The organism is Chryseobacterium turcicum, from assembly GCF_021010565.1.
In the GTDB taxonomy this organism is placed as follows: domain Bacteria; phylum Bacteroidota; class Bacteroidia; order Flavobacteriales; family Weeksellaceae; genus Chryseobacterium; species Chryseobacterium turcicum.
Window position 1 is genome coordinate 865,071 of sequence record NZ_JAJNAY010000002.1, and the last position, 115,343, is coordinate 980,413.

At 33.7% G+C, this 115,343-nt stretch carries 117 protein-coding genes, 3 tRNA genes and 1 riboswitch (2 of these 121 cut by a window edge); of the genes, 45 read left to right on the forward strand and 75 right to left on the reverse strand.

Annotation, left to right across the window (positions count from 1 at the left end):
* The 6 genes from LO744_RS18665 to eno form a co-directional block, all read right to left on the reverse strand.
* Positions 1 to 130, reverse strand: the 5' end (the start) of a protein-coding gene (locus LO744_RS18665) for a hypothetical protein (protein ID WP_230672123.1). It extends 1,172 nt beyond the left edge of the window; the window shows 130 of its 1,302 coding nt (coding positions 1-130); its start codon is at positions 128 to 130; its stop codon lies off the left edge, out of view.
* 78 nt (positions 131 to 208) lie between these two features.
* Positions 209 to 1,123, reverse strand: coding sequence for a dimethylarginine dimethylaminohydrolase family protein (locus tag LO744_RS18670; protein WP_230672125.1), 915 nt, complete (start codon positions 1,121 to 1,123; stop codon positions 209 to 211).
* Positions 1,124 to 1,468: 345 nt separating this feature from the next.
* A complete protein-coding gene (locus LO744_RS18675; RefSeq protein WP_230672127.1) occupies positions 1,469 to 3,640 on the reverse strand; it encodes a TonB-dependent receptor domain-containing protein in 2,172 nt (723 codons plus the stop codon).
* Between the two features lie 80 nt (positions 3,641 to 3,720).
* Positions 3,721 to 4,782 (reverse strand): helix-turn-helix domain-containing protein, encoded by a 1,062-nt coding sequence (locus LO744_RS18680; RefSeq protein WP_230672129.1) that lies wholly within the window; start codon positions 4,780 to 4,782, stop codon positions 3,721 to 3,723.
* 172 nt (positions 4,783 to 4,954) lie between these two features.
* Positions 4,955 to 6,241, reverse strand: a complete 1,287-nt coding sequence (locus tag LO744_RS18685) for a citrate synthase (protein ID WP_230672131.1) — start codon at positions 6,239 to 6,241, stop codon at positions 4,955 to 4,957.
* A gap of 82 nt (positions 6,242 to 6,323) precedes the next feature.
* Positions 6,324 to 7,616 (reverse strand): phosphopyruvate hydratase, encoded by a 1,293-nt coding sequence (gene eno, locus LO744_RS18690; RefSeq protein ID WP_230672133.1) that lies wholly within the window; start codon positions 7,614 to 7,616, stop codon positions 6,324 to 6,326.
* A gap of 149 nt (positions 7,617 to 7,765) precedes the next feature.
* Here eno and LO744_RS18695 point away from each other — a divergent pair, with 149 nt between their 5' ends.
* Positions 7,766 to 8,185 carry a hypothetical protein gene (locus LO744_RS18695; protein WP_230672135.1) on the forward strand — a complete coding sequence of 140 codons (420 nt, stop codon included), beginning with the start codon at positions 7,766 to 7,768 and terminating at the stop codon, positions 8,183 to 8,185.
* Positions 8,186 to 8,280: 95 nt separating this feature from the next.
* Here LO744_RS18695 and LO744_RS18700 read toward each other — a convergent pair whose 3' ends face one another.
* The 29 genes from LO744_RS18700 to rplC all read right to left on the reverse strand — a co-directional run bounded on the left by LO744_RS18700 (position 8,281) and on the right by rplC (position 23,063).
* Complete coding sequence (locus LO744_RS18700; protein WP_230672137.1) at positions 8,281 to 9,099, reverse strand: GLPGLI family protein; 819 nt, start codon at positions 9,097 to 9,099, stop codon at positions 8,281 to 8,283.
* Positions 9,100 to 9,243: 144 nt separating this feature from the next.
* A complete protein-coding gene (gene rplQ / locus LO744_RS18705) occupies positions 9,244 to 9,762 on the reverse strand; it encodes a 50S ribosomal protein L17 (protein ID WP_066679829.1) in 519 nt (172 codons plus the stop codon).
* A 6-nt stretch (positions 9,763 to 9,768) separates the two neighbouring features.
* Positions 9,769 to 10,764: a DNA-directed RNA polymerase subunit alpha gene (locus LO744_RS18710; RefSeq protein WP_230672139.1), complete on the reverse strand. Its 996-nt coding sequence runs from the start codon at positions 10,762 to 10,764 to the stop codon at positions 9,769 to 9,771.
* Positions 10,765 to 10,797: 33 nt separating this feature from the next.
* Positions 10,798 to 11,406 (reverse strand): 30S ribosomal protein S4, encoded by a 609-nt coding sequence (rpsD, locus tag LO744_RS18715; RefSeq protein ID WP_066679831.1) that lies wholly within the window; start codon positions 11,404 to 11,406, stop codon positions 10,798 to 10,800.
* 19 nt (positions 11,407 to 11,425) lie between these two features.
* Positions 11,426 to 11,815: a 30S ribosomal protein S11 gene (rpsK, locus tag LO744_RS18720; protein ID WP_066679832.1), complete on the reverse strand. Its 390-nt coding sequence runs from the start codon at positions 11,813 to 11,815 to the stop codon at positions 11,426 to 11,428.
* A 12-nt stretch (positions 11,816 to 11,827) separates the two neighbouring features.
* Positions 11,828 to 12,205, reverse strand: coding sequence for a 30S ribosomal protein S13 (rpsM, locus tag LO744_RS18725; RefSeq protein WP_034678036.1), 378 nt, complete (start codon positions 12,203 to 12,205; stop codon positions 11,828 to 11,830).
* Positions 12,206 to 12,208: 3 nt separating this feature from the next.
* Entirely contained in the window at positions 12,209 to 12,325 is a 117-nt protein-coding gene (gene rpmJ / locus LO744_RS18730) for a 50S ribosomal protein L36 (protein WP_007839480.1), read from the reverse strand.
* Between the two features lie 111 nt (positions 12,326 to 12,436).
* Positions 12,437 to 12,652 (reverse strand): translation initiation factor IF-1, encoded by a 216-nt coding sequence (gene infA / locus LO744_RS18735; RefSeq protein ID WP_055861802.1) that lies wholly within the window; start codon positions 12,650 to 12,652, stop codon positions 12,437 to 12,439.
* 3 nt (positions 12,653 to 12,655) lie between these two features.
* Positions 12,656 to 14,035 (reverse strand): preprotein translocase subunit SecY, encoded by a 1,380-nt coding sequence (secY, locus tag LO744_RS18740; RefSeq protein WP_066679833.1) that lies wholly within the window; start codon positions 14,033 to 14,035, stop codon positions 12,656 to 12,658.
* A 9-nt stretch (positions 14,036 to 14,044) separates the two neighbouring features.
* Positions 14,045 to 14,494, reverse strand: coding sequence for a 50S ribosomal protein L15 (gene rplO / locus LO744_RS18745; protein WP_230672141.1), 450 nt, complete (start codon positions 14,492 to 14,494; stop codon positions 14,045 to 14,047).
* Between the two features lie 19 nt (positions 14,495 to 14,513).
* Positions 14,514 to 14,690, reverse strand: a complete 177-nt coding sequence (gene rpmD / locus LO744_RS18750) for a 50S ribosomal protein L30 (RefSeq protein ID WP_047442249.1) — start codon at positions 14,688 to 14,690, stop codon at positions 14,514 to 14,516.
* A gap of 10 nt (positions 14,691 to 14,700) precedes the next feature.
* On the reverse strand, positions 14,701 to 15,222 hold the full coding sequence (gene rpsE, locus LO744_RS18755; RefSeq protein WP_230672143.1) for a 30S ribosomal protein S5: 522 nt from the start codon (positions 15,220 to 15,222) through the stop codon (positions 14,701 to 14,703).
* An 18-nt stretch (positions 15,223 to 15,240) separates the two neighbouring features.
* The gene (rplR, locus tag LO744_RS18760; RefSeq protein WP_230672145.1) at positions 15,241 to 15,594 is read right to left on the reverse strand and encodes a 50S ribosomal protein L18; all 354 of its coding nucleotides are present in this window, start codon (positions 15,592 to 15,594) and stop codon (positions 15,241 to 15,243) included.
* Positions 15,595 to 15,608: 14 nt separating this feature from the next.
* Positions 15,609 to 16,154 carry a 50S ribosomal protein L6 gene (rplF, locus tag LO744_RS18765; protein WP_230672147.1) on the reverse strand — a complete coding sequence of 182 codons (546 nt, stop codon included), beginning with the start codon at positions 16,152 to 16,154 and terminating at the stop codon, positions 15,609 to 15,611.
* A gap of 17 nt (positions 16,155 to 16,171) precedes the next feature.
* Positions 16,172 to 16,570 carry a 30S ribosomal protein S8 gene (gene rpsH / locus LO744_RS18770; protein WP_230672149.1) on the reverse strand — a complete coding sequence of 133 codons (399 nt, stop codon included), beginning with the start codon at positions 16,568 to 16,570 and terminating at the stop codon, positions 16,172 to 16,174.
* 148 nt (positions 16,571 to 16,718) lie between these two features.
* A complete protein-coding gene (gene rpsN, locus LO744_RS18775; RefSeq protein WP_047442254.1) occupies positions 16,719 to 16,988 on the reverse strand; it encodes a 30S ribosomal protein S14 in 270 nt (89 codons plus the stop codon).
* A gap of 3 nt (positions 16,989 to 16,991) precedes the next feature.
* The gene (rplE, locus tag LO744_RS18780) at positions 16,992 to 17,543 is read right to left on the reverse strand and encodes a 50S ribosomal protein L5 (protein WP_230672151.1); all 552 of its coding nucleotides are present in this window, start codon (positions 17,541 to 17,543) and stop codon (positions 16,992 to 16,994) included.
* An 11-nt stretch (positions 17,544 to 17,554) separates the two neighbouring features.
* Positions 17,555 to 17,881: a 50S ribosomal protein L24 gene (gene rplX / locus LO744_RS18785; protein WP_230672153.1), complete on the reverse strand. Its 327-nt coding sequence runs from the start codon at positions 17,879 to 17,881 to the stop codon at positions 17,555 to 17,557.
* A gap of 22 nt (positions 17,882 to 17,903) precedes the next feature.
* Positions 17,904 to 18,272 carry a 50S ribosomal protein L14 gene (gene rplN / locus LO744_RS18790; RefSeq protein ID WP_230672155.1) on the reverse strand — a complete coding sequence of 123 codons (369 nt, stop codon included), beginning with the start codon at positions 18,270 to 18,272 and terminating at the stop codon, positions 17,904 to 17,906.
* A gap of 2 nt (positions 18,273 to 18,274) precedes the next feature.
* Positions 18,275 to 18,529, reverse strand: a complete 255-nt coding sequence (gene rpsQ / locus LO744_RS18795; RefSeq protein ID WP_027383312.1) for a 30S ribosomal protein S17 — start codon at positions 18,527 to 18,529, stop codon at positions 18,275 to 18,277.
* An 11-nt stretch (positions 18,530 to 18,540) separates the two neighbouring features.
* A complete protein-coding gene (rpmC, locus tag LO744_RS18800; protein ID WP_230672157.1) occupies positions 18,541 to 18,726 on the reverse strand; it encodes a 50S ribosomal protein L29 in 186 nt (61 codons plus the stop codon).
* Between the two features lie 11 nt (positions 18,727 to 18,737).
* Positions 18,738 to 19,163, reverse strand: a complete 426-nt coding sequence (gene rplP, locus LO744_RS18805) for a 50S ribosomal protein L16 (protein ID WP_066679841.1) — start codon at positions 19,161 to 19,163, stop codon at positions 18,738 to 18,740.
* A 78-nt stretch (positions 19,164 to 19,241) separates the two neighbouring features.
* Positions 19,242 to 19,988, reverse strand: a complete 747-nt coding sequence (gene rpsC / locus LO744_RS18810; RefSeq protein WP_230672159.1) for a 30S ribosomal protein S3 — start codon at positions 19,986 to 19,988, stop codon at positions 19,242 to 19,244.
* Positions 19,989 to 19,996: 8 nt separating this feature from the next.
* Positions 19,997 to 20,395, reverse strand: coding sequence for a 50S ribosomal protein L22 (gene rplV, locus LO744_RS18815; RefSeq protein ID WP_230672161.1), 399 nt, complete (start codon positions 20,393 to 20,395; stop codon positions 19,997 to 19,999).
* A 2-nt stretch (positions 20,396 to 20,397) separates the two neighbouring features.
* Positions 20,398 to 20,676 (reverse strand): 30S ribosomal protein S19, encoded by a 279-nt coding sequence (gene rpsS, locus LO744_RS18820; RefSeq protein ID WP_066679844.1) that lies wholly within the window; start codon positions 20,674 to 20,676, stop codon positions 20,398 to 20,400.
* Positions 20,677 to 20,678: 2 nt separating this feature from the next.
* Entirely contained in the window at positions 20,679 to 21,500 is an 822-nt protein-coding gene (gene rplB / locus LO744_RS18825; RefSeq protein ID WP_230672163.1) for a 50S ribosomal protein L2, read from the reverse strand.
* A gap of 22 nt (positions 21,501 to 21,522) precedes the next feature.
* Positions 21,523 to 21,813 carry a 50S ribosomal protein L23 gene (rplW, locus tag LO744_RS18830; protein WP_230672165.1) on the reverse strand — a complete coding sequence of 97 codons (291 nt, stop codon included), beginning with the start codon at positions 21,811 to 21,813 and terminating at the stop codon, positions 21,523 to 21,525.
* 3 nt (positions 21,814 to 21,816) lie between these two features.
* Entirely contained in the window at positions 21,817 to 22,446 is a 630-nt protein-coding gene (gene rplD, locus LO744_RS18835; RefSeq protein WP_230672167.1) for a 50S ribosomal protein L4, read from the reverse strand.
* Positions 22,437 to 23,063, reverse strand: coding sequence for a 50S ribosomal protein L3 (gene rplC / locus LO744_RS18840; RefSeq protein ID WP_066679847.1), 627 nt, complete (start codon positions 23,061 to 23,063; stop codon positions 22,437 to 22,439). The genes rplD and rplC overlap by 10 nt, the downstream gene beginning before the upstream one ends.
* A gap of 240 nt (positions 23,064 to 23,303) precedes the next feature.
* Here rplC and LO744_RS18845 point away from each other — a divergent pair, with 240 nt between their 5' ends.
* Positions 23,304 to 24,419 carry a hypothetical protein gene (locus LO744_RS18845; protein ID WP_230672169.1) on the forward strand — a complete coding sequence of 372 codons (1,116 nt, stop codon included), beginning with the start codon at positions 23,304 to 23,306 and terminating at the stop codon, positions 24,417 to 24,419.
* 139 nt (positions 24,420 to 24,558) lie between these two features.
* Positions 24,559 to 27,264, forward strand: a complete 2,706-nt coding sequence (locus LO744_RS18850; RefSeq protein WP_230672171.1) for a hypothetical protein — start codon at positions 24,559 to 24,561, stop codon at positions 27,262 to 27,264.
* A 43-nt stretch (positions 27,265 to 27,307) separates the two neighbouring features.
* Here the strand turns inward: LO744_RS18850 and LO744_RS18855 are convergent, their stop codons facing one another.
* From LO744_RS18855 to LO744_RS18895, 9 genes are all read right to left on the reverse strand, one after another.
* On the reverse strand, positions 27,308 to 28,147 hold the full coding sequence (locus LO744_RS18855) for a GLPGLI family protein (protein ID WP_230672173.1): 840 nt from the start codon (positions 28,145 to 28,147) through the stop codon (positions 27,308 to 27,310).
* An 87-nt stretch (positions 28,148 to 28,234) separates the two neighbouring features.
* Positions 28,235 to 28,720: a low affinity iron permease family protein gene (locus tag LO744_RS18860; RefSeq protein ID WP_230672175.1), complete on the reverse strand. Its 486-nt coding sequence runs from the start codon at positions 28,718 to 28,720 to the stop codon at positions 28,235 to 28,237.
* Between the two features lie 134 nt (positions 28,721 to 28,854).
* Entirely contained in the window at positions 28,855 to 31,038 is a 2,184-nt protein-coding gene (locus LO744_RS18865) for a TonB-dependent siderophore receptor (RefSeq protein WP_230672177.1), read from the reverse strand.
* Between the two features lie 118 nt (positions 31,039 to 31,156).
* The gene (locus LO744_RS18870) at positions 31,157 to 31,984 is read right to left on the reverse strand and encodes a GLPGLI family protein (protein ID WP_230672179.1); all 828 of its coding nucleotides are present in this window, start codon (positions 31,982 to 31,984) and stop codon (positions 31,157 to 31,159) included.
* A gap of 182 nt (positions 31,985 to 32,166) precedes the next feature.
* Positions 32,167 to 32,472, reverse strand: coding sequence for a 30S ribosomal protein S10 (gene rpsJ, locus LO744_RS18875; protein ID WP_002661363.1), 306 nt, complete (start codon positions 32,470 to 32,472; stop codon positions 32,167 to 32,169).
* Positions 32,473 to 32,489: 17 nt separating this feature from the next.
* The gene (fusA, locus tag LO744_RS18880) at positions 32,490 to 34,607 is read right to left on the reverse strand and encodes an elongation factor G (RefSeq protein WP_230672181.1); all 2,118 of its coding nucleotides are present in this window, start codon (positions 34,605 to 34,607) and stop codon (positions 32,490 to 32,492) included.
* A 6-nt stretch (positions 34,608 to 34,613) separates the two neighbouring features.
* The gene (rpsG, locus tag LO744_RS18885; RefSeq protein WP_230672183.1) at positions 34,614 to 35,090 is read right to left on the reverse strand and encodes a 30S ribosomal protein S7; all 477 of its coding nucleotides are present in this window, start codon (positions 35,088 to 35,090) and stop codon (positions 34,614 to 34,616) included.
* A gap of 23 nt (positions 35,091 to 35,113) precedes the next feature.
* The gene (rpsL, locus tag LO744_RS18890; protein WP_027383325.1) at positions 35,114 to 35,527 is read right to left on the reverse strand and encodes a 30S ribosomal protein S12; all 414 of its coding nucleotides are present in this window, start codon (positions 35,525 to 35,527) and stop codon (positions 35,114 to 35,116) included.
* A 123-nt stretch (positions 35,528 to 35,650) separates the two neighbouring features.
* Positions 35,651 to 37,027, reverse strand: a complete 1,377-nt coding sequence (locus LO744_RS18895; RefSeq protein WP_230672186.1) for a hypothetical protein — start codon at positions 37,025 to 37,027, stop codon at positions 35,651 to 35,653.
* 143 nt (positions 37,028 to 37,170) lie between these two features.
* On the opposite strand from LO744_RS18895, the gene LO744_RS18900 reads away from it, so the two are divergent.
* The 7 genes from LO744_RS18900 to LO744_RS18930 all read left to right on the forward strand — a co-directional run bounded on the left by LO744_RS18900 (position 37,171) and on the right by LO744_RS18930 (position 43,987).
* A complete protein-coding gene (locus tag LO744_RS18900) occupies positions 37,171 to 37,647 on the forward strand; it encodes a Dps family protein (protein ID WP_230672188.1) in 477 nt (158 codons plus the stop codon).
* A gap of 96 nt (positions 37,648 to 37,743) precedes the next feature.
* Positions 37,744 to 38,922 (forward strand): nicotinate phosphoribosyltransferase, encoded by a 1,179-nt coding sequence (gene pncB / locus LO744_RS18905; RefSeq protein WP_230672190.1) that lies wholly within the window; start codon positions 37,744 to 37,746, stop codon positions 38,920 to 38,922.
* A gap of 162 nt (positions 38,923 to 39,084) precedes the next feature.
* A complete protein-coding gene (locus LO744_RS18910) occupies positions 39,085 to 39,600 on the forward strand; it encodes a YciI family protein (protein ID WP_230672192.1) in 516 nt (171 codons plus the stop codon).
* 60 nt (positions 39,601 to 39,660) lie between these two features.
* Entirely contained in the window at positions 39,661 to 40,416 is a 756-nt protein-coding gene (locus LO744_RS18915; RefSeq protein ID WP_230672194.1) for a DUF5995 family protein, read from the forward strand.
* A gap of 304 nt (positions 40,417 to 40,720) precedes the next feature.
* Positions 40,721 to 42,232: a DNA recombination protein RmuC gene (gene rmuC / locus LO744_RS18920; RefSeq protein WP_230672196.1), complete on the forward strand. Its 1,512-nt coding sequence runs from the start codon at positions 40,721 to 40,723 to the stop codon at positions 42,230 to 42,232.
* A 118-nt stretch (positions 42,233 to 42,350) separates the two neighbouring features.
* Positions 42,351 to 43,142, forward strand: coding sequence for a hypothetical protein (locus tag LO744_RS18925; RefSeq protein ID WP_230672199.1), 792 nt, complete (start codon positions 42,351 to 42,353; stop codon positions 43,140 to 43,142).
* A gap of 77 nt (positions 43,143 to 43,219) precedes the next feature.
* A complete protein-coding gene (locus LO744_RS18930; protein ID WP_230672201.1) occupies positions 43,220 to 43,987 on the forward strand; it encodes a TrmH family RNA methyltransferase in 768 nt (255 codons plus the stop codon).
* 75 nt (positions 43,988 to 44,062) lie between these two features.
* Here LO744_RS18930 and LO744_RS18935 read toward each other — a convergent pair whose 3' ends face one another.
* A complete protein-coding gene (locus LO744_RS18935; protein ID WP_230672203.1) occupies positions 44,063 to 44,290 on the reverse strand; it encodes a hypothetical protein in 228 nt (75 codons plus the stop codon).
* A 184-nt stretch (positions 44,291 to 44,474) separates the two neighbouring features.
* Here LO744_RS18935 and LO744_RS18940 point away from each other — a divergent pair, with 184 nt between their 5' ends.
* Together LO744_RS18940 and LO744_RS18945 are read left to right on the forward strand one after the other, a co-directional pair.
* Positions 44,475 to 45,641, forward strand: coding sequence for a hypothetical protein (locus LO744_RS18940; RefSeq protein WP_230672204.1), 1,167 nt, complete (start codon positions 44,475 to 44,477; stop codon positions 45,639 to 45,641).
* Positions 45,625 to 46,206 carry a hypothetical protein gene (locus LO744_RS18945; protein ID WP_230672207.1) on the forward strand — a complete coding sequence of 194 codons (582 nt, stop codon included), beginning with the start codon at positions 45,625 to 45,627 and terminating at the stop codon, positions 46,204 to 46,206. Before LO744_RS18940 ends, LO744_RS18945 begins: the two co-directional genes overlap by 17 nt.
* On the opposite strand, the gene LO744_RS18950 is transcribed toward LO744_RS18945, so the two are convergent.
* Positions 46,155 to 46,730: a 5-formyltetrahydrofolate cyclo-ligase gene (locus LO744_RS18950; protein ID WP_230672209.1), complete on the reverse strand. Its 576-nt coding sequence runs from the start codon at positions 46,728 to 46,730 to the stop codon at positions 46,155 to 46,157. The genes LO744_RS18945 and LO744_RS18950 overlap by 52 nt on opposite strands.
* Before the next feature lie 318 nt (positions 46,731 to 47,048).
* Complete coding sequence (gene trhO / locus LO744_RS18955) at positions 47,049 to 48,404, reverse strand: oxygen-dependent tRNA uridine(34) hydroxylase TrhO (protein ID WP_230672211.1); 1,356 nt, start codon at positions 48,402 to 48,404, stop codon at positions 47,049 to 47,051.
* A gap of 292 nt (positions 48,405 to 48,696) precedes the next feature.
* On the opposite strand from trhO, the gene LO744_RS18960 reads away from it, so the two are divergent.
* Entirely contained in the window at positions 48,697 to 50,229 is a 1,533-nt protein-coding gene (locus LO744_RS18960; RefSeq protein WP_230672213.1) for a trypsin-like peptidase domain-containing protein, read from the forward strand.
* 73 nt (positions 50,230 to 50,302) lie between these two features.
* On the opposite strand, the gene LO744_RS18965 is transcribed toward LO744_RS18960, so the two are convergent.
* The 3 genes from LO744_RS18965 to LO744_RS18975 all read right to left on the reverse strand — a co-directional run bounded on the left by LO744_RS18965 (position 50,303) and on the right by LO744_RS18975 (position 53,829).
* Positions 50,303 to 50,755, reverse strand: coding sequence for a hypothetical protein (locus LO744_RS18965; RefSeq protein ID WP_230672215.1), 453 nt, complete (start codon positions 50,753 to 50,755; stop codon positions 50,303 to 50,305).
* On the reverse strand, positions 50,755 to 51,135 hold the full coding sequence (locus LO744_RS18970) for a RidA family protein (RefSeq protein ID WP_066679870.1): 381 nt from the start codon (positions 51,133 to 51,135) through the stop codon (positions 50,755 to 50,757). The genes LO744_RS18965 and LO744_RS18970 overlap by 1 nt, the downstream gene beginning before the upstream one ends.
* A gap of 105 nt (positions 51,136 to 51,240) precedes the next feature.
* Positions 51,241 to 53,829, reverse strand: a complete 2,589-nt coding sequence (locus tag LO744_RS18975) for a putative LPS assembly protein LptD (RefSeq protein ID WP_230672217.1) — start codon at positions 53,827 to 53,829, stop codon at positions 51,241 to 51,243.
* A gap of 52 nt (positions 53,830 to 53,881) precedes the next feature.
* On the opposite strand from LO744_RS18975, the gene LO744_RS18980 reads away from it, so the two are divergent.
* The 8 genes from LO744_RS18980 (at position 53,882) to LO744_RS19015 (ending at position 59,286) form a co-directional block, all read left to right on the forward strand.
* Positions 53,882 to 55,174, forward strand: a complete 1,293-nt coding sequence (locus LO744_RS18980) for an N-acetylmuramoyl-L-alanine amidase family protein (protein WP_230672545.1) — start codon at positions 53,882 to 53,884, stop codon at positions 55,172 to 55,174.
* A gap of 55 nt (positions 55,175 to 55,229) precedes the next feature.
* Positions 55,230 to 55,304, forward strand: a tRNA-Glu gene (locus LO744_RS18985).
* Between the two features lie 177 nt (positions 55,305 to 55,481).
* Positions 55,482 to 56,045: a hypothetical protein gene (locus tag LO744_RS18990; protein WP_230672219.1), complete on the forward strand. Its 564-nt coding sequence runs from the start codon at positions 55,482 to 55,484 to the stop codon at positions 56,043 to 56,045.
* A 6-nt stretch (positions 56,046 to 56,051) separates the two neighbouring features.
* Positions 56,052 to 58,175 carry a cation:proton antiporter gene (locus LO744_RS18995; protein ID WP_230672222.1) on the forward strand — a complete coding sequence of 708 codons (2,124 nt, stop codon included), beginning with the start codon at positions 56,052 to 56,054 and terminating at the stop codon, positions 58,173 to 58,175.
* Positions 58,176 to 58,381: 206 nt separating this feature from the next.
* Entirely contained in the window at positions 58,382 to 58,702 is a 321-nt protein-coding gene (locus LO744_RS19000) for a hypothetical protein (RefSeq protein WP_230672224.1), read from the forward strand.
* A gap of 77 nt (positions 58,703 to 58,779) precedes the next feature.
* Positions 58,780 to 59,034, forward strand: coding sequence for a 30S ribosomal protein S20 (rpsT, locus tag LO744_RS19005; protein WP_048501176.1), 255 nt, complete (start codon positions 58,780 to 58,782; stop codon positions 59,032 to 59,034).
* Between the two features lie 10 nt (positions 59,035 to 59,044).
* Positions 59,045 to 59,116, forward strand: a tRNA-Glu gene (locus LO744_RS19010).
* 98 nt (positions 59,117 to 59,214) lie between these two features.
* A tRNA-Glu gene (locus LO744_RS19015) sits at positions 59,215 to 59,286 on the forward strand.
* Positions 59,287 to 59,447: 161 nt separating this feature from the next.
* On the opposite strand, the gene LO744_RS19020 is transcribed toward LO744_RS19015, so the two are convergent.
* Both LO744_RS19020 and LO744_RS19025 read right to left on the reverse strand, forming a co-directional pair.
* Positions 59,448 to 60,416, reverse strand: a complete 969-nt coding sequence (locus LO744_RS19020; RefSeq protein ID WP_230669283.1) for an ISAon1 family transposase — start codon at positions 60,414 to 60,416, stop codon at positions 59,448 to 59,450.
* Between the two features lie 4 nt (positions 60,417 to 60,420).
* The gene (locus tag LO744_RS19025; RefSeq protein ID WP_230669284.1) at positions 60,421 to 60,774 is read right to left on the reverse strand and encodes an ISAon1 family transposase N-terminal region protein; all 354 of its coding nucleotides are present in this window, start codon (positions 60,772 to 60,774) and stop codon (positions 60,421 to 60,423) included.
* A gap of 216 nt (positions 60,775 to 60,990) precedes the next feature.
* Here LO744_RS19025 and LO744_RS19030 point away from each other — a divergent pair, with 216 nt between their 5' ends.
* The 4 genes from LO744_RS19030 (at position 60,991) to LO744_RS19045 (ending at position 64,865) form a co-directional block, all read left to right on the forward strand.
* On the forward strand, positions 60,991 to 61,581 hold the full coding sequence (locus LO744_RS19030; RefSeq protein ID WP_230672226.1) for a helix-turn-helix domain-containing protein: 591 nt from the start codon (positions 60,991 to 60,993) through the stop codon (positions 61,579 to 61,581).
* A 97-nt stretch (positions 61,582 to 61,678) separates the two neighbouring features.
* The gene (locus LO744_RS19035; protein WP_230672228.1) at positions 61,679 to 62,875 is read left to right on the forward strand and encodes a multidrug effflux MFS transporter; all 1,197 of its coding nucleotides are present in this window, start codon (positions 61,679 to 61,681) and stop codon (positions 62,873 to 62,875) included.
* A 79-nt stretch (positions 62,876 to 62,954) separates the two neighbouring features.
* Positions 62,955 to 63,611, forward strand: coding sequence for a FadR/GntR family transcriptional regulator (locus LO744_RS19040; RefSeq protein WP_230672231.1), 657 nt, complete (start codon positions 62,955 to 62,957; stop codon positions 63,609 to 63,611).
* Positions 63,612 to 63,659: 48 nt separating this feature from the next.
* A complete protein-coding gene (locus tag LO744_RS19045; RefSeq protein ID WP_230672233.1) occupies positions 63,660 to 64,865 on the forward strand; it encodes an MFS transporter in 1,206 nt (401 codons plus the stop codon).
* Between the two features lie 112 nt (positions 64,866 to 64,977).
* On the opposite strand, the gene LO744_RS19050 is transcribed toward LO744_RS19045, so the two are convergent.
* The 12 genes from LO744_RS19050 to LO744_RS19105 all read right to left on the reverse strand — a co-directional run bounded on the left by LO744_RS19050 (position 64,978) and on the right by LO744_RS19105 (position 78,284).
* Positions 64,978 to 65,919: a transporter gene (locus tag LO744_RS19050; protein ID WP_230672235.1), complete on the reverse strand. Its 942-nt coding sequence runs from the start codon at positions 65,917 to 65,919 to the stop codon at positions 64,978 to 64,980.
* Between the two features lie 11 nt (positions 65,920 to 65,930).
* Positions 65,931 to 66,986 (reverse strand): cytochrome-c peroxidase, encoded by a 1,056-nt coding sequence (locus LO744_RS19055; protein ID WP_394799527.1) that lies wholly within the window; start codon positions 66,984 to 66,986, stop codon positions 65,931 to 65,933.
* Complete coding sequence (locus tag LO744_RS19060; RefSeq protein ID WP_230672237.1) at positions 66,970 to 67,797, reverse strand: MbnP family protein; 828 nt, start codon at positions 67,795 to 67,797, stop codon at positions 66,970 to 66,972. Before LO744_RS19060 ends, LO744_RS19055 begins: the two co-directional genes overlap by 17 nt.
* A 237-nt stretch (positions 67,798 to 68,034) precedes the next feature.
* A complete protein-coding gene (locus LO744_RS19065) occupies positions 68,035 to 68,403 on the reverse strand; it encodes a hypothetical protein (RefSeq protein ID WP_230672240.1) in 369 nt (122 codons plus the stop codon).
* Between the two features lie 4 nt (positions 68,404 to 68,407).
* A complete protein-coding gene (locus tag LO744_RS19070; RefSeq protein WP_230672243.1) occupies positions 68,408 to 69,082 on the reverse strand; it encodes a superoxide dismutase in 675 nt (224 codons plus the stop codon).
* A 117-nt stretch (positions 69,083 to 69,199) separates the two neighbouring features.
* A complete protein-coding gene (locus LO744_RS19075; protein WP_230672245.1) occupies positions 69,200 to 69,883 on the reverse strand; it encodes an SCO family protein in 684 nt (227 codons plus the stop codon).
* Positions 69,870 to 70,145, reverse strand: a complete 276-nt coding sequence (locus LO744_RS19080; protein ID WP_230672248.1) for a YHS domain-containing protein — start codon at positions 70,143 to 70,145, stop codon at positions 69,870 to 69,872. The genes LO744_RS19075 and LO744_RS19080 overlap by 14 nt, the downstream gene beginning before the upstream one ends.
* A gap of 213 nt (positions 70,146 to 70,358) precedes the next feature.
* Complete coding sequence (locus LO744_RS19085) at positions 70,359 to 70,721, reverse strand: hypothetical protein (protein WP_230672250.1); 363 nt, start codon at positions 70,719 to 70,721, stop codon at positions 70,359 to 70,361.
* Positions 70,722 to 71,016: 295 nt separating this feature from the next.
* Positions 71,017 to 72,966, reverse strand: a complete 1,950-nt coding sequence (locus tag LO744_RS19090) for a heavy metal translocating P-type ATPase (protein ID WP_230672252.1) — start codon at positions 72,964 to 72,966, stop codon at positions 71,017 to 71,019.
* A 44-nt stretch (positions 72,967 to 73,010) separates the two neighbouring features.
* Positions 73,011 to 73,430 (reverse strand): Fur family transcriptional regulator, encoded by a 420-nt coding sequence (locus tag LO744_RS19095; protein WP_230672255.1) that lies wholly within the window; start codon positions 73,428 to 73,430, stop codon positions 73,011 to 73,013.
* A 338-nt stretch (positions 73,431 to 73,768) separates the two neighbouring features.
* On the reverse strand, positions 73,769 to 75,262 hold the full coding sequence (locus LO744_RS19100; RefSeq protein WP_230672258.1) for a RagB/SusD family nutrient uptake outer membrane protein: 1,494 nt from the start codon (positions 75,260 to 75,262) through the stop codon (positions 73,769 to 73,771).
* Positions 75,263 to 75,365: 103 nt separating this feature from the next.
* A complete protein-coding gene (locus LO744_RS19105) occupies positions 75,366 to 78,284 on the reverse strand; it encodes a SusC/RagA family TonB-linked outer membrane protein (protein WP_230672261.1) in 2,919 nt (972 codons plus the stop codon).
* Between the two features lie 83 nt (positions 78,285 to 78,367).
* A riboswitch (SAM riboswitch) is annotated at positions 78,368 to 78,464 on the reverse strand.
* Between the two features lie 241 nt (positions 78,465 to 78,705).
* Between LO744_RS19105 and LO744_RS19110 the strand changes: the two genes are divergently transcribed.
* Positions 78,706 to 79,113: a type II 3-dehydroquinate dehydratase gene (locus tag LO744_RS19110; protein ID WP_230672263.1), complete on the forward strand. Its 408-nt coding sequence runs from the start codon at positions 78,706 to 78,708 to the stop codon at positions 79,111 to 79,113.
* Between the two features lie 167 nt (positions 79,114 to 79,280).
* Positions 79,281 to 79,754: a hypothetical protein gene (locus tag LO744_RS19115; protein ID WP_230672265.1), complete on the forward strand. Its 474-nt coding sequence runs from the start codon at positions 79,281 to 79,283 to the stop codon at positions 79,752 to 79,754.
* Positions 79,755 to 79,806: 52 nt separating this feature from the next.
* On the opposite strand, the gene pckA is transcribed toward LO744_RS19115, so the two are convergent.
* From pckA to rimP, 11 genes are all read right to left on the reverse strand, one after another.
* Positions 79,807 to 81,423, reverse strand: coding sequence for a phosphoenolpyruvate carboxykinase (ATP) (gene pckA / locus LO744_RS19120; protein WP_230672267.1), 1,617 nt, complete (start codon positions 81,421 to 81,423; stop codon positions 79,807 to 79,809).
* A gap of 126 nt (positions 81,424 to 81,549) precedes the next feature.
* Complete coding sequence (locus LO744_RS19125; RefSeq protein WP_230672269.1) at positions 81,550 to 82,455, reverse strand: GYDIA family GHMP kinase; 906 nt, start codon at positions 82,453 to 82,455, stop codon at positions 81,550 to 81,552.
* Positions 82,456 to 82,465: 10 nt separating this feature from the next.
* Complete coding sequence (gene fabD / locus LO744_RS19130) at positions 82,466 to 83,341, reverse strand: ACP S-malonyltransferase (protein ID WP_230672271.1); 876 nt, start codon at positions 83,339 to 83,341, stop codon at positions 82,466 to 82,468.
* Positions 83,342 to 83,398: 57 nt separating this feature from the next.
* The gene (locus LO744_RS19135; RefSeq protein WP_230672274.1) at positions 83,399 to 85,123 is read right to left on the reverse strand and encodes a LysM peptidoglycan-binding domain-containing protein; all 1,725 of its coding nucleotides are present in this window, start codon (positions 85,121 to 85,123) and stop codon (positions 83,399 to 83,401) included.
* A 37-nt stretch (positions 85,124 to 85,160) separates the two neighbouring features.
* Entirely contained in the window at positions 85,161 to 86,747 is a 1,587-nt protein-coding gene (bshC, locus tag LO744_RS19140) for a bacillithiol biosynthesis cysteine-adding enzyme BshC (RefSeq protein WP_230672276.1), read from the reverse strand.
* A gap of 12 nt (positions 86,748 to 86,759) precedes the next feature.
* Positions 86,760 to 88,700 carry a putative porin gene (locus LO744_RS19145; protein WP_230672278.1) on the reverse strand — a complete coding sequence of 647 codons (1,941 nt, stop codon included), beginning with the start codon at positions 88,698 to 88,700 and terminating at the stop codon, positions 86,760 to 86,762.
* A 92-nt stretch (positions 88,701 to 88,792) separates the two neighbouring features.
* Positions 88,793 to 90,220, reverse strand: a complete 1,428-nt coding sequence (locus LO744_RS19150) for a RagB/SusD family nutrient uptake outer membrane protein (protein WP_230672280.1) — start codon at positions 90,218 to 90,220, stop codon at positions 88,793 to 88,795.
* Between the two features lie 17 nt (positions 90,221 to 90,237).
* Positions 90,238 to 93,075: a SusC/RagA family TonB-linked outer membrane protein gene (locus LO744_RS19155; RefSeq protein WP_230672282.1), complete on the reverse strand. Its 2,838-nt coding sequence runs from the start codon at positions 93,073 to 93,075 to the stop codon at positions 90,238 to 90,240.
* A gap of 301 nt (positions 93,076 to 93,376) precedes the next feature.
* Positions 93,377 to 96,388, reverse strand: coding sequence for a translation initiation factor IF-2 (infB, locus tag LO744_RS19160; RefSeq protein ID WP_230672284.1), 3,012 nt, complete (start codon positions 96,386 to 96,388; stop codon positions 93,377 to 93,379).
* Between the two features lie 78 nt (positions 96,389 to 96,466).
* Entirely contained in the window at positions 96,467 to 97,702 is a 1,236-nt protein-coding gene (nusA, locus tag LO744_RS19165; protein WP_230672288.1) for a transcription termination factor NusA, read from the reverse strand.
* 16 nt (positions 97,703 to 97,718) lie between these two features.
* Positions 97,719 to 98,186, reverse strand: a complete 468-nt coding sequence (gene rimP, locus LO744_RS19170) for a ribosome assembly cofactor RimP (RefSeq protein ID WP_230672290.1) — start codon at positions 98,184 to 98,186, stop codon at positions 97,719 to 97,721.
* Between the two features lie 291 nt (positions 98,187 to 98,477).
* Here rimP and LO744_RS19175 point away from each other — a divergent pair, with 291 nt between their 5' ends.
* From LO744_RS19175 to LO744_RS19260, 18 genes are all read left to right on the forward strand, one after another.
* Positions 98,478 to 99,788: a UDP-glucose dehydrogenase family protein gene (locus tag LO744_RS19175; protein WP_230672292.1), complete on the forward strand. Its 1,311-nt coding sequence runs from the start codon at positions 98,478 to 98,480 to the stop codon at positions 99,786 to 99,788.
* Between the two features lie 87 nt (positions 99,789 to 99,875).
* Positions 99,876 to 100,955, forward strand: a complete 1,080-nt coding sequence (gene rfbB / locus LO744_RS19180; RefSeq protein WP_230672294.1) for a dTDP-glucose 4,6-dehydratase — start codon at positions 99,876 to 99,878, stop codon at positions 100,953 to 100,955.
* A 10-nt stretch (positions 100,956 to 100,965) separates the two neighbouring features.
* Positions 100,966 to 101,829 carry a glucose-1-phosphate thymidylyltransferase RfbA gene (gene rfbA / locus LO744_RS19185; RefSeq protein WP_230672296.1) on the forward strand — a complete coding sequence of 288 codons (864 nt, stop codon included), beginning with the start codon at positions 100,966 to 100,968 and terminating at the stop codon, positions 101,827 to 101,829.
* Between the two features lie 168 nt (positions 101,830 to 101,997).
* On the forward strand, positions 101,998 to 102,846 hold the full coding sequence (locus LO744_RS19190) for an ABC transporter permease (RefSeq protein WP_230672298.1): 849 nt from the start codon (positions 101,998 to 102,000) through the stop codon (positions 102,844 to 102,846).
* Positions 102,847 to 102,880: 34 nt separating this feature from the next.
* Complete coding sequence (locus LO744_RS19195) at positions 102,881 to 104,152, forward strand: ABC transporter ATP-binding protein (RefSeq protein ID WP_230672300.1); 1,272 nt, start codon at positions 102,881 to 102,883, stop codon at positions 104,150 to 104,152.
* A 10-nt stretch (positions 104,153 to 104,162) separates the two neighbouring features.
* Positions 104,163 to 104,942, forward strand: a complete 780-nt coding sequence (locus tag LO744_RS19200; protein WP_230672302.1) for a TylF/MycF/NovP-related O-methyltransferase — start codon at positions 104,163 to 104,165, stop codon at positions 104,940 to 104,942.
* Between the two features lie 17 nt (positions 104,943 to 104,959).
* On the forward strand, positions 104,960 to 105,676 hold the full coding sequence (locus tag LO744_RS19205) for a class I SAM-dependent methyltransferase (protein ID WP_230672304.1): 717 nt from the start codon (positions 104,960 to 104,962) through the stop codon (positions 105,674 to 105,676).
* Complete coding sequence (locus LO744_RS19210; protein ID WP_230672306.1) at positions 105,669 to 106,568, forward strand: glycosyltransferase family 2 protein; 900 nt, start codon at positions 105,669 to 105,671, stop codon at positions 106,566 to 106,568. Before LO744_RS19205 ends, LO744_RS19210 begins: the two co-directional genes overlap by 8 nt.
* 170 nt (positions 106,569 to 106,738) lie before the next feature.
* Complete coding sequence (locus LO744_RS19215; RefSeq protein WP_230672308.1) at positions 106,739 to 107,605, forward strand: alpha-1,2-fucosyltransferase; 867 nt, start codon at positions 106,739 to 106,741, stop codon at positions 107,603 to 107,605.
* Between the two features lie 95 nt (positions 107,606 to 107,700).
* On the forward strand, positions 107,701 to 108,726 hold the full coding sequence (locus tag LO744_RS19220) for a glycosyltransferase family 2 protein (RefSeq protein ID WP_230672310.1): 1,026 nt from the start codon (positions 107,701 to 107,703) through the stop codon (positions 108,724 to 108,726).
* A gap of 15 nt (positions 108,727 to 108,741) precedes the next feature.
* Positions 108,742 to 109,518, forward strand: a complete 777-nt coding sequence (locus tag LO744_RS19225; protein ID WP_230672312.1) for a glycosyltransferase — start codon at positions 108,742 to 108,744, stop codon at positions 109,516 to 109,518.
* A complete protein-coding gene (locus LO744_RS19230; RefSeq protein WP_230672314.1) occupies positions 109,515 to 110,402 on the forward strand; it encodes a glycosyltransferase family 2 protein in 888 nt (295 codons plus the stop codon). The genes LO744_RS19225 and LO744_RS19230 overlap by 4 nt, the downstream gene beginning before the upstream one ends.
* 166 nt (positions 110,403 to 110,568) lie before the next feature.
* Positions 110,569 to 111,408, forward strand: coding sequence for a glycosyltransferase (locus LO744_RS19235; protein WP_230672316.1), 840 nt, complete (start codon positions 110,569 to 110,571; stop codon positions 111,406 to 111,408).
* A complete protein-coding gene (locus LO744_RS19240; protein WP_230672318.1) occupies positions 111,405 to 112,238 on the forward strand; it encodes an alpha-1,2-fucosyltransferase in 834 nt (277 codons plus the stop codon). The genes LO744_RS19235 and LO744_RS19240 overlap by 4 nt, the downstream gene beginning before the upstream one ends.
* On the forward strand, positions 112,235 to 113,263 hold the full coding sequence (locus LO744_RS19245; RefSeq protein ID WP_230672321.1) for an acyltransferase family protein: 1,029 nt from the start codon (positions 112,235 to 112,237) through the stop codon (positions 113,261 to 113,263). Before LO744_RS19240 ends, LO744_RS19245 begins: the two co-directional genes overlap by 4 nt.
* Positions 113,260 to 114,042 (forward strand): glycosyltransferase family 32 protein, encoded by a 783-nt coding sequence (locus LO744_RS19250; protein WP_230672323.1) that lies wholly within the window; start codon positions 113,260 to 113,262, stop codon positions 114,040 to 114,042. The genes LO744_RS19245 and LO744_RS19250 overlap by 4 nt, the downstream gene beginning before the upstream one ends.
* Positions 114,043 to 114,072: 30 nt before the next feature.
* Positions 114,073 to 115,152, forward strand: coding sequence for a non-hydrolyzing UDP-N-acetylglucosamine 2-epimerase (gene wecB / locus LO744_RS19255; protein ID WP_230672326.1), 1,080 nt, complete (start codon positions 114,073 to 114,075; stop codon positions 115,150 to 115,152).
* Positions 115,149 to 115,343: the start of an NAD-dependent epimerase/dehydratase family protein gene (locus LO744_RS19260; protein WP_230672328.1), read on the forward strand. 492 nt of this gene lie beyond the right edge of the window; only the first 195 of its 687 coding nucleotides appear in the window; it begins with the start codon at positions 115,149 to 115,151; its stop codon lies off the right edge, out of view. Before wecB ends, LO744_RS19260 begins: the two co-directional genes overlap by 4 nt.

The window sequence follows — 115,343 nt, forward strand, 5'->3', positions numbered from 1 at the left end:
CAATAATCGAATTATCCGAAGTCACTTCAACTGTCCGTAAAACTTTATCTTCTTTTTTAAGTTTTAAGATTTTAATTTTATTTTCTTTTAAACCTTTAATATCTCCATACAAAACTTCAGCCCAGTTCAATTTTTGCTGAGAATAGGTTTTAATTATAAATAAAAGAAGAAAAAATAAAACTAATTTTCTCAATAGATTTTAATAGGTTTAATCTCTTACCAAAGGCATCGTAGAACATCTCAACAAGCCTCCCATTTTAGAAATCTCTCTGTATGGAATTTCTTCAACGGTCATTCCCCAAACATCTCTTAAATGATTATTCATTCTTGTGAAAGTTTTGTCAGAAACCACAACTTCTGGTGAGATTGAGAAAATATTTGGAAACATTTCAAACATTTCTTCATCGGTAACGTGGAAACAGTTTTCTTCTCCAAAAATATCAATGATTAAATTGTAATCACTTTCATCTACAAAACCGTTTTTATAAATAATACATTTATCTGTACCAACTGGGTTGAACGTACAATCTAAATGCAAAATTCCCAGATAAGGCTCTCTGTCGTTTTTCTTTAATTCTAAATCGATAATTCTCTTTTTAGGAAAATATTCTTTAAGAATTTCAATCGCATATTCGTTGGTTCTCGCCGTTTTATAATTTCTGTAATCTTCACTGAAACATGTTCCGATAAAAATAAAATCATTCCAAACAATAACGTCCCCGCCTTCGATATGTGCCGTTTCGGGGAGGTTGATAATTTTTCTCCACGCTACTTTTTCGTAAACCGTTTTATAGGCTTCCTGCTCATCTGCTCTGTCGGCAATGACATTAGAAATAATCATTTTATCGTCGATTACAAAAGCAACATCTCTTGCAAAGACCTGATTATAATCTTCAATAATATCCGGACGGAAAACTTCAACTTCATATTTCTTCAGCACCGCTTCAAAAGCATTCATTTCATTAATGATATCTTCTTCCTTCGGATACATATTGTGCTCTATGGTATAATATGATTTAGCATCATAGCTTTCTTCCAAAGTTGGAACACCACCCATAGAGTTGGGTTGACCTAAAACCACAGACCTTAGCCTTCCGGTTTCGTTTTTTATATTTAATTTCATAAAGATTTATGCAATACTACAAATATAAGTAAAGGTCTGTATTTGGGAAACTTTTAAAATGGTTTATAAAGGGAACTCGAATTATACACTAAAAATTATTTGAAATCAAGCTTTAACACTTGTGGTTTCTAAAATAACAAGTATTTACTCTTGACTTAAAAACATTTTACAGATATTTATTTATAAAACAATTGTTTATTCTTTACTTATATCTAAAAATCAGATAATATTTACGCTCCTTTTTCTCTCTTTAACGTTTAATTAAGATATAGAAACTCATCAATTTCAATATGCGTTGACCCATAATTGAGACTAAAAACCAGCTTCCAAAAAGATGCTTTTCTTTTATCGAGCTCTATTTTCTTCATCTGTTTTTTGTATATTTTTTGTCTGATATTTTGATGTTCCAAAATTATAATTTAAAGATAATATCAGCTTTTGAGTATCCCACCAATGAGTAAACCGGTTATCCATAATTTGTTTATGTCTAAATTCTAAACGTTGGTCATAAGAATCAAAAATATTATTAAAACTTACTTTCGCATTCAGCTTATTATCAAACCATGCTTTTTGAACTGAAATATCAACAGTATATCTTGGCTTAATTATATATAAACTATTCCCGGTTTTGGATTCGTAATTTGAAAAAAGATTAATGGTATAGCCTTTAGGTAAAGAGAAAACCTGATTTAATCTCATCTCATAATTATAAATTTCCAATGCAAAAACTTCATCCAGATACGGTCTGAATTCGTAGTTGTAATATCCTGAAATCTGAGTATTTACATTCCACCACTTTGTTATTTTTACAGGAAAACTCATTTCTAAGCTGGCAAAATTTCGATAAGGAAGGTTGGTTCCTAAAAATTCAAGCACATTGGTTTCTGGATTGTAAATCGGATATCGTGTCATCACATCTGTTTCTTTCCCAATGGTAAAAGCTGTTACCCAATTTTTATATCGATAAGTTGTTTTAATCTGATTGGTAAAAGAGGGTTGCAGGTAAGGATTTCCAATCCAATAGTTCAGTGGGCTGTAATAAAAACGGAACGGATTCAGCTGTGAGAAAACCGGTCTTGTAATCTTCCTGCTGTAAGAGAATGAGAGCTCACTAGACTTATTGAAGGTATAACTTGCACTAAAAGACGGCAACCATTTCAGATAATTTCTTGAGACCACAGAATCTATGGTTACGGCATTAGAAATACTTTGAGTATTTTCAAATCTCAATCCTGCATTAATCTGAAGCTTATTAAATTTCTGACTGTATGCCCAATACCCAGCAAATATTTTCTCTTTATATGAAAACTGATTGCTCCTCGTCGGATCAAAAACAAATTGTTTATTGATTGACAACGTGTCATATCTAATCATATTATTCGTTTTAGTGTCACTGAATTTTAGACCCACATCAAAAACAGCATCTCCTATTTTCTGGGTAGCATCAACTTGCCCTGTATAGATATTAATCTTGTTGAGTAAATCAGATTTCCAATAGGACAAAAGCTGTGAAGTCGGTTTATCGCTATTCAGAAAATCGTCTTCTTGCTTATTTTTAACCGAAAGATAGTTGCCTAAAAAGTTTAGCTTAAAACTTTTATATTGGAAAGAATAATCTGTGGTTATTCCGTAATTATCTTGAAAATAAGTAGTCGGGTTTTTACTTTCTGTATTGAAAACCAATTGGGTTTCGTCTTTATTAACGGTATATAATGACCCAAAGCGAATTCGCTCACTGTCTCTGAAGTTACCTCTTAGATTTACTCCAAACCTATTTTTATCATTCAATTTATAATCGATTCCCATCTGAACAGCATACATTTCTACATCATCTTTTTGATAAGTCTGTGTTCTCATAACGTTGGTATTTGCTAAACGCTGCAGGGCATTATAACGATATATTGAGATTCCATTATTATAACCTAGCTGTAAAATATAGCTTGTCTTTTCTGTATTGTAAGAAAGATTAAGGCTGTTTTCTTTATAATTAAATTTATTGATACTGGTGTTTCCAATATAATTTCCTACCCAGCCCAAATTGGTATTTTTCTTTAATTTAATATCAATAATCCCTTTAAACTCGGCATCATATTTTGAAGATGGATTCGTATTTACTTCCAACGATTCTACCATTTCTGGTGACAAAGACCTCAGATATGCTTGTAATTCCTGGCTGCTCATTACAACAGGTTTCCCATTGATAAAAATTGCAGGACTGATTCTTCCTCCAATAAAAATTCCATCTTCAGCATCTACCGTCACACCTGGAGTTTTTCTTAGAACTTCGAGAATATTGGTTGATGTTTTAAAATCTTTATTCCCGGAAACATTCATTATAATATTTCCTTGATTGAGTTTTACATCTCTACGAGAAGATTGGATAATAACTTCCGAAATAGTTGCGACCGAATCTTTTTGTTTTAGAGAATCGGAAAACTTTGCATTGAGAATTTCCTGAGACTTTGCAAAAAATGATAAGAATAATAACAGGATAAAAATCCATAGTTTGGCGTTCATAAGTTTTAAATTTTATGAAACCAAAAGTATTAGACATCGATGAAAAACAGGTTTTGAAGTTTAAATTCCGAAGTCCTAAATTATAAATTTGAACTTTGAAACCCTGTATCAGAAGGGATTTGGGATTGCTTATACAATAATGGTGTTGTACTCATGATTTTCTTGAAAGTAGAAAAGAAAGTAGATTTAGAATTGAATCCCACTTCATATCCTATCTCCTCAATTTTCAGATAAGATCCATTTTCAATTTTTTCACAGGCCTCGTTGATTCTATATTCATTAATGTATGTAGAAAAACTTTTACCCAAATTATCATTTAATAATTGTGAAAGCTGATGGGTAGAAATATTCATTTTCAAAGCTAAATCACTTAATTTCAAATTCGGATTTTTATAAAGTTCTTCCCTATTCATCAACCTTTCTAATTTTGAAACAAAGTTTTCAGCCTGTTGATTAGGTATTTTTTTATTAGAATATTTACTTTCTTCTTTTACTGTAACTGATTTATTTTTTTTGTTGAATAAAATCAAAACATTTCCATACAGAAGCAAAGAAAACACAAGACTTCCACCCGCACAATACACTTGAATCAATCCTGTAGACATCAGTTGATATGCTAAAAAGATCATCACATTACTTGCTAAAACTGGAAGAATAAATTGAGCAGGCTTCTTACCCACTTTTTTTGAAAGAATAAAATATTCATAAACCGATAGAAAAATGAAAATCGTCCAAATTCCATAAATAAATCTGGCAAAATTTTCATTCCAAGTAATAGGAAAAATTAAATACAAAAGACCGACTGCTCCAAGAATCAGTGTCAGAATACCAAAAGCATTTCCAGCATTTTTAAGATTAAACTGCTCTTGTAAAAAAGAAGAGCGAACATAATAATACAAAGCTGGGCCCGTAAAAAACAGTGACGATAAGCCCATATGTGGAATAATTCTAGGCCAATCCGGATAAAAATAAGTACATACAGAAATTCCTACACGAATGCTTAATGTTAATAAAATTAAACCTAAGAAGAAATCTGGGATATGTTTCAATTTTTTTACAAACAACAGATAAATCCCCAGCAGAAGCCCATTAAAAGCTCCTATTACGCTAAAAAAAAATAACATTTGTTGTTCGAAACTCATTGTTTAGTATCGTTTTATGAATCGTAAATTTAATACATTTCTTATATTAAAATTTAGATAATATTGTAAAATATTATCCCTAAGGTATATTTTATTATCGATTATATCATTTAAAACAAAAAAAATCCCAAAGCAAAAACTTTGGGATTTATATATAGTTGAGAAAACAATATTATCTGTTTGCAATATCGATATAATCTCTTTTTTGAGCTCCTTGGTAAACCTGTCTTGGTCTTCCGATTGGATCTCCTGTCATTCTCATTTCTTTCCATTGAGCAATCCATCCTGGAAGTCTTCCCAATGCAAACATTACTGTAAACATTTCTGTAGGAATTCCTAATGCTCTGTAGATGATTCCTGAATAGAAATCTACGTTTGGATATAATTTTCTTTCGATGAAGTATTCGTCTTCCAATGCTACTTTTTCTAACTGCATTGCAATATCAAGCGCTTTGTCTTCAATTCCTAAAGCTGCTAACAAGTCGTCTGCCGCTTTTTTGATGATTTTTGCTCTTGGGTCAAAGTTTTTGTATACTCTGTGTCCGAATCCCATCAAACGGAAGCTATCGTTTTTATCTTTCGCTTTAGCTACCCATTTGTTAACATCTCCACCGTCTTTTTCGATTAATTCAAGCATTTCGATTACCGCTTGGTTTGCACCACCGTGAAGTGGCCCCCAAAGTGCAGAAATACCTGCAGAAACTGAAGCAAAAAGACCTGTATGAGCAGAACCTACCATTCTTACAGTAGATGTAGAACAGTTTTGCTCGTGATCAGCGTGAAGGATTAACAATTTATTTAAAGCAGCAGTTACCACCGGGTTGATTACAAACTCTTCGTTTGGTAATCTGAAAGCCATTTTATAGAAGTTTTCTACATAATCAAGGCTGTTATCTCCGTGGTTTAATGGTAAACCTAGAGTTTTTCTGTACGTCCAAGCTGCAAGGTGAGCAAATTTAGCAATCAACAATTCTGCAGCAAGATCCATCTCTTCTTTAGACTGTACATTAACAGATTTAGGGTTAAATGCTGTTAAGGCAGAAGTAAGAGTAGATAAAACTCCCATTGGGTGAGCAGAACGAGGGAAAGCATCGATGATTTTTTTCATCTCCTCTGCTACGAAGTTATATTTTTTGATGTTACCATTGAAGGTATTCAACTGATCTTCTGTAGGCAATTCACCGTGTAATAAAAGATACATTACCTCGGTAAAGTTTGATTTCTCAGCGATTTGCTCAATAGGATATCCTCTGTAATACAATTCTCCTTGATCACCATCAAGATAAGTAATCTCGCTTACTGTAGCACCTGTGTTTTTGTACCCTAAATCTAAGGTAATAAGACCTGTTTGGTCTCTTAATTTTGAAATATCTATTCCTCTGTCTCCGATTGTACTATCTACGATAGGATATTCATACGAATTACCGTCATAATTCAATATAACTTTGTTGTCTGACATTATATAATATTTTAATTTAAATTTCTTAAAAATACACAAAAAACAGCAATACCAAAAAAGTTTGCTGTTTTTTTTATCTAATTTATCTATTTATTTTGAAAGCATCTAAACCTGGGAAATAAGCAGTATCTCCTAAAGCTTCTTCAATTCTTAATAGTTGGTTATATTTTGCCATTCTATCTGATCTTGAAGCCGAACCTGTTTTGATTTGACCACAGTTCATTGCAACTGCTAAATCTGCAATAGTAGAATCTTCAGTTTCACCAGATCTGTGAGACATTACTGATGTAAACCTGTTGTGCTGAGCCATTTGTACTGCATCCATTGTTTCAGAAAGAGAACCAATTTGGTTTACTTTTACCAAGATTGAATTAGCAATACCTTCTTTTACTCCTCTAGATAATCTCTCAACATTGGTTACGAATAAATCGTCACCTACCAATTGTACTCTGTCACCGATTTTGTCGGTTAACATTTTCCAACCTTCCCAGTCATTTTCATGCATCCCATCTTCGATAGAGATAATTGGATATTTATTTGCCAGCTCAGCAAGGTAAGAAACCTGCTCGCTGCTTGAGAACTGAGGTGCATCTGCAGTCTGGAATTTTCTGTAATCGTAAATTCCGTCTTTGTAGAATTCTGAAGCGGCACAATCTAATGCAATCATTACATCATCACCTGGCTTATATCCTGCTTTTTCAATTGCCTGAAGTAAAGTATCTAATGCATCTTCAGTTCCTTTGAAAGTTGGTGCAAAACCACCTTCGTCACCTACTGCAGTAGAAAGACCTCTAGAATGAAGAATAGATTTTAGGCTGTGGAAAATCTCAGTTCCTTTTCTCAACGCGTGAGAGAAAGAATCTGCTTTTACCGGCATTACCATAAATTCTTGGAAAGCAATCGGAGCATCAGAGTGAGAACCTCCATTGATTACATTCATCATCGGAACAGGAAGTGTATTTGCATTAACACCACCTACATATTTGTATAAAGGCATTTTTAGCTCAGCAGCAGCAGCTTTTGCAGCAGCCAAAGAAACACCAAGAATAGCATTTGCTCCTAAATTTCCTTTATTGTTTGTACCATCTAGCTCAATCATAATCTGATCGATAAGATTTTGATCAAAAACAGGAAGACCCACCAATTCGGGTGCTATTACTTCTCTTACATTTTCTACAGCTTTAGAAACACCTTTCCCCATCCATTCTGAACCGCCATCACGCAATTCAACTGCCTCATGCTCTCCTGTAGATGCACCTGAAGGAACAGCAGCACGACCCATCGCACCACCTTCCGTAAATACATCAACTTCAACTGTAGGATTTCCTCTTGAATCCAAAATTTGTCTCGCTTCTATGTAAGAAATGTAACTCATTTTTTATCTATTTTATAGTTTATACAAATTTACTCAAAAATTAACTTTTTTCGCTTAATTAGCAACCTCTTTTCTTGAAATATGAGTTAAATTTTAGTTAATTTTACATTGCTAACAATACGCACTACAACCGATAAATTTAAAATAATATGATTAAAAAAATTATTACAGTCACTATAATTTCAACTTTAATGATTGCTTGCAATAAAGAAGGAAAAAAAGAGGTTATAAAAGCTGATCCAGCACCCACAGAAGTTCTTGCTGATAACGGAGCACAAGATTCTACGATTGCTTACAAAACCGACATCGAAGGTAATAAAAGCATAAAGACAGATTTCGTTTACAAAGCGACTGACAAGTCTTTGGTAAAAGTAGTTTTCAATTATGACCCTAAAAACAGAACTGTTTCTATCACCAATAACAATAAAACTTTTGTACTAGAAAAATCTGAAGCCAAAGTACATGAAACAATTTATAAAAAAGATGATATGACGGCTACCGTAAAAGGAGATAGCCTAATCATCCATCAAGGTAATAACATTATCGAATTGGAAAGAACAAAAATCTAAAACATAAAAGAACCGTTCAAAATTTGAACGGTTCTTTTATATCTGAAAGAATTAAAGTCAGCACAGAGTTTATATGAAATTTCAATTTTTACTTCCTATTTATATTTAACGGCCTTATCTAGTTCTATAGGATTATAATTATTGATAATCTTGAGCTGGTAATCTTTTTTAATACTTTTCAGCCCTTCTACGCTGTTAATTTCTTTATCAAAAATAGTTAATCCCCAAGTTCCAGCTTTCATTGTATAATATTCGCTGAAAGGATTATTGTAGTTATCTATCAATAATTTCTGATATTGTTTTAACGTAATCAATATTGGATTTAACCCTAAATTAGATTCAACAACATTAGAAGTATCAAACGCTGATAGCATTTTGTTAAGCGAAACTAATGTATAATTAAAATTATTATTGGAATCTTTTACTTCAAAAATTAATCCTGGCAATCCTCTAAACTTATAAGGTCCTTCCGAAACGGGTATTTCGAGAGAAAACCAAGCAATCCATTTTCGACCTCCCCAAATAGCTTCTGCTTTTTGTACTTTGTAATTGTTTAAGAGTTTTACATCCGATCGTATTTTCCAATTAATCTCATCCGAAGAAATATAATTATAATATTTATCTCCTACATTCACAAAATTTTCATTTTCAAAAGAACCTATTTTTCTTTTTATTACCTGCTGTATAGGAAAACCATAAGATAGTATAGCACCACTTCTTACCAAAGAATCTAATATGATTAATTTTTTATAATAAAACTTCGAGTCATCTTTATCTATATCAAGCACCATTTCAATATGATCACTATTGGGATTCAATGAATCTAGTTTATAACTAAAATCATACATTACTCTATAATCCTGTGAGTAAGAATATTGAATAAAAAACAGAAAAAACAAAAAATATTTATACATTAATTGATACCATTTTTAAAATTAGTTTAAAAAACATTGAAACTTACATTAAAATATTCGAAAAAATGAAGGTTTTAAGTTTTTTCCACAAAAAAACCGTTCAGAAATCTGAACGGTTTTTTTTTTTATATATCTGAATGAATATTATTCTCCAGCTTTTTCTTCAGTAGAATCAGTTGATTCAGCTTTAGCTTCTTCAACTTTTTCTTCTGCTACAGGAGCAGCTTCAACAGCTACTTTTGCAGTAGTAGATCTTCTACTTCTTCTTGTCGTCTTTTTCTCCTCAGCATTAGGATTGTAAAGTTCGTTGAAATCAACAAGCTCGATAAGAGCCATGTCAGCAGCATCACCTTTTCTGAAACCAGTTTTGATGATTCTTGTGTAACCTCCGTTTCTTTCTGCGATTTTAGGAGCTACTGATCTGAAAAGTTCAGTAACAGCCTCTTTACTTTGAAGATATGAAAAAACAATTCTTCTATTGTGTGTAGTATCTTCTTTTGCCTTTGTTAATAGAGGCTCAACATATACTCTTAAAGCTTTAGCTTTAGCTACAGTAGTGTTGATTCTCTTATGCTCAATTAGAGAACAAGCCATATTAGAAAGTAACGCGCTTCTGTGAGAAGAAGTTCTTCCTAAGTGATTGAATTTTTTACCGTGTCTCATTATTATTTAATTATCAGCGTCTAATTTATATTTTGCAACGTCAAAACCGAAGTTAAGACCTTTTGAATGCACCAATTCTTCTAGTTCTGTCAAAGATTTTTTACCAAAATTTCTGAATTTCATCAAATCAGACTTACTGTAAGAAACAAGCTCACCTAGAGTTTCTACTTCAGCTGCTTTTAGACAGTTTAGGGCTCTTACAGAAAGATCCATATCTGCTAATTTAGACTTAAGTAGTTGTCTTGTGTGAAGAGTTTCTTCATCGTATTGGATAGATGCTTTCACAGCTTCAGTCTCCAAAGTGATTCTCTCATCAGAGAACAACATGAAGTGATAAATTAATATCTTAGAAGCTTCAGTTAAAGCATTCTGAGGGCTTATAGAGCCATCAGTTTCTATATCTAATACAAGTTTTTCGTAGTCTGTTTTTTGCTCTACACGGTAATTTTCAATACTATACTGTACTTTTTTGATCGGCGTAAATATAGAGTCAATAGCAATAGTTCCTACAGGAGCATTGTTTGACTTATTTTGTTCGGAAGGAACATACCCTCTTCCCTTTTCTATGTTGAACGTAATTTCAAAAGTGACATCCGAGTTTAGGTTACATATCATCAATTCTGGATTCAAGATTTCAAATCCGTTGATAGACTGTCCTAAGTCTCCAGCAGTAATCACAGTTTGACCAGAAACTTTAGCGATAACCTGCTCTGACACTTGGTTTTCTGCTGTAGCTTTAAGTCTTACTTGCTTAAGGTTAAGAATAATTTCGGTAACGTCTTCAATTACTCCTGGGATAGTTGAAAATTCGTGCTCTACACCTTCTATTTTGATAGATGAAATAGCGTATCCTTCCAGAGAAGAAAGCAACACTCTTCTCAAAGCATTACCGATTGTAAGCCCGAAACCTGGTTCTAGAGGTCGAAATTCGAATTGACCTTTAAATTCATCAGAGTTAAGTAGAATTACTTTATCGGGTTTTATGAATTGTAAAATTGCCATATTATTGGGTTGAGCAAAAATTTGATTAAAAAATTATTTAGAGTAAAGTTCGACGATAAGCTGTTCCTTGATGTCTTCCGGAATTTGGATTCTTTCAGGAGCAGAAATGAAGGTACCTTCTTTTTTCTCGTCATTGAACTGTAACCACTCATAATTTGCTTTTGATGCCAAAGCATCAGCAACAACTTCAAGAGACTTAGATTTTTCTCTTACAGCGATTACATCACCAGCTTTCACTAAATAAGATGGAATGTTAAGGATCTCACCATTCACAGTAATGTGTCTGTGAGAAGTTAACTGTCTTGCTCCAGATCTAGTTTTAGCAAAACCTAATCTGTAAACAACGTTATCCAATCTTGATTCGCAAAGTTGTAATAGGACTTCCCCTGTTACCCCTTTACTTCTGTGTGCTTTTTCAAACAAGTTTGCAAATTGTCTTTCTAAAATACCGTAAGTATATTTAGCTTTTTGCTTTTCCATTAACTGGACAGCATATTCTGATTTCTTTGCTCCTCTTCTTTTGTTAACGCCATGTTGTCCTGGCGGTTGGTTTTTTCTTTTCTCGAAGTTTTTATCATCTCCGTAGATTGCAGCACCAAACTTTCTAGCAATCTTAGTTTTAGGTCCAATATATCTTGCCATAATGGGTAAATTCTAAAAATTAAACTCTTCTTCTTTTCGGTGGTCTACATCCATTGTGTGGCATTGGAGTAACGTCAATAATTTCGCTAACTTCGATACCTGAATTGTGAATTGTTCTGATAGCAGACTCTCTACCTGCACCAGGACCTTTCACATACACCTTTACTCTTCTAAGACCCGCTTCGTGAGCTACAGTAGAGCAATTTTCTGCTGCCATTTGAGCAGCAAAAGGAGTGTTCTTTTTAGAACCTCTGAACCCCATTTTACCGGCAGATGCCCAAGAGATAACCTCTCCGCTTTTATTTGTTAAAGAAATGATGATGTTATTGAAAGAAGCTTGAATATGCGCTTCACCAATAGCCTCAACTTTTACTTTTCTTTTTTTAACTACTTTAGTTTGTTTTGCCATAATTCCTAACGATTATTTACTTGCTTTTTTCTTGTTAGCAACTGTTTTTCTCTTTCCTTTACGGGTTCTCGAGTTGTTTTTCGTTCTCTGGCCTCTTAAAGGTAGTCCTAGTCTGTGACGTATTCCTCGTTGGCATCCTATGTCCATTAATCGCTTAATGTTCAATTGCACTTCAGATCTAAGCTCTCCCTCCACTTTAATGTTTTCTGAGATATACGTTCTGATTGCAGCCAATTCATCGTCATTCCATTCGTTGACTTTCTTGTCTTCGCTGATACCGGCAGCCTTAAGGATTTCAGAAGAAGTACTTCTTCCAACTCCATAAATATAAGTTAAACCGATAACACCTCTTTTGTTTTTTGGTAAATCAATACCTGAAATTCTCGCCATAATTTAGCCTTGTCTTTGTTTAAATTTGGGGTTTTTCTTGTTGATTACAAATAGTACACCTTTTCTGCGTACAATTTTGCAATCAGCACTTCTTTTTTTAATTGATGCTCTAACTTTCATTTGAAAATTTTTGTTTTTTTTACTAGTCAAATGCAATCAGTGATTTCATTTGAAAATATTCATTTTTAACAAGGGCCAAATGGGGACCCGAAGATCCCATTTGGCATTTGTTTAATATCTAAATGTAATTCTCCCCTTCGTAAGATCGTAAGGAGACATTTCTAATTTTACCTTATCACCAGGTAATAGTTTAATATAATGCATACGCATTTTACCAGAGATATGAGCAATAAGTACATGCCCATTTTCTAGTTCTACGCGGAACTGAGCGTTCGAAAGTGCTTCCGTTATAACGCCATCCTGTTCAATATGTTTTTGTTTTGCCATAAATTAATATCCAGTCGATCTTGATAATTTAGACTGCATTAAGCCATCATAATGATGATTCAGCAGATAAGTGTTAATCTGTTGAACAGTATCTAATACTACTCCAACCATAATTAGCAACGAAGTTCCCCCAAAAAATAGGGCGAACGCATCTGTCTGAACAAGACTCCCATGCACAATTGCCGGAAGGACTGCAAAGATAGATAAAAATATTGCACCTGGCAAAGTAATTTTTGATAAAATATCATCTAGATAATCAGCAGTCTCTTTACCGGGTCTTACTTTAGGTACCAAACCTCCATTTCTCTTAAGATCATCGGCCATTTGGTTTACCGGAATTGTAATTGCGGTATAGAAAAATGAAAAGATAATAATCAATAGCGCAAACAATACATTATATTGCCAGCTAAAAACGTTTTTGAAACCTGCAAGAAAAGTATTAGACTCGTCTACTTTAGTTAACAAACCAGGTACGAACATCAATGCCTGAGCAAAGATAATCGGCATTACACCGGCTGCGTTTACTTTTAGAGGAATCCACTGTCTTGCTCCTTGCATTAGATTTCTATTTACACCTCCCCTTGCTTGAGCTCTGCTTACATACTGAATAGGGATTTTCCTTACTGCAACAGATAGTACTACTGCTAAAAGAACCACCAACATCCAGAATATTACTTCAATCATAATCATGATAGAACCTAAACCTCCTTTTCCGTTCTGCACAGCGATTTCTTGTACAAATGCTTCTGGTAATCTAGATAAAATACCTACCATAATAAGGATAGAAATACCATTTCCAATACCTTTATCGGTAATTTTTTCACCTAACCACATTGCAAATACAGAACCACCTACCAAGATAACAATACTTGGTAACCAGAACATAATAGAGTTTGGATCTACAAAATATGCAGACTGGAACTGAGCATAAGGTAAGAATAATTGAGTAATAGAAGTTAAGTAAGAAGGTGCTTGTACAAGACAAACCCCAATTGTTAACCATCTAGTAATTTGATTCAATGTGTTTCTACCAGACTCACCGTCTTTTTGAAGTTTCTGAAGATAAGGAATTGCCATCCCCATCAACTGAACAATAATAGAAGCAGAAATATAAGGCATGATACCTAACGCCATTACGGAAGCGTGGCTGAAAGCTCCTCCCGTAAACGACGAAAGCAAGCCAAGGAGACCTGCTCCTTGCTTGTTACCGCCTTGATTTTTATAATGCTCTAAGAGATCTCCTACTTCTGCAAGGTTAATTGCGGGAAGAGAGATGAAAGATGCGAATCTATACACAAGGATAATACCTAAAGTAAAGAGAATTTTGTCTCTCAATTCTTTAAGGCTCCAAATATTCTTAAGGGTTTGTATAAATTCTTTCATTAGTAATTATTATAAGGTAATTGCTTTTCCACCTGCTTTAGCAATAAGCTCTTCAGCAGATTTAGTGAATTTGTCAGCAGTAATTGAAACCGAAGATTTCAATTCTCCTCTCCCCATAATTTTCACTAATTCATTTTTAGATGCCAGACCGTGCTGAACCAAAATTTCTTTTGTAATATCTCCTGTTACAGATTTATTTTCAATTAAAATTTGGATATCATCAAGGTTGATCGCTCTATATTCTTTTCTGTTTACGTTTTTGAAACCGAATTTAGGTAATCTTCTTTGCAAAGGCATTTGACCCCCTTCGAAACCGATTTTTTGAGAATAACCAGCTCTAGCTTGCTGACCATTGTGACCTTTCCCAGCTGTACCGCCTTTTCCACTACCTTGTCCTCTACCAATTCTTTTTGAACTAAAAGTAGAACCTGCTGCAGGTCTTATGTTGTTTAAATTCATTTTAAAATTATTTTAAAAATTATTTTTGAACTTCAAGTAAGTGACTAACTGCAGCTATCATTCCTAAAATAGAAGGTGTAGCTTCGTGCTCTATAACTTGGTGAAGTTTCTTAAATCCTAATGCTTCAAGCGTTCTCTTTTGGGTTTTTGTTCTACCAATAGCGCTTCTTACTTGCTTTACTTTAATTGTTGCCATTGCTTTATTATTAACCGTTAAACACTTTACTTAGAGAAACTCCTCTCATTCTTGCAATTTCTTCTGGTCTTCTGATGTCTAACAATGCTTTGAAAGTTGCCTTTACAACATTGTGAGGGTTTGAAGATCCTTTAGATTTTGAAAGGATATCGTGAATACCAGCAGATTCTAATACCGCTCTTACCGCACCACCTGCGATAAGACCTGTACCATGAGAAGCAGGTCTCAAGAAGATATCAGCACCACCATATCTAGCAGTACTTTGGTGAGGGATCGTATGGTTCATTACAGGAACTTTTACTAAGTTTTTCTTAGCATCTTCTACAGCCTTAGCAATAGCAGAAGCAACTTCCTTAGATTTTCCTAAACCAAAACCGATAGTTCCAGCTTCGTCTCCTACTACAACAATTGCAGAAAATCCGAAAGCTCTACCCCCTTTAGTTACTTTAGTAACTCTATTTACTGAAACGAGACGATCTTTAAGTTCTAATCCTCCCGGTTTTACTCTTTCTATATTATCTAGTCCTAACATATTTCCGAAATTTAATGATTAGAATTTAAGTCCTCCTTCTCTCGCGCCATCAGCTAGAGCTTTTACTCTACCGTGATATACGAATCCGTTTCTATCAAATACAATAGTTTCAATTCCTGCAGCAAGTGCTTTGGCAGCGATTGCTTTACCTACAGCAGCAGAAACTTCACTTTTTGTTCCATTAGCGTCTACTCCTTTCTCTCTAGAAGAAGCTGAAGCTAAAGTTTTACCGTCTTTATCGTCGATTAACTGAGCGTAAATTTCCTTATTACTCTTGTATACAGATAATCTTGGCAATACAGAAGACCCAGAGATTTTTCCTCTTACTCTTCTTTTGATTCTTATTCTTTTTTCTAATTTACTTAGTGCCATTTTCTTAAATTTTATTAAGCAGATTTACCAGCTTTACGTCTAACAATTTCTCCTACGAATCTTACACCTTTTCCTTTGTATGGCTCAGGCTTTCTGAAAGAACGAATCTTTGCAGAAACCATTCCTAGAAGTTGCTTGTCATGAGACGTTAAAGTAATAATTGGGTTTTTACCTTTTTCAGTCAATGTTTCGATAATCACTTCTTTTGGAAGTTCTAAAACGATACCGTGAGAGAATCCTAAAGCTAACTCAAGTTTTTGACCTGTGTGTGAAGCTCTGTATCCTACCCCTACTAGTTCTAACTTTTTTGAGAAACCTTCAGTAGTTCCCAAAATCATGTTATTGATTAGCGCTCTGTATAAACCATGAAGCGCTCTGTGTTGTTTAGAATCTGATGGTCTGTTAACAGTTAACGTACCTTCGTTTTGTTCTAAAGTAATTCCTTCTGTAAGCTCCTGAGAAAGTTCTCCTTTAGGACCTTTAACAGTTACTACACCTTCTTTCTCAGTGACAGTAACACCAGCTGGAATTGTTATAATTGCTTTACCAATTCTTGACATTTTCCTTTGATTAAAAATTAATAAACATAGCAGATTACTTCACCGCCTACTTTCTCTTCTCTAGCTTTCTTGTCAGTCATTACTCCTTTAGAAGTAGAGATGATAGAAATACCCAAACCGTTTAGTACTCTTGGAAGTTCAGTAGAACCTTTGTACTGTCTCAAACCTGGTCTAGAAGCTCTTTGGATAGACTTGATAGCTGGTTTGCTTGTTTGTTTGTCATACTTCAAAGCGATTTTGATCGTCCCTTGAACAGCGCTTTCTTCAAACTTAAAGTTTAAGATATACCCTTGTTCAAATAAGATTTTCGTAAGCTCCTTTTTGATTTTCGATGCAGGAATTTCCACCACTTTGTGGCCTGCGCTTTGTGCGTTCCTTACTCTAGTTAGGAAATCTGAAATTGGATCTGTTACCATTTCTTTGTTTTAAATTATTGGTTAAAGAACAATCAGTTTTGAAAAGACTTGAAGATTAAAATATCAGACTTCAGAAAATCTTAGGTCTGATATTTTTTTCTTTAGTATCTCGACAACTTAATTGTCCCGATTTTTTAATTAGTAGTTATTACCAACTAGCTTTTTTAACTCCCGGGATAAGACCGTTATTTGCCATTTCTCTGAAAGTAACTCTCGAAATACCAAACGTTCTCATGTATCCTCTTGGTCTACCAGTAAGTTTACATCTGTTGTGTAGTCTTACTGGAGAAGCATTTTTAGGTAATTTCTGAAGTCCTTCATAATCACCAGCTTCTTTAAGAGCTTTTCTTTTTTCAGCGTATTTAGCTACAGTAGCTTCTCTTTTGCGCTCACGCGCTTTCATTGATTCTTTAGCCATCTCTTAGTTCTTTTTGAAAGGTAAACCGAAGTGAGTTAATAATGCTTTAGCTTCTTTATCTGTTTTCGCAGTGGTAACGAAAGTAATGTCCATCCCTTGGATTTTCTTTACTTTGTCGATTACGATCTCAGGGAAGATAATCTGCTCAGTAATACCTAAGTTATAGTTACCTCTACCGTCGAAACCATCAGCCTTGATACCAGAAAAATCTCTGATACGTGGTAAAGCTGAAGCAGTTAATCTGTCTAAGAATTCGTACATTTTGTGAGCTCTAAGAGTTACCTTAGCCCCTACAGGCATACCTTTTCTTAATTTGAAAGCAGCTTCATCTTTCTTAGAGATAGTACCAACAGCTTTTTGACCTGTGATATTTGTAAGTTCTTCTACAGCATAATCAATGATTTTCTTATCTGCAGTAGCATCACCTAAACCTTGAGATAAAATAATTTTCTCTAGTCTTGGTACTTGCATTACAGACTTGTATCCGAATTCTTCCATCATTGCAGGAATAATCGTTTCTTTATATGCTTTTTTGGGTCTTGCTATAAATTCCATGTGTTATTTAATTATAAAGTTTCACCCGTTTTTTTGTCGATTCTTACTTTCTTATCTCCTTCGATTTTGTAACCGATTTTGATAGCTTTTCCGTCTTTACCAACTAAAGCTACGTTTGAGATATGAACAGAAGCTTCTTTCTCAGTGATTCCTCCTTGAGGGTTAGAAGCTGAAGGCTTAACGTGTTTTTTAACGATGTTAAGTCCTGCAACGATAACTCTAGGGTCTCTTCCTTCTTTTTTGATCACTTCAATAACTTCACCAGTTTTACCTTTGATGTCTTTTTTACCAGTGGTAATGATTACGTTATCTCCTCTTTTTATTTTTAACTTTGACATTTTCTTTTAAAAATTTTAAAAATTAAAGTACTTCAGGAGCTAATGAAATGATTTTCATATATTCTTTGTCTCTCAACTCACGAGCAACCGGTCCGAAAACACGTGTTCCTCTCATTTCTCCTCCAGCGTTTAGCAATACACAAGCATTGTCTTCAAATCTGATGTACGAGCCATCTTTTCTTCTTACTGCTTTTTTAGTTCTTACTACAACTGCTTTAGATACCTGACCTTTTTTTGCGTTTCCTGATGGTGTAGAATCTTTAATAGTAACTACAACTTTATCACCAACTGAAGCATATCTTCTTCTGGTACCTCCCAGAACTCTGATCACTAGTACTTCTTTAGCACCTGTGTTATCAGCAACTTTTAATCTTGATTCTGTTTGTAACATTATTACTTAGCTTTTTCAATGATTCTTACTAATCTCCATCTCTTACTCTTGCTCAAAGGTCTTGTTTCTGTAATTAATACAGTATCTCCTTCTGTGCATTCGTTGTTTTCGTCGTGTGCAGTATATTTTTTCGTTTTCAAAACGAATTTACCGTACATTGGGTGCTTTACTCTTGTAGTTTCACTAACAACAATAGTTTTTTCCATTTTATTGCTGGAAACCACTCCGATTCTTTCTTTTCTTAAATTTCTATCCATTGTAAAAAGGATTATTGTTTGTTAGTTAACTCAGTGTTTAGTCTTGCGATTGTCTTTCTCAAATCTCTGATTTGGATTGGATTTTCAAGAGGACTGATTTTGTGAGCCAATTTCATTTTAGAGAAAGTAGCTTGAGCTTCAGTCAATTTAGCTTGAACATCTTCAGCGCTTAGATTTTTAATTTCAGCTTGTTTCATAATTTCAGAGATTAAAGAGGTTTAACAAAATCGTTTGCAACTACAAATCTAGTCGTAACCGGTAATTTTTGTGCAGCAAGCCTAAGAGCTTCTTTAGCGATATCGTAAGATACACCTCCGATTTCGAACATAATTTTACCAGGTTTTACTACAGCTACCCAATATTCTACAGCACCCTTACCTTTACCCATCCTTACTTCGGCTGGTTTTTTAGTAATAGGCTTATCTGGAAATATTTTGATCCATAGTTGACCTTCTCTTTTCATATATCTTGTCGCAGCGATACGAGCAGCTTCGATCTGTCTAGCAGTGATCCAAGCACCTTCGTTGGCTTTGATTCCGAAAGTTCCATAAGCAAGTTGATTACCTCTCTGAGCAATCCCCTTCATTTTCATCTTATGAACTCTACGGAATTTGGTTCTTTTTGGTTGTAACATAATTTCTTAAATTTTAGATTTTAGAATTTAGATTTTAAAAAAGTAACGGTCGTTTAAAAACTATCCTCTAAAATTTTATTAATTATTTTTTTTATCTCTTGAAGGTCTTCTGTTATCTCTATCTCCTCCTCTGTCTCTGTTTCCACCACCTGAAGGACCACCTTTCTTCTGTTGTCCTACTAATGGCATAAGATCTCTCTTACCATAAACTTCTCCTTTCATGATCCAAACTTTAACTCCTAACTTACCGTATTGAGTTAATGCCTCACCGATATGATAGTCGATATCTGCTCTGAAAGTAGATAATGGGATTCTTCCGTCTTTAAAGTTTTCAGAACGTGCCATTTCAGCACCGTTTAATCTACCAGAGATTTGAACTTTAATACCTTCAGCACCCATTCTCATTGTAGAAGCGATAGCCATTTTCACAGCTCTTCTGTAAGAGATTCTGTTTTCAATTTGCTTAGCGATACTGTCAGCAACTAATACTGCATCAAGCTCAGGTCTTTTGATTTCGAAAATGTTGATTTGAATATCCTTTTTAGTAAGTTTCTTCAATTCTTCTTTTAACTTATCAACTTCCTGACCTCCTTTACCGATGATTAATCCCGGTCTAGCAGTAGTGATTGTAACGGTTACTAATTTAAGTGTTCTTTCAATATAAATTTTTGAAATACCACCTTTAGATAATCTTGCTTCAAGGTATCTTCTGATTTTGTAGTCTTCAGCGATTCTGTCTCCATAATCTTTACCACCAAACCAGTTTGAATCCCATCCTCTGATGATACCTAATCTGTTACCAATTGGATTTGTCTTCTGTCCCATACCTTGAATTAATTTTCTTTTGTTCCTAAGATTAGTGTAATGTGGTTTGATCTTTTTCTGATTCTATACCCTCTACCTTGTGGTGCTGGTCTTAGTCTCTTCAATTGTCTTGCACTGTCTACAAAAATTTCTTTAACGATTAGGTTAGCTTCTTCGATATCAGCACCTTCGTTCTTTGATTGCCAGTTAGCCATCGCAGAAAGAAGTACTTTCTCTAATTTGTTTGAAGCGTCTTTCTTAGAATATTTTAGAATGCTTAAAGCTTTTTCAATTTCTACCCCTCTGATGATATCAACTACTAATCTCATCTTTCTTGGAGATGAAGGGCAATCATTGTGTAATGCTTTTACTACATCTTGATTTGTTAATTTACGTGCTAATGCACTTTCTCTTTTTCTTGATCCCATGATTATCTGCTTCCTTTGTTTTTGTTACCACCATGACCTCTGAAAGATCTTGTTGGAGAAAATTCGCCTAGCTTGTGACCTACCATGTTTTCTGTAACGTAAACTGGGATAAAAGATTTCCCGTTGTGTACAGCAATAGTTTGTCCTACAAAGTCTGGAGAGATCATAGATGCTCTAGACCAAGTTTTGATAACAGTCTTCTTACCAGACTCTACATTTGCCTGAACCTTCTTATCTAAAGTATAGTGAATGAATGGTCCTTTTTTAAGTGATCTTGCCATAATTATTTTCTTTTAGATACGATGTAACGGTTAGACACTTTGTTTTTCTTTCTAGTTTTGAAACCTTTAGCAGGCATACCATTTCTAGATCTTGGGTGACCTCCAGAAGATTTACCTTCACCACCTCCCATTGGGTGATCTACAGGGTTCATCACTACCGGTCTTGTTCTTGGTCTTCTACCTAACCATCTGCTTCTACCAGCCTTACCTGATACAGTTAACTGATGATCAGAGTTAGATACAGATCCAATCATTGCATAACACTCAGTAAGGATCATTCTAGATTCTCCTGAAGGCAATTTAATGATTGCATATTTTCCGTCTCTTGAAGTCAACTGAGCTGAAGAACCAGCACTTCTTGCTAAAATTGCACCTTGACCAGGCTTCATTTCGATACAAGAAATTACAGTACCCAATGGAATATTTTTCAATTTCATTGCGTTACCGATGTTCGGCTCTACGCTTTCGCCAGAAATAATTTTTTGGTCAACTTTGATTCCGTTTGGAGCGATGATATATCTCTTCTCTCCGTCTGCATACTCCACTAAAGCGATGAAAGCAGTTCTGTTTGGATCATATTCTACAGTTTTTACCGTTGCTTCAACATCATGCTTGTTTCTTTTGAAGTCGATAATTCTGTATTTCTTTTTGTGTCCACCTCCGGTGTAACGCATGGTCATTTTACCAGTTTGGTTACGTCCACCTGACTTACTAATACCAACAGTTAGAGATTTCTCTGGTTTGTTAGTAGTAATTTCCTCAAAATTGTTTACAATTCTGAATCTCTGTCCTGGGGTGATAGGTTTTAATTTTCTAACAGACATTACTATTATTTATAATTAATAATTAATTTACAGCAAAAATATCAATTACTTCTCCTTCAACAAGAGTAATAACTGCTTTTTTCAATTTGTTTGTCTTTCCTACTTGAAGACCTTTTTTCGTGTATTTCGAAGAAACTTTAGGCGCATAAATCATGGTTCTAACGTCTGCTACTTTCACACCGTAAGCTTGCTCAATTGCATTTTTAATCTGGATTTTATTCGCCTTAGGTTGTACTAAGAAAGAATAAGCACCTCTTAAATCTGTAAGATAGTTAGCTTTTTCTGAAATAACTGGTTTAATAATTAGTGACATGATTTATTTCTTTAAATTTTCCTGGAATTTTTCAACTGCACCTTCTAAGAAAACAATCTCACCTGCGTTGATAAGGTCATAAGAAGAAATTTCGTTGAATTTCATCACCTTAGTCTTAGGCAAGTTTCTTGAAGATAAATATACATTCTTGTTAGTATCAGCCAAAATGAATAGAGACTTCTTGTCATTCAATGCCAAAGCATTCAATACTGTAATGAAATCTTTAGTTTTAGGAGCAGCAATGCTTAATCCTTCAACAATTCTAATGCTGTTATCTCTCATTTTCTGAGAAAGAACAGATTTTTTAGCTAATCTCTTAAGAGCTTTGTTCAATTTGAATCTGTAGTCTCTTGGTTTTGGACCAAAAATTCTACCTCCACCTCTGAAAACTGGAGACTTGATATCACCATATCTTGCAGAACCTGAACCTTTTTGCTTTTTCAACTTCTTAGTTGAACCAGCAATTTCGCTTCTTTCTTTTGATTTATGAGTACCTTGACGCTGAGCAGCAAGATATTGTTTTACTTCTAAGTAAACCGCGTGCTTATTTGGCTCAATTCCGAAAATAGATTCGTCTAGAGTTACTTTTTTTCCGGTTTCTTTTCCTGATGTATTTAATACTACTAATTCCATTTTCTGATAATTACATAAGAATTTTTAGCTCCCGGAACAGCACCTTTTACTACTAAAAGATTTTGTTCTTGATCCACTTTTAATACTTGAAGGTTTTGTACAGTTACCTGCTTACCTCCCATTCTACCTGCCATTCTCATCCCTTTGAATACTCTTGAAGGATCTGATCCCGCACCGATTGAACCTGGAGCTCTTAATCTGTTGTGCTGACCGTGAGTAGCTTGCATTACACCTCCAAATCCGTGTCTTTTAACAACACCTTGGAAACCTTTACCTTTAGAAGTACCTGTTACGTCAACAAATTCACCTTCAGCGAATAAATCTACAGTTACATCTACACCTACAGTAACTTGGTCTACGAATTCTCTGTAGAATTCTACCAACTTAGCTTTAGGAGTTGAACCAGCCTTTTTAAAGTGACCGGCTAACGCTTTACCAACGTTCTTTTCACTCTTGTCATCGAAACCTAACTGAACAGATTTGTATCCGTCCTTTTCAATGGTTCTGACCTGTAAAACTGAGCAAGGACCTGCCTGAATAACGGTACACGGCATATTTTTGCCGTTTTCGTCAAACAGAGAAGTCATCCCAATTTTTTTTCCAATAATACCTGACATTATTTATATAATATGTTATAAAATTTTCTTGTATTCACTTTCATTTTTCGGACCCTCAAGTAATTACCAAGTTTGAATTGGGCATACTGCTCCCCTAAAATGAGTGTGCAAATGTATGAATAAAATTTAATTTGACAAAAATTTCTTGTAAATATTTTGATTTTTAATCCTTTAGAGATTTGAAAGGATTTTGAAAACCATTTTTTTTAAATAATTTTTTAATTTTGAGAAAAAAGTAATATGAAAAATATTTTCACCACCCTCATTTTATTCTTCAGTAAGATTTCTTTTACAAAGGCAGCAATTCTGCTTACAGGAAAAAGAAGTTTTAATAATGAAGAAAGAGCAAGTGGATCGGGAATACCCTCTTATTATTTAGGTGTAAAGAAAATCTTACCCATATTTTTTGTACTCCTTTTAGTTGTTTCATGCAGCAAAAAAGAAAAACATCCGTATTCATTCTATTACTGGAAAACACATCTTACCTTAAATGACACCGAACAAAAAGCTTTAGATAAAGCTACAAATCCATTTTTGTACACCAGATTTTTTGATGTTGATAAAGTGAATGGTAAGTTTCAGCCTGTTGCGGTAATTACAAAAGATAAAAATTTTGAAAGCGATAAACAGATTGTTCCAACAGTTTTTATAACCAATCAGACTTTTTTACAGATTAAGAAAGAAGAAATCCAGTTTTTAGCTAAAAGCATTCATCAGCTCATTCAGAAGAAAGCGACAAACGATCAATTGAAAATCAATAACGAAATTCAAATCGATTGCGACTGGACTGCAGGAACCAAAGATGATTATTTTGAATTTTTAAAGGAACTAAAAAAGATTTCAGGGAAAGAAATCACCTGCACTTTGAGACTTCATCAGGTAAAAGATAAAAATCTAGCAGGAATTCCACCAGTTGAGAAAGTCTATCTGATGTGCTACTCTACTTCATCCCCATTAGAAAATTCAGATAAAAACTCGATTTTAGATTTGAATATTATGAAAAGCTATTTATCGAAGTTGGAAGATTATCCTATTCAAAAAATTGAAGTTGCACTCCCGATTTATTCTTGGGGAATCGTAACCAATCATTTAGGGAAACATAAACTCATCAATGCACTTTCTGCAAAAGACCTAAATAATCCTGATTTCAAAAAGATTTCTGATTATGAGATTGAAATTTTAAAAGATGGTTTTTACTTTGGTAACTTTTTAAATAAAGGTTTCAAAATCAAAGTGGAAGAAATCTCACAGGAACAACTTAATAATGCTACACAATTCCTAGACAAAAAAATTAGCACTTACAACATTATATATTATCAATTAGATAGTAAATTTGTAGAAGGACGGAAATTTTAAGAAAGTTGGAAGCTTTAGGCTTGATGATGGAAGTTTTCAAGTATGGATAAATTAAAGATTTGCAGAGATGAAACTTTAAAAATTATGAAGAAACTGGGGCAAGGTTTTCAAAAAAATAAATAAAACACCAAAAATCAATATGAAAAAGTATATCATTTCACTTGCGGTTGCATCACTTTTCTACACCAAAACTGAAGCTTGTGCGTGGTCTGACCCTGATCATGACTACTTCAATCTTTTTACGCAAAGCATCATTAAAGACAAATCATATCTTCCTTTTTTACATAATTATTCTGATCGATTTTACACCAATTATAAACCTTCACAGATTCCTGATGAGAATATAGAATCGTGGCGATCGTTTTTTGGCAATCAGCTGAATTATACAGAGACCAATTATCTGGTGAATAAAATCCCCATGGCCGATTTGAATGATTTAAAAAAAGGAAATCCCAACAATCAGTTTCTAAAAAAATTAGGAACAGGTTTTTATGCTAAATACCGTGAGGCTATAGATTATTTAATTGAAGCAAAATATCTGGAACCTTACATGAAAATCAACTATGTAGAAAGTCCGGATTCTTTTTATTACCGAGAAAATGAAAGCGATAAAAATGCGACCCAATTAGATTATAACAAAACTGTTTCGGCTTTAACTTCTTTATACAATGCAGCTAAAAATCCTGAAATCAAGCAGCGTTACGGTTATCAGTTGGTGAGATTTAATCATTACACGAGAAACTTTGATGCAGCTTTGGAAGCATTTAAAAAATATGTACAACCTATTTCGTTGAAAGGTGCCCCCTATTATATGGCACTTGATCAATTGGCAGGAGCTCAAAGGGGTTTGCAAATGGGAAGTGATGCCAACTGGAATTTCTTTCAGGTTTTTATGAAATCTAAAAGCCGTAAAGAATCTGCATTTATATCGATGAAACTTTCAGACTCTGCTTCTTTCAATAATATTATGAAAAGAGCGGGAACGAATGAAGAAAAAAACATGGCGTATTTTCTTTTAGGATATGAAGATTTCACCAACCCCATTCCGATGATGGAAAAGATGTACGACATCGACCCCGATTCTGAAATTTTAAAAGTAATAGCAGCAAGAAGCATCAATGAATTGGAAAGAAATTATCTTCCTACCTATTATTATGCTTCAAAAGATTCTAAATCAACTTCAGAGAAAAAAAATAATGTTAACACCGAAAAAACTGAAGTCAAGAAAAAAGAATTGAGTTTTTGGCAGAAAATCGTTCTCTTCTTTAAAAACCTTTTTGGTGGAAAGAAATCTGATACAACGAATGATAAATCTGAGCAAAGTAACGATGAATTGTTCGAAAATCCAGATAGAATTCCAACTTTTGTAAAGAACAATTCTTATTATTATTCTGAAAATGAAAATCAGAAAGACTTTTTGGACGACCTTGAAAAATTCACCACAAAAACCAAAGAAAAATCTAAAGATGAATATTGGCAAATTGCAGATGCCTATTTAAAATTCCTTAAAAAAGATTACAAAGAAAGCAGCAATATTTTAGAAGATATAAAAACCAATAATCCGGAATATCTTGAAGAAATCAAGAGAATGAAAGTACTGAATGATATCGTTTCGCAACCCAAAATTGATGCAGATTACGAAGATCATTTAATGAAAAATTATGCTGACTATTTTGTTGAAAAAGCACCCATAAAAAAAGACAGTACCGAAACTAATGACTACGATTATTACGGTGAAGCTCCGTCAACCGCAGATTTCCTAAAAGATGTTCTCGCCAACCGTTATTTCCTACAAGGTGAAGATGGAAAATCTTTCTTAATGAATAACAAGCTTTCTGACCTTCAGTATAACCCAAATTCAAGTTTGGTAAAAAGTGTCGAAGAATTTTACAGAAAGCCTGATAAAACTCAGTTTGAGCAACAGATTATTGCTAAAAACCTTGATGATGTAGGAAATATAGACTCTTTCTTTGCCAATATCTATGGAGACCGAGCGATGAGGCTGGCTGATTTTGAGAAAGCTAAATCGTATTATCAAAAGGCAGTAAACTTCTCAGGAATTCCGAGAGACAATTATGAAAAATATAATCCTGAAACCGGAAAATATGAAAAACTGGTTTACAACGGAGAAAATTATGACGGCTTCAGCAATATTCCGAATTTAGTTTTTGGACACAATGTTTGGGAAAGCTTCCAAAGTCCTGAAACACAAAGCATGAAAGCTGAAGATTACACAGCATTTCCATTTATTAAACCTAAAATGAATAAACTTGAATTGGCAGATGCATTAATTCAGCTTAAAAAAATAGGAGACGGAAGAGATGAAAAAGCAGCCAACGCCAATCAGCTTATTGGAAATTTAATGTACAATACTTCGATTTTGGGATATTACAGACATCTTTTTGTGATGGATATCGACAACAGCAACGGCGGAAAATATGATTTCTGGCAAACGAAGAATGAGAATCCGTATCAGTATTATTACAAGAATTTCACGTACAATACTTTTATAGAACCCGATAACTTTGATTTAGCTATCAATTATTATAAAAAAGCATTTGACCTTTCTAATAACAGAGAACAGAAAGCAAGAGTTCTTTTCCAGATGGCCAGTGCAGAACAGGGAAAATATTATCAGTATGAAGCCAAAAATCAGGCAAACATTGATTATGCTGATCCGAAATGGTCTGAGAAAAATGATGCCTACGAAAAACAAATGGGCGATTTGAAAAATCAGAAATACAGAACGTACTTTACCCAGCTCAAGTCTCAATTTTCAAATACAGAAACGGCGAGAGAACTGATGGGAAGCTGCAGTTATTTTGATTATTTTATGAAGCGATAAATTATAAAACTAAAGCCTTACAAATGTTGTAAGGCTTTAATTTTTATTCTAATTCAAAAGGGTCGTAGAGAAGAGGCTTTGATTTAACAATCATGGGCGAGCCATCCTCGTTTAAAGCTTTACCATGAAAAGCACCCGGATTATCGTGATAGGTTTTCTCAACTTCTCTAAACTTTGTTCTGCTTATTCTCAGGATTTCTTTATCGTTTCGTAAATAAATCTCCGTTGGTTTTTTATCAATTCCAATTGCTGTAAAATGATACTTATTTTTTGAATCTTCAAGTTCTAAAATCAAACCCGGCAATCCTTCGAAAACATACGGGCCGTTGTTTACAGGAACTTCCGTGGTGTACCAAGCTGTAAATTCTCGTCCTCGATATTTTACAGTTGCCCTTTTACAGCTATAATCAAGAATTTTCTTTGATCCATTATGAAGTTGCCACTTCAATTCAGGCTGAATTTCTTGATATTCGTATTTTGTTTTGTATCTTTTTTGATAAGTAACTTTTTGATCAGCTACCGATTTTAAACTCTCCATATTCCATAAAGGATTGTACATAAAAAGTTGATTCATTTCTTTCGCTCCCACACTTCCGAGATGAGAATGTTTTTCAAAAATAGAATCTTTCTGTAATGTTTTGTTATCACTAAACTTTGAATAGTGTTCACCAATTTGTAAAACACACAATCCCTCTCTCGGATTTTGAGAAAGCTTTTCGTCTTTTAAAAATTTAAACTGGTAATAAATATTAAGATTACTTTTATCAAAAACCTTTGCATTGTAAGATGATGACTTCATTGAAAAATCACCGATAATTTTAGTTTGCTGAGCGCAAATTAAAGCTGAACAAAAAATCAAAACTGAAATAAAAATCTTCAACATATAAAAACTTTAGACACAAAAATAAGGTGAAAAATTAATTTGCTCTAATTTATCCTTTAAAAAAAACACATTGGTGTGATAAATGATTTATTTATTTTGTTTCAACAACCATTCTTCATGCCTTTGTTTAAAAGCAGTGTGCTTTCGGTCCTGATTTCTCTTGGCTGCATCTATTGAATGCGAAGTATGAATATCTGAATCATCTTCGGCAAAATCGGCTAACTTCTCGTAATAACAATGCAGTTGGTCTAATTCTTTCTCAGTGAGATCTTCGATATCGACAATTCGGTTGCTAGCTTTTTCGTTGGCGGCAATCAGCTCATTGAGTTTTATCTGAATGGCTTTAGAATCTTTATTTTGAGATTTCTGAATCAGAAAAACCATCAGAAAAGTAATAATTGTGGTACCAGTATTGATAACCAACTGCCAAGTTTCGGAATAATTAAAAACAGGCCCTGAAACTGCCCAAATCACAACAATGGCAACGGCACCCAAAAACGCATACGAACTTCCTGTAAACTTAGTTGCCCAGTTTGAAAATCTCTCAAAAACACTACTCTCAGATTTTGCCATTGTTTTTTTATTAAAAGTAGCGAAAAATCACTCATCTGTAATGACAAGTGATTAATAAAAAAAAGAAAGCCCCTGAAAAAAAATTCAGAGACTCTCCCAATATAGACAAAACTATTACTTAGAAATTTAATCTATTAAAATTTATAATTAATCTGCGCTGAGAAATTTCTCGGCTGAATTTGGTCAATATATCCCCCTCTGAAATAAGAGTTGTACCCTACTGCATCGAAGATATTATTTAAGAATACTCTTAAGCCTAATCCGTTTTTAAACTGATATCCTACTTGAGCCTCTACCGTAGTATAATCTGGCATGTTGAATGGCTTTTCTTCAGGTTGTGTGCCATTGATATGACCTTCATTTCCATATGTATTTTTTTGCTTGTAATCGTCAACAGGTCTTGTTCCTACATAGTAAATACCTGCTCCAATGTCTAATCCTTCTAATATCCCTTGATTAAATTTGTAATTAAGCCAAGCGTTTGCAGTATTTTTAGGAGTGTTGATTGGTGCTGAACCATTTACAAAAGATGGACTATCTTGATATTGAGCATCTACATATGCCCACCCCGTCATCACCTGAAGATTTGGAAGTATTTTTCCAATTAATTCTACTTCTACCCCTTTTCTTTTAAGCTGTCCCGCTAATGCATATATTCCAGTCTTATTACCTCCGGTTAATATTTCGTAAGAAAGATTATCTGTATTGATGTTGAATAGCGTCACATTGAATCTTAATCTTTCATTTAACCAATCAGATTTAATTCCTGCTTCCCACTGTTTTGTTGTAGACGCTCCTACCGTTCCTCCTGTTGCTAAAACATTATTTGCACTTCTTAAACCTGTAGTACTTGTATATGAACCAAAAACATTCATATTTTCAATAGGTGAAATCATCAATCCAAAAGATGGATTCCATGCATAGTTTGTTTCTTTATCTGAACCGTTCAGCCTGCTATATCGAAGACCTAAGTGTGCTTTTAAATATTTATTAAATGTTATCACATCCTGTGCCATTAATCCAACAGTAGGTGCTAAAGAAGAAACCGGATTATTTTTAGATACCTTAAAATTTTCTCTATCAATAGTAGAAGGCAGAATGTTATTGATGTCGTTTAAAACATTAATTCGATCTACGTCTTTTGCATCATAAGAAGTGGTGGTTACATCAGACTCTTTCCAGTCAAAACCGACTTGAAAGGTATGCTTCATAAAGCCTGTCATTACATCTGCACCAATAAAATCGAACTGAAATACTTTGTTGAAATCTTCACGTTCAGATTTTGTAAGCGTTCTGTCTCTAAACTCTGTAGGATTATTTTTATCAAGCGGTGCCAACGCTGCTCCCACAGTTTCTGATTGATATGACGAGCTCATGAAGGCAGCTCTTAATTTTAGTTTTTCGGTAAGCTTTCTTGTTGCTGTAGTAGAAAAATTGAACGTTTTCGTTTCAGCATTATCTGTTGAGAAACCAAGAAATTTTCTTCCCGGCATTTTATAGATATTTTCAACGTCTCCTTTTCCTATATTTACCGTTCCTCTATCTGGAGTTGTATTATTGTGCAGATAATCCATCTCAGCAACAATTTCTGTTTTATCATCCGGACGGAAAGCGACTGATGGATTTACATAAATACGGTCTGTATTGACAAATCTTCTAAAACTATTGCTATCCTGATACGCTGCATTCAAACGAACGGCAACTCTACCCTTTGTATCTAAAACTCTTTGAAAGTCTACTGTTGGTCTGTAAAAATCCCAACTCCCGTATCTGAAACCTACGTTGGTCTGATTGATAAACTTTGGAATCTTTGTAACAACATTAATCACCCCACCTGCAGAACCAAGACCATCACCAATACCTTGAGTAACGGCAGCAGACCCTTTAATGACCTGAATACTTTCTACACCCTGCATATCGGTAAGCATTGCACTGGTACGGAAATCAGAATCCATCATTACTCCGTTTTTCAAAACAGGAACTCCACGATATCCTCTGATAGACATACTCTCTCTTGTTCCACCATAACTTCCGAATTGTGTAACTCCAGGAATGTTTTTGGCTACATCTGTTACGGTAAGTCCGCCAAGTTGCTCGATTACTTTTGTAGAAACTACAGATATTGATTGGATCTGATCTCTTGTTTTAAGAGGCAGTCTTGTGATAACTTCTAACCCTTCAGGTTGTTTGTTTTTTTCACCGAAAAGCTCTACCTCTTCGATGGTGGTTTCTTTTCTTATTGTGTCGTTCACCTTCTGTTGTGCTTTAGAAAAAGCCACTCCCAAAATCAGCAATGAGACAGATACCGTTTTTTTCATTTATTAAATTTGAAACAAAAATATTATTTTTATTAATTCTAAATAAATTATACAAACTGATAATTGTCATTAATGTTAAATTTATTACAAAAAAATCCCTTTTATAAAAAGGGAGACTTTAATTTGAAGGGTATTTTATGACTTTATTAATTTCTATTGGATTATTTTCTCTAAGTATCGCTTTTCGTCGTTCATCCGACATACCTTTGAGCTGGTCTAAGCTTTTTATCTCTACTCCCATTACATAAAATGTATTTTCAGGATTGGTATTCGATTTAAAGGATTCTGCAATATCCTGCAATGGGTTATTATAAAGTTCTAATTGTTTTTTTGCAATGATTTTTTCAGTAACGGGAATTGGTTTTTGCCCAATAAAACTTTCAAGGAACTTAGCTTCGTACGTTTTAGGGAGTTTCATGCTTTTTGATAATTTGAAAATAAAATTATTCTTATCGTCTTCAATCTCGAAAATCAATCCGGGAAGCCCTCGGAATTTGTATGGTCCTTCACTCAGATTAACATCTTTTGAAAACCATGCAATCCAATTTCTTCCGCCAAAATTTGTGGTAGCTTTTTGTAATGTATATTGCCCGTCAATCTTTGTATCATTCAGGAGTTTCCAATTCATTTTATCGGTTGATTTTACTGAGAAAAAATCATTTAGTAAAATTAATGAAGTATTGTCAAAAGAATTCTTTTTTCTGATAAGAGCAGGAAGCTGGTCATCCCATCTTGATCTTCTCTGGCCACGAATAATATTTAAAGAATCGGTTTCAGCATAAGAATAGGGGTAAAATTTGACATCGTCAGGGTTGATATCCAAAATCATATTGTCTTTAGCAAATTCTTTTGCCAAGGAATCGGTTTTGTATTGATACTGATAAATAAAGCGATGCGTCTGTGCAGAAAAAAATAAAGGAAATAAAAGCAAAATGATTTTTTTCATATTTAATTTTAATCAAAAATATCAATAATGTTTGAATTAATTAAAATTATGTTTAAATATTTAGTTTAAAATATCATTAAAATTTAAAACAAAAAAATCCCTCTTCTTTCGAAAAGGGATTTAATATTTAAGGTGTTGCTAAAAAACTTCCGACTTCCATCATCCATCTTCCAGCAAATTTATCACACTTTAATTTCTACGTCTACACCTGAAGGAAGTTCTAATTTCATTAGAGCATCAACAGTTTTAGAAGAAGAAGAGTAGATATCCATCAATCTCTTGTGAGCTGATAATTGGAACTGCTCTCTTGCTTTTTTGTTAACGTGAGGAGATCTCAATACTGTGAAGATTCTCTTATTCGTTGGCAATGGAATTGGACCGTTTACAACAGCACCAGTAGCCTTTACCGTTTTTACGATTTTCTCAGCAGACTTGTCTACCAAGTTATAGTCGTAAGATTTTAGTTTTATTCTGATTCTTTGTGACATTTCTTTACTTTAAAAAATTAACCTTTTGCTTTAGCAATGATATCTTCAGCAACGTTTTGTGGAGTAGCTTGGTACTTCTCTAATTCCATAGAAGAAGTAGCTCTTCCTGATGAAAGTGTTCTTAGAGTCGTAACATATCCAAACATTTCAGAAAGAGGAACTGAACCTTTGATAACAACAGCACCGTTCTTTTCTTCTTGTCCGCTAATTGTACCTCTTCTCTTGTTAAGGTCTCCAATAATGTTACCCATATATTCTTCTGGAGTTACAACCTCCAATTTCATAATAGGCTCCATAATTACTGGCTTAGCAGCACGTCCCGCTTCTTTAAATCCTAACTTTGCAGCCATTTCAAAAGAAAGAGCATCAGAATCCACCGCGTGGAAAGATCCGTCTTTAAGAGTAACTTTAATACCTTCAACTTCGAAACCAGCCAAAGGACCGTTTTTCATTGCAGCTTTAAAGCCTTTTTCAATTGATGGAACAAATTCTCTAGGAACGTTACCACCTTTGATCTCATTAATAAACTCAAGACCTACTTTACCTTCGTCAGCTGGACCTAGTTCGAATACGATATCAGCAAATTTACCCTTACCACCAGATTGTTTTTTGTAAACTTCTCTGTGCTGAGCAACTCTTGTAAGATTTTCTTTGTATTCTACCTGAGGCTGTCCTTGGTTAACTTCTACTTTGAATTCTCTTCTCATACGATCTACAAGAATGTCAAGGTGAAGTTCACCCATTCCCGAGATAATCGTTTGACCAGAAGCTTCGTCAGTTTTAACCTGGAACGTAGGATCTTCTTCAGCTAATTTAGCCAAAGCGTTACCCATTTTATCCTGGTCAGCTTTAGTTTTAGGTTCAACAGCGATACCAATTACTGGATCAGGGAAAACCATCGATTCTAGAACGATAGGGTTTTTCTCGTCACACATTGTATCACCAGTTTTGATAGATTTGAAACCTACCGCAGCACCAATATCTCCTGCTTCAATATATTCTACAGGATTTTGCTTGTTAGCGTGCATCTGATAGATTCTTGAGATTCTTTCTTTATCACCTGAACGAGTGTTTAAGATATAAGAACCTGCATCTAGTCTTCCAGAGTATGCTCTGAAGAAAGCTAATCTTCCTACGAAAGGATCGGTAGCAATCTTAAATGCTAAAGCCGCGAAAGGCTCTTTTACGTCTGGTTTTCTGAAGATTTCAAGATCTGTTCTTGGGTCTGTACCTTTGATATCATCTTTATCCAATGGAGAAGGCAAGTATTTACATACTGCATCCAACATAAACTGTACTCCTTTATTCTTAAATGAAGAACCACAAGTCATTGGGATAATAGATAAGTCGATAGTAGCTTTTCTAAGAGCTTCGTTGATTTCTTCTTCTGAAATTGAATCTGGATCTTCGAAGAATTTCTCCATCAAAGTATCATCATAATCAGCAACAGCTTCAACTAATTTTTCTCTGTATTCAAGAACTTCAGCCTTCATGTCTTCAGGAATTGGCACTACTTCGAAAGTAGCTCCTTGTCCTGCTTCATCCCAGATGATCGCTCTGTTTTTAATTAAGTCTACTACACCTTTGAAATCTTCTTCAGCACCGATTGGTAAAACGATTGGAACTGCGTTTGATCCTAACATAGTCTTAACCTGGTTTACCACGTTAAGGAAGTCAGCACCTTGTCTGTCCATTTTGTTTACGAATCCCATTCTTGCAACTTTATAGTTGTCAGCAAGTCTCCAGTTTGTTTCAGACTGAGGCTCTACTCCATCTACTGCAGAGAATAAGAATACCAAACCATCTAATACTCTTAAAGAACGGTTTACTTCTACTGTGAAGTCAACGTGTCCTGGTGTATCGATAATGTTGAAGTGGTAAGATTTACTTTCAGGTAAAATTTTACCTTGATCAGTTGGGAAATTCCAAGCACAAGTAGTTGCTGCAGAAGTAATTGTAATACCTCTTTCAGCTTCCTGCTCCATCCAGTCCATTGTAGAAGCACCATCATGTACTTCACCAATTTTGTGGTTTACTCCTGTATAGAATAAAATCCTTTCTGTAGTGGTAGTTTTACCAGCATCAATGTGCGCAGCAATACCAATATTTCTTGTAAATTTAAGATCTCTACTCATTTCTAATTAGAATTTAAAGTGAGAGAAAGCTTTGTTAGCTTCCGCCATTTTGTGAGTATCAGATTTCTTCTTGTAAGCAGCTCCTTCTTCTCTTGAAGCGGCAACTACTTCATTAGCCAATTTCAAAGCCATTGACTTATCATTTCTCTTTTTAGAGTAAAGGATTAACCATTTCATAGCCATAGAAATTTTTCTATCAGCTCTGATTGGCATAGGAATCTGGAAGTTTGCTCCACCTACTCTTCTAGAACGTACTTCTACGTGAGGCATAACGTTAGTCAATGCATCTTTCCAGATTTCAAGGGCAGTCTTTTCAGTTTCTCCTTTTTTTGCTTCTACTAGCTCAAGAGCGTCATAGAATATTTTGAATGCGATTGACTTCTTACCATCAAGCATCAAGTTGTTTACGAATCTAGTTACCAATTGATCATTAAATTTTGGATCTGGTAACAACGGTCTTTTTTTCGCTTTTGTCTTTCTCATTGTTTCTGTACCTTATTTAATGATTATTTTTTCTTTCCTTTAGCCGGTGCAGCTGCAGCTTGACCTGGCTTAGGTCTCTTAGCTCCATACTTCGATCTTCTCTGAGTTCTTCCGCTTACTCCAGCAGTATCTAACGCACCTCTTACGATGTGGTATCTAACTCCTGGTAAATCTTTTACTCTCCCCCCGCGTACCAATACTATCGAGTGCTCTTGAAGATTATGTCCTTCACCTGGGATATAGGCGTTAACTTCTTTACCGTTTGAAAGTCTTACCCTTGCAACTTTTCTAAGTGCAGAGTTAGGTTTCTTAGGTGTGGTAGTATATACTCTCGTACATACACCTCGTCTTTGTGGACAAGAATCAAGTGCAGCCGATTTACTCTTCTTGGTAAGTGCGACTCTTCCTTTTCTAACTAATTGTTGAATAGTAGGCATTTAATTGCTTTTATTTTAGTTTGCAAAAGTAGTAATAATTTTTTAATTGACAAGCAGTTGCAAATAATTATTTACATTCTTAAAAATTAATTAACAGAAACTTACGCATCTAAGCTTAGGATTTTATTCTGTCTTAAATTTAATTTCCGACGTGTACAAAACTTTAGATTTATCTTTTATTGTATCGTTCATTAGCCATTTTATTTTAGGATTTAAGCATCCTATAATATTTTCTTTGATGCTTCCCACCTGTTTATTGGTATGTTGATAACTAAAATTTTTATTAATAATCGGAATATGATAAATTGTGGTGGTCACTTTATCTTTTTCATCATTATACAAATATTTCTTGCCTACAAAGCGTGACATCTGTGGCTCAATTTTCTTTTTATTGCTCAAAAAATTACTAGGATCTTTCACGTTATATACAGCAAGAAATACAAAAAAGAAACAGGAAACTCTCCAAATCAATTTGTCAGATTTTAAATTTTGAAAATATAAAATTAGAAATGAAAAGAATAAACAAATATTTGTTGCCGCCATCATCCGTACATTCATCTCTTCTATCTGCTGATAAAAGCTAGAAATAAATAATGCAGTAGCATATCCGAAAGCTACAATCCATAATAAAATATGGAAATAGTATAACTCTGTTTCTTTAGACTTTTTATAGTATTTAAAAAAATAAAATAACAATCGTAAATCGATTAGAAGTAATAAGAATTGAAAACCTATACTTAAGCCACTATTTGAAGCAGGCTTTATACCTATAAATGGATTTATTGAATTTACAACTCCCAAAATATCCCTTACTACATATATTGGTAGATTCTCAATAGGAGCACCCCGTAAATTCTCTCCTGTAAAACTTCCAAATTGAAAATAATTAAAAAGCAAATATGAACTTATTCCCAATCCAGATAAAAAAAGACATAATAAGAATGGTTTGAAATACAATTCCTTTTTCAGTTTAAAAAACATCAGTAAAAAGAAAAGCAACATTGATGCATAAATATAAATTCCAGAATACCTTATCAAAAACATACAAACCAAAACCACCGAAACACATACTGCATTTTGATAGCTTTTACTTTTTTCCAAAAACATTTGATGCAAAAAGTAAAAAAGAAAATATAGAAAAAAAACAAACGGAGCTTCAGAAATTGCCCCTAAAAAAACAAAGAAAAAAGTTTTGCCGGTAAACAATAAAACCGTCTCCCTAAAATAAAACTTTTTAAAATATGAGAAACTTAGAATTGTAATAATTAAAAAAAGATTCAGAATCCTGGAAGTCCAAAACCAATCTCCTGCAATATTATAAATCAATCTTAGCAAAACAGGATAACCTAAAGGAAAAAGATTAGTTTCCGGATTTGGCAAATCAGCAGCAATTCCAAAATAAGAAAGACTGTCAGCTCCTACCCCTCCATTTGAAAAGAAAAAAGGTACAACAAAATAGACAATCACTATTAATACCGCTAAAATTTTGTATTTAAACATTGCTTCTCCAGTTTATTTTTTCGCAATATTAAGAATTCTTATTTAGACCTATTTCAAAAATTTACACATAGCCAACATCTATCGCAAAAAGCAGTCTAATGGCACAATATTTCCTTAACTTAGAGATATCAAAAAATAAACTTATGAAAAATGCTAATATTATCGGTTTAAAAGAAACCGACTGCCAAAACATTGCAGAAAAACTTAATATATTACTTGCCAACTATTCTGTCTTTTATCAGAATACAAGAGGCTCTCACTGGAACATTAAAGGTGAACAATTTTTCACCTTACACCCTAAGTTTGAAGAGCTCTATAATAGTTTAGTTCTAAAAATAGACGAAATTGCAGAGCGTATACTGACGTTAGGAGCCACTCCGGCGCATAACTACTCAGATTACCTTAAAGTTTCTACCATTAAAGAAAGCAAAGAAGTAACCGACGGTAATAAAAGTGTAGAAATTATTCTAAATTCTTTTAAAGTGGTTATCGATTTACAAAGAGAACTTTTAGACATCACAGATAAAGCCGGCGACGAAGGTACCAACTCTCAAATGAGCGACTATATTACCGAGCAGGAAAAAGAAGTCTGGATGTACAATTCTTATTTAGGGAAGTAAAAACAGAATAAAAATCATTACAATATTTAAAAAATCGTCTTACATTTAGACGATTTTTATTTTAAATAAACTAAATTTGTGTTAAAATTACACAATATGCAAAATATGACGTTCAACTCCATTCTAGACAACGATTTCTATAAAATTACCATGCAAAATGCCGTGGTACAACTCTTCCCGAGACAGACTGTAAAATATGAATTTATCAACCGCGGAAAACATCATTTCCCTGAAGGATTTGACCATGCTTTAAGAGAGGTTGTCAATAAAATGGCAGAACTTAAGTTAACTAAAGATGAAAAAAAGTTTTTAGCTCAAACCTGTCCTTACTTAGACTTACCCTATCTTGATTTTCTTGAAGGTTACCATTACGACCCTTCTGAAGTAAAAATCTTACAGACCGGAAACGACCTGTCAGTAACCGTTGAAGGACTTTGGTACCGTACGATTCTTTGGGAAGTTCCTTTATTAGCTTTGATTAGCGAGCTCCATTACGAGATGAATCACATGGAAAGAGACTCCAATGAAGTCGTAATGGCCAAAACCTTGGAAAAAGCAGATTCCTTAAACAAATTGGGTGTTAACTTCGCAGAATTTGGAACAAGAAGAAGACATTCTTATAAAGTACAGAATCTTGTGATGGAAGCTTTAACTCAGAAAAAAGATTCAACTTTCATAGGAAGTTCGAATGTACATTTTGCCATGAAATATGGAGTAAAACCTATTGGAACCCATGCTCACGAATGGTTTATGTTTCACGGAGCCGAGTTTGGATTTAAAATGGCCAACGAATTAGCGCTTGAACACTGGGTTGATGTATATCGTGGTGATTTAGGAGTAGCTCTTTCTGACACTTATACAACAGATGTTTTCTTCCAGCAGTTTGATAAAAAATTTGCAAAACTTTTCGACGGAGTGCGTCATGACAGTGGTGATGCGTTAGAATTTGCCGACAAAACAATTGCTCATTATAAACGTCACGGAATTAATCCTTTATTTAAATACATCATTTTTTCGGATGCTTTAAATCTTGAAAAAGTAGAAGAAATCACCAATTATTGCAAAGGAAAAATAGGTGTTTCTTTTGGAATAGGCACCAATCTCACCAATGATGTAGGTTTAAAACCTATGAACATTGTTATGAAACTCATCGGCGTACAATCTCTCAACAAAGAATGGATTCCTACAGTAAAACTTTCCGACGAACATGGAAAATATACAGGAGACCCTAAAATGATTGAGCTTGCAAAAGAGTTTTTGAGGATTAAAGATTAAGTTAGGGATTAGGGATTAGGGATTAGGGATTAGGGATTAGGGATTAGGGATTAAGCAAAATTATGACAATCAGTAATTCATCCCTATTAAATATTTTTTAATACTTAAATCAAATCTTATCAGATTTTGAAAACTTGTTAGGGTTTAAAAAAAATATTCACCATGAAAAATTTATTACTTCTTATTGTAATCACATTTTCTTCGACTTCTTGTTTTGTCTACACAAAAGGCGAAGATGGAAAACCCGGAACTCCCGGCAAAAATAGCCCTTCTGCTGATTCAAAAAGTATCTACAACCAAAAACTGGCAGATTCATTAGGCGCAGATAAATACGGTATGAAAGCTTACACCATCGTAATGCTCACCACCGGAACAGCAAAAATTGATGATAAAGATAAAAAAGCAGAACTGATGAAAGGCCACATGACCAACATCGGCAAGCTCGCAGATGAAGGAAAAATTGTTGTAGCCGGTCCGTTCTTAGAAAAGAATAAAGAAAATTACCGCGGAATGTTTATTTTCAATACAAAATCAAAAGAAGAAGCCGAATCTTGGGTAAAGACCGACCCAGCAGTTGCTGCCGGAATTTTCAGTTATGAAATATTTTCTTGGTATGGTTCTGCAGCTTTGCCTTTGTATTTGAAACATCATGAAGAAATTTCGAAAGAAAATCCTTAAATATCTAAACCTCGCAAACTCAGCGAGGTTTTTTCTTATATTTAATTAAAACTAAACCAGATGAAAACCATAGAAGAAGTCCTGAAAAAATTAGACGAAATTATTATTTGGGCTAAAAAAAACAAAAGCCCAATTGGATATTTTGCATGTACCTACAAAATGATGACCGCACAGGTTTTAAAAGGAATTCAGCAGAAAAAATTTGAAGATAATCCAAGGATGATTTTGCTTGATATTGCTTTTGCAACAAGATATCTAGAAGCGTGGGAAAATTATAACAAGGGAAACAAATGTTCCAACTCGTGGTATCTAGCCTTTGAAGCGTCAAAAAATAAAGACCTTTTGATTCTACAACATATTTTTCTCGGGATAAATGCTCACATTAATTTAGATTTAGGAATTTCTGCCGCATCGATTATGCCTTATCGAAAAATTAATCCTTTAAAAACTGATTTTGAAAGAATTAATTCGGTCATCGCATCCATCAATCAAAATGTTCAGGATTCTTTAAATAAAATTTGCTATCCTGTAAACCTTATCGACAAACTTTCTAATGGAAAAGACAATGTGATTTTAGATTTTGCCATCTCAAAAGCAAGAGATACATCATGGGCAACTGCGGTTATTTCATCAAATACGCCTAACTTTCTGAAAGAATCTGTCATCAATATTGTTGATTATGCTGCTGCAAAAGTTGCTTCACAGATTTTAAATCCTAAGTTACTTTCTTCAACACTCGCTAAAGAATTGAAAAAATGTGAAAGCAGTGATGTGGTGAAAAATATTGAAATTTTAGAAAAAACAAAAATAAGCTAACATTTTGACTAGCGTTTTTAATCCGTCAAAGCTTTACGATTCAATGAATATAAAATAATCCCTAAAGAACCAACTAAAGGAAAAAACAAAATTGTAAGAAAACCTAGAATTCCTAATTTATTTTTAAGGGCAAAATAAAATCCTGCTGTGTAAATAATCACACTTGCGATTGCAAAAAATAAAAGGCTGAAAGGCCAATTAACATTATCATTATAGTAATTATTGAGTGTTTGAAATAAAAATCAAATATAATTTAAATAACATCTCGATTGGGAAAATTTACAAAAAATTGTAATTTTGAACTATGGAAATCACTTATCTAATTATTGGATGTTTTGCAGGAGGAATTATCGGTGCTGTCATTATTTATTTTGTATTGAAATCTACGATGGTTTCTAGAAATTCTTATGATGAAATGAATCACTTACATATCAAAAGTAAAGCTGATTTAGAAAATTCTAACGCTAAAATTGAGGATTTAAATCAACAGATTAATATTCAAAAAGACATAAATCTTGAACAATCTGATTTGTCAAATGACCTTAAAAACGAATTTTCAAAAATCTCTGCAGAAAACACTTTTCTTCAAACTCAATGTGATGAACAGAAGCTTTCAAATCAAAAACAAAATGCTCAAATTGAATTGATTTTAAATGAAAAGCAACATTTATATGCAAAAAACTCAGAATTATCTGCTCAAAATGAAGGCTTACAAAAATCTTTAGAAACTCAAAAAGAAGAAGTTAAAAAAATTCAGGAAGAAGGAAAGCTGCAGTTTGAAAATTTAGCCAACAAGATTTTAGAAGAAAAAACAGAAAAATTCACTGCCGTTAATCAGCATAATCTTAAAAATATTCTTGAACCTTTTCAGGAAAAAATCAATGATTTGAAAAATAAAGTCAATGAAGCGTATGAAAAGGAAAATAAAGAACGCTTTTCACTCGCTGAAAAAGTAAAAGAATTAGCTCAACTTAATCAGCAAATTTCTGAAGATGCTAAAAAGCTCACCAAAGCTCTGAAAGGCGAAAGTAAAACCCAGGGAAATTGGGGCGAAATGATTTTGGAAAGTATTCTAGAAAAATCTGGTTTGGTAAAAGGAAGAGAGTATTTCCTGGAGCATGAACTCAAAGACGAAGACAACAAAGCTTTATTTTCAGAATTTTCCGGTAAAAAAATGCGCCCTGATGCAGTGGTAAAATATCCTGACGAAAGAAATGTAATCATCGACTCTAAAGTTTCTTTGACCGCTTTCACAGAACTCGTAGATGAAACCGATGCCGACATTTATCAAATCAAAGTCAATCAACATCTATCTTCTATCAAAACTCACATTAGTCAATTGAGTCAAAAAGCATATGACGATTACGGAAAATCGTTAGACTTTGTGATGATGTTTATTCCGAGCGAGCCAGCCTATATTGCCGCCATGCAAGCTGATCAAAATCTTTGGAATTTCGCTTACGAGAAAAGAATTTTACTTTTAAATCCTAGCAATCTGATTACATCCTTAAAACTGATTGCTGATCTTTGGAAAAGAGAATATCAAAATAGAAATTCTATGGAAATTGCAGATCGTGGCGCTAAGCTCTATGATAAATTTGCTGGTTTTGTAGAAAATCTTGAAAAGGTGGGTAAAAATTTAGACTTAGCCAAAAATGTCTACAACGACGCCTACAAACAGTTATATACAGGAAATGACAACCTAATTATTCAGACACAAAAACTGAAATCTTTAGGAATCAAAAATAAAAAAGAGCTTCCACAAAGTATTATCAACCATTCTGAAACAGATTCGCAAAACATTATCAACGACTAAGCTCAATTCTATGGTAAAACTACAAACTAAATTTAAAATTCTCACCGGCATTATAGCTATTTTATTTTTCAATATTTCTTGCGGACAAAAACAGCAATCAAAACTCAAAAAGAATGATATGCTACCTAAAGAAATTAATCTCAATCCGAAAACATCCAAAATCATTGACAGTATTTTTATTTTAAAAATGGGCAAAAAAACACTTGAAGTGTTACAAATTTTTGAGCTAAAAAATGGTATAATAACTCATGGTAACATAAAATATTTTGTGAATGACACATTGAATTCAACCACAAACGACACGTTTGACTCAAACGGAAATAATATAGAAAGTCACACCATCCATCATTTTAAAAATTCAAATATGACATTCCGTAAGGAACTTGATAATTATGGAAATATGGTCAGTGTCGCAATCGAAGAAGATGGTAGAATAAGCCATTTGAAATACAAAAACATCTACCGAAATAATCAATTAGCAGAGTCGTCACTAATTTCAGAATACAGCGGCAAAACGATTAATAAAACAGTTCTTGAATATGATTCTAACGGCAATTTGGTGAAAGAAAAATCTAAAGAATCCGAGAGTGAATATCAATACAATCAAGATAAAAAAGTAACTCTTTACAAGCATATCAAAAATGGTGTTGTAGGTGAACGGATTATTTATCATTACAATAATAAACTTCTTACTAAAATGGAATGGTACGAAAATATAATATCACCAAACCCGATGATAACAGAATACGCTTATAATGACAAATATCAACTTGTTTTAGAAATTCAAAAAGAATTTGCATCGAAAACGGAATACAAAAACTATAATTCATACAACAACTGGCAAAGAAAAGAACAATATTCAGGAGGTGAAATGGACAGATTAACGACCAGAACTTTTTTTGATAAATAAATCTAAATTTCAGACAATTTGGGAATTCTTGATAAATCATTTTTAAAAAAGTATTTTTGTATCATAATTGATAAATCATGCTAATCGAAAGTTTCCAAAACGAAAAGATAAAACACATCACAAAACTTCTTACAGACAACCGTTTTCGCAAAAAATCGGAAGTATTTGTCGTTGAAGGACAACAGGAAAATGAAAGAGCTCTGAAATATGATTTTGAAGCTGTGGAATTTTATATCTGTGAAAATATTTTCAAAGGAAGTACACCTAAAGAAAAAATTCATTTGGTAAGTGATAAAGTCTACGAAAAAATTGCTTACCGCGGCAGCTCTGAAGGAATCATTGGCGTTTACAAAACCAAAGAAGCAGATTTAAAAAGCTTTAAGCCAAAAGAAAACTCAACCGTAATTATCGTTGAGGGTGTTGAAAAACCAGGAAATTTAGGAGCGATTTTAAGAAGCTGTGAAGCTTTTGGAATTGACGCGCTTATTGTGGCTGACGGAAAAACAGATTTTTACAATCCAAATGTTATTCGATCAAGTGTAGGTTGTCTTTTTGGAATGGACGTTTTTCAGGCTGAAAACAATGAAGTCTTTGAATTTTTACAGAAAAACAATTTTAATATCTACACAACTATTATGGATGAAACTTCCAAAGATATGTTTGTGCGAGATTTCACAAAACGTTCTGCCGTTTTATTTGGCACTGAACATTCCGGATTAAGCGATTTCTGGTTGGGTAAAGGTCAAAACACACTAATACCGATGACCGGAAGTATTGACTCATTAAATCTAAGCAATGCAGTTGCAATTACCTGCTATGAAGCATTAAGACAAAAGAAATCTTAAAGCTTTAAAATTATTAGACATAAAAAAACCGTCTCGCTAAGCGAAACGGTTCTTTTATCTTTTAATCGTAACTGATTAGTGTGCAGCTGGAGCAGCAACTTTAGCAGTAGAATCGATCGCTTTAGTAGCTGAATCAGCAACTTTAGAGATTGAATCTGTAGCAGCACCTGCAGTAGAATCAATAGCAGCAACAGCAGAATCAGCAGTAGCGTTAGCAGAGTCAGCTCCAGTTGTAGCTTCACCTTTTTTACAAGCAACTAAAGAGATTGCAGCGATAGCAGCTACGAATAATGACTTTTTCATAATAAATTAAATTTAATTTTGTTAATATTGTTTTTTAAATCTTTTTCTCTGTTCGGTTATTTGAACAAGACAAAGGTATAGCAGATGTGAAATTTGTTTATGAAAAATAATTGTAATAACTTTGTAAAATAGTTTTACAAATTAATAAAACTGAAAATCAACAACTTAACTACTTTACTATAAAGTGACAGATTTAGACCTCTTACATTTTGAGCAGCTCAAAAAGGACGTTCAAGCTCAATATTTGAAAGAATACACCCCTTCTTATGATGAAATATCTAAGTGGAAGGGTATTGATATTATATATTTTCAGGAAGACCTTAGGAAAAAAGCCAAAGGTAACATCAGTGAAAAGTCTTTTTACACTTATTTTAAATCTTCTCCCGTATCAAAATTACCACGTATCGACATGCTTAATTTATTGAGTATTTATGCGGGTTACGACTCATGGTACGACTTTAAAAAGAACCATCTTTTTGCAGGAGAATTATTAAGTGATGAAAAGGATTTAAGTGATGACGAACTGAAAGAATTAGAAAAAACAGTCTCTAGTGCATTAAACTTACCTAAAACCGAAGAAGAACCTAAAAAATTAGAGTTCAACGATAAAGAAAACACCGTTTTACAAGAAAATAATACTGATAATCAATTAATTGAAAAAAAACAACCTATTTCTGAGCTTACGCCAAAAACAGAAATAAAACCATTAAAAAAGAGCTATCAAAGAATCGCTTGGATAGCCGCAACATTCGTTTTTGTTATTTTGTTGGGACTTTTAGGTTTTAAGGATGAAATTTTTCAAAAAACGTATGTGTATTGTTTTACAGACGCCGACAGAAATCTAAATGTTCAACGTGATATTGAAATTAAAGTTATTAAAGAAAACGAATCTCCAATTTTATACAGAATTAAACCTGGAGAATGTTTCATCTATCCCACAAAGGACAAAACTCTGAAAATGCAAATCAGCTCTACCGTTTATGAAGACCTTGAAGTCAACAGAAATCTTGAAAATGCTCCTGAAGAAGAAACAATAGAACTAAAGCCGGATGATTATAAAATGGCGCTCTATTACTTCTCTATAAAAGACATTAACGGAGACAACTCTGAGCAACTCATCAAACAGAAAAGAAAACAGCTGGAAAATCTCATCAGCAACACCGCTACAATAACGCAGGTTTACGACAGTGATATTTACGGTCTTGAAACATTAGATAAGCAGGATTATATTACTTTGGTAACGACCCCCACAACTTCTCTAAAAAATCTGAACGTTATTGAAATGAAAAAAGACAAAGGAAAAATAGTATCTATCAAATTTAAAATCTCAAACCATGAAAACAATAAATAACTTTTTGTTTTTAACGATACTTCTTGGCGTCATCATGATTGCCTGCACAAAAAAAGAAGAAAACAACAGCGTAAGCGACCTTGAAAAACTAAGAAACACAAACAATATCAATGTTTTGATGGACAGCACACAAGCGATTAATGCTATTACTTTGCAAAAAGTACAAGATGTGCTTGATCTGTCGACTCTTTATCTTTCGGGAAATAAAAAAACCGAAATCGACACCGCTATTTACTCGAAAATTGAGAAATATTTTCAGAAATCTGACTCTACGACTTTTCAGGGACTTTTTAAGGAACTTGAAAGCCTAAAAGTAAAGAAGGTAAAAGTAAGCAACATCAATGTTTTCAAGAAAATTAATGATAAAGATACTTTAGATTTCGCAAAATTTAATGTAGAATATATTGGCGACAAAAATAAATCGATTGGAAATTTTGAAAGAAGTGCACAATATACACTGGTCTCTAAAGCCACCGAAAAAAATAAAGAATTTAAGTTTTATTTTATTAAATTCTACTCAGATTTGCTTAAAAAAGACAGCACATCGGTAGGCGTTACAAGATAATCTAAGGGAATATCATTTTCCCAGATATCATCAATTATATCATCGGGGTTAAAATAATTAACTCCGATTTTTTTTGAATCTTTTGAAATATTATTAAAAAATTCATCATAAAATCCCTTTCCATAGCCTACTCTATTTCCTTTATGGTCACAATAAAGCAAAGGTGTGATGACGAAATCAAAATCTAAAACCCCAGAATCTTCACTTGAAAGAGGCTCAGAGATTCCCCAATTATTGGTTTCAAATTCAGTATCAGAAGAAATTTCCACAGAAATAAGTTTTGTATCAACAATCTTAGGAACATAGACTTTAATGTTTCGGTCTAAGAAGTAATCAATAAAAATCTGAGTATTCATTTCTTTAAACTTCTCAATCGGAATAAAAATATGAACCTTCTGTTCTGAAATCGGTTTAAAATAATTGATGAAATTTGCAAAAATCTTTTCAGACAAAAGGGAAACCTCATCTTGTGACAGGCTTTTTCTTTTTTCAAGATATGCTTTTCTGATTTCTGATTTTTTCATTTTCAAATTTATAAAAATAAAATATTGGATGATTAGACATTCTGATTGATTGGTTTAATATTTACAAATATGAGTATTCATTTGATTTTTTTTGAACCATTAAGATTTTATTAAGGAGTTTAGAATCGTTAAGTTGAACTTCGCTTTAAGCATTTTGCTAAATAAGATGTTAGCATTTACTATCAAAAACACAACACTATTTACATTTTTCTAAGCAGATACAACTCTTCCGGAGTTTTATAATGGAGTTTTATTTCACAAAAAAAGTTGTGCCTTTAGAGAACACAACTTTTATATGATTATCAATATGAAGATTGATTATCCTAAAATTTTATATATTTTATCTGACAAACGAACTCTGAACGGTAGCTCAAAAGTTATCTGATCACCTATTTTTCCTGCTTCACAAGAGTTTCCATCAACAAATATTTCAGTAATCGTAATTTCTTGCTCGCCTGTAGTAGGACCAGAAATTAAAACCTTATCTCCTACAGCGACTTCGCCATTTTCAAGTAAAAACTGAGCAATTTTTGATTTTGTATAGTAATGCTCTGCTTTCCCAAGCAATGATTTTTTAACAGCAATTTTCTGACGAATATTTTTAGCCTCAACTTTTGCTAAAGGTTTATTGGGTAAATCTCCTGAATTTTTAAAAGTTAAAGCATCAGATTTTCCTTTTCTGAATACTTTATTGCCAACCTGCAATCCTCTTCTTAAGACAACCTGTTCTTCAACCGGTAAATGGGTTATTTCTAAACATTCAGTAGAGCAACAGTTTTCCATCGCGGTTTTACAGTCATCACATTGTATAAACAACAAATGACAGGCATCATTGGCACAATTGGTATGGTTATCACACGGTTTTCCACATTGGTGACACTGAGAAATAATATCGTCGGTAATTCTTTCACCTAAGCGATGGTCAAACACAAAGTTTTTACCAATGAATTTACTTTCAATATTATCTTCTTTAATTTGACGGGTATATTCAATAATTCCGCCTTCTAACTGATAGACATTTTTAAAACCTTGGTGTTTAAAATAAGCACTGGCTTTTTCACAACGAATTCCACCGGTACAATACATCAAAAGATTTTTATCTTCTTTAAAATCTTGTAACTGATCATTGATAATTGGCAAACTTTCTCTGAAGTTTTCTACATCGGGAGTAATTGCACCCTCGAAATGCCCTACTTCACTTTCGTAATGATTTCTAAAATCTACCACAATTGTATTGGGATCACCCAACAAATCGTTGAATTCTTGTGCTTTTAAATGTATTCCTTTATTAGTTACATCAAAAGTTTCATCATGAAGACCGTCAGCAACAATTTTATGTCGCACCTTAATGGTTAATTTTAAAAAAGAATGATTGTCTTGCTCCACAGCAACATTAAGACGGATTCCTTTCATAAAATCATACACCTCAAGCGTATTTCGAAAATCTTCCAAATAATCAGCTGGAATACTCATCTGAGCATTAATACCTTCATGCGCAACATAGATACGACCTAATGCATCGAGTGCATTCCAGGCTATAAATAAGTCATCGCGAAATTTTTTAGGATTTTCAATTTTGGCATACGCATAGAAAGATAATGTAAGACGTTGCTTACCGGCCTCATCAATAAGTTGAGCTCTTTCTTCTGCGCTTAAGGTGTTGTACAGTTGCATGCTATAAACGGTTTAAGTGAGAAATTTATTTTTGCAAAGATAAGAATTTTTCGGCGAGTTTATCAAAGTGATACTTATCACAAAGTCTATTAGAATGTAAAAATGTCAGTATTTTTTTTAATAAATTCTTAAGCTTTGTTAATAATACCCGAAGAATTATGACGTAAGGTATAAAATGACACAATACCCGTTAAATTTTAGTTAAAACAGTAACACAGCATAATAATTGCATACTTATTTAACATTAAATTTGTGTTCAACAATAGTATAAATTAAAAAAAGAAGACATAAAATGAAGAGTACTTTTAAAAAACTTTTACCATTTGCCTTTGTGGGAATCCTCTCAGGAGCGACTACCGTTGGCGTACAACAATATTTAGGTCACGATTCTAATAACAGTGATCAATCTTATTTCACAAAATCTACTAATGCATCTTTTGTAGGAATGAATACTGCAAATGTGGGTGATGATTTTGTGAAAGCATCGAAAACGACAGTTCCGGCTGTAGTCACCATCAAAAATTATCAAAACAGAGCATCGAGCAGAGCATCTGATCAAGATTTGTTTGATTTCTTTTTTGGAGATCCATTTGGTGGAAAAGGCCAGCAAAGACAGAGACAGCAGCAACAGCAAACGCCAGACAACATTCCTTCTGGGTTAGGATCGGGAGTAATTATTTCTCCAGACGGATATATCATTTCAAACAACCACGTTGTGGCGGGAGCCAATAAGCTTGAAGTTGTTTTAAGCAACAAAAAATCTTATATCGCAACTTTGGTGGGCACTGACCCCAATACCGATATTTCATTATTAAAAATCGAAGAAAAAGGACTTCCATTTTTAAATTTTGCAAATTCTGACAACGTTGAAGTTGGACAATGGGTTTTAGCTGTAGGTAACCCTCTTGGATTAAACTCTACCGTTACTGCAGGGATTATTTCTGCCAAAGGAAGAGGAATAGGAATTTTGAGTGGACAAGGAAAAGCAACCAACCCTATTGAAAGTTTCATCCAAACAGATGCGGCTATTAACCCAGGAAACTCGGGAGGAGCATTGGTGAATGTAAATGGAGATTTGATAGGAATCAACTCTGCAATTTCATCTACAAACGGATATTACCAAGGATACGGATTTGCTGTTCCTTCGAACTTAGCAAGAAAAATTATCGAGGATATTAAGAAATTTGGTATCGTACAGAGAGGTTTCTTAGGGGTAAATTCTTTAGACTTATCTAATGACCAACAAGTTGCTTTTTACAACAAAGAAAAGAAAACCAATATAAAAACTGGTTCGGGAGTTTACGTTACAGGTCTTCCTGACAATAGCGCTGCCCAAGATGCAGGAATGAAAGTAGGAGATATTATTACCAAAATAGACACTTATGCGATTACCGATTTTGCAGATTTATCTATTGCAATCGGAAGTAAAAGACCTGGTGATAAAGTACAAGTAACCTACACAAGAAATGGAAAAGACATTACCTCAACAGTTACATTAAAAGACCAAAAAGGTGGAACTTCTACAAGAACAAAAGCCGATTTAACAGTGACTGAAAAAATAGGTGCAGAATTCCAAAGTTTAGACGATAGAACGAAGTCTTACTATGGTCTTACCAGCGGAATTGTTGCAAAAAATGTGATTGAAGGAAGCGAAATGGCAAAAGCAGGAATAGTAGACAACTACATCATTACAGAAATTAATGGTAAACCTGTAAATGCTCAGAAAGACGTAGAAAGTATTTTAGGTAAATTCTCTGGAACCGTTCAAATAAAATACATGGACGACTACGGTAGAAATTACACAAGAGGATTTAAAATGCCTTAATACAAGTAAACAACTGATAAACAAAAACGCTGCAGACTTTAAAATCTGCAGCGTTTTTTTATGTTTTAAAAGATTACTTTTTATTCATTTTTTCAGCAATTCTTTTCTTTTTATTTCTTTCATAAATGACTTCTACAATCTTACCGCCCATCCATGCAAATGGAAAAAAGACGAGGAAAATAGAAATTTTATAAAATGTAGGATGATAAGGAAGAATAATTACATCAAGCATTGCAATAAAAAGCATGATGAAACCAATAAGAATTGCATAAGCCACTTTTGCATATTTTACAATCATAGCAGTAACAACCCCACCTACTGTAGTTCCTAACCCTGAAATAAAAAGCAAAAAGCCAAAGAAGGCATCATTATTTTTCATGCTTTCTAAAAATCTCTGCCAATGCTCAAACGGAGCAAACGCATCAAAGGTAACCCACTTTGGAAAAGCCCTTATACCAAGAGTGATAATAAGCCCTGCAATAGCAAGGCCCACCAAAACTGCAAATGTATTTCTTATAAAATTCATTAATCCTGATGTGCAATCATAGAAATTTCGATATCAACATTTTTTGGCAAACAAGAAACCTGTACCGTTTCACGTGCCGGGAAGCTTTCAGCATCAAGATAAGATGCATAAATATCATTCATTACCGCAAAATCATCCATGCTCTTAAGGAAAATACTTGCCTTAACAACATTTTTAAACGTCATACCTGCTTCTGTAAGGATTGCCTCAAGGTTTTTCATTACCTGATGTGTTTCCTTTTCTATTCCTTCTACCAGCTTACCTGTTGCAGGATCTACCGGAATCTGACCCGAAATATACAAAACTCCGTTGGCAAGATTTGCTTGAGAATAAGGACCAATCGCTGCAGGAGCGTTTACTGTGTTGATGATTGTTTTCATATTTAGATTTATTTACTTTAAAAAATCATACCAAATCCTTTACGATTTGAATATAGTTTATTTTGGGTGCAAAGATAAAATTTATATTGTAAAATCAATATGACTTTAGAAAGGCGCATTAGGTTGAGTAAAACTTCTGTCTTTATACTTCAATGCATCGCTTAATATATTTGCTTTAATACCGATAAAGAAGTCATACACTTTATACTGACCAAAAGGTACCCAGTTAAAATTAATCGTAAAACTACGTTGATCTCTAGAGAAACCAATTCTTGTATACGCCAATTCTTTTGAGACCATGTCATAGTGCGTACTACCATTGATATTCCAGTAAGGAGTAAGCTTCACACTCCCATCAAGACCAATAGATGCCATTTTATTAGCTGTTCTTGTTAGGTTTCTTGAGTATTGGTAATTGGCATTCACATTTAGCGTCCATGCTTGATCAAAATGGGCGTAGTTGTCATCATCAAAGAAATAATTTTCATTTCTGATTTCTCCTTTTTGGGAATATGTTTTGGCGTAATCTTTTTTCTCCCCAAACAATTCGCTGCTCAACGGGTAAGAAAGCTGCACGTTGAAACCTTGTATGCTAAATGATCCAAAATCTTCCGTTCTAATTCCGCTATCTGATCCCGGAGCAAATAAAATCTTATACGGTTCAATCGCTAAGCTCGTATTTACACTTAGTTTATTATCAAAGAAAGAAGACTGTCCACTTACAGAAATAATTGAAAAGGGATGGCTTTTTGCCGCAAAATTGTAGTTTCCGCTTACATTTAAAGATTCAAAAATCTTCATTTTTTTCACTCCAGTAGAGTCACTTTTAGACTTCACTTTCATTTCGATGTTATTACCGATGCTATAGTTTAAAGCTCCGACCATACCTGTAGTAGGTGATCCTACAATTCCTTTATCAAAGATAGAATACGGCGTTAAAGCTCCATTAGCGTTATAGAAATTTTTGAAATAACCGAATTGCTCTCCTCCAAAATCTGGTGAGTAAGAAAAACCGATACTTGGCGTCATCATATGACGTATCGCCTGTATTGTAGATCCTTTTTTGAAATTTGCCTGCCCATACAATTGAGTCTGTACACTTACTGTTGTAGAAAAAGTACTATATCCTGCAATCTGCTTATTAATTTGATCAACCTCTTTATTCTGTATTGGATCATAAAATCGGGTAAGCGTTTTCGTCGTTAAAGCATTATCAATTGTAGCACCCAAACTGAAAGTAAAATACTTTGCAAAAGTAGTGTTGGTACCTAATGCAATATTATTTTTTAATCCGGTTTGCATTTTATCCCACATTGCGTTGGTAAACAACTCTCCTTCTCCTGTACTTACAAAATTTGATAAATTCAAGCCTGTATTTACGGTAATGTTTTCTAACAGCCCAGTTCTTATTCCGGTTTTAGATTTAAATAAAAAAAACTGATTAATCGCCACATTCATCTGTGGTAGACGTAAATCTGCTAAGCCTGTCGCAAAATTTTGGGAATAGGAAGCTGTACCAGTTATCGTTGCCGGAAGCTTCAGGAATCTTTTGGTAAGTGTTAATGTAGAATTCTGTTGAGTTCTCAATACACTCTGATCCATAATATAATTATTATTCACTGTGTTATTATAGAACGTCTGACTCGTTACATCTACCGATGCAGAAAACGTCAGAAACGGATTTGCTTTTGTATCTTGAGTATGCCTCCACGCAATTCTGTATGTTCCTGTTTTGCTGTAATTATCAAGTCCTTTAATTCCTCGGACCGTATTTCCGATATCTGCTGAGAAATTCCCTGAATATCTGTATTTTTTTAGATAATTCATTTCCGGCCTTATCGTCCAGCTTCCTTTTGTATAGATATCAGCTAAAACTTTTAAGTCGAAGTGCTCCCCAATCGGTTGATAATACCCTATTCCATTCAGGAAAAAACCTACATCTTCTCTTTCTCCAAAACTTGGTATCAAAATCCCGGCAGATCTTTTGCTGGAAAACGGTAAAATAGCAAACGGTAAAATTAAAGGCATCGGAACATCTTCAATGTACATTTGTGCCGGACCTAAAATTAAAGACGAACTGTTTTTTCCTTTCTGCATTTTGATGTAAGATGCCAAAAGGTGATAATCGGGTCTTGTATCTTTTTTATCGATGTAGTAAGAATCCGTCGTAAATTCAGCATGTCGCATGACGAAAACTGAATCGTTGTACTTTTTCGTTTTCTCAGCAACAATTAAACCCTCACTTTCCTCAGTTCTTGCATTGTAAGCAATTGCTTCTCTGGTTTTGGTATTATAATTAAAGCTTTCAACTTCGTATTTCTTACCTCCTTGATCGACTTTAGCAAGTTCAAATACTTTCCCTAAAGAATCTAATTTTCCGCGGGCAAAAATTAAGCTTCGCTCTTCATCGATAGAGATATAATCTGCATCTATCTGCATATCCTGATATTTTACCTGAGCATTTTTATTCAGATAAATCATTCTCTTAGGTACATCTCTACGGATATCATCTGCCTTGTAGTCTACTACGGCTTGTAAAGATTCTTTCGGCGCAACTATGGTATCCTTTTTGGAAATAGTATCATTAATTACCGTAGCTTTAATTACTTTTTTAGGACTGTTCTGTGCTAAAAAACTGTTAAAAATTAGGATAATTAAAAATTGTAATATATTTTTGAAGACGGTTTTGTCCAATTTTGTTTTGTATAATTTGGCTCAAAATTAATATAATTTTTATAACTGTATGATGTACCAACTAAATTTTAAAACAATTTTAGCATTTCTACTGATATTCTTCACCTCTTTTGCCTTTGCACAAAAAAAATTCACTGTAGTTTTAGATGCAGGACATGGGGGAAGCGATACAGGAGCCAACAGAAATTATTCTGACGTAGGGCTTGTTCAGGAAAAAAATGTCACTTTGGCAATTGTTCTTAAATTAGGAGCAATGCTCGAAAAGAATAAAGAGTTTAAAGTTATTTACACCCGGAAAATAGATGAGTATCCTTCTTTGACAGATAGAACAAATACCGCTAACCGAAGCAAAGCAGATTTATTTATTTCGATACATGTCAATTCTTCGCCAAGCCGTTCTGCAACAGCAAGAGGAACAGAAACTTTCGTGCAGGGTCCTGCTCAAAACAGAGAAAACCTTGAAGTTGCCAAGCAAGAAAACAGTGTAATCTACCTCGATGAAAAAGATAAAGAGACTTTTGCATCTTATGACGCATCTTCACCAGAATCTTTAATTGCTTTAAAACTACAGCAAAGTAAATATCTTGAAAATAGTTTAATTGTAGGAAGCTTTGTAGAAGAAAACTTTGAAAAGAGCGGTCGTTTTTCTCGCGGTGTAAAACAGGAAAACTTACACATTCTGAGAAGAAGCGCCATGCCCTCGATTCTTATTGAAACAGGATTTGTAAACAATTATGAAGACGCAGCCTTCTTAAACTCCGAAAAAGGACAGCAGGAAACTGCAGAAAATATTTATAAAGCCATTATTGATTACAAAAAAGCAGTAGACAGAAAAGGAGGTGTACAAATTGTCACTAAAAAACCTGAGCCTGAAAAACCTGCAGAAGTAGCCCTGAAAAACGACTTCAGAATTTTATTGATGACAATGCCAGTAAAATATAACGACGGCGACCCTGAATTAAAAGGTTTAAACTACATCCTTACGATTAAAGAAAATGGACTTTACAAATATTATTATAGCGTAACCAATATGGCATCGGTAAAAGATATTAATCTTAGAACTGCTAAAGATGCAGGTTTTAGAAATTCTTATGCCGTAGGATTTATGCCCAACCAAAAACTGAGTATCGGGTATTACAATATCGAAGTGTATGTTGGAAAAGACAAATTGAGTTCAAATTCTTACATCCTTCAAACCCTAAAAGATGTAGAAAGAAACAAATCAAACGGAATGTTTTACTACACGTACGGAAAAGTTTATACCTTGGAAGATGCCGTAAAATTGCAAAAAGAACTGGAAGACAAGGGAATAAAAAACACTGTTATTCAGAAGAATTTTAAATAAACTCTATAATTTTGAAGTTTAAAAGTTTATGTATACTTTTGCAACCTCAAAATTTGGTCTATTCGTCTAGTGGTCAGGACTCAAGGTTTTCATCCTTGCAACAGGAGTTCGATTCTCCTATAGACTACCAAAAAGCTCTCTATTTAAGAGAGCTTTTTTTATGCACTTTTTTCATTTCTTCAAAGGATAAAATTCAAAAAAACAGACTCTAAAACTTTAATTTTCGCCCTATAAACAATCAGATTCCGGAAGTTGAATGCAAACCTATCTATAAAATTTTCGTACATTTAGGCTACAACTTATTTTTATGAAAAATTCAATACTCTTAATTTTCCTCTTATTATTATTTGTTAGCTGCGATTACAAAGACAAAGAAAACGCTCTTAATCTAAGAGAAAAACAGTTATTGGATAAAGAAAAATCATTTGCTCAAAAAGAAGCTGATTATCAATCTTTATTAAAAATGAGAGACAGTATTTTCAGTAAAAAAGATGCAGATTCTATAAAAATTGTACAGTGGCCTCAGGAAATTGCAGGCTCTTGGATAGGAAAAGTAGTTTGCACAGAATCTAACTGCAGCGATTATGTAGTGGGAGACCAAAGAACCGACACGTGGGAATTTGCCAGCGACTCTTTACAGCTTTTTTCAAAAATAATCAACAACAATAATCTTGTAAGACTTTACTCAGGAAAGTTTGAAAACAATGAAATCAAATTGAATTTTAAAACAGATTCTACGGCAAAAAAGAAAGTAGACATGAATGTTTTATTGAATGATATTTCAGACACAAAAATAAAAGGAATAAGAACCATCGCTGTTGACAATTGCATGGCAAAATTCTCAGTTGAATTAGTCCGTTCTACAAAATAAACACAAATGATATCACTAAGCATACATAACCTCAGTTTTCCCATTGAAGAGCCCGTATTGAAGTTTCTTTTGGTGCTCATCATCATTCTTGCAGCACCACTTTTACTCAATAAAATAAAAGTTCCGCATTTGTTGGGATTAATTATCGCAGGAGCCGTCATTGGCCCCAACGGATTTAATGTTTTGGCCAGAGACAGCAGCATTGTAGTGACCGGAACTACCGGCCTACTCTACATCATGTTTCTCGCAGGCTTGGAAATCGACATGGGAGATTTCAAAAAAAATAAGTGGAAAAGTCTGACGTTTGGAATTTACACATTTGCCGTCCCTTTCGTTTTAGGATATTTAGGGGCTATTTACATTCTAGATTTCTCCGTTTTAACATCAATACTTTTTGCCAGTCTGTTTTCGTCGCATACTTTAATCGCCTATCCCTTGGTCAGCAAATTAGGTATTGCTAAAAATCTGGCAGTCAATATAACGGTTGGCGGAACGATGATTACCGATGTTTTGGCCTTATTAGTTCTTGCCATTATTGTAGGAATGTCTCAAGGCGATGTAGGAACAGCATTTTGGCTCAAGCTTTCAATTTCGTTTATTGTTTTCGCATTGGTAGTTTTGGTCATTTTCCCGATGATTGGAAGATGGTTTTTCAAAAAAGTAGACGATAAAATTTCGCAATATATTTTCGTATTGGTGATGATTTATTTGGCGGCTTTATTAGCAGAATTAGCCGGAGTAGAAGCCATTATTGGGGCATTTTTCGCAGGCTTAGCTTTAAACAGACTCATTCCGCATACTTCTTCATTAATGAATCGTGTAGAGTTTGTCGGAAATGCTATTTTCATCCCTTTTTTCCTGATTAGCGTAGGAATGCTGATTGATTTCAAAGTTTTTTTTAAAAGCTGGGAAACTTTGGAAGTCGCAGGAATTATGCTTATTGCTTCTATTGGTGGAAAATATCTTTCTGCAGTTGCCACTCAGAAAACATTCAGGCTTTCTAAAGAAGAAGGTAAATTAATTTTCGGTTTAAGTTCAGCTTCTGCAGCCGCAACATTAGCTTCTGTAATGGTGGGTTACAACATCATTCTTTCTGAAACCGAAACTGGAGAACCTATTAGATTATTAAACGAGCACGTTCTTAACGGAAGTATTTTATTAATTCTTATTTCCTGCACTATTTCATCATTTATCTCAATGTCGAGCGCACAGAAAATTGCAGAACAAGATAATGAGGAAACTCTTTCCGGAAACAGTCACGAAGAAGAAAATATTCTTTTGGCTTTAAATCATGAATCGACTGTTGAACGAATGATTAATCTTGGGATTTTAATTAAAGCCCATTCCAATACAGATAAATTATTTGCTTTAAATGTTATTAATGAAGATAAAAATGAGTCTTCAGTGAAAAATGCTGAGAAACTTTTACACTATGCAACAGATGCTGCCTCTGCCGCAGATGTAAAAATACAGCCTTTGAAGAGATACGACAACGATGTCATCAACGGGGTAAACAATGTGATTAAAGAGCAAAACATCACCGACCTTATTATCGGATTAGAAGACACCAAAGGATTTTCTCCATCATTTACCGACAACCTTTACAACGGCTATTTGCAACGTGATGATATCAATGTTTTAGTTTATCATGCAGTTCAGCCTTTATCTACCATAAAAAATCATGTCGTAATGATTCCTGAAAACGCACATAAAGAAGCTGGTTTTTTTCATGCATTATTGAGAGTTTGGAATATTGCAAGAAATTCGGGAGCCACGATTACTTTTTACGCTTCAGAGGAAATCTTGAATATTTTACAGAGAATCATTAAAAAAGCCAATATTGAAGCCGAATTCATCATTATGAATACCTGGAAAGATGGTGAGCAAACAGCCACTCAACTTAAAGATGATGAAGCGCTTACCTTATTTATGGCAAAAAGAGGAATGAAATCTTATGTTTCACAAATGCGATTTATTCCTGAACTTCTTAACAGGCATTTGAGTGATAAAAATTACTTGCTCATCTTTCCTTTTTCAGAGCTCGACAAAAGCAATTCTGAGAAACGGTCAGTAGGAAATCATGATGATTTTATGGAAATAGGAAATATCATCAAAAATATTTTCAAATAAAAGTACTAGATAAACAGGCAATTAGAATTAAAAACCAATAAATCTTAAAACAAGATGAAATTTGATTTTGTTTAAAATAGGAAAAAGATTACTTTTGCAAAAGTTTAATGATTGAGTCATCAGTCTGCAGGACAAAAAACCTGGTAACTATTTACCCTTAAAAGTAAATAATATCGGTGCCTTAGAAAACTACCAAATTTTATATCATGCCGGATTTAAAAATTCAAGAAGCTCAATTGCTTTTTAATAAGATTCGCTCAAACCCAAAAAGTTATGATTTAAAAACTAGTACGGAAGGGATTACAGGCAAGGATGATAAAATTAGTTTCAGACTTTACAGGAACGGAGAGAGAAGTATTTTTGAAGTAACCATCGACGGACATACTTTTGCCGACTCTACTGGAGAATGGAATAACGCAATGATAATGTTGGAAAACATCATCAATAAGCTAGGAAAAGAAACTGAAAATATTAAAGTACAACAAGCCTTAGACAAGCTTAAAAAGTACCTTTCAGAAGAAAACTAAAAATATTTTAAAATAATTAAAAATAAATTTGGTGGGTAACAAAAAAGTCTATAGATTTGCACTCACATTTAAACGATATGGCTAATCATAAATCAGCACTTAAGAGAATAAGACAAAACGAAGTTAGAAAAGTTCGTAACAGATACTACCACAAGACTGCTAGAACAGCTCTAAAAGTTTTAAGAAACGAAGAAAACAAAGCAGCAGCTACTGAGCAATTGCCTAAAGTTATCGCTTTGTTAGACAAATTAGCTAAGAAAAACATTATTCACAAGAATAAGGCGGCTAACTTAAAAAGTAAATTGACTAAGCACGTTAACAAGTTAGCGTAACTATATAGTTGGCCCGTTCGTCTATCGGTTAGGACCTCAGATTTTCATTCTGGTAAGAGGGGTTCGACTCCCCTACGGGCTACTAAACTTAATTGCTACTAACCGGGCAATTAAAATAAGAGTTGAAACTTATAAAAACAAAAAAGCTAACCCTGTAAATTTATTTACAGATTGGTAGATGGCCCGTTCGTCTATCGGTTAGGACCTCAGATTTTCATTCTGGTAAGAGGGGTTCGACTCCCCTACGGGCTACAAAAACCATTGATTTATTTCAATGGTTTTTTTGCTTTTATATTGATAAATTTACTTTATGAATGACCCACAGAATAAAAACATTCCTACTCATCATTTAAGTTTTGAAGAATTTCATTACGCCACATTAGAAAATGGGGATCAATGCCAAAACCTGGGGACTAGGCAAAAAGTTTTGATAATCTGAATAGGAAAAATGCTTTATCTCGTACACCTCGAAGTTGTAACCTGAAGTTTTTTATTTTGGCATTGAAAGATTCTGCTGAAGCATTTGTGCTTCGCTGGTTAAAATAATTGAGAATGCCGTTGTAGTTATGCATAATAGTTTTTGTTAAGGTATTAAAGGATTTAAATCCAGATTCTTCCACTTCTCTAAACCAATGGACTAACTTTAACATAGCGACAGATTTTTGAATGTTCTGATTATAAATTTTCCTGAGCCCATCTGATAAATTGTACGCCTTTTCTAAATCGGGATACTCCTTAAATAGGATTTTTGCTCTTTGTTTTTGTGATAAAGTCCACTTTTCTCTAGTTTTATAAAGCAGGTATCTGCTTCTTGCTAAAAGTTGCTTTCGGGTGTCATCGTTTTCAAAAACTTTAATTATAGGTTTTCGCTTCTTTTGTTTCGCTTCCGTGAGCAAGTTATTTTCTTGCTCAATGGCCTGCCAGCGATGCTTAATCCTTATTTCCTGAAGGGCTTCTGTGGCGAGTTTCTGAACATGGAAGCGATCGATAACCGGTGTTGCATTAGGAAAACATTTTTTGGCAATAAGTTTCATAGACCCAGCCATATCTAAAGTAATTTCCGTTACTTTTATTCTTAATTTTCTGTTGATTTTAAAAAGATGTTCAATTACTGTTTCACTCTGTATTCCTCTGATAATGGCTACAATTGAGCCTTTTCTACCCTTTCCCTTTTTTGAGGTGAGAACGGTATAGAGTTCGCCATCAGAAAGGGCAACTTCATCCAGAGAGAGCTGCTCTGAAATATTTTGAGGATGCAAAATCCAGTCTTCGGCGTGCGGTTTTTGCTCCCAATTTTTAAAATCGCTGAGGGAATGTTTGTACTGTCTTTGAAATTTTCTGCCCTCCACACCGTAAAGCTCTCCAATGGTTTTGCAGGACAAGGCTTTAGCATCGGCAGATTTTTTTTAAGAACTCGGCAAAATCTTGTGTCATGCGTGTTCCTTGGGCAATAAGAGTCCAATCTCTTTGGAGAATATTCCCCGTTTTCGTGTCTGTCCACCTTCTTCGTTTGATGTGGAGTTTTACGGTTTTTCCACGAAGCGGAAAATCATCCACCGTAATTTCTTCTAAAAAACCTTTGGAATACAAGGTTAAAGAAGAAAACTCTTTTGGAATCCTACTTTTCTCTTCGAAATAAAGATGTAAAATTTTGTTTTCTTCTTCAAAATTTATAATATCGAAGTGCTCGATTAAATATTCTGGTAATAATAATTTGAGTAGCCCGGCATCGTTAATCATACCCCAAAATTAAGTATTTTTATTTTTCTCCCCAGGTTTTGGCATTGAGCCGAAAATGGGCATCCAGAGAATTTTGATGATGTTCACCGGCACAACTTTTTCGAAATTATTTGGTTTGAAAAAACAAACAACGAAAGTATTCTATATATAGATTTTGAAAAATTTTCAGTGACCTCCCAATCAATATGTATTTTGTTTCCTGGTCAAGTTTTTAAAATGAATTTAAATGGAGAGCAAGGACACGTTTTAGCAATCAGCAAAGAAATTTTCGAAGAGATATGTTCAACTGAATCACTACACGTAAAACCTATTTCACCTTTCATCATCAATCAAGAGAATATTAAAAATTGCCGATTATTAATTACTATTCTTCGAGAAGAATATCAAGGGAAATCGAGAAACAATTTTATCAAAGCAATTTTAAGAGCATTAATTTTATTACTTACTGAAAAACTGAATCTGCAAAAATCTAAAAACATAGATCTTCAAAGACTAGAGTTTCTTACAGATTTGATTAATGAAAACTACACTTCACAAAAAGACACCGATTTTTACGCAGAATCTTTGAACATTACAACCCATCATTTAAATTACATTGTCAGAAAACTGAGAGGAAGCACTGTCAAAAAATTAGTATTTCAAAGAATTATTCTTGAAGCGAAAAGAGAATTGTCTTATGGGCAAAAAAATATAAAAGAAATTGCCTATCAATTAGGGTTCACAGATTCATCTTATTTTTCCAGACTTTTTAAAAAGCAAACAGGAATTTCTCCAGAAATTTTTAAAACTGAAAATTCTGTTGGTTAGATTATTTTCAAAATGTTCAGTTTGTGCTTATTAATCTTCAGTTTTGGTCTTGAAAAATAAAGAGATTCTCATCAGCTTTGCATTTTAAATATTTCTTATGAGAAACTTCAGCATTGTTGTTTTTATATTAGCTTTACTCAACGCCTTAGAATCATTAAGCATAGACCTTTATTTGCCAGCTTTTCCGAGTATGGCAACAATTTTCAATACAGAAATTGGTAATATTCAGATTTCTATATCTACTTTTTTTGCAGGATTTGCGATAGGACAATTATTATGGGGACCATTATCTGACAAGAAAGGCAGAAAACCTATTTTATACGCTGGAGTTATTCTTTTCATTATCGCTACTACGGCAATAATTTTCACCAGCAATGTCTATATTTTATGGATACTTCGTTTTATTCAGGCATTTGGAGGAAGCGCCGGAATTGTTGTCGGAAGAGCTATTGTTACTGATTTGTATGACCGAAAAAAAGCAGTTTCCATCTTTTCTACGCAATCACAAATTAGCGGTATCGCTCCTATTTTAGCACCGATTATTGGTAGTTTGCTTTTAAAATTTTGGGGTTGGGAAAGTGCATTTGTCGTTCTCTCATTATTGGGTGCCATTTCATTGCTTTTAATTATTAAATATATCCCGGAGACCAATAAAAAAACAGCTAAAAATGAAAATATTGTTGAAGAAAATATTCTAAAATCACAAATAAAAAATATTCTGGGCAACAGAGAATTTATTAAAAATACTATTATTGGAAGTATAGCTTTTGCTTCATTGATTGTTTATATCTCAAATTCTCCTTTTTTATTCATGCAAATTCACGGATTTAGTTCTGAAAAATACAGTTTAATATTTGCTTTTAATTCTATTGCATTGATCCTTGCAGCTTATTCTACACCGAAGTTATTATTTCGTTTTGGCGAACATCAAATAATGTCTTTTGCAGTTATTCTACTTACCATCTCAACATCATTACACATCTTCGCATCCTATTTTCAATTGTCTGTCATCATAGAGATTATTTTTCTTTATTTATCTATTTTTTCAATTGGTTTATTATTCCCAATTACCACTGCAGGAGCTTTATCACCTTTCAAAGAAGGAAAAGGAGTTGCTTCAGCACTTCTTGGGTTTTTACAATTAATCACTACTTTCATTATATCTGCAATCGTTGGTTTATTAGAATCAGATTCGGCAATGCCGATGATTTTTGCACGCGCCTCTCTTTCTATTATAGCTGTATCTATCATTTATTTTGAATTTAAAAAGAGTAAAGTTCTTACTGAAAATTAAATTATTACGAAATTTTTTAGAATTTACAATTAAAAATAATTTACCTTTGTAACTCATCAGATGATATGATGTTTTAAATATGCAGATTCAAAGAAAAACTTTAGCGCAGGAAGTTGCAGAAAGATTAATCGAAGGAATATCCAACGATGAATATGCTATTGGCGAAAAACTTCCGATTGAATCTGAATTGATGAAAATCTATGGTGTCGGTCGCTCAAGTATACGAGAGGCGATAAAAATTTTATCTATTCAGGGAATTCTTAATGTGCAGCAAGGTGTGGGAACATTTGTAGTATCTAAAAACGCTCATGAGTCACTAGAATCACAGATGAATAAGGCACAAATTGAAGAAGTACAGGAAGTACGGTCGTTACTTGATTCAAAAATTGCAGCAAAAGCAGCGATAAACAGAACTGAAGAAGATTTAAAAATAATAAAAAAATACCTGACTCTCAGAAATCAATTTGCTGAGGAAAATTTAGCGACAGAATGTTATCAGGCGGATATCAATTTCCATTTAGCCATCGCCGAAGCTTGCGGAAACAATCTTTTAAAAGAAATCTATAAAATAGCAACCAAACACATTATGAGCTCTTTCGAAACAAGACATCATAATAACACCGAGTCATTTAAAATTTCTCAAAACATACATATTCTTCTTTATCAGTCTATTGAGAATAAAGATGCACAAGAAGCTTCTCTTATCGCTCAAAAAATTGTTGACCAGATTTATTAAAAAAATTTAACAAAATTCATCAGATGATATGATGAATAAAATAATATTATGGAAAATTTAAACCCTAAAACAATTGACACCACAAAAATTGTTTACCCAATCCTATTCATGATCAGCTTTTCTCATTTTTTGAATGATTTGATTCAATCGACTATTCCTTCACTCTATCCTATTTTGAAAGGAGAATTCAGTTTATCATTTGCACAAATTGGGATTATTACATTGGTATTTCAGCTTACCGCATCCATTTTGCAACCGTTTGTAGGAATTTATACTGATAAGAAACCTAACCCAAGGTCTTTAGCCATCGGAATGGGATTGTCAATGGCAGGATTGCTTTTGTTAGCAGCAGCCCATCAATATTATGTTATTCTAATTTCAGTGGCTTTAATTGGAATGGGTTCTTCTATTTTCCATCCTGAAGCATCAAGAGTAGCACAATTGGCTTCCGGCGGACAAAAAGGGTTAGCACAATCTATCTTTCAGGTTGGTGGAAATTCGGGAAGTGCAATCGGGCCGTTGTTGGTTGCTTTAATCGTTCTTCCATTAGGTCAAGGTTATGTAGGTTTATTTGCAATTGCCGCTTTCATCGGAATCATCGTATTATGGAGAATCGGGAATTGGTATGCTGAAAGATTATCGTTAAAAAAATCGGCTAAACACCCAAGCGACATTATTGAGATACAGCTTTCTCGTAAAAAAGTATTATTTTCTGTAAGTATTTTATTGGCTTTAGTATTTTCAAAATACATTTATCTTGCTTCAATGACCAATTATTTCACATTCTTTTTGATTGATAAATTCCATGTTTCGGTACAGGATTCTCAAATTTATTTATTCATATTTTTAGCAGCAGTTGCCGTAGGTACCATTTTAGGTGGAAAATTGGGTGATAAATACGGTAGAAAAAAAATCATTTGGATTTCTATTTTGGGAGCAGCACCATTCACGCTTTGCCTTCCCTATCTTCCATTATTCTGGACCATTATTTTTGCGGTATTAATAGGATTAATTATTGCCTCTGCATTTTCTGCGATATTAGTTTATGCTACAGACCTTATGCCCAATAAAATCGGTTTGGTTGCCGGATTATTCTTCGGATTTATGTTTGGAATGGGCGGAATAGGTTCTGCCATATTAGGAGCAGTTGCAGATGATACAAGTATAGAATATGTATTTAAAATCTGTGCTTTCTTACCTTTAATGGGAGTTATCACTGCATTTTTACCAAATATAAAAGGGAATAAAAAATAGTCCTCAACAAAAATGATGAGGACTATATAAAATTTAGGTAAATTAGAATTTTAGGTTTGAAAATAATTTATTGAAATGGTTTTCAATCTAAAATTCTAATTTTTTATTGATTTTAAATTCCAAAATTGATAAAAAAGCTGAACCTAGATTTTGCTTCAATGTCTCCTCCAGCCAAATTGGTATAAGTAGGCAGCATCAACTCTGTTCCCAAGCTAAACTTTTTGTAAGAAGCTTCAAAACCCAATTTTCCATACAAAGCACTGCCCGCTGTTTTCGGAATATTCTCTTTGTATTGTCGGTTTCTGTCATACATTTCCCCCTGAAAACCAGCTTTTGCGAAAATAATCGTTTTAGCGCTTTCCTCAATCTTGTAAAATCCTGTAGCCGAATAATTCCATTGATTGCCGAACTGATAATGTTTTTTGTTTTCAGTTTTAATCGTATAGTCGGTATTGAGAAGTACAGCCAGTTTATTTTTCTGAAATCTGTAATTCAAAACCGCCTGATAATCCCAACTTCCTGTTCCCAACTGAAAGCTAGGATTAACTCCCGAAATTCCTTTTTCATTAAATTTTCCTAGGGGAATTTTTACTCCTATTCCACCGTTCATCTGATGGCTTTTATTTTTTGAATTCAACAGTTGATACATTCCCATCAGATTAAAATCACCAATTCCGTTGATATTAATGTCGCCCTGTAACGTTTCCTTTTCGTGAAAATGGAAAGGTAAGCTTCCATAAACACTTAGTTTTTCCGTTAAAGGAATTTTCGCCCAAAGCTGAATGGTATTAAAATACTGGTCTTGAGTCAGGTCGTTTACAAACAAATTTTCTTTCGCTTTATAATGTTGCGCAAAATATTTAATCCCTATAAACTGAGGATTTAATAAAGACTCAAAACCGGAAGAACCATTTCCTGCAGCACATCCACACGCATCGCAATCATCAAAAATCATTTCATTAATATCATTTTGAATATATAAGCTGTCATTGATTGTCTTCGCTTGAAAATTATAAAACAAAATCAGACTTATCATAAAAATTATTTTCTTCATTTTAATAAAAATTATTCTGCAAATTTTGGATTAGTAATAAAATTTTTGTCGGATAAAGTCTTTAGAAAAGTCAAAATAAATTGTTTTTCCTGAGTATTCATCGCAATTCCAATATGATTATTCTGTTTCAATTGAGAATCAAGATTTGGATTATCTTCTACATTATCAGAATAAAAATTAAGTACTGCTTCCAATGTATAAAATCTTCCGTCGTGCATGTAAGGTGCTGTATATTCTACATTTCTTAAACTAGGAACTCTAAATTTCATCCAATCGTTTTGATTAAGCGTCACACGATGTCGCCCTGCATCTTTGAACTGAGTATTGTAATACATCCCTGTATTTCTAAAACTTTCGTCAGTAAACAGTTCGCCACTATGGCAGGAAGCACATTTCTGTTGAAACAAAGCCATTCCCTGAGATTCTTCTGTTGAGAAATTTGCATTTCCTTGTTTAAAACGGTCATATTTTGAATCTGCCGAAATTAAAGTTGCCATAAACTGCGACAATGCTTTCAAAACTCTTTCTCCGGTCATATTTTCATCTCCGTAAGCCTGTTTAAAAAGCGTCTTATACATCTCATTTTTACTAAGTTTTGAAATCGCTTCAGGCATCGAGCTATCCATTTCATTTACATCCGTCATGGGAATAATAGGTTGCTCATTCAGATTATGAATCACACCATCCCACATATACCGTTTCAGGAACGCCATATTCTGAATTGCAGGTGCATTTCTGATTCCGATTCTATCATCAATTCCGTGACTTACTGTATGACCGTGATGGGTAAATGCATTTTCCTGAATATGGCAAAATCCGCATGAGATTGTATTATTCCGCGATAATCGACCTTCATAAAATAATTTCCGCCCCAATTCCACTCCGTTTTTCGTAATCGGATTTTCATTTTTATCAAAAGTCAATTCTGGGAAATAAGAAGGAAACTGAAGATTGAGAGCTTCATCTTTTTCTAAAGGTGAAATTACCTCATCCGAACACGAAATAAAATTTAGACAAAAAATAACGAACAATCCAATTTTTAAAATCTGCTTAATCATTGTGAACATGGTCTACTTTAAACATTTTGGCTAAATTATTCGTCACATTCACCAAATGCTGATTAGAACCCATCGCCATATCATTAGTTGTAGAAAGACTTAGAGGAGTCACACCACTTAAATATTGATTCAAATCAGCCAAAATATGAATCGAAGGTTTTATGCTTGCAGAAACTCTCGCCGTTGTCGGAAAATCTAACATCACCTCACGATATAAATCCGGAGTATTGTTTGCGATGACATTTCCCATATTCCCGGTATGATTCATAAATTCTGTATTCGCAGAACTGGTTCCATATTTCCCTTCCAGTTTTACGAAAATATATCCTGCAGCCCAAGACCAAGTCATACTTTCCTGCTTAGCTTTTTCCCAGAATTCTGCCTGTCCGTTTTGTCCGAGTAAATATGCATTTTGGCTGATTCCTAATCCGAATTTTATTTTTTTATAATTGTTTTTCGGAACTCCATCTAAATCTACATACACAATTCCTGCGGCTGCATTTGCCTGATTAATGATGAAAGCACCTTTGTCCGGATTATTTTCATTGTATTTGAATTCTTTTCCGTTTTCATCGATTAAAGTGATGTTACTTATAATATATTTTAAAGTTGAAAACTGATGTTTTTGTCCGCTTGATGAAGTTTGAGTTGTTTGATTGAGAACAATATCTCCAAGATTATTAAACCCGTTTTCGAATTTGAGCTGAAGTTTTCCGGAAGTTTCATTGCTTGTATCTTCGTCATCATTGTTTCGACAAGATGTAAAAGTTAGAAAAGTAAAGGCAATAAGGAATAATGATAAAAATTTATAAATTTTCATTGTTGATTTTTTAAGTTTAAATTTTAGAATAGAAATTTTGCTGAATGGGAATCATTCAGTGACATTTAACCACAAAAGCTTTTATTAAAACACATTAGAATTTTAAAGTAAACTAATACTGTATAAAAAGAACACATAAGTTTTAAGAAAATCAAAGATTTTCTGTTATTGTAAACTTAAGCTATACTCTTAAGAATAAATGAAAAAGTCTTTTGTCGTTAAAATAAATATGAAAACTTAAAAAACCGGCGGTCTGAAAATAAATTTTAAAAACAGAAAAGAATAATCTGTTTTATAAAGAAAATTGGAATGAGAAAAGATTGACTTTTCTGTCGTTGAACAAGCAATTATTTCGGGAAGAACATAGATATCAAGCAGTTTTTGTCCCGAATTTTTTGTTTTGTGTAAAGGTGAAGAATCTGTATCCGCTGTTTTCGATAATTCTTTAGCTAAATAACATTTACCATTACAGTTGAGCGTCAAATTTTTCTTATTAACGCACAATTCTTCACTGATGTATTGATAATTTACAGCATATTCCACCAACGGAATCAGAGGCCTGAAAACCGTAAAAAAGGTGAGAAATATGCTGCAAATTAAATTCAAAAGATTATTTTTTGCTTAAAGCTTCATCATATCTTCTGCTGATTTCTTTCCAGTTGGTTACATTCCAGATTGCAGTTAAATAATCAGCTCTTTTGTTTTGATATTTTAAATAATAAGCATGCTCCCAAACATCAATTCCAAAAATTGGAGTTCCTTTTTCTTCTACAACATCCATCAAAGGATTATCTTGATTAGGCGTTGAAGAAACAAATAATTTTCCGTTTTTATCAACAGAAAGCCATGCCCAACCCGAACCGAAACGGTCTGCACCTGCTTTAGCCATTTTTTCTTTAAAAGCTTCCATACTTCCGAAAGTATCATTGATTGCTTTTGCCAATTTTGCAGACGGTTGTGTATTTTTCTGTGGTGTAAGAACTGTCCAGAATAACTCATGATTGTAATGTCCACCCGCATTGTTTCTTACTGCCATTGGTAAAGTTCCGGCTTTTGAAAGAATCTCAAATAAAGTTTGCTTCTCCTGTGGAGTTCCGGCAATCGCTTTATTTAAATTGGCAACATACGCTGCTGCATGTTTAGAATAATGAATTTCCATGGTTTGCGCATCAATATTACCTTCCAGTGCATTGTAAGCGTATGGCAAAGGAGTCTGCTTAAACTGTGCAAACGCAAATTGCGCCGCAAAAACTGCACTTAATGCAGCGATTTTAAAAATCTTCATAACTTTTTGTTTATATGGTTGAACATTTATTTCATTTTAGTTGAAAGCGGGGTGCTGGACAATGGAAGTTTTGTAGTTTGTTATTCGCTTCCAGGATTCGGCATCAAACATCCTGCCTTATTTCAATAATTTTTTGATATCTTCGATTAAAATTTCTCTGTCTGGATGAAATTTCCCGTTCAATTTAGGGATTTTTCCTTCGGCGTCTTCATAATTCAATCCTGAATAATAGAGAATAGGCATATTTTCTTTATTGTATCGGCATCTTATATTTCCTTCTTTATCAACTAATGCAATCATACCGCTGTGATTGAGGTTTTCACTTTCATCTTCTTTGTCTCCCACATAAATATCAAACTCGTCAGCAAGATTTCCGATGTAAGCTCGGTCACCTGTCAGAAAATGCCAGTTTGGAGATTTTGCGCCAATCTTATGAGCATGTTGTTTTAATAATTCTGGGGTATCGTTTTCAGGGTCGATACTTATTGAGATGATTCCAAAATCAGGGTTGTTGATTTCGTCTTCAATAAATCTCATATTGGTATTCATCACCGGACAAATCGTGGGACACTTGCTAAAGAAAAACTCCACTAAATATACTTTTCCAAGCATATCTTTATTGGTGATTTTCTTATTGTTTTGGTCCGTTAATTCAAAATCCGGAACTTTCATTACCGTATAAAGACTGCTTTTAAAATAGCTCATCCCAATACCAATTCCCAAAAACAACAAAGCGATTACCGCAATCGGAATAATGATTTTCTTTTTAGGGCTGCTTCCTGCCTTTTTATTTCTGGACATACTTCTCAGGATTTTTCTTAAATTCATCCTTGCAGTAGCTACTGCAAAAACCGTACGTTTTTCCTTTATAGACTGCCGTATCTTTCATATCATCTTCTGTTTTCATCTCACAAATAGGGTCGACAGCGTTCGCAAACTTCACTTTTTGAGTAGTTGTTTTTGCAGGAGTATTTTTCTTTTTATGCTTTACTTTCGGTGTTTCTTGTGCACAAGCCAATAATGAAACAGACAAAAAAGCCGTTAATAAAATCTTTGATTTCATTTTATTTAAATTGAAATTAATATTGCTGAATAAACTGAATTGAGGCTTTAAACTAAATTTTGATATAAATTTAAACCATTAAAATATTTAAATGGTGAAGATTATTTAGGAAAATCAAATAGATTTTTAAGCATTTTAAATGCAATATCACTGGTTTGAGTATTCTATAAACCTTCAGAAAAAATCTAACTAAGCATTTAGTTTAAAAGAAAATTAAACTAAAGGAGGATGGAATATTCGGGAGAAATACTCTGAAGAATATAAATGAATTCCGTTTAAAATTGGCTTTTCTGATTGTAAACCAGTGCTATTAAGAGTCGGAAATGAAAGAATCTCATGAGATAAAAAAACATCTAAACCTGCAATCTTAATATTTTGAGCATTATTAGATTGTTTTTCTGTTTTTGCCAATTCTTTTTTTACAAAACATTTTCCCTTACAGTCAGATTCTATAATCTTTCTGTTTTCACAAAGATTTTTCACGATGAAATCATAGTTGATTACATAATTTAACATTGGCAAAACTGGGCGAATTGCAATGGTAAAGACGATGAAAAAGGATAAGAAAAACTTCAAGTATCAAACTTTATTACAAATATAGCACAGAAAATCGAGTTGGATGTTAATTTATGATGAATGTCAGTTTTAGAATGGAAATTTTTAGCTCCGAAGATTTCACGGATTTGCGCAGATGTTTGTGTTGATATTTTTATGCTTTGTCTGCAAAATTTATGTGAAAATAAGTTTTGGCTAAAGCCGAATACACTCTAAATTGAAAGGCGGGCTAAAGCCCACCCCTATTGAATTTTGTAGCTGTATAATGCTTGCAGTCTGTTTGTAAACTTCAAGCACCTAGCTTCCATCATCCAGCCTAATTAAACTTCATCCTCTGAATTCTTACTGCATTTAAAATAGCCAATAATGCTACACCGACATCGGCAAAAACAGCTTCCCACATTGTTGCCAAACCTCCTGCTCCTAAAACCAAGACAATCGCTTTTACGGCAAATGCTAAAATAATATTCTGCCAAACTATTTTCTTAGTTTGTTTTCCTATGTTGATTGCCATTGGAATTTTACTCGGTTGGTCATCCTGGATTACTACATCGGCAGTTTCAATTGTGGCATCACTTCCCAAACCGCCCATTGCAATTCCCACATCGCTCAAAGCAACAACCGGCGCGTCGTTTACTCCGTCGCCTACAAAAGCAACCGTTTGATTTTTTGCTTTCAATTCTTTTACTTTATTCACTTTATCTTCGGGAAGCAAGTCTCCGAAAGCATTTTGAATTCCTAATTCATTCGCAACAAATTGTACCACCGAAGTTTTATCGCCACTTAGCATCGTAGTTTTCACATTTAATCCTCGTAATTTATCTATCGTTAAGTTCGCATCTTCTTTAATAGAATCTGCAATGGTAAGATATCCTACAAATTTTTTGTCGTACGCTACGGCAATCAAAGTATAAACAATGTTTTCAGTTTGTAAGTCGTAACTGATGTTGAATTTATCCATCAACTTAAAGTTTCCAACCAGCAATTCTTTTTCATTAATCGTTGCTTTTAAACCGTGTCCGGCAATCTCTTCTACGTTTTCTAATTGAATAGAATGGTCTATTTCACCCACAAACTGATGAATCGCAGTAGCAACAGGATGTGTACTCTGACTTTCGAGCACATTGACCTGTTTTAAAATTTCTTCTTTATTAAATTCATTCCCAAAATTTACTTCCTGAACTTTAAAAACACCTTCCGTCATCGTTCCAGTTTTATCCATCACTACATTTTGAATATTGGCAAGAACATCTAAAAAGTTGCTTCCTTTAAACAGAATTCCATTTCTGCTTCCAGCTCCAATTCCTCCAAAATATCCCAATGGAATAGAAATTACCAAAGCACATGGACATGAGATTACCAGAAAGACCAAAGCTTTGTACAGCCAAGCTTTAAACTGATAATCGTCAACGAAAAAGTAAGGCAACAAGGTAATTCCTATCGCAAGAAACACTACAATCGGTGTATAAATTTTAGCAAATTTTCTGATGAACAACTCAGTCGGAGCCTTTTGTGAGGTGGCATTCTGAACCATCTCCAGAATTTTGCTGAGTTTACTATCCTGATAAGCAGTGGTCACTTTTACCTGACTTACGGTATTTAAATTAATCATTCCTGCCAAAACCGTTTCACCTTTAGACTTAGTATCAGGTTTACTTTCACCAGTGAGCGCAGAAGTATTAAAAGAAGCTTTTTCTGAAAGCAACTCTCCATCTAAACCCAATTTTTCCCCAGATTTCAACTGAATGATATCGTTGATATTTACTTTTTCAGCCTTTACTACTTTGGGAATTCCATTTTCTAAAATAGTTACCTCATCAGGACGCTGATCGAGAAGAGATTTAATATTAGATTTAGCTTTGGTTACTGCCATTCCCTGAAAAACTTCGCCTACAGAATAAAATAACATTACGGCAACCCCTTCAGGATATTCTCCTATAGCAAAAGCTCCAATCGTAGCAATTCCCATCAGGAAAAACTCAGAAAAAACATCCCCATTTGTAATGCTTTCAAAGGCTTCTTTTAAAACAGGAATTCCCACAGGAATGTACGCTATCAAATACCAAACGAGGCGAATCCAGCCATTAAACCATGTATTTTCAACGAAATTATCAAACGTAATTCCTATCAAAAGCAACACAAATGATATGATTGCGGGTAAAAAAAGCTGAAGCGTTGATTTATCTTGAACTTCGTGAGAATGATCATGGTCGTGACCTTCGTGGCTATGTTCTTTTTTAGGTTTTGTACTGCAACATTCTTCCATAATAAATGATTTTAAACAAATGTAGTGCCTATGTAAATGCAATGCTATTGCAAACTTTGGAGACAGTTTTCGCAAATACCTTTGGCAAAAAGCCGTATTTCATCAATCCTGAAATTGGTTTTCATGCTTTCGGGAAAAGAAATATCTTCTTTGCAGGTCGTTTGCTTACAGATTTTACAATAGAAATGGAGATGCCAATCTTTATGTGTTTTTTCGTCACAATCGTCATGGCAAAGTTTATATTTTGTCGTTGTATTTTCCTGAATGCTGTGAACGATACCTTTTTCTTCAAAAGTTTTTAAAGTTCTGTAAATTGTTGTGCGATCCGCATTTTCAAAATAATTTTCGATTTCAGATAAAGACAAAGCGGTCTCTTGGGTACTTAAAAAATCATACACCAAAATCCTCATACTTGTAGGTTTGGTATTTTTGTCGATGAGTTTATTTTCGATTTCCTGCTTCATAATAATTGAGCTTTCATTGGTGAGAGTCTTTCAAAGTTAGCCTTTTAGAATATATTTTAACCTGTTGTGCATTTAAATTTTGTATTTCATAAATAAGTGTTAACCCCTTTGTTTAAATTAAAAATACAGAAAATTATGTGAAAAATATTTGTTGGGCATTGTGATCATTTTTTAATCGCAATGATAAACAAAGAAAAATACCAAAAAGCTTTATCATTTTAAGATAAACAAAGGCACTTCGTTTTAGCAAGGAAATACAAGCAATTAATTTTCAATATTTTAAATTTAAAAAAAGAGCCTTTGCATTTCTACAAAGACTCTTAAAAATAAAATCAAAACTATAAATTTGGATTGTTCTCAATTTCTTTCTGCGGAATTGAAAACAAATAATATCTGCTGTTGGGTGTAAAAGCCGACTGATCAGGAAAAGCAAATATAGAATGACCTCTTCCATTCACCGTTTTCACCGTACCACTTGGAGTGGTAACCTGTACCTGAATCGGTTGTCCGCTTGTGTTTACATAGGCTTTTCTTTCTACCTTTCCTTGGGTTCTGATAATATCTGCCAAAGAAAACCCTTCTCCAAAGAGTTCTTTTCTTCTTTCAATCAAAACTTCTTTAATGACATCATTTTGTGCTAGAGAACCAGTATAAACATTCGCATTTCTGATTGTTTTTAATTGATTTAAAACTGCGATGGCATTCGTAACATTTCCGTTTCTTGCTTCAGCTTCAGCTTCAATTAAATACATTTCAGCAGCTCTCATGAAAACGATATCGGCAATTAAATTAGCTTTAAATTTAAATTTAGCATATCTCAGAAGCCCTTCTCTTCCAGGCAAGCCATCCCAAGAAAATAAAGAATATCGAATATCATTGGTATCAAACAAATCTTTAAAATAAGGATCAGCCATAAAACTGTAATAATAACTTCCCGAAGATGAAACATCTAAAAAGTGAAATGCATAGCTTTCACCAGACTGCTCCTGAGTTTGTGCATGCCCCCAAATCCATTCGCCGTTGGTAATATCATTGAAGCCTTCTTTATATTTCTCGGCATTCATCAGAGGAAATCCTGTCTTGGCAATTTGTGCAGAAGCAATCGCTTTTGTCCATTCTCCTGTATTCAGATAAACTCTTGCCAAAAGTCCGTTAACTACAGAACGGTCTATTTTATCTTTATTGTTTCTTGTGTAATTTTGAAGTAATTGGTTGGCATCGGTTAAATCACTTTTAATTAAGGTATAGATTTCTTCAAGACTTGCTTTTTTCTTTCCTACAGAATTGGTGGTGGCTGGCTCTGTATAAATTGGAGCCGTTAATGCATTTTTATCTTTTATATAACTGAACTGATAAAAACTCGCAAGATTCCAATAACAAAAAGCACGTAATGCTTTTGCCTGACCTTTCACCTGATTTTTCTTTTCCTGAGTACCTTCTGCGGCATCAATTCTGGCAATTACATTATTCATGTTATTGATAACAGAATATAGAGAAGTCCAGATATAAAGCGATCTTCCGCCGGTATTATTCACCAAATCGGTGAATGCATAGGCAGATGGAAAACCATATTTATTGGTTAAAACCGCAACATCACTTCCCATTGCATCACTGGTTCTTAAAACCGTTGAATACCCTATATTAGCATAGGTTGTTCCATCGTCATTAAATTTTGCCCAAGTTCCGTTGATTACTGTTTCTGCACTTTCAGCAGTTTTGAAAATTTCAGCTTCGTCTGCCTGATTGGTAGGAGCTGTTTCTAAATCGTTCTCACAACTTGCCAGAGAAATCGAAGCAATTAAAGCAAAAGATATGTATATTAATTTTTTCATATGTAGATTTTATTTTTTTTAAAGGTCATATGGAATCGTCTCATCTTCATGTATGTTTCTGTTTCCAAATCATAGCGATTTCATTTTTTAAATTTTAAATATGTTAAAGCGTAGCCTGCAAACCAAACGTTACTGTTCTCATTGCCGGATATCTGTAGTAAGTTGTTCCGTCTAACGTCTGCTCTGGATCCATTCCTTTATGCTTGTAGAATGTGAAAAGATTTTCTGCCTGAACATAGATTCTTAATCTTTTCAATCCAATTCTTTCAAAATAATCAGACGGAAGCGTGTATCCTAAGCTTACATTTTTAATTCTTGCATACGTTCCTGAATATAAAAATCTTGACGAAGAGGAAGTCCAGTTATTGGTTGTTGTACTTAAAGCAGGAACATCTGTACTGGTATTTTCAGGAGTCCATCGGTTTAACATTTCAGAGCTCCAAGCTCTTCCTGCCGCGCTACCGTTATGCATTAACATCGTATAATCGTTATCGAGAATCTTTCCGCCCAAACTGAAAGTTAATAATCCTGAAAAATCAAAATCTTTGTATCTGATACTTGTTGTAAGACCGCCCATTACTTTAGGCAAAGAAGAACCCTGTAAAGTTTTTGTAGCTTTTGCATACTCAGAAGTCATTCCTTCTATTGTATTTCCGTTTGCATCTGTTATAATTGTTTTCCAAAGTGGATTTCCGTTGCTAGGGTCAACTCCCATCCATTCAGGAATAAAGAAATCATAAATAGAACCACCCACCTGTAGAAGTTTTGTTCCGCTCACAATAGAACCTTTCGGAAGTTTCGTGATTTCATTTTTTAAAGTACTCAGATTCACATCAACATTCCATTCGAAATCATCTGTTTTAACAGGAGTTGTCAATAGAGAAAATTCAAAACCTTTGTTTTTTAATTCGCCTATATTTGCTTGATATCCAATAAATCCAACGGACGGCGCCAAAGGCATATCAAACAAAAGATCTTTACTTTGACGTTGGAAATATTCTACATTTCCTTTAATTCTGTTTTTCAGAATGGCAAATTCTAATCCTACATTTAAATTCAGATTGGTTTCCCATTTCAAATTGCGCGTTGGCAATCTATTTGCAACCGTCCCTGGCTCACCTAAATTGTTTAAAAAAACATACAAACTCTGGTAAGCATAATATGTGCTCAATTTATCATTTCCTTGACCACCATAACTTGCACGAAGCGTTAACTGATTGAAAATGTTTAAATCTTTAATAAAACTTTCGTTCGATGCCTTCCATGATCCACCCACTGACCAGAAAGTTCCCCATCTGTTTTCGGGTGAAAATCTTGAAGAAGCATCTGCTCTTACCGATCCGGAAACGAAGTATTTATTTTTAAAATCATACTCTGCTTTTCCTAAATAACTTAAAAGTCCTAATTTGTCGCTATTTCCGCTAAATCCACTCAACAAAGCTGCTGCATCTGGCTCATAATAATACGGAAGTGAAAACTGACTTCTGCTTCCTGATATCGTTTGAAACTCGTAATGATAAAATTCCTGCCCCGCTAAAATATTAAAGTGATGCTGATTAAATTTTTTATCATAAGTCAGAATATTACTGGTCGTATAAGACAACGTTCTGGAATTTGTTTTTGTTACCGAACCACCAATTTCACTTCCCTGCCCGATTAAAGGATTTGAATAAAAATGACCGTTGTAATTAACCAAATCAACAGAAAAACTAGATTTAAACTTCAATTCCGGCAAGAAAGTAAAGTCTAAAAATCCTTTTCCGGAAAAATTATCTTCCCTATTTTCATTTTTATCTAAAGGTAACGTCGCTGCTGCATTTTGATTCTGCAAAGCACTTGTAGGGCGGTATTTTCCGAAATCATAAATATAATTTCCATTAGCATCTAATCGGTGACTTCCATCTGCATTTCGTTCATAATAAGGATAAAAAGAAGGGATTACTCTTGCCGCATTAATGATATTATCTGTTCTGGAATCTGATGAAGGTGGCGCTTCCTGAAGACTGTTGGTATAACTTAAATTAGCCCCAACATTTAACCATTTTTTGACTTCAGAATTTATTTTAAGTCTTGTACTGTATTTTGTAAAACCCGATCCAATAGCAATTCCTTTATCATCAAGATATCCTAGTGAGAAGTAATAATTGCTTTTTTCGTTTCCTCCGCTAAAATCTAAATCTACCTGACTTCTTGCAGCAACTCTCTGAAGAATATCTCTCCAGTCGTCGTTCCATAAAGCAGTAGCTCCAGAAACTAGTTTTCCATCTGTTCCAACTGGTTTTGCATAATTTGATCCATATGGATTAATCCCTAAACCATTACTCCCTGAAACCAAAGCATCACTCGCCATTTGTGCCGCTTGCTGCGAAGTGACCTGACTCGATTTGTAACCATTTCTCAAAGCTTCCCAGTACAACTGAAAATACTGGTCTGTATTTACCTGCTCGTAATCCTTAACCGCTCTGGTAGAAAAACCCTGACTGATATTGAAATTTACTTTAGCCTCACCCTTTTTTCCGGATTTTGTTGTAATAATAATTACTCCATTGGCTCCTCTTGAACCATAAAGTGAGCTCGCTGTAGCATCTTTCAAAACACTAATCGATTCAATATCATTGGGGCTTATCGAATTGATGTTTCCATCAAAAGGAATTCCGTCTACCACAAACAAAGGATTACTAGAAGCACTTATCGAGCCTATCCCACGAATACGGATAGAAGCTGTAGAACCCGGCTGTCCCGAAGCACTTACCGCCTGAAGCCCCGGAACCTGCCCTTCCAAAGCTTTGGTAATATTGGTAACCGGTCTGTTATTTATCTTCTCACTAGAAATAGTTGCTATAGAACCTGTATAGCTTGTTTTTTTTGCTTTTCCGTAAGCCACCACTACGACTTCGTCTATATCCTGTTCGCGCAGTGTATCTTTTTTTGTTTTCTGCCCATTAATGTTGACTATTCCTAAGAAGAATACAGCAACAGATGGAATCCAAGCTTTAGAGTTAATTAAATTTTTGTTAATCATAATTCATTTCATTTATCAATTTTAAAAAAATAACCCTTTATAGAAAAGACAACAAAGAGCATCGATAAACACGATGAACCAATTGCTTATTTTTCCTTTAAAGGCTGAATGTAACACCTTGCCAAAAGCAGGTTGTTAAGATTTCACAGGGTCAGTTCCCTCCATCTTTCTTTATAAGCCGATCGAAATACGTTTGCAAATCTAAAAACAATTAGTCCACAAAACAAGTAGACTTTAAGTTTTCAATTTAAAATTTAATAAAATTTAACGTAATTAAATCTTAAAAACCACTAAAATAGATAGTTGAAAAAATTATGAAATCACCAAACATGAGAAATATCATTAAAAATAATGTAATCCTTAAAAAGGAATTAAAATAGAAAATATTCAGACTTATTAAAAAAGTTTTTAAATTTATAGTATGAAAGTTTTAATTGTAAATGGCCCTAATCTTAATCTATTAGGCACAAGAGAACCCGAAATTTACGGAAGTGTTTCAATGGAAGATTATTTAGAAAAACTAAAATCTGAATTTACTTCTCACGAATTGAATTATTACCAATCAAATATTGAAGGTGAGCTGATTAACAGACTTCAGGTAGATGATTTTGATGCAGTCGTTATTAATCCGGGAGCTTTTACTCATTACTCTTATGCAATTGCAGACTGTTTAAAGAATATTCAAAAGCCAAAAATTGAAGTTCACATCAGCAATATTTACAAAAGAGAAGAATTCCGTCAGAAATCTGTGACTGCGGCAAATACGGATGCCGTTTTGTCTGGTTTTGGAATGGAAGGATATCGATTAGCGATATTGAGTTTGAAGTAATTTGCTTTTGTTTGCCACAAATGATACTCTTACTATTAAATTAAATTCGATTGCTTTTTAAAACTTTGTCAAGGTTTTCAAATCAATGTTTTGGAAAACCGTGTCAAGGTTTAGAACCTTGACACGGTTGATTGCCAAAACTTCAACAATAATTACAAAACATCAGATTGAAAAAAAACATCTTCAAGTATATTTTTATTGTAGTGCTTATTCTTGGAATTATCACACCCTACATTGACTACTTTGTTGTAGTGCAAATGTTCTTCTTACTAATTCCTTTCATAGGTATATTAGCATATTCTTTAATACTTTTTATTTTTAATTCTATTAAATATAAAAAGAGAGTGTTTAAACTTACATCAACAAAAATCATTATTTTGCTACCTCTTTTTTTGTTTACTCAAATAATTTCTATGTTTATCGTTGATAAGGTTCAGAGATTCAGGTCAGAACAAATCATCTTTACTCTCAAAAACAATAGTAAAATTCACCCTAAGGAAATGCCAACAACTTATGGAATAAAATATAATAAATTTACATATTCGAACAATTTTAATATTGAATATAAAAGAGGTTTTTTTGTTAGAGAAATTTATAATAGTGAAAGTAAAACTTGGAAAAGTTATGGTTGGCGAGATTAATTTCACCCAATAAAAAAGCCTCATCAAATTGATGAGGCTTTCTTCACTATTTCTAAATGGTCTGTTCCTGCAATTGAGGACCAGAAGCAATCAGCTTTTTACCTTCGTCAGTATTGCAATACTGCTCAAAGTTTTTGATATATTTTGCAGCAAGATCTTTTGCTTTTTCTTCCCATTCTGCAACATCACTGTATGTATCTCTAGGATCTAAAATTCCTTCAGAAACATTTGGCAATGAAGTTGGAATTTCTAAATTCATTACAGGGATAGTCATTTTATCAGCTTTCTCAATTGATCCATCGATGATAGCATCAATAATCGCTCTTGTATCTTTTAATGAAATTCTTTTTCCGGTACCGTTCCATCCAGTGTTTACCAAATAAGCTTTAGCACCGTGTTCTTTCATTTTCCCAATTAATGTTTTAGAATACATTGTAGGATGTAATGTTAAGAATGCTTCACCAAATGCTGGAGAAAATGATGGTTGTGGCTCAGTAATTCCTCTTTCAGTACCTGCTAATTTTGAAGTATACCCACAAAGGAAGTGATATTGAGCTTGGTTTTCATCTAAAATAGAAACTGGAGGCAATACCCCAAAAGCATCAGCAGAAAGATAAACAATCTTGCTTGCATGACCTGCCTTAGATGGTAAAACGATTTTGTTAATATGGTAAATAGGATATGAAACTCTCGTGTTTTCAGTGATAGATCCGTCAGTATAATCAGCAACACCGTCGTGTACCACAACGTTTTCAAGAAGTGCATCTCTTTTTATCGCTCTGAAAATATCCGGTTCTTTTTCTGCTGACAAGTCAATTACTTTAGCATAACAACCGCCTTCGTAATTGAAAACTCCGTTGTTATCCCAACCGTGCTCGTCATCACCAATTAAATATCTTTTAGGATCTGCAGATAAAGTCGTTTTTCCTGTTCCCGAAAGTCCGAAGAATAACGCTACATCTCCTTCTTCTCCTACGTTTGCAGAACAATGCATTGATGCCATTCCTTTTAGTGGAAGGTAATAATTCATCATCGCAAACATTCCTTTTTTCATTTCACCTCCGTACCAAGTACCTCCAATAATCTGAAGTTTCTCAGTAAGGTTAAACATTACAAAGTTTTCAGAATTTAATTCCTGCGCTTCCCAGTTAGGGTTTGTTGTTTTTGATCCGTTAATTACTGTGAAATCTGGCTCTCCGAAAGTTTCTAATTCAAAATGAGAAGGACGGATGAACATATTCGTAACGAAATGCGCCTGCCAAGCAACTTCAACGATAAATCTTACTTTAAGTCTTGTGTCTGTGTTCGTACCACAAAAAGTATCTACTACATAAATCTTTTTTGCGTCAGAAAGCTGAGTTAGTACCAAATCTTTACATGATTCGAAAACTTCAGGTGTTGTAGGTAAATTTACTTTACCGTCCCAGAAAATAGTATCTTTTGTAACATCATCCTGAACAATATACCTGTCTTTAGGCGAACGGCCCGTGAAAATACCGGTTTTTACAGATACTGCACCAGATTCTGTAAGTTCAGCTTTTTCAAAACCTTGATTTTCAGGTGAAATTTCCGCTTGATATAACTCTTCGTATGAAGGATTATAAATTAATTCGTAATCTCCTTTAATCCCTAATTTTTGTAAATCTTGGACGATTTTAGCGTTTTTCATTTTACTTATATTTTCTTTTTCTTTTGTTTGTTTAACTTGATGAATATTAACAAATTGTTAAACGTGGATAAATATAAACATATAAGCGAAAATGACAAATAAAAAATAACAGCTATAAACTACTGATTAACAGTCTATTAAATCATCCCATTCGAAAATTGTGGTAAAACCTTTTCCCCAAAAATAGTCCTTAAAGCCTACAAATTTTGAGCTCATTACAAAATCCCCGCCCCAAGCACCTAAACTTTTGACAAAACTTGGGCAATCTGAGAAAAACTTAGACTTAACTGTCGGAATTTCAATAAAATCAGAAATTTTTTGTTCATGTATCATCATTAGTTCTGAAAAATTTTCCAATTCATCACATAACAAAATATTTCTTGTGAGATTTGAAAATTCATCTACCATAATTTGAGACTTTATTTTTGACCTGTAAAGTTGAATAGCTTCGCGGCTATCTTGCTTTTGATTGAGGTGAATAAAAATGAGTTCATTTTTAAATTTCGGACTAAAATTTATCTTCTCAAAAGAGATTTCTGGTTTATTCTGAAACAACACTGCAGATTTTGCATTGGCCACCGCAATATCGTATCCACTTCCACCCAAACTGATTGTATTCAGATAAAAAGGATCTACTTCTGACCATTCGGCAAGATTGTTCATTAAAGTAGAGCTGCTTCCTAAACCATAATCTGAAGGAAACTGAAGGTTTGTTTTTAAATGATAGGTATCTGTGCTTTTAAATTTAGTTTCAGAAAGGCTCTGAACGTTTTTAAGAGTTTTAAGAATAAACTCTGCACTTTGATTAATATTGGTTTCTAAAATCTGCCACGTTTTATAATCGATGACCGCTTTTAACCATAATTCGTTTTGATGATAGGCTTCCCAGAAAATAATAGGCTTCCCGTCTTGCTTTTCTTCAAAAAAAAACTCCTGCCCTAGCTTTGTGGGTACCGCTAGGACAAGAGCTCCGTCTACAGCGAAATATTCTGAAGTAAGCATAAGCTTTCCCGGTGAATATATTTCGCCCATTTTATTTTAATTAGATAGCAGAAGCAGAAGCTACTGTACTATTAATTTTCTTGATTAATCCCTGAAGAGTTTTCCCAGGGCCAACTTCTACAAAATTTGTGGCACCATCTTTAATCATATTCTGTACAGACTGCGTCCACTTTACAGGTCCCGTTAATTGAGCGATAAGATTAGCTTTAATCTGATCTGGATCTGTAATAGCTGTAGTCGTAATATTTTGATACACAGGAATTGTTGCTTTTCTGAATTTCGTATTTTCAATAGCAGCAGCCAATCTTTCTTGCGCAGGTTGCATTAATGGTGAATGGAAAGCTCCGTTTACCGGTAGTAATAGTGCTCTTTTTGCCCCCGCTTCTTTTAATTTAATACAAGCTTCTTCTACCGCAACCGTTTCACCCGAAATTACCAATTGCCCAGGACAGTTGTAATTTGCAGGAACTACTACTCCGCTGATTGATGCGCAGATTTCTTCTACTTTAGCATCATCTAACCCTAAAATAGCAGCCATAGAACTTGGGTTTGCATCACAAGCAGCCTGCATTGCTTTTGCTCTTTCAGAAACAAGTTTCAACCCGTCGTCAAAAGATAAAACTCCGTTGGCAACCAACGCCGAAAACTCTCCCAAAGAGTGACCTGCAACCATTTCTGCACCAAGACCATTTACCGCTTTTAAAGCTGCAACAGAATGTATGAATATTGAAGGTTGTGTAACTTCTGTTTTCTTAAGATCCTCATCTGTTCCCCTAAACATAAGGGAAAGAATATCAAAACCTAAAATTTCGTTAGCAGATTCCATCAGGTCTTTAATGTCTTTACGGGAGTCGTATAATTCTTGTCCCATACCTACAAACTGTGATCCCTGACCTGGAAATATAAGTGCTTTCATTTATTTATTTAAAGTTTAATATCAATTATAGTTTAATAATAGAGTCCTTAAAGAGTTTTAAGGAACCAGTCTGATCACACGGAAACCAGTATTTACATACGCTCCGTTTGATTTAGATTTTACAAATTCAAATTTAGTAGCCAACTGAGTTTGCACTTTATTGATTTGTTTAAAGATTTCTCCTTTTTTATTTTCTCTTGTCAGCATATCGTTGACTACATCAAAACCAATCACGGCATATTTACCCGGAGTTTTGCAGTATTTTGATTTGTATGCAGCTAAGATTTCTTTTTCAAAACTTCCGTCAGTATTGATTTTTCTGTCCATTAGATAAACCAAACTTGCCTGACTCAATTCATCCACTTTTTTATCGAAACTGGGCACGGCATACATACTGAATGCTTTTATACCCTGCACTTCTTTCGACAAAGCAATTACTTTATTTGAAAAAGCTTCTCCTAAAGCATCATTATCACTCGCCAAAATTGCAATAACCGGAGCAGATTGCCCTGTCATCATGTTTTGATCCAACTGAATTTCTGCAGCAGTATTTACAACAGTAATCTGAGCATTTTTAATATTTTTCTCAAGACTAGACTTCAGATAATTGGCATTCTCTTTTTTAGCGTCTGCAACAATATAAATTTTCTGATTAGAATATACCGATTTTACTTCTTCAGCAATTTTATCGGCATACGTTTGATTGTTGGTTTCAACAATAATCAGATTGCTATAGTTATATAATTCCGGCGAGTTGGCAAATGGAGCCACTACAGGAATTTTTTGAGTTTTAGTAAAATCTAAAAGGTCAATAACATTTGACTTGAAGAAAGGCCCGATAATTAAATCGGTATTATTAGGATTGATTTGCGATAAAGAACTCTTAAATGAGGCTTCATTACCTGAATCAACAATTTTAATATCTAATTTCTGTCCGTTTGAAGCATTTCTTTCGATTGCTAATTTTGCACCGGTAAGAAAATCGGTAGCCATTGCACGATACTGAGTTTCATTGGTACTGTACCCGAAAGGAAGCATCAAAACAACGCTTAATGCATCACCATTCTTTTTGATATAAGCAGCATCAAGTTTTCTGATTTTCAAAATCATTCCGGCTTTTAAACCTTTTGATAATTCAGGATTTAATGCAATCAATTCATCAATTGTAACTCCGAATTTATTTACAATTGAAAAAACTGTATCGCCTTGTTCAACTGTATATGTAGCATATTCATCCTGATTAGAATGTGCACTTCCGCCAGAAGACCTGTCGTTTCCGGAATCTATTTTAGTTTTGTTATTATTTACCGAAGTAGATTCAGTAACACGCTCAGCAGGTTTTATTACGGTAGCGGCTATTGTCTGATTTCCACCGTATTTTTTAATACTATCTAGAGGTAAAGTGATTTCGTCTCCGATTTTCAAATGAGAATCCAAATCAGGATTCAATTTTCTTAAATCAGTCTCAGAGATTCTGTATTGTTTAGTAATACCGTAAACCGTTTGTTTAGGTTGAAGGATTATTTTTCCAGTTTGTGAAGAAGTATTTACAGCAGGGGTTTTAGTAGAAACAGCAGTTCCTGTTTTCACATTCACAACATCGCCGATGGAAAACTTCCCGTCTTTCACTGCAGGATTCAGCTTATAAAGCTCATCCAGTGAAATTCCGTATTTCTTAGAAATATTGTAGGGAGTATCCCCTTTTATAACCGTGTGTGTTTTCTGAGCAGATAAACTTAGAAACATACATAAACCAGATAGTACAAAAAACCTCTTAATCATTTTCGATATTATAATTTACAAAAATACTTCTTTAAAATTAAATGGCAACAATTATTAATTTTGAATCTTCTACCACCATCTCCTCCATGCAAAATTCTATCCAAGAAAATCCGAAATCTGCAAAAAATACAGAGAAATTATATATTCTTTCTTGCCAGGTTTTTGACGGATGAACATCTAAAAATAGATTCTCCAAACGTTCTAAAAGCTCATTTTGTTTTATCTTTTCAGCACGAAGAAGCCTTTTTTTCATTCTTTCGAAAGATTTCAATTGTCTGGTTTCTTCAGCTTTTACAAGATTTCCAAAAGACTGGTCTGTACTTTCGGCTGCGTTTTTCAATTCTAAAAACTGCTTCGTCAAGAGATTTTCTTTTTCACTAAGTAAATGAAGAATTTCATTATTATCTAAAATTTTGTCATTCGTAATTTTTGTGAAATTCTGAAAAAAATCATCCAACTTTAAATTAAGTTTTTCAATTTTCCCAATTGTCTTTTCTTTTAAAAATAACATCGAGTTCCTCGGAATCAAGATTGGAAAAGGTAAATTGAGTTCCGTAAAATAGTCTTTCAATTCGAGCCAGTACATGATTTCTGCATTTCCACCAATATAAGCAAGATTTGGCAAAACAGTTTCCTGATAAACAGGTCGCATCAATGCATTAGGGCTAAATTTTTCAGGAGAGTTTTCAAGTTCACTAAGAATTTCTTCTTTTGTAAACTGAATATTTTTATCTACAACGATATAGTTATTACCATCAAAATCTATCCTATCACGAGTTTCGGAAAGATAGAATAAATTAATTTCCCGAGGATTAACCTGAACTTTGCCGTATTTATCTGTCAGAAAATCTACTTTCTCTATTGAGTTTTTATGTAAGCTGAAATTCTCAAGCTCATCTTTAAAAACATCTTTAATTTGGTTTTTAAGTTCTTTTGAATCGCCATCTAGAATCAATAATCCAAAATCTGAAAACAATCTGTGAACCAAAGTCTGAATGGCTTTCGTTAAAGTATTTCCATTTTTATACGCTTCTTTAAGCATTAAAATAAGCTCAGTTCCGAAAATAGAATCTTTAAATTCTTTTTCAAATTCAGAAATAAAAAAAATATCATTTATAAAAATCCTTCCTACAGCACCACCAGAATGTTCATTGATTTCGTAATAATTATTCTCAGTTTTAAAATGATTGATTTCTGCAAAATCATGGTCTTCAGAAGCCATCCAATAGATTGGAACAAAATTGAAATCAGGGAAATTCTGCTTTAAATAAGTACAAGTCTTTATCGTCTGCAGAATTTTATAGATAAAGAAAACAGGTCCGGAAAACAGGTTCAACTGATGCCCGGTTGTAATGGTAAATGTATTTTTATGCTTAAGATTTTCTAAATTCTCAATCTGATTCGAAGAAAGTTTAAAATCAGAAAGCTGCGATTTTATGGCTTCAGAAAGAATTTCTCTTTTATCTGAAGTGAACGAGTCTTGTTTTGAATGAATTTGCTGAGCGAAATTTTCTAGTGAAAAAGTATGTGCTTCAAACCCTTCAATATCATGATTCAGGAAATCTTTTACCAATTGTGGAATACTTTCAATTTCGCTGAATGCTATTTTGTTTATTGTTTTCAACCTGCTTAAATTTTAGTTGAACATATACCATAAAATCCCGATGTTTAATCTAAAATCATAAACCGGATAATGTGGAAATGCATAAGATTTGTTATGAGAAACGAGCGTTCCTATTTGCTGACCTTCGATAAAGAAAAACATTCTTTTAACTTTCATATTGACATAAACATCTGCAATAGGCTGTCCTCCGATAGAGAAAGAATCTGCGCTCGGTAAAATATATTCGTTAAGAATCGGGAAATATTCTCGACTCGCAAATTTTGAGAAATAATATACTTTTAAACCAGCCTGAACTTCTGCTGCATTCTTGAATGCTTTAGACTGAAAGAAAAAGTTGGCTCTTCCTATAAAAGAAGGCAATGGCAACAATTCTTTATTCGTTAAAACATTTTGAAACTGTAATCTTGTATTTAAATGAAACTTGCCGTAACTGAATGTTGCATCACCACCGATTTGAGAAATATTGACAGAGTTGTCGCTTTGTTTTGGCATTGCCGCAACATCAAAATAAGTATAATTATCTATTCTAAAATAGTTGGCAAACAATTCTGTTTTAAACCATTTTAGATTAACATTTCCTCCAATTTCAGTTACCGACTGATTTTTTGCATTGGTAAGGAAATAATTGAAATTATTATACACCGACGCATTCGCAAGATAATTGAATGACGGATATGAATTTTGGAAATTCACTTTTGCATTCACAAAATAATCTTTAATAGGCTCAAACTTGATATTATTTGTCGTCTTCAAATAATTTCCAAACTGATTTCCTTTTGAAATTTCTAAGAATGAATTAACCTGGAATTTATCAAATAGTTTAACCTGTAGATTTCCAACTGCTCCCAATCTATTCTCTTTAAGTTCAGAAGGAATTTCAAGATTCGGCAATGTAATTTGGTCAACCCCAAATTTTAGCATTTGATATCTTAATCCTGCATCCAATTTAAAACGTTCGTTATCGAAGACCAAACTGAAAGTATTGCTTAAATTATTTGAATACTTTTTCGTTGCAAGAGGAAAACCATTTACGAGTTCCGCCGCTGAAGTATACCAATATGGCTCTAAAGCACCTTGATTATAATAATATTTATTCCCTTGATTAAAAATAGTATGTCGAATTCTAAAAGGAAATTTTTCTGCATTAAAAGGAGTAAACTGATGACTCAAATAATATCTACGGTAAGAATATTGTGAACTCGATGATGCCAAATTCACCAAAGCTCTATCTCGACTTCTAAATTCACTATCTCCAGACTGAAACAGGTTGTCATCGACAATTCCTCCATTTTCCTGGTTGTTTACATTCTGATGAAGGTAATGAGCAAATAATTCATAATTTCCACTTTTTGAAGTATAATGCCCTGAAAACAAAGTATTGTTGTTGGCTGCTAATGAATTTCTGTAAAATCCTTGAGAACGAAGTCCCATATAATCTAAAGCGAAATTAAATCGCTTCCCAATATTTTGGGTATACGTTGACTGCAAAGCTGCTCCGTTTTTCATTGCGGTATGATAAATAAAAGTAGCAGTAGGCGTTTTTACATCATAATATTTGATATCATTGACTCCTAAAATACCGTACGATTTATTTGCCGGCAGTAGAGAAAGATTTTGCTCAGCATTCACTTCGTAAGATAGAGGATTGAATCCCGACCCTATATTTGCAAACTGCACTCTTCCAAAATTATCTCTGTTGTTATACTGAGAAAAAATATACGTTTTATTAAAGGTCATCGCTGTATCAAATATTTTCTTTTCAGAAAACTGCGTTTGATACTGATAATCATTAATCGTTGGTTTAAAAATTTTAAGAGAATCTTTTTTCCCGGAATCTATTACTAAAGTATCTTTTAGCTTTTTATCGAGCAGGTTAGAGTCTGTTTTATTAACAATAACCTGAGCCTTCGTAAAGGGAGCGAGGAAAAATATGATTAGAAAAAGGTATTTCATGAATATTTTTTGTACAGCAAAAATAAGAAATAAAAGGCAATAAAAAACCCCGTCGATTGACGGGGTTTTGGTTTATATAATTATATTAATAATTAGTTATCATAACCAGGATTAGATACAATTGCAGTACCTGCAACATTTGTTTCTGATTGAGGAATTGGGAATGCCAATAAATTATTTCCTAAATTAACGGTTCCGTTAGTTCCTCCATTTGAAATATTTTTAGGAAGATTTGTACCCCATCTTAGTAAATCCCACATTCTAAATCCTTCACCTAAAAGTTCTCTTGATCTTTCAGCTTTAAGGATGTTAATGTCTACTACTGTTGGTGCAACATAAGGAACAATTTTTACTCTTTCAGCGTGAATTGCTTGATAATAACCTAATGCAGTAGCAGCGCTTCCTCCGTTTAACTCAGCTTCAATACCATTTAGTAAAACTTCTTCATATCTCACCATTCTGATATTGTTATCACTAGCTAAAGCAGGATATTTTCCATTTAAAAATCTACCTGCTACACCACTAGAAGCTCCTATAGCATTTCTTCTAACATCTTGTGCAACATAACTATTATAGGTAGCTGTTTTTACTACAACATTCTTATAAGCACCTTCACCATTATAAAAATCATTAAGTGAGGGAGCAATTGTCACAGCAGAACCTACTGCCAATTCGAACATTGAATTTGAAGCAGAGTTATTAAGTGTGAAACTAGAAACAAAAGACTCACCCTTTACAACGCTCCATATTCCTGAAGCAACTATATTGTTTACTAAACTTCTTACTTTAGGATAATTACCTTTGTAAAGATAGTATCTCGACATTAATGCCTCAACAGAATGGTCATTCAAAACGGTTTTATCTCCATAAGAATTATTAGAATTTCCATCTAGATATTCAAATGCCTTAGCAAAGTCAGCTTCAATCTGTGCTTCTGTTTGCGCAATAGAAGATCTAGCCATATTAGCAGATGGATTATATTTTACTGGCAAAACCACTCCTAACTGAGCCGGGTTTTGAGTATATTTTTGTCCAAACAATCTTAGTAAATCAAAAAACGCTTGTGCTCTAAGTGCATATGCTTGCCCCTTTAGATGTTTGACTTTTTGACTAACTACAGCAGGATTAGCCGATTGTGCCCATGATAGATTATCTGCAGTATTAATAATTATATTTGATTTAGCAATAGCAGTATACATCGCCGTCCATGCACCAGTTGACTGAGCATTTGTTGAAAGCATTGTATAATTCATTATTGCGTTATGATATCCACTTCTTGTATTAGAATACATTTCATCACTTCTTACTTCAGATGTAGTAATAAAATAGTTTCCATAATAATTAAAATCTCTCATCGTCGCATAGTTACCATAAGTGAAAGCTTGTAACTTTTCAACTGTTGTTATGGGAGCCTGCTCTTCAGTATTAGAAAACTCTGTTTCTAAAAAGTCATCACTACATGATACTATAGTAAAAGCACCTATTATGGCAAAAGCTGCCTTAATTATATATTTTTTCATTTATTTAAAAATTTTATTTAAAATTCAACATTAAAACCAATTAAATATGTTTTCATTGGTGGCAAGTTTAAATCAGTAGTACCTAATAATGCCATATCTGGATCATATTTTAGATTTTTATCATATCTATGAGTAAGAAGATTATTACCCATTACATATACTGTAATTTTATTTAATTTAGACCCTTCTAAGAAGTTTTTATCAAAAGTATATCCTAATCTAATATTGCTCAATCTTAAATAATCTGCTTTGTATAAGAATCTTGTAGAGATGCTATTAGACAGTTTATTTCCATTATAAATAGGTTTTGGATTTGCCGCATTAGGATTATTTGGTGTCCAATAATCCATTTGAGAAGAATACCCAGCATAGAATAAATTGTATTGACCATCACTCTGAGTATAATTTGCCCAGTTATCATATAGAGTTGCACCAAAACTATAAGTACCTTGAGCCGAAAGGTCAAAATTTTGATAACTCATTCTTAAACCAACACCTCCATAATATTTAGCAACTCTATTTCCTTGAATAGCTCTTTGTGCCAAGTTATAGTTATTTGTTGTTTGACCATCAACTCCATTCAAATACCAAAGTGGATCACCATTAGCAGCATCAACACCTGCCCATTTTCTCATGAACCAGCTATTCATAGTTTCTCCTTCACGAACTAAAGTAGAACCACTAAGAATTTCTTTTCCACCGTAAAGTTTAGAAACTTTATTATCCAATAGAGAAAGGTTTGCATCCATACTTAAAGAGAATCCTTTTGAATTTGATGCTTTAATAATGTTTGCATTAACACTAAATTCATAACCTTTATTAATCATTTCACCAACATTTTGAGAAAAACCTGATAAACCTTGTGATAATGACAATGGAACAGTAAGAATCATATCCTTAGTTGTCTTGTTGAAGTATTCAGCAGTAACCGTTAAATTATTATTGAAGAATCCTAAATCTAAACCTATGTTTAGAGGATTAACGACTTCCCATTTAAGATTTGGATTAAAGAATCCTCCATAACTTGCTCCTGCATGATTATTATAATTAAGTCCATAAGAATATAAAGAATAAGGACTTGCAGTAATTCTATTACCTACTTCTCCATAAGACCCTTTCAATCTTAAAGTATTAATATACTTATTGTTTTGTAAGAATAATTCTGCAAAATCAACACCTAGCCCAACTGAGTAGAAATTTGCGCCTTTAGAACCAGGATAAAACTGAGAGAGAGCATCACGTCTGAACATACCATCAACGTTCAAAAAGTTATCAAATCTGTAGCTCATATTTCCTCCAAAACCAGATCTAGTACTCACGGCATCATTTCCTGTAATATCGATAGGCTTAATAAAGCTGTCTAAAGATTCAAAAGCTTTTCCACTAACTGCTGTAATATTTGATGTTCCTGAAAGATATTTTCGATTTGACTTGTATGCTTCTTGGAATGCGGTAACATTAAATCTATTTTTATCTCCGATATTGAAACTATACTCTAACATATTAATTAAGTTAAAGTTAAAGTGCCTACTATTACTCGTAAGCATTTGACCTTCAACAGTATATCCATCTCCATGAATTGGAGACCAATACACGTCTTCTTCAATATTGATATATTCTGGAGCAAATGTAAATTTATAATTTAAACCTTTAAGAATTTTATATCCAACATTTAAATTACCAAATAAACGCGTTGTATTAGCTCTATTGTAATTAATTTCCTGTAAAGCAGCCGAATTGAAATTACCTGAAGGTAAATTTCCATTAATACCATAATACCAAGAACCATCAGGATTTCTCACTGGATCAATTGGTAAGTTAAAATACTGAGCAATTAGTGGATTAGAAAATGATCCCGAATCTGCCAATGTATTCATTGTACTATTTGAAAACTGGAAATCAGTATTTATAGTTAAACGATCCGTTGGCTTATACTCAAATTTTGCTCCAAAATTTGCTTTTTTAAAATCACTTCCTTTGTAAATACTTTCTTGATTGAAGTACCCTAGTGAGTTATAATATTTAAATTTATCTGTCCCCCCCGACATGCTAAAATTAGTCTCAGTTTGGGTTGCAGATCTTTGCAATTCTTTTGTCCAATCTGTATTAGTATCCATATACTGTGCAAATCCTAAGAAATCTTCATTCGGATCTACAATCGCATTATAGGCTTCATCAGTAGAAGAGAAACCAAATGGAGCATAATTGTACATTGTTTGAGAAGCTAATTTCAACCAGTCGCTTTTATTGATTGCATCTGGCATCTTAACTGCCATTTTATTTGTCCCAAAATTACTTGAGAAGTTAAATCTAGGCTTTCCTGCTTTACCAGATTTTGTAGTAATAATAACCACCCCTGCTCCTGCATCCGCACCATAAATAGCAGTGGAAACAGCATCTTTCAGAACGGTCATAGACTCAATATCATCGGTATTAAGGTTTGCCAAAATATTTCCCGTGGTATTATTATTCGTTAAATCTCCTGATGCAACCCTAACACCATCAACTATAAATATTGGGTTGTTATTCCCATTAATAGACGTATACCCTCTAATTCGTAAAGTTACAAATCCTCCAGGTTGCCCAGAAACAGTTCCAGCTTGAACACCTGTCACCCTTCCCATTAAAGCCTTTTCTGGAGAAGAAATAGGTAAGTCGTTAAGTTTATCTGCTTTAACTGTACTGATTGAACCTGTAACTTCTTTGACAGCTTTTTTCCCTCCTAGGCCCATCAAAACTACTTCTTCAATTTCAGTTTCTTTTGCCGTTGTATCAGGCTTTTTTGTTTGCGCATAAGCCATAGATCCTATAAAGAACAATGCCCCCGCACTTAATACACGTAATTTAACATTCATATTAACAAAATTTTAATATTTTTAATGAGCAAATATGTTAATAAATATTAACATATGCAAATTTTTAACTTATATAAATTCTATTTTTTTATTTGAAATACTATAAAAACAAAGAATTTATTAAAAATCGACAATAAATATTATTTAAAACCATTAAAAATAGAATAATGTAAGAAAATCACCTAGATTTAAGAGATTTTGAACAAAATAAAAAAAATTATTTAGAATCAATTTAAATAGTATTTTTTATATAAAAAAACCATCCCTTTCGGAATGGTTTTAATTTATTTATAAAATCAAATTACTTTAATTTCTTCTTTACAGCAACTTCTTCGTATACTTCAAGAATGTCATACTGCTCGATATCGTTATACCCTTTAAGGTTTAATCCACATTCGTAACCTTTTGTAACTTCTCTTACGTCGTCTTTGAAACGTTTTAAACTTTCAAGCTCGCCATCGAATTTCACAATACCATCTCTTAGTAATCTTACCTTAGACTGTCTTGTTACTTTTCCATTAAGAACCATACAACCTGCAATAGTTCCTACTTTAGAAATCTTGAATACCTCACGGATTTCAACATTACCAATAACTTGCTCTTGAATTTCCGGAGAAAGCATTCCCTCCATCGCTTCTTTTACTTCATCAATCGCTTTATAGATTACAGAATATGTTCTGATTTCAATTTCTTCACGGTCAGCAAGATCTTTAGCATTTGCTCCAGCTCTTACATTAAATCCGATAATAATCGCATCTGATGCTGCCGCTAAGTTGATATCAGATTCAGTAATTTGTCCTACACCTGAGTGAAGAATATTGATACTGATTTCTTCTGTAGATAATCTTTGTAACTGATCAGAAAGCGCTTCTACCGAACCATCCACGTCACCTTTAAGGATAATGTTTAATTCTTTAAATTCACCTAAAGCGATACGTCTACCCAATTCTTCAAGCGTAGTATGCTTCTTCGTTCTGATAGAAAGTTCTCTTTGTAACTGCTCTCTCTTATTCGCGATTGCTTTACCTTCACTTTCATCGGCATAAACACGGAATTTATCACCTGCTGTAGGCGCTCCGTCTAGACCTAAAATTGTAGTCGGAATAGAAGGGCCTGCTTCTTCAAGGTTTTTCCCTCTTTCGTCAAGCAAAGCTTTTACTTTACCGTGGTTTTTACCAGCAACTACATAATCTCCAACTTTTAAAGTTCCGGTCTGTACCAACATCGTTGCGACATACCCTCTACCTTTATCTAATGAAGCTTCAATAACAACTCCTTGTGCCGCACGGGTAGGATTAGCTTTCAACTCAAGCATTTCTGCCTGAAGCAATACTTTCTCTAATAGGATATCCATATTGTTACCCATTTTAGCTGAAATCTCTTGCGCCTGAACATTTCCACCCCACTCTTCTACCAAGATATTCATTCCTGAAAGTTGTTGACGGATGTTGTCTGGGTTTGCATTTGGCTTATCTACTTTGTTGATAGCAATAATCATTGGTACCCCAGCAGCTTGTGCGTGAGAAATTGCTTCTTTCGTCTGAGGCATTACATCATCATCCGCAGCAATAACAATAATTGCTATATCGGTAACCTGCGCACCTCTCGCTCTCATCGCAGTAAAGGCCTCGTGACCTGGTGTATCTAAGAATGTAATTCTCTGACCATTTTCCAGTTTCACATTATAAGCACCGATATGCTGAGTAATTCCACCAGATTCACCTGCGATAACGTTGGTTTTTCTGATGTAATCTAGTAGTGATGTTTTACCATGGTCAACGTGACCCATTACCGTTACAATTGGCGCTCTTGAAACAAGGCTTTCTTCTGTATCGATATCGTCTTCAGAATCTGTATCTTCAAGATCAGCATCTGAGAATTCAATTTTAAATCCAAATTCGTCAGCTACCAACAATAATGTATCAGCTTCCAATCTTTGATTCATGGTAACCATTACCCCTAGAGAGAAACAAGCAGAGATAACTTCTGTAGGAGAAACATTCATTAAACTTGCCAATTCACCAACAGTGATAAATTCGGTTACTTTTAATGTTCTGTCTGCAGCATCAATTTCTTGCTGACGCTCGTCTTGCTCTCTACGGAAACTTCTCTTATCTTTTCTATGTTTAGAAGATTTAGATTTACCTCCTTTATTAGTTAATTTCTCAAGAGTTTCCTTGATTTGGTTTTTAACTTGCTCATCGGTTAACTCGACAGGCATAGTTCTTTGTCCCGGTCTATTATTTCCGAAACGGTTTCCTCCTTGTCCTGGTGGACGGTTTCCTCCTGGGCCACCTTGACCTGGTGGACGGTTTCCTCCTGGGCCACCCGGACGGTTTTGACCACCTTGTCCTGGAGGTCTGTTCCCTTGGTAACCACCTTGTCCTGGTGGACGGTTTCCTCCCGGACCATTTTGGCCTTGCGGACGGTTTTGACCACCTTGTTGATTGTTTCCACCTTGTTGGTTGTTCCCCGTATTCTGGTTAGGACCCCCTGGTTTCTCAATTCTTTTTCTTTTCTTTTTAGCTCCTGAGTTTGGTTTTGGTGCAAACTGACTTAAGTCAATTTTTTCACCAACAATCTTAGGGCCATCAAGTTTTTGATAAACAGTTTCGATTTTTTGAGGTTCCTGAGGCTCCTCTTTAGTAGGTTCAGGTTTTTTTTCTTCCACTTTTGCTACAGGTTTTTCAACCGGTTTGGGTGTTTCTTTAACAGGTTCAGCAGCTTTTGGTTGAGCTTTCACTTCTTCTGTCTTAGGTTTATCTTTTTTTACAGGTCTGTTTCTGTTTCCTTCTATTTGAGAAAGGTCAATTTTATCCAAAACTTTGAATTCTTGCCTTTCAGGAGTCGTTTTTACTACAGGAACGGGTACCACTTCTTCTTTTATAGTTTTCACCTCTTCTTTCACCTCCTTCACTTCTACTTTTTCTTCTTTCTTTTCTTCTACAGGCGCAGCTGGTACAGGAGTTGGTTCTACTGCAACAGGTTCAGTTTTTTTAGGATCAAGATCTATTTTACCTAAAATTCTGGTTTCTGGTTTTGTATTAGCTTTAGCTCTTATTACTTCAGGTGCTTTCTTTTCTTCCATTTCCAGTTTTTCTTCCGGAACTTTAGAAATAACCACCTCATGGGAAGCTTTACGTTGCTCACCGTCTTTGGCAAACTCAGCTTCCAATGCAGAATATGCCGCTTCTTCTAATTGAGCGTTAGGATTGTTTTCAACCACAATATTCTTAGACTGTAAAAACTCTACCATCCTAGACATCGATATGTTAAATTCCTTAACCGCTTTATTTAATCTTATTTTTGGCATCTATATTATTTACTGTTTTTTTTTAATTGTTAAATTAAAGTATTCTTTTTTACTGTTATTAAAATTTATTTCTAAAAATTAATCTTCAAATTCTTCTTTCAATACACGTTTCACGTCATTGATGGTTTCTTCTTCTAAATCTACCATATTCAAAAGACTTGCTGTATCTTTATCTAAGACAGATTTTGCAGTAGTAAGACCTACTTTCTTAAACTCATCCAAGATCCACTGCTCGATATCGTCATTGAATTCTCTCAAATCAACATCATCATCTTCGCTTGCTTCTCTGAACACGTCGATTTCGTATCCTGAAAGCCAAGAAGCCAATCTGATGTTTTGCCCTTGCTTCCCGATTACTTTAGAAATCTCTTCAACTGGAGTATAAACCAAAGCATAATTGGTCTCTTCGTTGATGTCAATTTTATTGATGGTAACATTTCCTAAAGCTCTCTTCACCATAATCTCAGGGTTTTTAGACCACTGAATTACATCTATATTTTCGTTTCTCAATTCTCTTACGACACCGTGAATTCTAGAACCTTTCACCCCGACACAAGCTCCTACAGGATCGATTCTATCGTCGTAAGCATCAACTGCTATTTTTGCTTTTTCACCAGGAATTCTTACTGCCTTTTTAAGCACAATCGTTCCGTCTTGGATTTCTGGAATCTCTAATTCTAATAATTTCTCTAAGAATTTTGGAGCTGTTCTTGAAATGATAATTTGTGGTTTTGAACCTTTAAAATCTACCGTTTCAACGATTGCTCTAATATTTTCTCCTTTTTTGAAGAAATCTGCAGGAATTTGATTTTCTTTAGGTAAGATAAACTCATTCCCTTCATCATCCAACAAAATTACGTGTTTATGACGAATGTGGTGAATTTCACCGATTACGATTTCACCAATTTTATCTCTGAACTGATCATACAACATTGCATTATTATGTTCCTGCAATTTTGTTGCTAAAATTTGCTTCAGCGTCAAAATACTTCTTCTTCCCAACTGAGCCACCGGAATTTCCATGGTAAAATCTTCACCCACTTCGAAAGTAGGATCTATTTTCTTAGCTTCAGTGATTTCAATTTCTAAATCATCATCTTCAGACATTTCGTCTTCAACGATGGTTTTATTTAAAAATATCTGAAAGTCACCTTTATCAGGGTTTACAATTACATCAAAGTGATCATCAGAATCAAATCTTTTTCTCAATAAAGTTTTTAGAGAATCTTCAATGATCGCCATTAGATCAATTTTACTGATTCCCTTTTCGTCTTTAAAATCACCAAAGGATTCAATCAACGCTATATTATCCATTTATCTTTTTTTTCTTTTAAAATTTAAGTACTACCAAAGCCTTCTTTATTTCAGAGTAAGGAATTTCTTTTTCCTCCTCTACATCTACTTTACCTTTACCGACTTCTTTCGGTTTACGGTAACGCAGTACAAGAGTAATTTTCTCTTCATCTACTTTTGCAAGCTCACCTTCGATTTCTGAAGAATCAGTCAACAAAATCTCAATTTCGCGGCCGATATTCTTCTGAAATTGTCTCGGAGTAGAAAGCGGCTCGCTTAATCCTGCAGACATCACCTGAAGGCTGAAATCGTGCTCTTCACGATCCACATTAAATTCTATTGCACGGCTTGCATCCAGACAATCTTGTACAGTAACACCATGGTCTCCGTCTAAGATTACTGTAATATCATCTCCTGCGGAAAACTTCAAATCAATAAGAAACAAGTCTTCTCTTGTCTGAAGGAAATCATTTAACAATGTTTCAATATTTTTTCTAAACTCCATATATTATTTAATCCTGATTTAACAGTACGAAAAAAGGCTTTCTCTTAGAAGCCTTTCCATTTTTTCCGTTAATCTCCTGCAAATATATGACATTTTTATAAAACACACAAATACACTTCATAATCAACAGAATAAGAATTAATCAAAAACAAACAACACCTTATCGTCATGATAACCTATATTCACTATAAAATCAATCTTATCTATCATCTTTAATAAGATATCGTTTATTAAAAAGAACCGTGAAACAATTTTTAGTATTTTTGTCAGGAATTTTATAAAACATACATTTTGAATATAACAATAGTAGGAACAGGCTATGTAGGTTTGGTTACAGGAACTACCCTTGCAGAACTTGGCAATTCGGTTTATTGTGTTGATATTGATGAAAAAAAAGTAGAAGGGATGAAGAATGGCATCGTACCTATTTACGAGCCTAATCTTGAAGAAATGTTTCTCAGAAACATTCAAGCTGAAAGATTATTTTTCACCACCAAACTGAAAGAAGCTTTAGATAAAAGCGAGGTTGTATATCTTGCCCTTCCCACTCCACCAGGAGAAGACGGATCGGCAGATTTATCTTACGTTTTGAAAGTAGCCAACGATATTGGCGAACTCATGACAGAATATAAAGTTGTCGTTAATAAAAGTACCGTTCCCGTAGGAACAGCCGATAAAGTAAGAGAAGCGATATCATCAAAAACAACGATTGATTTTGATGTGGTTTCAAACCCTGAGTTTTTACGTGAAGGTTTTGCGGTAGAAGATTCTATGAACCCCGCGAGAGTGGTTGTAGGATCAAGCTCTGACAAAGCAAAAGATATGATGGCAAAAATCTATCAGCCATTTACCAATACCGGAATTCCTATTATTTTCATGGATGAAAAATCATCCGAACTTACAAAATATGCATCTAATTCATTTTTAGCCGTAAAAATTACGTTTATGAATGAAATTGCCAATTACTGCGAAAAAGTAGGTGCCGATGTAGACAAAGTAAGGTTAGGAATGGGAAGCGACGACAGAATCGGCCACCGTTTCTTGTTTCCAGGAATCGGATATGGAGGAAGCTGTTTCCCTAAAGATGTAAAAGCTTTAATAAAATCAGGAAAAGATGACGGTTTTAATTTCCAGATTCTTGAAGCAACCGAAAAAGTAAATATTTCACAGAAAGTAATTTTGGTTTCAGAAATTGAAAAATATTTCAACGGAAACCTTGAAGGTAAAACTATCGCTATGTGGGGACTTGCATTTAAAGCTAATACAGACGATATTAGAGAAGCTTCTTCTTTAGACAATATCGAATTACTTCTTCAAAAAGGTGCAAAAATCATTGCTTATGATTTAATCGCTGAAGGCAATGTGAAAAAATTACTGGGTGACAAAATATCTTACGCCAATACAATGTATGACGCTTTAGAAAATGCCGACGCATTGTTTATCGCAACAGAATGGCCAGAATTTAAAAATCCAAATTTTGATTTGATGGCTAAAAAAATGAATAACAAGGTTATTTTCGATGGAAGAAATATGTTCCCATTGGAAGTTCCTGAGCAGAATGGCTTCTATTATAAAAGCATCGGAAGAAAAACGATTCAATAAGAGCCAAGGAAAAAGTAAAAAGATTCAAATAAAAACAGAAATGAATACCAAAAGCCAAAAACTTACGGTTAAAAGCATATTATCAATATGAAAAACATCATCATCACAGGCGGAGCCGGGTTTATCGGTTCACACGTTGTAAGAGAATTTGTAAAAAACAATCCAGATTCTACCATCATCAATCTAGATGCTTTAACGTATGCCGGAAATCTTGAAAACTTAAAGGATATTGAAAATGAACCTAACTATGTTTTCGAAAAAGCAGACATCACAAAACCTGAAGAACTAAGAAAGGTTTTTGAAAAATATAATCCAGACGCTGTGATTCATTTGGCAGCAGAAAGTCACGTAGACAGAAGCATCACAGATCCGATGGCATTTATTAATACCAACGTCAACGGAACCGCTAATCTTTTGAATCTTTGCAAAGAATTCTGGACTTTAAACCCAGACCACACTCACGGAAGATTTCCGAATGAGAAAAGAACAAATTTATTTTATCACGTTTCAACAGATGAAGTTTATGGCAGTTTAGGTGAAACAGGGTTTTTCCTTGAAACAACTTCTTACGATCCTCAATCTCCTTATTCAGCTTCAAAAGCAGCTTCAGATCACTTGGTAAGAGCCTACGGAAACACGTACGGAATGCCTTTTATCATTTCTAACTGCTCAAACAATTACGGACCGAATCATTTTCCTGAAAAGTTGATTCCGCTTTGTATTTCTAATATTATTAATGAAAAGCCTTTACCAATTTACGGTGACGGGAAATATACGAGAGATTGGCTATTCGTCATCGATCACGCCAAAGCGATTCACCAAATTTTCAATGAAGCTAAAACGGGAGAAACTTACAATATTGGAGGTTTCAACGAGTGGCAAAATATTGATTTGGTTAAAGAATTAATTAAGCAAATGGATGAAAAGCTTGGAAATCCTACAGGGTATTCTGAAAAACTAATTACTTATGTAAAAGACAGACCAGGTCACGACAAACGTTACGCGATTGATGCTACGAAATTAAATTCTGAATTGGGCTGGAAGCCATCGGTAACTTTCGAACAAGGTTTAGGAAAAACAATCGACTGGTTCTTAGAAAATAAAGAATGGCTGGAGAATGTAACCAGTGGAGATTACCAGAAGTATTACGAAAAGCAATATAATTAAAACACGCAAGATGAAAGGCATTATTTTAGCCGGAGGTTCCGGAACAAGACTTTATCCCCTCACGATAGCCGTAAGCAAGCAACTGATGCCTGTTTACGACAAACCGATGATTTACTACCCTCTTTCCACATTGCTTTTAGCAGGAATTAGAGATATCTTAATCATCACAACTCCGCATGATCAGGCAGGGTTTATCAAACTTTTGGGTGATGGATCTCAATTGGGATGCAATATAGAATACATTGTTCAGCCAAGTCCGGATGGATTAGCACAGGCTTTTATCTTAGGAGATCAATTTATTGGCAACGATTCTGCTGCTTTGGTTTTAGGTGATAATATTTTCTATGGTTCTGAAATGGGAACTTTATTAAAAAATAAGACCAATCCCGATGGTGGTGTTGTTTTCGCTTATCACGTAGCAGACCCAGAAAGATATGGTGTTGTAGAGTTTGACAAAAATCTGAAAGCAGTATCTATCGAAGAAAAACCTACCCATCCAAAATCGAACTATGCTGTTCCTGGATTGTATTTTTACGATAATGAAGTGGTAGAAATTGCAAAAAACATCAAACCTTCCCCAAGAGGCGAGCTTGAAATTACCGATATCAACAATGTATACTTACAAAAAGGAAAATTGGAAGTGGGTGTACTCGACAGAGGTACAGCTTGGCTAGACACCGGAACTTTTGATTCTCTAAATGATGCTTCAGAATTTGTACGCGTCATTGAAAAAAGACAGGATTTCAAAATAGGTTGCATTGAAGAAATTGCTTTCAGAAACGGTTTTATCAATGAAGAGAAGCTACTAGAAACCGCAACCAAATATGGTAAAAGCGGATATGGTGAATATCTTAAAAAGCTGATAAATAAATAAGAAATATTATAAAATACACAAAGCTACTAGTCTGAGATTAGTAGCTTTTTTGTTTAAAGAATAATAATTAATATATTAGCGATACATTTGTTTGAATATGAAGAATATTTTAAAATTCAGCAAACTGAAAATCAATTAATTATTTTAAATTTGTAAAAATTCCCACAAATGAATGAACCACAGCAAAAGTGGACAGAAACCATTGAAGACAGTCATTCTTTATTCGACTTGAAGCTAAAAGAAGTCTGGAGGTACAAGGATCTTATTTATATGTTTGTAAAAAGAGATTTCGTATCGAGTTTCAAGCAAACGGTTTTAGGTCCTGTTTGGTTTTTTATCAATCCTATCTTTACAACCTTGGCGTACCTTATTATCTTTGGGAATATTGCCAATCTTTCTACAGACGGAGCTCCGAAAATATTATTTTATCTTGCTGGCGTAATGCTTTGGAATTATTTCTCTAGCAGCCTTACAGGAACCTCATCAACATTTGCGAGTAATGCGGCAATCTTTGGAAAAGTATATTTCCCAAGATTGGTAACACCTATTTCTATTGTTATTTCCAACCTGATGCGATTTGGAGTACAGTTTTTATTGTTTTTAATATTATGGATATTTTATCTTATAAAAGGTGAGGTAGAACCAAACATTTGGATTCTTGCCACACCCTTTTTAGTTATTCTTATGGCAGCTTTTGCTTTGGGTGTTGGTATGATATTTTCTTCACTGACTACGAAGTACAAAGATATCAATATGTTATTAGGCTTTGGAGTCAGCTTGTATATGTATGCAACTCCGGTAATCTATCCTATTTCTGCATTAAAAGGAATTTGGAGAGAGCTAGCTTATTACAATCCGCTTACTGGAATTTTCGAATGTTTTAAGTACGGCTGGCTTGGCAAAGGAGACTTTTCTGTACCCATGCTTGGCATCAGTACAATTATTATTTTCTTTCTCTTAGCAGTAGGTACCGTAATCTTCAATAAAGTTGAAAAAACTTTTATGGATACTGTTTAAATAACAGAACAAGTAATTTTAAATTAAAAAAAACATGCTTGCATTAAAGGCAGAAAATATATCAAAACAATATCGTTTAGGACAAGTAGGAACAGGAACACTTTCTCATGACCTCAACAGATTTTGGCACAAAGCAAGAGGAAAGGAAGACCCTTATCTTAAAATTGGTGATACCAACGACAGATCTACAAAAGGTGACTCTGATTATGTATGGTCACTTCGAGATATTAATTTTGAAATTGAAGAAGGTGATGCCGTAGGAATTATCGGAAGAAACGGTGCCGGGAAATCTACTTTACTTAAACTCTTGAGTAAAGTAACCAAACCTACTACTGGAAAAATATATACCAACGGACGAATAGCATCTCTTCTAGAAGTAGGAACAGGCTTTCACCCAGAGATGACAGGTCGTGAAAATGTATTTTTGAATGGAGCAATTCTAGGAATGACTCGTAAAGAAATCACCAGAAAATTTGATGAGATTGTCGATTTTTCAGGAGTTGAAAGATATATCGATACTCCGGTAAAAAGATATTCTTCTGGGATGTACGTACGTTTGGCATTTGCTGTTGCAGCACATTTAGAGTCTGAGATTTTGATTGTAGATGAAGTTTTAGCGGTTGGTGATGCCGAATTTCAGAAAAAATGTCTGGGAAAAATGGGTGATGTAAGCAAAGGAGAAGGGAGAACAGTGCTTTTTGTAAGCCATAATATGACCGCTATAGAAAGGCTTTGTACTCATTCTATGTTTCTGAAAAACGGAAATCTTATTGACCACGATATTACCCCCAATATCATTTCAAAATATATTTCGGAAGACCAGAAATTAAGTTCAATGGTAGAATTCGGAAACGAAACCACCAAGAATATGACAATGCACAAAGTTTGGCTTGAAAATATAAACGGTGAAAATACTTCAGATTTTTTTTCTGATGAAGAAGTTTTTATCTGTATGGATTTTACAAACTACACAGACAACATTAATCTTATACACGCGCTGAGTATTACCAATGAAATGGATGTTATTGTATTGGCAAGTCATGACTTGAACCCTGAAATAAAAATCCGTAATAAAAACAAAAATTATATCACAAAATGTAAAATCCCTTCCCATTTTTTAAACGAAGGAACATTCACTTGCTCTTTAGGACTTATTGATGGGCTCAGCTATCAACCTTTCCTTTTCAAAAATGACATTCTGAAATTCAGAATCAAAGACAGAATTGGCGGAATCTCGGCACGAGGTCTTTATACCGGAGTATTTCCTGGTGCCGTAAGACCTATCTTGAATTGGGAAACAACATAAAAACATAAGAATGAATTTCATTACAAAATTAGCCAAAACATACCTTCGTAATCGAGGTTATGATATCATTATCCCAAAAGACAGTCTTGTTTTAGATCGGCGACAGGTAACCTACCAGAATGATCTGCTTTACACCTATCATTCATGCGACTTTATGAAAGATCCTAAATTTTTAGAATCTTATCAGCTCGGTAAAAATACAGATGGTGGTATGTTGCTAAAAGATTATGATATACAATGGAGAATACATGTCTTGGTATGGGCTGCCAACTATGCCAAAAACCTGGAAGGCGACTTTGCCGACTGTGGAGTAAGCAGTGGTATTTTTGCCCGAGCAATCATCAATTATATAGATTTTAACAGCACCGGAAAAACATATTATCTTCTCGATACATTTCAGGGAATGCATGAAGATTACAGCTCTGCAGAAGAAATGAAAGCTAGCTCTATATTGGGATATGATAAAGAAGATAAATTTGAAAAGGTAAAAAAAACATTTGAACCGTTTAATACCAAAATAATCAAAGGCCCTATACCAGAAACTCTTTCTTTGGTAGATTCTGATAAATTTGCCTTTATCTCAATTGATATGAATTCTGTAATTCCCGAAGTGGAAGCTTTAAAGTTTTTTTGGGACAAACTTGTACCCGGCGGAATCATTGTTTTGGATGACCACGGATATTCTAATTCTACAAAACAACAGGAAAAAGCACAAAATGATTTTGCTAAGTCGGTTGGTGCGGAAGTTTTATATTTACCAACCTGTCAAGGCATCATTATAAAATCATAAATAATAATCTGAAAAAGATGAAAAATATTTTACTAAAATTATTTAAAAGAAATACGACAAAACAACCTGAGCCATACGATTTTGACAAAAGCAATCCTTTGGGTGACGGTGGTGAAAGAGTAGATTTCACCTACACCTCTTCACTGGATATATCAAAACTAGATATGTACCAGCAAAATCATATTCAGAGATATTTATTTGCCGAAAAAAATATTGACAAGAACTTGGCATGTGGAGATTTTGCCTGCGGTACAGGTTATGGCAGTGTAATTCTTAGCAAAAAAAGCAAAAGTGTACTGGGAATAGACCTCAACACGAAAGTAATCGAAGAGATAAAAAAACGCTATCAAAGTATCAAAAATGTATCTTTTGAAAACAAAAATCTTTTGGAAATTGATTTTGAAAATGAATTTGATGCCATCATTTCTTTTGAAACGATAGAACATTTCACCGAAGAAAATATCTACAAACTTCTTTCTCTTTACAATAAAGGCTTAAAAAGCAAAGGAAAATTGATATTTTCGACCCCATACATGCAAGAAGAATCTGAAGATGCCAAAAAATTAGGTTTTCATCTTACCTTCTATATCAATGAAGAGAAAGTAAAAACATGGTTAGAAAAATCTGGTTTTAGCCTGAAAAAACATTACTATCAAAATTACCAGACCCACACCATTCATGAGGAACTGGATAATAAAGAATTTTTAATCTGTATTGCCGAAAAAAATGCCTAAAGTATCAATCTGTATTCCGACTTACAATAATCTTGAAGCCTTCGAAAGATGCTTCGAATCTGTTTTGATGCAAAATTTTCAGGATTATGAAGTGGTAATTACAGATGATTCTTCAAACAACGATATAGAGCTTTATCTACACAAGCATTCTCATCTTAAAAACATATCTTATTATAAAAACAGTACAGCTTTGGGTTCACCCGAAAACTGGAATGAGGCGATGAGAAAAGCCTCTGGTGATTATATAAAAATTCTTCATCATGACGATTTTTTCACCTACAATCATTCATTACAAATCTTTGTAGACTTACTCGACAAGAATCCTGAAAGTAATTTTGCTTTTGTAGCATCGAGAAATTTTGATTTGAAAAAAAACACTGTTTTAAGTTATAATAAACCCTCAAGTTCTAAAATTGAAGAAATAAAGAAAAATCCTTTAATTCTTTTGAATGGTAATTTTATAGGGGCTCCAAGTGCTACTATATTCAGAAAAACGATTTCTTCTATTTTTGATAATAATACAATATGGTTAGTAGACATTGATTTTTATATCCAAATACTCTTAGGAAATAATAATTTAATATATTCAGAAATTGATGCTATCAGCATAGGATCAAGTTCTACCCAGATAACAAAAAGTGTAGAAAGTAATAAAGCTATAAATGTTTTTGAACATTTTTATCTTTTAAGTAAATGGAACGTAAAAAAAATAAAAAATTCAGATTTCGACCATAGTACATATCTATTATTAAAGAAATTTAATATCAAAAGTTCTAAAGAGATTAGAAGTCTAAACTACAAAGGCTCACTTCCAAAAGATATAAATAGAAGCTTTATAAAGCTTTATAGTGAGAAAATAAGAATTTTTTTAAAAAGAAAATATAAAAATTAGAGAATTTTGTTGTTTTACCATGTAAATCTTTCAACTCAATTAAAGTGATATTAATGAATTGTACAATAGTAAATTTTTGTCAGATTTAAAATGGTGGGATAAAGATATTGATTGGTTAAAAACTAATCATAGACTAATGTTGGATATAAAAACCTTAATAAAAAAAATAAATGATCATCACTAAACTCAAAGGAGGACTAGGAAATCAGATGTTTCAATATGCTATTGCCAGAAGTCTTTCTTCTAAAAACACAGTATATCTCGATTTGTCTTTCCTACAAAATAATAATACTTCATCTGTTCATTTTACCAAAAGAGATTTTGAGCTCGGAATATTTCCTGTATCTTATAAAATTTCATCAGACAAAGAGAGAGAAGTTTTTTTTAGTAAATCATTAAAAAACAAAATATTACGAAAGCTCATATACGGAAACCTCACCCATATTACGCAGTCAGAAAACGAAATTGTAAACATATCCGCCTCTAAAAACATTTATCTTGATGGTTATTTTCAGTCTGAAAAGTATTTTGCGCACATCAGAGACATTCTGTTGAAAGACTTTACCTTTCCGGATCTAGATACTGAAAACAAAATTGTTCAAAAGAAAATAAACAGTATAGAAAATACTGTTTCTATCCATTTGAGAAGGGGAGATTACCTAAAACCAGATATTCAGAAATACCATGGTTCACTTCCTTCCGAATACTATTTAGAAGCCATCAATTTTTTAGAAGAAAATTTTGAAAACTGCAGTTTTTTTGTATTTTCAGATGACATCAGTTATTGCAAAGAAATTTTTAAGAATATAAAAAACATCGAGTACATAGACCACAACCACGGCAACAACAGCTGGAAAGACATGTACCTTATGACACAATGCCGCCATCACATCATTGCCAACTCTAGTTTCAGTTGGTGGGGAGCTTGGTTAGGACAAAAAGATGGGAAAACTATAGCTCCGAAAAATTGGTTTAATAAAGAGGTTGCAAACTTCGACATCCAAGATATCATTCCCCAAAAGTGGATTACTATTTAAAAACCTTAACGAGATGCAACTATAATTTTAGAGAAAATTTCACATTCATCACTAAACAACAATAATAAGATTATTTTTATCATAAAATAAAACACATGTCCCAAGAGCTCAAAAAACCTTTTATTTCTGTCTTAATGCCGATTTACAATGGCGAAAAATACCTGGAAGAAAGTATAGACAGCATTCTTGGGCAGACTTATGAAAATTTTGAGTTGCTATTGATTAACGATGCTTCAAATGATGCTTCAGAAAACATCATTCTTTCTTATCTCGATTCCCGAATTTTATATATAAAAAATGAGCAGAATTTAGGTTTAATAAAAACATTAAATAAAGGTTTAGACCTTGCCAAAGGTGAATTTATTGCAAGAATGGATCAGGACGACATTGCGCTGTCTACAAGGTTTGAAAAGCAGATTGATATATTTCACAAAAACCCAGAAATAGGAGTTTGCGGAACGTGGTTTACCTGTTTCGGGGAAGGTATAAAAGAAAAAACATTACAACATCCTGTAGATTCAGAAGCTATAAAAATAAACCTTTTGGGACGCTCATCTTTGGGCCATCCAACGGTAATGCTAAGAAAATCAACAATGGAAAATCTCAGATATGATGAAAATTATCAGTCTGCAGAAGATTATGAATTTTGGGTCAGTCTGTCAAGAGTTACAAGATTATATAACATCCCAGAATCTTTACTGAAATACAGAGTACACCAAACCAATATATCAGTCGTAGAAAACAGCCTGCAATCTCAAACGGCAAAAAAAATAATCGGTGACCAGCTTCTCTATTTAGGGATTGAAAATTCTGACATCAATATCAGATTTTGTGAAACACTGTTTGGAGGCTTACAAGTATTCCGCTTTGCTGCCGAAGAATTTATAAAACTTATTATCTTTACCAATCAACTTGAAGCAGCCAATCAGAATAAAAAATTCTACAGCGAAATAGAACTTAAAAACACAATTACACACAGACTTCTCACAATCTTTGGGAAAATAGAAAAGAAGAAACCTTCACTTATTTTTTTTATTTTGAAAAACAGAAAAGAAATAATAATACAAAACGGATTTTTGGGCAATCTAAAATTATCTGCAAAAATGATTTTAAAAAAATAATCATAGAACACTTTTATGCATACACTTACCCTCATAATTTCTACTTTAAACGAAGGAATTCTGCGTATGGAAAATACAGTAAAAATTGTGCACCCCCAGATAAAATATCTGATTATCCATCAAAAAAACGGCAAAACAGAACTTCCCTCATTTCTTAAAAGAGAAGATATCGAAGTAATCACCACTCAGTCAACCGGGCTTTCTAAAAGCAGAAATATAGGATTAAGAAACTGCAAAACAACCTATGCAATTATTGGGGATGATGATGTAGAATATCTTGAAGAAGGCATTGCAAAAGTTTTAGAGATTATAAAAGCAGAAGTTCCTGATTTTGCAGCATTCAAAATAAAGACTCCAGATGATGAACCTGAGTTTAAAGAATATGCAACTGAAAAACATGCTTTTGAAACTCATTATCCTGCAGTAGCTTCTATTGAAATTTTAATCAATATCGAAAAAATAAAAAGTGAGAAAATTGGTTTTGATGAGAGGTTTGGCTTGGGAACAAGATTAAGGCAAGGTGAGGAAGAGATTTTCATTAAAGATTTAATTAAAAACAATCTCAAAGGTTTTTACTATCCTATTTTTTTGGTGAAACACCCTTTTGAAAGTACAGGTACAAAACCAATAAAAGAATCGTTGAAATACTTCCTGAAAGGAGCTTTTTCAAAACGGACAGGTAAAAAAATGATGGTTCCTGATTTTGATTCTCCGTTTAGAGAACTCAAAAACAAAATATTTTTCTATCTTGGTAAAGTTTACATCTTAGTGACAAAACGCACTTATCTATGACATATCTGATTTCTATAATCATCCCCAACTTCAACCGTGCTACTCTCATAGAAGAAACGCTAGATTCTATCTTGGCGCAAAGCTATCAAAACTGGGAGTGTATTATTGTAGATGATGGCTCTACGGATCATTCTGTTGAGGTGATTCAAAAGTATGTAGAAAAAGATTCGCGTTTCAAACTTATTCAGCGCTCACCAAATTCTCCTAAAGGCGCCAATGCATGCAGAAATATCGGTATAGAAAACGCAGTAGGGCAATATGTTATTTTATTTGATAGTGATGATCTGATGACCCCGAATCACATTCAGGAAAAGGCTACAATGATCACTTCTGGTGATTACGATTTTGCCATAACAAAAACAGAATATTTTAATAATCCTGAAAATCACAATTCGATTAATTATCGTCATCTTTTTACATTGCCTATTTCTGCAGATCATTTTATTCAAAAAGAAATCAATTGGTTGACGCTAGATCCTATTATAAAAACAGAGGTTGCAAAATCAATTCGTTTTACAGAAAAAAATCAATCTGCAGAAGAATATAATTATTTTACAAAACTTGTTCTTACGAGTGAAAAAGCGATTGCAAAAGATATTGTTCTTTCGCTTAGAAGATATCATGATGATTCTTTTCAATTTGGAAAAAACATTGATGAAAGGCAAAGACAGATTAATTATTTTTATTATTACTGGGATTCTTATCTCGAAATTAAAGATTATTCATCGTTGAGCAAATCATCAAAAAGTTTTCTACTCGAGCAATGTTACATTATACTTTTTAATAATAAACTTCATTTAGATTTATCTAAATTTATCTTCGAGTATGTTAGTCTTCATAAATTTAAATCTTTGAAAAAAATATTTAATCTTTTAAGGTTATAGGTTTTAGAGAGTAAGTAATAGTCTATAGGCGAAAAATTAAAGCCTAATAATAAAACAATTCCATATAAGATTTAATAATATATTTTAAGCTTTTAAAATACCGAGAATAAATTCCAAAACCCAATTACTAATTACTAATTAGTAAAAAAACCATCAACTATTCAATATGCTTTCTATAATCATCTCTTCTTATCAAAATCATTTTTTTGAACAGATCTCAGAAAACATAAGCCAAACTATTGGTGATAAAATTGAATACGAAATTGTAAAAATCTGGAATCCCGGTAAAATGGGAATATGCAAAGCTTACAATTCTGGTGCAGCCCAATCGAAATATGACAATCTACTGTTTTTACATGAAGATGTTTTATTTACTGAATGTAATTGGGGTGAGAAGCTTTTACAAATCTTAACATTACCCAATTGTGGCGTTGTAGGAGTTGCTGGTGGAGATTACTATTCGTATGTTCCAGGAAGCTGGTGGAATTCTGGTCATAAGTTTTTACATTTTATTCAGACAGACAATAACGGGCAGCAATTTTTAAATAATAGATGTCATTTCCCGGAAAATGCCACAGGAATCCCTGTAAAATCATTAGACGGAGTTTTCCTTGCCTGCACAAGGAAAGTATATAACACCGTAAAATTTAATGAAAACATTACTGGTTTTCATGGGTATGATCTTATTTTTAGTTTAGAAGCTTCAAAAAAATACACCAACTTTGTAACTGATCAGATTTTAATTAATCACTTTTCTGCAGGATCAATTTCTAAAGAATGGCTGAATAACATCCTTAAAGTACGGTCTATAATAGGAATTCTCCCAAATCAGAAAATAGACATCAAGGTAGAAACAGAGAATTTTTATAAGCTTATTGCCTTACTGAAAAACTTTAAATACCCTCGTCTTGAATCTTTTAAAATTATTATTAAATACCTCAACCCCAAAATATTTGGAATAAAAAATACCTTAAAAATCATCAACAGAACCAAACACTTATTATGAGAGCGTTTTTAAAGAAATTTTTTTTTATAATTTTTTCATCTGGTACAGAGGTAATCATCACTCCAAAAGGGGCAAGATGGGGAAACTTGCTGTACTTTTTCTTGAGAGCCTATATTTTTGACCAACAGGGAAAATCACTCAAAGTACTTTATACCCCACATATGGATGATTTGACAGCCTATTTCCCTCAGCTTAAAAAATATATCATCACAGAAAATCAGGTAAAGTTTTATCATAAAAAAGATGCATCCAACAATTTTTATCAGGTTTTTAAAGAAGATTTTTCTGAGAAAGATCTAAATGATTTTATTAAAAAATATCTAGTGTCGTCAGAATTTGTGAAGTCGTTTTTATCATCGTTTTCTGAGCCTAGTCTTAATGAGCTCACGATCAACATCAGACGAGGAGATTTTTATGAAAAAGGAAATTCCTCTATTTATGGATATGACCAAATTGGTTTTATAAAACATGTTTTTGAAAATTATTTAAAAGACAAAAAATGGTCTAGAATTAATATTTTATCCGATAATATGCAATGGTGTAAAGAGAATTTTGGTTTTCTGAATGAGTATACCTCTAAACTGAATTTTCCAGATTTGAATGATCATAAAATCATTACCAGTTTTCTATGGGTTGCAAACTCAAAAAATTTAATTTTATCAAATTCTACTTTTTCTTTTTGGGCGGCATATATTTCAAATTATTTATACCAATCTCAGGAAAACACCTTTTGCCCAATATTTGGAAGCAGAAGAATAGAAAACACCGATCTTTATCAATATAATCCTCAATGGGTGATGATCAAAGATTTTAATTTTGAAACCGCATGATAAAACCTTTAACATCTTTGAGATTTTTCTTTGCCTTCTTTGTATTTCTGAGTCATTTGCAAGGAATAAAAAGTGACAATCCTATATTTAACTGGTTCGTTAGAAACATTTTTTTTGAAGGATATATTGGGGTGAGCTTCTTTTTTATTCTAAGTGGTTTTGTGATTTCGTATAGTAATGATTTAAAAATATCAAAAAATAAATTCGATACCATTCGGTTTTATAAAGCACGATTTTTTAGACTATATCCTTTGTATCTTTTAACCATGCTTATTTGCGCCGTATCTATCGCAAACATAAGTTGGTCAACATGGCTAATTAATATTTTTGCCGTACAATCATTTCTTCCCACTATAAACAATCATGTTATCAATGCACCGTCATGGAGTATTTCTAACGAATTCTTTTTTTATTTTTCCTTTCCATTTATTTTTCCTTTTATCAATAAATATAAAATAACGAGTGTTTTACTTTTGATTATCTTAAGTATCATTCTATTTTCGTTGTCATTAAAAGTACCAGATGCCTATATAAAATTTGTCTATTACATCAATCCGTTCAGCAGATTGCTCGATTTTTCTTTGGGGATACTACTCTATCATTTTTTTAAATATATAAATTCTACGAATCACAAAAAGCTTACGACTTCTACCTGGGAATATTTAGCAATCTTATTATTAATTGTATTTTTCTTGCCTCACAATGCAATCCCAAGAATGTATCGTTTTTCTGCGTATTATTGGATTCCAATGTCAGCAATTATTCTGATATTTGCCTTCGAAAAAGGCAGAATTTCAAAATTATTACAAAACAAAATATTGGTTTATTTGGGCGAAATTAGTTTTTCCTTTTACATGATTCATCTTTTTGTTATTACTAAAATGTTACCTTTTTTGGATGATACTAATCCTATTGCAACACTATTTATCATTCTTTTGGCTACCCTATTTTTTAGTATTTTGCTATTTGAATATTTTGAAAAGCCCGTTAATAAGTTTTTAAAAAGAAAATTTCTAAGCACATGATTCCAAAAAAAATACATTATTGCTGGTTTGGTGGAAACCCGAAACCTGAATCTTTTTATATCTGTCTCGACTCTTGGAAGAAAAATCTACCGGATTATGAAATTATAGAATGGAATGAATCAAATTTTGATATCAACTGCTGCACGTATGTAAAGTTGGCTGCAAAAAATAAAAAATGGGCTTTCGTATCTGATTACGCAAGAGCATTAGCCTTATTTGAGCAAGGTGGAATTTACATGGATATTGATGTGGAAGTAAAATTTTCTTTAAACGAATTTTTAATACACCGCGCTTTCTCTGGTTTTGAAATTACAGGTTCGCCTTTTACAGCACTTTGGGCAACAGAAGCAGGACATCCATGGCCCAAAAAAGTATTGGATTTTTACGATAAAAAAACTGATTTTGACCTTACCACCAATACTGTTTTTGTTTCAGATCTTTTGGTTAACGAATATAAAGTTAATCCCAATAAAGACGAATATCAGGAATTGGCAGACGGAATTGTAATTTATCCATCTACTTATTTCTGTCTTGATTTGCCTAAGAACTATGCAAGTCATCATTTTGTGGGAACATGGCACGAAAGAGATACACCCAATCCTTTCAAAGATTTTGTACACTCTCATTTTCATTTAAAAAACATAGTCGAAATGAAAAATGGGAAAAAAGAAATACACAATGTCGTCAACAATATGAAAAAGTTTTCTGCAGATGAAATTCTTAATCAATTTCCATTAAAAATGTTATTAAAGCATATTGTAAAGCGTTTAAAATCTTAAGTTTTTATTATTTTTACTGAAAATAACATGATGAGCGAAAAAATTGCAATTATTTATGGGACGCGTCCAGAATTTCTGAAGGTATTCCCTCTTATCAATGAATTTAATAGGATTCGACAGGGCATTACCATTGTCAACACCGGGCAGCATGATTCTCTTTTAACCGAAATGGAAAAAAGCTTCGGAGTTACACCCGATTTCCAGTTATCTGTGCAGTCTTTAGATTTCAGTAATTCTAATCTTATTGCAAAACTCATCAACGACATCTCAAATCTCGTTCATCAAGAAAATATTCAAAAAATCATTGCCCAAGGCGATACATTTACCGTCTTAGCATCATCTATGGTGGCTTTTTTAGAACAGAGAAAATTTTATCATATTGAGGCCGGGCTTCGTACATCTGATATTAATCTGCCTTTTCCGGAAGAGTTTAACAGACGCGTTGTTTCTTTGACGACTCATGTTAATTTCTCTCCTACAGAATTATCAAAACAAAACCTTCTTCACGAAAATATTTCTGAACATAAAATTTCTTTAGTCGGCAATACCATTGTCGACATGATAAAGTATGTAACTCAAAAAGAAAAGATTCAAGTAGAATATCAAGATTGTGTTTTTATTACTGCACACCGAAGAGAAAATATTGGTCAGCCTTTAAGAAACATTGCTCAGGCAATAAAAGAATTAGCTGAAGAAAATCCGGTCATTCAATTTGATTGGGCTTTACATCCTAATCCCAACACCAGGAAAATCATTTTAGAAGTTTTTGAGAGTGGTATTCCAGAAAATATCAATTTTACAGAACCTCTCTCCTATTTGGAAGCCATTACAAAAATGGCAAAGTCTAAAATCATTATCTCAGATTCCGGAGGCATCCAAGAGGAAGCACCAAGCTTACAAAAACGCATATTAATCTTGAGAGAAGAGACTGAAAGACCTGAAGTTATTACTTGTAAATGTGGTATTTTGGTAGGAAGTGATATTCAAAAAATTAAACAAAACTTCAACGCAATTTATCATCATCCTGAAGAATATATTTTTAAAAGTGAAAACAATCCTTTCGGTGATGGAAAATCAGCAGAAAAAATAGTCGCAAAAATAATAGAATGATTGTAGGAAAAGGCCTTATTGCATCATTATTCACAGCTCACGACAGAGAAAATACAATTTTCTTTGCGTCTGGAGTTTCCAACTCTTTAGAAACAAGAGTCGAAGAATTTTTACGTGAGGAAAATCTTATTAAAAGTACCATCACTGAAAATACTGACAAAGTATTTATCTATTTTTCCACCTGCAGTATT

Bases quoted from the DNA above. Each gene is read 5' to 3' on its own strand.
- LO744_RS18670 (WP_230672125.1), bottom strand. From the start codon at position 1,123: ATGAAATTAAATATAAAAAACGAAACCGGAAGGCTAAGGTCTGTGGTT.
- LO744_RS18675 (WP_230672127.1), bottom strand. From the start codon at position 3,640: ATGAACGCCAAACTATGGATTTTTATCCTGTTATTATTCTTATCATTT.
- LO744_RS18680 (WP_230672129.1), bottom strand. From the start codon at position 4,782: ATGAGTTTCGAACAACAAATGTTATTTTTTTTTAGCGTAATAGGAGCT.
- LO744_RS18685 (WP_230672131.1), bottom strand. From the start codon at position 6,241: ATGTCAGACAACAAAGTTATATTGAATTATGACGGTAATTCGTATGAA.
- eno (WP_230672133.1), bottom strand. From the start codon at position 7,616: ATGAGTTACATTTCTTACATAGAAGCGAGACAAATTTTGGATTCAAGA.
- LO744_RS18695 (WP_230672135.1), top strand. From the start codon at position 7,766: ATGATTAAAAAAATTATTACAGTCACTATAATTTCAACTTTAATGATT.
- LO744_RS18700 (WP_230672137.1), bottom strand. From the start codon at position 9,099: ATGTATAAATATTTTTTGTTTTTTCTGTTTTTTATTCAATATTCTTAC.
- rplQ (WP_066679829.1), bottom strand. From the start codon at position 9,762: ATGAGACACGGTAAAAAATTCAATCACTTAGGAAGAACTTCTTCTCAC.
- LO744_RS18710 (WP_230672139.1), bottom strand. From the start codon at position 10,764: ATGGCAATTTTACAATTCATAAAACCCGATAAAGTAATTCTACTTAAC.
- rpsD (WP_066679831.1), bottom strand. From the start codon at position 11,406: ATGGCAAGATATATTGGACCTAAAACTAAGATTGCTAGAAAGTTTGGT.
- rpsK (WP_066679832.1), bottom strand. From the start codon at position 11,815: ATGGCAAAACAAACTAAAGTAGTTAAAAAAAGAAAAGTAAAAGTTGAG.
- rpsM (WP_034678036.1), bottom strand. From the start codon at position 12,205: ATGGCGAGAATTTCAGGTATTGATTTACCAAAAAACAAAAGAGGTGTT.
- rpmJ (WP_007839480.1), bottom strand. From the start codon at position 12,325: ATGAAAGTTAGAGCATCAATTAAAAAAAGAAGTGCTGATTGCAAAATT.
- infA (WP_055861802.1), bottom strand. From the start codon at position 12,652: ATGGCAAAACAAAAACATATTGAACAGGATGGCGTTATAACGGAAGCA.
- secY (WP_066679833.1), bottom strand. From the start codon at position 14,035: ATGAAAGAATTTATACAAACCCTTAAGAATATTTGGAGCCTTAAAGAA.
- rplO (WP_230672141.1), bottom strand. From the start codon at position 14,494: ATGAATTTAAACAACATAAGACCTGCAGCAGGTTCTACTTTTAGTTCA.
- rpmD (WP_047442249.1), bottom strand. From the start codon at position 14,690: ATGGCAACAATTAAAGTAAAGCAAGTAAGAAGCGCTATTGGTAGAACA.
- rpsE (WP_230672143.1), bottom strand. From the start codon at position 15,222: ATGTTAGGACTAGATAATATAGAAAGAGTAAAACCGGGAGGATTAGAA.
- rplR (WP_230672145.1), bottom strand. From the start codon at position 15,594: ATGGCACTAAGTAAATTAGAAAAAAGAATAAGAATCAAAAGAAGAGTA.
- rplF (WP_230672147.1), bottom strand. From the start codon at position 16,154: ATGTCAAGAATTGGTAAAGCAATTATAACAATTCCAGCTGGTGTTACT.
- rpsH (WP_230672149.1), bottom strand. From the start codon at position 16,570: ATGGTAACAGATCCAATTTCAGATTTCCTAACTAGAGTAAGGAACGCA.
- rpsN (WP_047442254.1), bottom strand. From the start codon at position 16,988: ATGGCTAAAGAATCAATGAAAGCGCGTGAGCGCAAAAGAGAAGCTACT.
- rplE (WP_230672151.1), bottom strand. From the start codon at position 17,543: ATGGAATTTATAGCAAGACCCAAAAAAGCATATAAAGAAACGATTATT.
- rplX (WP_230672153.1), bottom strand. From the start codon at position 17,881: ATGTCAAAGTTAAAAATAAAAAGAGGAGATAACGTAATCATTACCACT.
- rplN (WP_230672155.1), bottom strand. From the start codon at position 18,272: ATGTTACAAACAGAATCAAGATTAAAAGTTGCTGATAACACAGGTGCT.
- rpsQ (WP_027383312.1), bottom strand. From the start codon at position 18,529: ATGGATAGAAATTTAAGAAAAGAAAGAATCGGAGTGGTTTCCAGCAAT.
- rpmC (WP_230672157.1), bottom strand. From the start codon at position 18,726: ATGAAACAAGCTGAAATTAAAAATCTAAGCGCTGAAGATGTTCAAGCT.
- rplP (WP_066679841.1), bottom strand. From the start codon at position 19,163: ATGTTACAACCAAAAAGAACCAAATTCCGTAGAGTTCATAAGATGAAA.
- rpsC (WP_230672159.1), bottom strand. From the start codon at position 19,988: ATGGGACAGAAGACAAATCCAATTGGTAACAGATTAGGTATCATCAGA.
- rplV (WP_230672161.1), bottom strand. From the start codon at position 20,395: ATGGGATCAAGAAAAAGAGAAAGTGCATTAGCACGTAAATTAACAAAT.
- rpsS (WP_066679844.1), bottom strand. From the start codon at position 20,676: ATGGCAAGATCACTTAAAAAAGGACCATTCATTCACTATACTTTAGAT.
- rplB (WP_230672163.1), bottom strand. From the start codon at position 21,500: ATGTCTGTTAGAAAATTAAAACCTATCACCCCAGGACAGAGATTCAGA.
- rplW (WP_230672165.1), bottom strand. From the start codon at position 21,813: ATGTCACTAATTATTAAACCAGTTATTTCAGAAAAAGCTAACTATCTT.
- rplD (WP_230672167.1), bottom strand. From the start codon at position 22,446: ATGGAATTAGTAGTATTAAATACATCAGGAAAAGAAACCGGAAAAAAA.
- rplC (WP_066679847.1), bottom strand. From the start codon at position 23,063: ATGTCAGGTATTATTGGAAAAAAAATTGGGATGACTTCTCTGTTTGAC.
- LO744_RS18845 (WP_230672169.1), top strand. From the start codon at position 23,304: ATGAAAAATATTTTCACCACCCTCATTTTATTCTTCAGTAAGATTTCT.
- LO744_RS18850 (WP_230672171.1), top strand. From the start codon at position 24,559: ATGAAAAAGTATATCATTTCACTTGCGGTTGCATCACTTTTCTACACC.
- LO744_RS18855 (WP_230672173.1), bottom strand. From the start codon at position 28,147: ATGTTGAAGATTTTTATTTCAGTTTTGATTTTTTGTTCAGCTTTAATT.
- LO744_RS18860 (WP_230672175.1), bottom strand. From the start codon at position 28,720: ATGGCAAAATCTGAGAGTAGTGTTTTTGAGAGATTTTCAAACTGGGCA.
- LO744_RS18865 (WP_230672177.1), bottom strand. From the start codon at position 31,038: ATGAAAAAAACGGTATCTGTCTCATTGCTGATTTTGGGAGTGGCTTTT.
- LO744_RS18870 (WP_230672179.1), bottom strand. From the start codon at position 31,984: ATGAAAAAAATCATTTTGCTTTTATTTCCTTTATTTTTTTCTGCACAG.
- rpsJ (WP_002661363.1), bottom strand. From the start codon at position 32,472: ATGTCACAAAGAATCAGAATAAAACTAAAATCTTACGACTATAACTTG.
- fusA (WP_230672181.1), bottom strand. From the start codon at position 34,607: ATGAGTAGAGATCTTAAATTTACAAGAAATATTGGTATTGCTGCGCAC.
- rpsG (WP_230672183.1), bottom strand. From the start codon at position 35,090: ATGAGAAAGACAAAAGCGAAAAAAAGACCGTTGTTACCAGATCCAAAA.
- rpsL (WP_027383325.1), bottom strand. From the start codon at position 35,527: ATGCCTACTATTCAACAATTAGTTAGAAAAGGAAGAGTCGCACTTACC.
- LO744_RS18895 (WP_230672186.1), bottom strand. From the start codon at position 37,027: ATGTTTAAATACAAAATTTTAGCGGTATTAATAGTGATTGTCTATTTT.
- LO744_RS18900 (WP_230672188.1), top strand. From the start codon at position 37,171: ATGAAAAATGCTAATATTATCGGTTTAAAAGAAACCGACTGCCAAAAC.
- pncB (WP_230672190.1), top strand. From the start codon at position 37,744: ATGCAAAATATGACGTTCAACTCCATTCTAGACAACGATTTCTATAAA.
- LO744_RS18910 (WP_230672192.1), top strand. From the start codon at position 39,085: ATGAAAAATTTATTACTTCTTATTGTAATCACATTTTCTTCGACTTCT.
- LO744_RS18915 (WP_230672194.1), top strand. From the start codon at position 39,661: ATGAAAACCATAGAAGAAGTCCTGAAAAAATTAGACGAAATTATTATT.
- rmuC (WP_230672196.1), top strand. From the start codon at position 40,721: ATGGAAATCACTTATCTAATTATTGGATGTTTTGCAGGAGGAATTATC.
- LO744_RS18925 (WP_230672199.1), top strand. From the start codon at position 42,351: ATGCTACCTAAAGAAATTAATCTCAATCCGAAAACATCCAAAATCATT.
- LO744_RS18930 (WP_230672201.1), top strand. From the start codon at position 43,220: ATGCTAATCGAAAGTTTCCAAAACGAAAAGATAAAACACATCACAAAA.
- LO744_RS18935 (WP_230672203.1), bottom strand. From the start codon at position 44,290: ATGAAAAAGTCATTATTCGTAGCTGCTATCGCTGCAATCTCTTTAGTT.
- LO744_RS18945 (WP_230672207.1), top strand. From the start codon at position 45,625: ATGAAAACAATAAATAACTTTTTGTTTTTAACGATACTTCTTGGCGTC.
- LO744_RS18950 (WP_230672209.1), bottom strand. From the start codon at position 46,730: ATGAAAAAATCAGAAATCAGAAAAGCATATCTTGAAAAAAGAAAAAGC.
- trhO (WP_230672211.1), bottom strand. From the start codon at position 48,404: ATGCAACTGTACAACACCTTAAGCGCAGAAGAAAGAGCTCAACTTATT.
- LO744_RS18960 (WP_230672213.1), top strand. From the start codon at position 48,697: ATGAAGAGTACTTTTAAAAAACTTTTACCATTTGCCTTTGTGGGAATC.
- LO744_RS18965 (WP_230672215.1), bottom strand. From the start codon at position 50,755: ATGAATTTTATAAGAAATACATTTGCAGTTTTGGTGGGCCTTGCTATT.
- LO744_RS18970 (WP_066679870.1), bottom strand. From the start codon at position 51,135: ATGAAAACAATCATCAACACAGTAAACGCTCCTGCAGCGATTGGTCCT.
- LO744_RS18980 (WP_230672545.1), top strand. From the start codon at position 53,882: ATGTACCAACTAAATTTTAAAACAATTTTAGCATTTCTACTGATATTC.
- LO744_RS18990 (WP_230672219.1), top strand. From the start codon at position 55,482: ATGAAAAATTCAATACTCTTAATTTTCCTCTTATTATTATTTGTTAGC.
- LO744_RS18995 (WP_230672222.1), top strand. From the start codon at position 56,052: ATGATATCACTAAGCATACATAACCTCAGTTTTCCCATTGAAGAGCCC.
- LO744_RS19000 (WP_230672224.1), top strand. From the start codon at position 58,382: ATGCCGGATTTAAAAATTCAAGAAGCTCAATTGCTTTTTAATAAGATT.
- rpsT (WP_048501176.1), top strand. From the start codon at position 58,780: ATGGCTAATCATAAATCAGCACTTAAGAGAATAAGACAAAACGAAGTT.
- LO744_RS19025 (WP_230669284.1), bottom strand. From the start codon at position 60,774: ATGATTAACGATGCCGGGCTACTCAAATTATTATTACCAGAATATTTA.
- LO744_RS19030 (WP_230672226.1), top strand. From the start codon at position 60,991: ATGAATTTAAATGGAGAGCAAGGACACGTTTTAGCAATCAGCAAAGAA.
- LO744_RS19035 (WP_230672228.1), top strand. From the start codon at position 61,679: ATGAGAAACTTCAGCATTGTTGTTTTTATATTAGCTTTACTCAACGCC.
- LO744_RS19040 (WP_230672231.1), top strand. From the start codon at position 62,955: ATGCAGATTCAAAGAAAAACTTTAGCGCAGGAAGTTGCAGAAAGATTA.
- LO744_RS19045 (WP_230672233.1), top strand. From the start codon at position 63,660: ATGGAAAATTTAAACCCTAAAACAATTGACACCACAAAAATTGTTTAC.
- LO744_RS19050 (WP_230672235.1), bottom strand. From the start codon at position 65,919: ATGAAGAAAATAATTTTTATGATAAGTCTGATTTTGTTTTATAATTTT.
- LO744_RS19055 (WP_394799527.1), bottom strand. From the start codon at position 66,986: ATGTTCACAATGATTAAGCAGATTTTAAAAATTGGATTGTTCGTTATT.
- LO744_RS19060 (WP_230672237.1), bottom strand. From the start codon at position 67,797: ATGAAAATTTATAAATTTTTATCATTATTCCTTATTGCCTTTACTTTT.
- LO744_RS19070 (WP_230672243.1), bottom strand. From the start codon at position 69,082: ATGAAGATTTTTAAAATCGCTGCATTAAGTGCAGTTTTTGCGGCGCAA.
- LO744_RS19075 (WP_230672245.1), bottom strand. From the start codon at position 69,883: ATGTCCAGAAATAAAAAGGCAGGAAGCAGCCCTAAAAAGAAAATCATT.
- LO744_RS19080 (WP_230672248.1), bottom strand. From the start codon at position 70,145: ATGAAATCAAAGATTTTATTAACGGCTTTTTTGTCTGTTTCATTATTG.
- LO744_RS19090 (WP_230672252.1), bottom strand. From the start codon at position 72,966: ATGGAAGAATGTTGCAGTACAAAACCTAAAAAAGAACATAGCCACGAA.
- LO744_RS19095 (WP_230672255.1), bottom strand. From the start codon at position 73,430: ATGAAGCAGGAAATCGAAAATAAACTCATCGACAAAAATACCAAACCT.
- LO744_RS19100 (WP_230672258.1), bottom strand. From the start codon at position 75,262: ATGAAAAAATTAATATACATATCTTTTGCTTTAATTGCTTCGATTTCT.
- LO744_RS19105 (WP_230672261.1), bottom strand. From the start codon at position 78,284: ATGATTAACAAAAATTTAATTAACTCTAAAGCTTGGATTCCATCTGTT.
- LO744_RS19110 (WP_230672263.1), top strand. From the start codon at position 78,706: ATGAAAGTTTTAATTGTAAATGGCCCTAATCTTAATCTATTAGGCACA.
- pckA (WP_230672267.1), bottom strand. From the start codon at position 81,423: ATGAAAAACGCTAAAATCGTCCAAGATTTACAAAAATTAGGGATTAAA.
- LO744_RS19125 (WP_230672269.1), bottom strand. From the start codon at position 82,455: ATGGGCGAAATATATTCACCGGGAAAGCTTATGCTTACTTCAGAATAT.
- fabD (WP_230672271.1), bottom strand. From the start codon at position 83,341: ATGAAAGCACTTATATTTCCAGGTCAGGGATCACAGTTTGTAGGTATG.
- LO744_RS19135 (WP_230672274.1), bottom strand. From the start codon at position 85,123: ATGATTAAGAGGTTTTTTGTACTATCTGGTTTATGTATGTTTCTAAGT.
- LO744_RS19145 (WP_230672278.1), bottom strand. From the start codon at position 88,700: ATGAAATACCTTTTTCTAATCATATTTTTCCTCGCTCCCTTTACGAAG.
- LO744_RS19150 (WP_230672280.1), bottom strand. From the start codon at position 90,220: ATGAAAAAATATATAATTAAGGCAGCTTTTGCCATAATAGGTGCTTTT.
- LO744_RS19155 (WP_230672282.1), bottom strand. From the start codon at position 93,075: ATGAATGTTAAATTACGTGTATTAAGTGCGGGGGCATTGTTCTTTATA.
- infB (WP_230672284.1), bottom strand. From the start codon at position 96,388: ATGCCAAAAATAAGATTAAATAAAGCGGTTAAGGAATTTAACATATCG.
- nusA (WP_230672288.1), bottom strand. From the start codon at position 97,702: ATGGATAATATAGCGTTGATTGAATCCTTTGGTGATTTTAAAGACGAA.
- rimP (WP_230672290.1), bottom strand. From the start codon at position 98,186: ATGGAGTTTAGAAAAAATATTGAAACATTGTTAAATGATTTCCTTCAG.
- rfbB (WP_230672294.1), top strand. From the start codon at position 99,876: ATGAAAAACATCATCATCACAGGCGGAGCCGGGTTTATCGGTTCACAC.
- rfbA (WP_230672296.1), top strand. From the start codon at position 100,966: ATGAAAGGCATTATTTTAGCCGGAGGTTCCGGAACAAGACTTTATCCC.
- LO744_RS19190 (WP_230672298.1), top strand. From the start codon at position 101,998: ATGAATGAACCACAGCAAAAGTGGACAGAAACCATTGAAGACAGTCAT.
- LO744_RS19195 (WP_230672300.1), top strand. From the start codon at position 102,881: ATGCTTGCATTAAAGGCAGAAAATATATCAAAACAATATCGTTTAGGA.
- LO744_RS19200 (WP_230672302.1), top strand. From the start codon at position 104,163: ATGAATTTCATTACAAAATTAGCCAAAACATACCTTCGTAATCGAGGT.
- LO744_RS19205 (WP_230672304.1), top strand. From the start codon at position 104,960: ATGAAAAATATTTTACTAAAATTATTTAAAAGAAATACGACAAAACAA.
- LO744_RS19210 (WP_230672306.1), top strand. From the start codon at position 105,669: ATGCCTAAAGTATCAATCTGTATTCCGACTTACAATAATCTTGAAGCC.
- LO744_RS19215 (WP_230672308.1), top strand. From the start codon at position 106,739: ATGATCATCACTAAACTCAAAGGAGGACTAGGAAATCAGATGTTTCAA.
- LO744_RS19220 (WP_230672310.1), top strand. From the start codon at position 107,701: ATGTCCCAAGAGCTCAAAAAACCTTTTATTTCTGTCTTAATGCCGATT.
- LO744_RS19225 (WP_230672312.1), top strand. From the start codon at position 108,742: ATGCATACACTTACCCTCATAATTTCTACTTTAAACGAAGGAATTCTG.
- LO744_RS19230 (WP_230672314.1), top strand. From the start codon at position 109,515: ATGACATATCTGATTTCTATAATCATCCCCAACTTCAACCGTGCTACT.
- LO744_RS19235 (WP_230672316.1), top strand. From the start codon at position 110,569: ATGCTTTCTATAATCATCTCTTCTTATCAAAATCATTTTTTTGAACAG.
- LO744_RS19240 (WP_230672318.1), top strand. From the start codon at position 111,405: ATGAGAGCGTTTTTAAAGAAATTTTTTTTTATAATTTTTTCATCTGGT.
- LO744_RS19245 (WP_230672321.1), top strand. From the start codon at position 112,235: ATGATAAAACCTTTAACATCTTTGAGATTTTTCTTTGCCTTCTTTGTA.
- LO744_RS19250 (WP_230672323.1), top strand. From the start codon at position 113,260: ATGATTCCAAAAAAAATACATTATTGCTGGTTTGGTGGAAACCCGAAA.
- wecB (WP_230672326.1), top strand. From the start codon at position 114,073: ATGAGCGAAAAAATTGCAATTATTTATGGGACGCGTCCAGAATTTCTG.